Here is a 111,184-nt window from a genome sequence, read left to right as displayed (position 1 = left end):
TTCGGCCATCCTGCTGCCGCCCGGCGAGGGCCGCAAGCCGCTCCCGCAGCGGACCACCGTCGAGCGGCCCCGGCAGGCGGAACGCCCGCGGGAACGCCCGACGCCGCTCTGCGAGTGCGAGACACTCCAGGTCAGGGTGCAGATGCGCACCCCGTCCCGGCAGCCGCCCACGCGGGTCGGGGACGATGACGCCCTCGACCACCACCAGGCGCAGCAAGTCGGACTTGGCCGTGCGAACCCGGCAGCCCACGCACATACGAACAGGGGCCGCCCGGCCACGTTCCATGAGTCTACCGCGCCGAGGCGTCGGCGGGGCCTGTCGCATGCTCTCCTGACGCAGAAGATCCGGATTCGCCGGGCTCGGTGGCCTTCGGCGGTGTCTGCCCGGGCTCGGTGTCGGACCGGATGTCGATCCGCCAGCCGGTGAGCCTGGCGGCCAGCCGGGCGTTCTGCCCCTCCTTGCCGATGGCGAGGGACAGCTGGTAGTCGGGCACGACCACCCGGGCGACCCGGCCGTCGGCGTCGACCACTTCGACACTCGAAACGCGCGCCGGCGACAGCGCATTCCCCACGAACTCGGCGGCGTCGTCCGACCAGTCGACGATGTCGATCTTCTCGCCGTGCAGCTCGGCCATCACGTTGCGGACCCGGCTGCCGAGCGGGCCGATGCAGGCCCCCTTGGCGTTCACCCCCGCCTTGCGCGAGCGGACGGCGATCTTGGTGCGGTGGCCGGCCTCGCGCGCGATCGCCGCGATCTCCACGGTGCCGTCGGCGATCTCCGGGACCTCAAGCGCGAACAGCTTGCGGACGAGGTTCGGATGCGTCCGCGACAGCTGCACCGACGGGCCGCGGTGGCCCTTGCGGACCTGCACCACGTAGGCGCGCAGCCGCTCGCCGTGCTCGTAGCGCTCGCCGGGCACCTGCTCCTGCGGCGGCAGGACGGCCTCGATCTTGCCGAGGTCGACCAGCACGTTCCGCGGGTCCTTGCCCTGCTGGATGATGCCGCTGACGATGTCGCCCTCGCGCCCGGCGTACTCGCCGAACGTCAGCTCGTCCTCGGCGTCCCGGAGCCGCTGCAGGATCACCTGCTTGGCGGTGGTCGCGGCGATACGGCCGAACCCGGTCGGGGTGTCGTCGTACTCGCCGACGGCGTTGCCCTCGTCGTCGGTCTCGGTCGCCCACACGGTCACGTGCCCGCTCTGCCGGTCCAGTTCGACGCGCGCCTTCGGCGCCGCGCCCTCGGTCCGGTGGTAGGCGATCAAAAGGGCGTCTTCGATGGCCTTGACGGCCACGTCGAGCGAGATGTCCTTCTCGCTCTCCAGGCTCCGCAGGGCGGTCATGTCGATGTCCACGAGGTTCCCCCCTCTAGTCCGGCTCAGCCGGAGAACGCGTTTCCCCGGCCGTGTGCGACGGGGACGTGTCGCTCTGCGGGGGCGTCCCCGCAGACCCCTCGGAAGGGGGTGCGAACTCCACCTGCACACGGCCGCGCCCCAGCTCGCCGAGGCCGAACCGGCGCCGCACGACTTCCGGCCCGGCGGTCTTCCCCTTCCGGGGGGACGCTCCCCCGGACCCCCCGGAGGGGGTTGCGGGCCCAGCGGACTTGCCGCCGCCTCCGGCTCCCTTGGGCCGGCGCTTCTGGACGACGTCGATCTCGACGGCCTCGTCGTCGGCCGCCACCACGCGGCCCTCGATCTGGCCTCCCTCCGCCAACGGGGCGACGACCAGCCGGCCGACGGCGCGGCGCCAGTGCCGCGGCTCGGTGAGGGGGCGGTCGACGCCGGGCGAGGTCACCTCCAGCACGTAGGCCGAGGTCCCCATCAGATCGGACCCGTCGAGCAGTTCGGAGGCCGTCTCGCTCAGCCGGGCGATGTCGTCGAGGCCGACCCCGTCGTCCCCGTCCACGACGATCCGGACGAGCCTGCGGCGGCCGGCCGGCCGCACGTCGACCTCTTCCAGGTCGAAGCCCGCCCCGGTCACCGCGGGCGCGAGCAGCCGGGTCAGCTCCGCGGCGGCGGCCTCCCGCGACGGGCGTGCCGGGGTCTCTTGCCCCCGCTGTCCGCGCCTCCCTTGAGCGCGGCCGCCACGGGACTCGACGCTCATGGGCCCTCCTCCTGTTGTACAGCCTGCGTGAGCGGGGTCACCGCTCGTCCGTTGACACCTCAAGACTATCGACAGCCGGAGACCGCAGCGGTCTTTCGGACGGCTCACCGGCGCGGCGGATATGGAATGCTTGAGCAGGCCCGATGGACGCGGACGGAGACCGGCGCCGCGGCGGGCCGCCACCACCTCCGCCAGCGGGTGAGGAGACTCCTTTGCCAGAGGCCTTTCCGCCCTCGCCGAAGGCGGTGTCGCCCTCACCGAGGGCGATGTCGCGCCGCGCGATGCTGGGCCGGGCGGCGGTGCTGGGCGGCGGCGTGCTGCCGGCCCTCCCCTGGCTCGCGTCCTGCGCGGCGGAGGCCGCCCCGCGCAAGGACGTGCCCGTGCTCGTCGGCGCGATCACGTCCGAGCAGAACCTGATCGCCACCTACGAGTCGGTGCGGTCCGCGAACGCCTCGCTGGCCGCACGCCTGGATCCCGTCCTCGCGCATCACCGCAGCCATCTGGCCGTCCTGAAGCGCCACTACGTCCCCGGGTCGGGTGACCGGGCGGACGAGGGCGGCGCCGTCCCGTCCCCGAGCGCGGTACCGGTCCCCTCCGGCGGCGGGAGCCTCGCGGTGCTGCGCGACCTGGAGGACCGCGCGGCAAAGGCGCGGACGGCCGACGTCGCCAAGGCCGGACCGGCGCTCGCCCAGCTGTTCGCCAGCATCGGCGCCTGCGAGGCGGGCCATGCCATGACGGTCACGGGCGAGGCTCCCAGCGTCCGGTCGAGGTCCGACGCCGACGCCGACGCCGTGCAGAACGTGCTGGCCGCCGAGCACACGGCCCTGTACGGGTACGGGGTGCTCGGGGCCCGGCTGCGCGGGACGCTCCGGCAGACCGCGAAGGAGCGGTGGAACGCCCACCGCGCCCGGCGCGACGAGCTGATCTCGATCCTGTCCGTCCGGCCGGTCGCCGCGGCGGCCGCCTACCGGCTGCCCGTCAAGGTCACCTCCGTCCGCACCGCCGCGCAGCTCGCGGCGGCGCTGGAGGACGGCCTCGTCCCCGCCTATCTCGGCCTCTCCGGCGTCTCTTCCCCCGACCTGCGGGCCTTCGCCGCCGACGGCGCGCAGCGGGCCATGGCGTGGTCCGCGCGCTGGCGCTCGCGGGCGGGCGCCGCCGCGCCCGCGGAGGCGTTCCCGGGGCTGCCCCCCTCGGCCCTGTCCCCGCGTCCCGAACCGGGCGGCGAGTGATTTCCGGCAGGGCGGGAACGTAGCTCTCCCGGGGTCCAGTAAGGTCCACCAAATGACCGCGTACGGCCTCCTCGTCTCTCCTTCGCACAACCGGGTCTATGCACAGGCCGCCGCCGACCTGGTGAAGGCGGAGCTGGCCGTGTTCGGCGAACGGGCCCTCGGCGGACGCGTCCACGACGTCCAGGAGACGACGATGGGCGGTGTCCCGTACGTGACCTTTTCCGCCGACGAGCTGACCGATCAGGACGTCCGTCTCCTGTCGAACCTGTCGTCGCTCTACGCGCTGTTCCGGATCGAGGGCGAGCTGCTGCGTCCCGTCATGCTCCAGCCTCTCGACCTTTTCGGCAGCGACCTGCTCACCATCCAGAAGTACTCGGGAAAGACGAACGAGTACTTCACGAAGCTGCTGCTGAACGTCACGGCGATGGCGACCGACTCCCCCATGGACCTCGTCACCGGCCGCCCCCGCGTGCTCGACCCGATGTGCGGGCGGGGCACGACCCTCAACCAGGCCGTGATGTACGGGCTGGACGCCGCCGGGATCGACATCGACGGCAAGGACTTCGACGCCTATGCGGCCTTCATCAGGACCTGGCTGAAGAACAACCGGGTCAAGCACCAGGCCGAGATCGCCAACGTCCGGCGCGAGAAGGCCGTGATCGGGCGCCGCCTCCATGTGACGCTCGGTGCGACCAAGGAGCGCTACAAGGGCGGCGAGACGATGGAGATCACCGTCGTGAACGCCGACTCCCTGGGCGCCGGCAGGTTCTTCCGGCCGGGCTCGTTCGACCTGATCGTGACGGACGCCCCCTACGGCGTCCAGCACGGCAGCCGGCCCAAGGGGGCGCAGCCCGGCCGCAAGGGGAAGCCGCAGCTGTCGCGCAGCCCGGTCGAGCTCCTCACGTCCGCCGTCCCCGAATGGACGCGCCTGCTGCGTCCGGGCGGCGCCATCGGGATCTCCTGGAACACCTTCGGCGGCCGGCGCGACCAGCTCGCCGAGATCCTCACCTCGAACGGCCTGGACGTCCGCGACTCCGGCGCCTACCGCGGCTTCCGCCACCGCGTCGACCAGGCCATCTCCCGCGACCTCATCGTGGCGACGAAGCCCTCGGGGTGAACGCCCTCAGGGGGAATGCCAGCTCTCCACGTGCGGGAGCAGTTCGTCCAGTCCGTGGATGAGGGCGTCCGGGGGCGTGAGACCGGGACGGTCGAACGCGTGGGTGGTCTGGTGCCGGATCTGGACGGCGCGCATGCCGGCGCCCTTGGCGCCGTGGATGTCGTCGTACGGGCGGTCGCCGACGAAGACGCAGGACGCGGGGTCGGTGGCGCCGACGGCGTCCATGGCGGCCCGGAAGGCTTCGGCGTGCGGCTTCGTCCAGGGGATCTCGCTGGAGTAGACGGCGCCGTCGAGCAGGTCGAGCACGTCGTCGCGGGCGAAGACGCGTTCGTGCCACTCACGGGTCCAGATGGTGTTGGACAGGACGCCGATCTTGATGCCGTGCCCGCGGAGGGCGTCGAACAGGCCGGGGACGGCCGGGTCGGTGTGGGTGTGCGGGGTCCAGGTCTCGAAGTGGGTCGCGAGGAGCTCCTCGGTGGGCTCCACGCCCGCCATCGCGAACGCCTCCGCGAGCGTGGCGCTGCGGTGCTCCTCGGTGCCCCGCCGCCATAGTTCGTCCTCGGCCGCGACCAGCGCGGCGACGGCCTTCTCGACCGTGTCGGCGGGGAGGTGGGCGGAGCAGATGGTGCGCCAGACGTCGGCCAGTTCGAGGTCGTGCCACGGGGTCAGGGTGCCGCCCCAGTCGAAGATCACAGCTTGTACGCCCATGCACCGGATCGTAACCATCGGGGCCGCCTTGGACGATCACTCGTCCCCGCGGTGGATCGCCGGTGCCGGTGTCCGCCGGGCCGCGGCTCGCCGCCGTCCGCGACCGCGAGTAGGGCGCCGGTCAGCGGGGATACCGCTCCGATGACCGAAACCGAGCCGACGGAGGGGGTCATGAGAGAACGCAAACCCGGCGAGGATCGCGATTTCCGCGCGGACATCGACGACATGGGCGACGACGAGCAGGAGGAGCAGGTCGCCCTGACCGAGCAGTACGTCCAGGACCCGCCGGAGGACCATGTCATCGAGGAGCCTGAGGAGAGCAGGGACGGCGTCGGGATCACCGACTACGAGGGCCGGACGGCCCGGCGAGGCGAGGAGGAGCCGTGGCCGGATTCCGCCACCCCCGCCGAGAACGACGCGGTGAACCCCACCCGCAGGCCCTGAGCACGGACGTGACCGGCGGGGCCGCGGCAGGCGCGGCCCGCCGGCCGGTCCGCCTCCCCGTCCCGTGACAGACGTGGCGAGAGTCACTTTGCGGTTCATTTCCGCACCCCGGGGAATGTCATAGGCGGGCCGTAGGTTGCGCAATGCGGGCGAACTTGCGAGGTGACCGGGACATGTACGAGACAGTCACGGCACCGGTCCACCCCCCGGCCGACGCCGAATCCCCGTTCCCGCTCCGGGAGGAGCCTGACGAGCACGCGCCACCTCGCGCGTGGTGGCGGCGCAAGGCGGGCCTGATCGCCCAGTGGGCGCTGGTCCTCGGCGGCCTCGCCGCCCTGCCGCTCTACCGCGACGAGCTTCCCGACTTCGGCGCCATCTGGACGGCGGCGTCGCACGCCGATCCGGGCTGGCTCACGATGGTCGTGCTGGCCGTGGCGGGCTCGATGGGCGCGTTCGCCCGGCTGCAGCGCCGGCTGCTGCGCGTCGGCGGGCTGCGGATGCCGCTGCGGCGCGCGTTCGCGATCACGTACGCGGGCAACGCCCTGTCCACGACGCTGCCCGCCGGCCCGGCGGTGAGCGTCGTCTACACCTTCCGGCAGTTCCGCCGCGGCGGGGCGTCGGCGCAGCTCGCCACGGCGGTGATCCTGGCGGGCGGAGTGATCACCACGACGGCCTACACGCTGATCGGCCTGCTGGCGCTGCTGGCCGACCCGCACGCCCGCGGGTTCGCGCTGCTCGGCCTCGCCGTCCCGCTGACCCTGGCGGTCCTGCTGGTGCCGGCCCTCCGGTGGCGCCCGCTGCGCGCCCTGATCACCGCGCCGCTGCGCCGCGCCTACCGGGCCGCGCTCGCCCACCCCCGGATCGCCCCGTACGCCGAGCGGCTGGCCGGTGTCCGCGACGTCCTGCGCCCGACCGGCCGCGACTGGGCCGCGCTCATGGCGCTGGCCCTGCTGAACTGGGTGTTCGACATCCTGGCGCTGCTGTCGGCGGCGCACGCTGTGGGGATCGATGTCGACCCGAACGGCGTCGCCCTCGCCTACTTCGCCGCCCAGGCGGCGGGCAGCCTGCTGCCGCTGCTGCCCGGCGGCCTCGGCGCCGTCGAGGGCAGCATGGCCGCCTCCCTGGTCGCGTTCGGCGCGACGCTGTCGCCCGCCGCCGCGGCCGTCGGCCTCTACCGGCTCGTGTCCTACTGGTGCGTCGTCGCGGTCGGCTGGATCGCCTGGGCCGCCCTGCACGAGGGCCCGCGCGTCCCGGCCCGGGTCAAGGCCGGGCTCGCCGGCACCGGACGCCTGATCATGGACGGCGCGTCCGCGGTCGCCTTCCTGACCCCTTACGCCGCCGTCCCGCTGCAGAGGCCCGCCGAGGCGCCGCGCCCGTAGTCCCCGCGCCCGTGGTCCCACCTCGGTCCGGAGACCGACGCCGGGCCGGGACCTTCGGCCGAGATCGCCTTCGCGGGGAATCAGCGCACCGGCACAGGGGCTTTAGTAGTCATCGATGTACCCGCCACGAAACGGACGCCCATGTACGGATCTCCCAACGGCCCGTCCGGAACATCGGTGACCGGCGTCGACGCGACCAGGTTCCGCTCGGTGCTGGGCAGGTTCGCGACCGGTGTGGTCGCCGTCACCGCCATCGACCCGGCTTCGGGAGGTCCCACGGGCCTGGCCGCGAACTCCTTCACGTCCGTCTCCCTCGATCCGCCCCTCGTGGCGTTCTGCGTCGCGCACACCAGCACCACGTGGCCCCTGCTGCGCTCCGCCGGCCGGCTCTGCGTCAACATCCTCGGCGAACCGCAGCTGGAGATCTCCGAACGAATGGCACGCAGGGGCGGCGACAAGTTCGCCGGCACGCGCTGGACGCGAACTCCCGGCGGCGCCCCGCTGATCGACGGGGCCCTCGCGTGGATCGAGCTCTCGGTCGAGCACGAGCACCCCGCCGGCGACCATGTGATCGTCGTCGGCCGCGTCCACGACCTCGCCGAACACCACGACGGCACTCCGCTGATCTTCTACCGGAGCGCCTACGGCACCATCGGCTGAGACGCCGGTGCGGGCGGAGGGGTCACACCGTCTCGGGGGCGCGCAGGCGTGTGAGCACCTGGACGGGGTCGTCGAGCACCTCGGCGAAGGCGAACTCGGCGGCGCCGACGAGTGTCGTGTCGTCGCCGAGGGAGGCGGTGCGGAGCTTGACCTTCTCGCGCGAGGCGGCGAGCGCGTTGGTCGCGAGGATGCTGCGGATCTGCGCGGCGGCGCCGAGGTAGATGTCGCGGAGCGTCCCGCCGAAGATGACCAGCCCGGGGTTGAAGATGTTGACGAGGTTGGCGACGCCGAGGCCGAGCCAGTGTCCGACGCGCTGCAGCGCCTCCCGCGCCTTGATGTCGCCGGCGTCGGCGGCGGCGACGACGCCGCGGACCGCGTCGCGGCCGGCCTGGCCGGGGACCTCCTCGCGGCCGGCGTGGTGCAGCAGCGTCAGCTCCCCCACCTCGGCCTCCAGGCAGCCCTTCGAGCCGCAGGCGCAGGGCCTGCCCTCCGGGTTGACGACCATGTGCCCGATCTCGCCGCCGAACCCCTGGTCGCCGCCGAGCAGCCGGCCGTGCGCGATGATGCCGCCGCCGACGCCGACGTCGCCGTGCAGGTAGATGAGGTTGTCGACGCTCACGCCGGCGCCGCGCTCGTGCTCGGCGAGGGCGCCGAGGTTGGCGTCGTTGCAGACGGAGACGGGGATGCCGAGGCCGAGCCGGCGGGACAGCGCGTCGCCGAGCCGCAGGTCGCCCACGTCCAGGTTGGGGCCGAACATGATCGTGTCGTCGGAGCGGCGGACGGTGCCGGGATAGCCCAGGGCCGCGCCGACGCAGACGGCGTCGCGTTCGGCCTTGCGGACGAGGGACCGGGCGCCCGCGACGAGGACGCCGAGGAGTTCCGTGGGGCCGGAGTCGCGGTCCCGGACGCCCTCGCGGCGGTCGAGGACGACGCCGCCGAGGCCGACGCGGGCAACGACGAGCCGGTCGACGCCGACCTCGAACGCCAGCACGTACACCCGGGTGGATTCGGGCCGGACGACGAGCGACGGGCGCCCGGCGCGCCGCCCGGGGCCGCGCGGCAGCTCCTCGCGGACGAGCCCGGCGGCGGTCAGGTCGGACGTCAGCGCCATGATCGTGCTGCGGTTGAGCCCGAGGGATTCGGCGAGCGTCGCCCGGGACGCCGGTCCGCGCAGGTGCACGAAGCGGAGCAGCGTCCCGAGATTATGTCGCCGGATGTCCTCCTGTGATGGGCCGGCCTTCATCATCGGCGCAGCCCCAGCTCTCCGCTGGCGCCCGAGGTGATCAGCTCGACGACCTGCCGGTGGGTGATGTCCGCGGTCCTGACCTGGGCGACCATCCGGCCGAGGTACAGCGCGGCGATGCGGTCGGACACCGCGAACACGTCGTTCATGTTGTGCGAGATCAGCACGACGGCGAGGCCCTTGTCGGCCAGCCGCCGGACGACCTCCAGGACCTGCTGGGTCTGTGAGACGCCGAGCGCGGCGGCGGGCTCGTCCAGCACGACGACCTTGCTGTCCCACAGGACGGCGCGGGCGATCGCGACGGTCTGCCGCTGGCCGCCCGACAGCGTGGAGACACGCTGCCGCACCGAGCCCATGGTGCGCACGGCGAGGCCGGACAGGGCGCTGCGGGCCATCTCCTCCATGCCGTTCTCGTCCAGCGCCAGCCCGCGGCGCTGCTCACGGCCGAGGAAGAGGTTCTGGACGATGTCGAGGTTCTCGCAGAGGGCGAGGTCCTGGTGGACGATCTCGATGCCGAGACGGGCCGCGTCGCGCGGGCTGCCGACCCGCGCCGGCCGGCCCTCGAAGCGGTACTCGCCGGTGTCGGCCGGGTGGATGCCGCCGATTATCTTCACCAGGGTGGTCTTGCCGGCGCCGTTGTCGCCCACGAGCGCGGTGACCTCGCCGGGGTAGGCGGAGAACGCCACGTCGTGAAGCACCTTCACGGAACCGAAGCTCTTGCCGATACCACGCAGGTCAAGGGCTGGCGTAACTGACATGCCTAGAGGCTCCCACCGTGCCGCACGGCCGCCGCCCGCCGGACGACCGGGGGCAGTGAGCGTATCAGCAGCGTTCTCCCGCGCGGAACCGCCGGACGGCCTGGCGGGGCCGTCCGGCGGGGCCTGGGAGCCGACGGTGCGGGCCATCGGCTCCCAGGCGTTTCCTGCCGCGTTCACGGGGTCACCGCGCGCACGGAGTCACCGGCCCGCGGTGGACCGCCGACGCCTGGCGATGGCGTCGATGCTCGCGGCGAGCAGCAGCACCACACCGGTGATGAGGAAGGTGAGGTACGCCTTGGTGCCGAGCAGCCCGAGCCCGTTCTCGATCATGGCGATGACCAGGCCGCCGAGGAGGGCGTCGCGCGCCTTGCCCCGCCCGCCGAACAGGCTCGTCCCGCCGATGACCGCGGCGCCGACCGCGTACAGCAGCGTGTTGCCGCCGCCCGCGGCGGTGTCGACCGAGTTGAGGCGGGACGCGGCGATGATGCCGCTGACCGCCGCCAGCCCGGAACAGATCATGAAGACGGAGATCCGGATGCGGGCGACGTTGATGCCGGCCCGGCGGGCCGCCTCGGCGTTGCCGCCGACGGCGTAGATGTGCCGCCCGTAGGAGGTGCGGCCGAGCACGAACGTGCAGACGATCAGCAGGACGCCGACCACCAGCACGCCCCACGGGACGCCGCCGAGCGTGATCAGCGGACTGGGAGCGCGGTCCAGGCTGAGCACGTAGGTGCTGATCAGGAGCGCCGCGGCGACGACCGCGGACATGGCGACGACGAACGCCAGCGGCTTGGCGTGCAGGCCGAGGGAGCGCTGGCGCCGCCAGCGCAGGAGCTGGGTCGCGGCGTAGCCGGCGGCGGCGAGGACGGCGAGCGCCCAGCCGAGCCCGATCGGCATGTTCTTGTTGGCGAGCGCCACGATGAAGTCGTCGCGCACGGGCACGGTGCCGCCTTCGCCGATGAGGCGGAGGGTGATGCCCTGCAGCCCCAGGAAGAAGGCGAGCGTGACGACGAACGACGGGATTCTCAGTATCGAGACGAGCCAGCCGATCAGGGTGCCGATCACGAGGCCGACGGCCACGGCGCTGAGCACCGCGACGTACCAGGGCTGCCCCGAGTCGACGATCAGCTTGGCCATCACGGCCGCGCTGACGCCGCTGGCCACACCGGCCGACAGGTCGATCTCGCCCAGCAGCAGCACGAAGACCAGGCCCATGGCCAGGATCGTGATGGGGAGCGCCTGCGTCGCCAGGTTGGCGACGTTGCCCTTGCTGAGGAACGTGTCGGGCTTGAGCGCGGTGAACAGCGCGACGAGGGCGACCAGGCCGAGGATCGCGGGCAGGGCGCCCAGCTCACCCGCCCTGATCTTGTTCCAGTAGTCCAGCAGCGCGGACTTCAGGTCGTGTTCGCGACGGTCGTTCGCGAAGTCCGAGTCCGCAAGTTTGATGGCGGGATTCTTGCTCTTGGGGATGTCGGTGGACACCTGGTCCCCCTTCAGATGCTCTCGGCGGCGGTCGCCGGCGCAAGGCCGAGATCACCGGAACGGCCGGCGGTGATGAGTTCCACGACTTGGCCGTGGGAGACCTCGGAGGTGGCCACGTCGGCCGCGACCCGTCCGAGGTAGAGCGCGCTGACGCGGTCGGCCACCTCGAACACGTCGTTCATGTTGTGCGAGATGAGCACGACTCCGTGCCCGGTGTCGGCCAGCCGCCGGACGAGGTCGAGGACCTGCCGGGTCTGGGCGACGCCGAGCGCGGCGGTGGGCTCGTCCAGGATGACGATCTTGGACTCCCACAGCGCCGCCTTGGCGATGGCGACGGTCTGGCGCTGCCCGCCGGACAGGCTGGACACCTGCTGGCGGACGGACTTGACGGTGCGGACCGACAGGCGGGCCAGGGTCTCCCTGGCGGCCTCCTCCATGGACGTCTCGTCCAGGACGATGCCCTTCTTCCGCTCGCGGCCGAGGAACATGTTCTGCACGATATCCAGGTTGTCGGCGAGCGCGAGGTCCTGGTAGACGACCTCGATGCCGAGCGCGGAGGCGTCGCGCGGGCCGCTGATCGTCACCGGCTTGCCGTCGAACTCGATCTGTCCCGAGTCGATGGGGTGGATTCCGGCGATGCACTTGATCAGGGTCGACTTGCCGGCGCCGTTGTCGCCGACGAGCGCGACCACTTCGCCCAGGCGCACCGTGAGGTCGACGTCATGCAGCACATGAACGGCGCCGAAGCTCTTGTTGAGCCCGGTCAGGCGGAGGACCGGGTCTCCTTTTTCAGCCACGTGTTTCCCTTTCAGAGGTTTGCGTGGTGCCCGTGGCGGGCCCCGCGTGTCCCGGGTTTCCGGGGACCCGGGACACTGTCAGCAGTGCGGGGCCCGCCACGAGGTCTGACAGGGCTCGCTACTCGATGCCGGCGGTCTTGCACTTGGCGGCGTAGGCGCCCTTGCACAGGTCTTCCTTCTTGACGAAACCGTCGCCGGTGACCTGCTTGAGGTTCTCCTTGGTGACACCGATCGGGTTCAGCAGCACCGACGGGACGTCGCGCTTGCCCGTGGGGTCGTTCGTGGTGCCGTTGGTCTCGCCCTTCTGGCCCTTGATGAGGGAGATGGCGAGCTTCGCGGCGGCGTCGGCCTCCTGCTTGACCGGCTTGTAGACCGTCATGCACTGGGTGCCGTCCAGGATGTTCTGCAGCCCCTGAAGGGTCGCGTCCTGGCCGGTCACGGCGACCTTGCCCTGCTCCTGGTTCTTCTTCAGGATCGAGATGACCGCGTTGCCGATGCCGTCGTTGGCGGCGAGCACGCCGTCGATCTTGCCGCCCTGCTCGGTCCACATCTGCTCGAAGATCGTGGCGGCCTTCTCGGCCTTCCAGTCCGGGACGGGCTGCTCGGCGACCTTCTTGTAGTTGGTCACCGGGTCGAGGATGTTGTGCGCGCCCTTGGAGAACAGGGTCGCGTTGTTGTCCGTCGGCGCGCCGTTCAGGTAGGCGATGTTGGCCTTCTTGTCACCGAGGCACTTCTGCAGGCCCTTGCCGAGCTCCTCGCCGACCTTCACGTTGTCGAAGGACACGTAGTAGTCGGAGACCCCGCCGAGGGCGAGACGGTCGTAGTCGATGGTCTTGACGCCCTGCGCCTGCGCCTTGCGCTGGACGGCCGCGGCGGAGTTGGAGTCGAGACCGTCCAGGATCAAGACCGTGGCGCCGCTGGTGAGCATCTGGTCGGCGATGGTCTGGAAGCGCTGGGTCGAGCCCTCGGCGTTCTGGATGTCGTAGGCGACGCCGGCCGCCTTGAACGCCTGCTCCAGGTAGGGCCGGTCGAAGCTCTCGTAGCGGACGGAGGAGGTGGTGTCGGGCAGGATCACGCCGACCTTGCCCTTGGCGGAGCCGCCCGCGTCGTTCGAGCCGTCGTCCCCGCATGCGGTGAGACTGAGCGCCGCGGCCGTCGTGACGGCCATCAAGCTGAGGATCCCCTTGCGCATTGCCCGGGTCCTTTCTGGGGGTGGCCGCCGTGCCGCGGCCTGGGGTGGTAGCCGGTGCCCGGCGAGTGAGATTGCCCACTCGCCGGTCGAATGTTGTGCCCCGCAACTTATGTCGCACCCGGCCGTCGCGCCAGACCTATCGGGAAGTTGATTTGTTGTCGCGGGTAACAATCCCGTAACGCGAGATCAACAAGGGTGAAACCTTGGATGGCATGACGAGCCCGAGTCCGGGCCGCGGCCCCGCCCGGCCCCTCGCGCGACGCCGCACGTCAGGGCATATGTTCGGCGGCTCAACATTCACCTCGACCGCGGGTCAACCGGCGCGGCCGAGACCCGACGAGCGCCCGGGACGGTCTCCACCCAGGTGAGAGGCCAGATCGGCGGCCGAACCCGGACAACCCCCCGACAGCCGGGCCTCACGCACCCACTCGGACCCGTTTGACAACACCGCGGCGGCCGTCACCGCGCCGTGGCGGCACCGCGCCGTGGCGGCGTGTCAGTGGAGGGCGAGGACCTGGGCTATGCGGTCTGCCGCGGAGGTGACGTCGTCGGCGGGCGCGATGCGCTCGGCCCACGACCACCAGTACCACCAGCCGTCCGCGCCCTGCTCCGCCAGGATGTTCTCGGTGAGGGCGGACGCGTCGGGGTTCAGTACGTGCAGGCAGGGCGACTGGCCGCGGGGCAGGGTGAGACGCACCCGGAGGCCGCGCTTGACCAGCTCGTCGCCGAGCTCTTCCAGATATTCGAGCCGCGTCTTCGACAGCGCGGCCGTTCCCGTATCGTCAGGCGTCATCTTTTGTTCCTCACGGACGCCGCGTGGCCCGACGTGCTCTCAGCCTCCCGCTTCGCCCGCCCGTGCGCAAGCACCACGGCCGGAGGCCGGCGGGACGGGAGACGCGGAGGCGGCCCGCGTTTCGGAGGTCGGCCGGCCCCTATCCGGGATATCTTGCGCGTAGCAGATGAACCGGAACATGGGGGCGACATGACGGTGGGCGCGGGTGCGCAGCCAGGAGCCGGCCCTTCTCCCGCACCGGCCGGCGGAGCGGCGCGGGGCGCGCTGACGTGGCACCGGTTCCACTACGCGGTCGGCGTGTTCCTCGTCGCGTACGGCGTCGCGGGCCTGGTGACCGCGGTGGCGCTGTGGGGCGACCGGCTGGACGAGATCGAGGGCTACTTCGGGTCCGGCCCCGCGACCGGCGTGCTCGTGTTCGTCAAGGCGGCCGAGGTGCTGCTCGTGGCGGCCGCCGCCGCGGGCGTGGTGCTGCGCCGCGACATCCTGCTCGTGCCGCCGATGGCGGGCTGGATGGCGGGGTTCGCGATGTTCGCCGTCCTGGACGTCTTCAAGGGCAGGTGGGGCGGCCTCCTGGAGCACCTCGCGTACCTGGCGGCGTTCGTCGTGCTGCTCTTCCTGTCCTACGGGCTGAGCGCGAAGGCCCAGCTCGCGGGCGCACCGAAGGGCGCCGGGCAGGGGTCGTCCCCGCGCGGGCCGAACGGGCTCTCCTGGACGCAGGAGTTCGCCCTCCAGGCGATCAACCGGGCCGCCGCGCTCACCGGGCCGCGGTCCCGCCCGGAAAAGCGCGAGTGATCTTGGCAGAAGTTGCCATTGGTGCGGCTTGCGCCCGATGCCACGTTGTGGCTCATGAGAGCCCGAAAGCCCGCAGGCACAGCCCTGCTGAGGTCGTGGACTCCGCTGGTGACGGCGGTGTCCCTGGCGGTCGCCGCCTCGTTCGCGGCGCCCGCCGCCGCGCAGCCCGCCGCGCCCGCGGCCGGCTGCGACCCGACGCGGACCGCGCCCATCTACCGAGGCAAGGTCCCCTCCCCGAAACAGGTCCTCGGCTTCGATCTGGGTGAGCGGCAGGCGAGCGCCGCGGAGTCCGACAGGTATCTGGAGACGGTCGCCGCCAAGAGCGAGCGCGTCGTCTCCGGGACGCTGGCCACCACCGCCCAGGGACGTCCGCTGAAGTACGCGATCGCCGGACGTCCCGAGCTGATCTCCAAGGCTGGGCTGGCCAAGGTGCGCGCGGAGGCCGGCCTGCTGCGCGATCCCCGGACGCCCGCCGCGCTCGCCGAGCGGATCACCGACCGCGGCGTCCCGATCCTGTGGGTCAGCGGCAACGTGCACGGCGACGAGCCGAGCGGCACCGACGCGGCGCTGAAGGTGCTGCGCGACCTCGGCGACCGCACCGACTGCGCCGCCACGGCGATCCTCGCCAACGCGCTCGTGATCGTCCTGCCGACGCAGAACCCGGACGGCCGGGAGCTCAAGACCCGCGAGAACGCCTACGGCTTCGACATGAACCGCGACTGGTTCGCGCGGACGCAGCCGGAGAGCGACGGCAAGCTGTCGATGCTGAACGCGTACCCGCCGGCGCTCTACATCGACGCGCACGAGATGGGCGGGACGTCGTACTTCTTCCCTCCGAACGCCGACCCGATCTACCACGAGACGCCCGAGCAGGCGGTCGGCTGGATCAACGACGTGTACGGCGCCGCGATGGCCGCCGAGTTCAAGCGGCAGGGCATCGACTTCTTCAACCGCGACGTCTACGACCTCTTCTACCAGGGGTACGGGGACTCGGTCCCGACCAGCGCCTTCCACGCCGCCGGGATGACCTACGAGAAGGGCGACGAGAGCCCCTACCCGGAGCGGGTGAAGGAGCAGTACCTCACCCAGTGGGTGTCGCTGTCGGCGGCGGCCCGCAACCGGCACCGCATCCTCACCGAGTGGCGCCAGATGACGGTGGACGCCTACGAGCAGGGCAAGGCGGGGAATCTGGAGCCCAACCAGATCTACAACCCGCCGAACCAGATCGACCGGCAGGTGCCCGATCGGAAGGTGCGCGGCTACTTCCTGCGGGACGACCCGGCCAAGCGCGCGGAGGTCCGGCTCATCGTGCGGCGGCTGCAGCGCATGGGCGTCCGCGTCGAGAAGCTCGTGAGGCCGCTGACCGTCCCGGACTTCAAGGCCTATGGGCGCCCGGAGGCCAAGACGACGCTGCCGGCCGGCACGTACTGGATCTCGATGGCGCAGGGCCAGAAGCACTGGATCCAGGCCATGCTCAACGAGGACTCCTACACGCCGTTCCCCTACTTCTATGACGTGACGGCGTGGAGCCTGCCTCTGCTGGGGAACGTGTCCGGCGGGTCTTCGGGGACCGTCCTGCACCCGCGGACGGTGCCGGTGCGGACGCTGGAGGCGCCGCGTCCGGGACATGAGGGCAAGGCGCCCAAGCTCGGCGTCCTGCAGCTGTCGGCGACGTCCTCGTCGGCGCGGCAGTCGACCGGGTGGCTGCGGCACCGTCTCGACCGCGACTGGAAGTTGCCGTTCACACTGCTCAGCCCGGCGGACGTCGCGGCGGGCAAGCTCGACGGCGTCCAGGTCCTGGTCGCCCCGAACGGGCCGGCGTCGTCCGCCTACACGGCGCTCGGCGACACCGGGCGTGCCGCGCTCCAGCAGTGGACGCGGAACGGCGGACGCTACGTCGGCTGGCAGGGCGGCACGCAGCTGGCGGCACGGCTCGGGCTGACGACCGCGACGCTGGCCGAACCGACGTCCGACATCCCCGGGACGCTGTTCCGCGTGAATGTGGACGGCAAGAGCCCGCTGTCCGAGGGCGTCGGCGGGACGGCCTGGAACTTCACCTCCTACGACATGGTCATGAAGGCGTCCAGCGGCGTCGTCGTGTCCTATCCGGAGACGGGCTCGCCCGACTGGTTCGTCTCCGGGTTCGAGCGCGGCGCGTCCGAGCTGGGCGGCACCGCGGCGGTCGTCGACCAGCCCGTCGGCCAGGGGCGTTCCGTGCTGTTCGCGGCCGAGCCCAACTTCCGCGCGTTCAGCGACGGGACGGCCAAGCTGCTCTACAACGCCGTCCTCGGCCCGGACCCGAAGAAGGCGGCGGCGCCCCAGGCGACCGCCACCGCGAAGGCGGCGCAGGAGGCGGCCGCGCTGCCGTCGTACGAGTCGCCCATCCGCGTGTCGGTGAAGGCGGCGGACGCCGCGAAGGCCGCGTCCGTGCTCCGCTCCGCAGGCGCGACATGGACGGAGAAGCGCGCCGGCGGCGTCGTCCACTACGTGATCGACAACCCGCGGGGGTTGCCGGTGGACCACCATCCGTTCGCCGCTCGCCTGCCGTCCCTCATCCGCAAGGCGGGGATCGACCCGGTCGCGGTCACCCTTCCCTGATCGGTCCGCGCGGCGTGCCGGGCCCGTCCCGGCACGCCGCGCGGGCTTCGGCCCTCGCCACGGCCGCTCAGCGGACCAGCCAGGCGATGGCCGTCATCGTGCCGGGCGGGACTTCGGTGAACCCGCCGTCACGGACGGCCACCGTCGCGTTCTTGACGCACTGCCGCCATGGAACGTCCCGGGTCAGATGGACGGGCGCGCCTGCCTCGACCCACGCCTCCACGTGCTTGCGACGCCCTTGGCGGAGGAGCAGCTGGGCGGCGTGCCCGCACTGGGCCGCGGCCTTCCCCGTCGTGATCGTGATGTCCGGGTTGAGGGCGATCGCCGCGTACGGCGGCGCAGGCGGCGGTCCCGGCTCCTCGGCGTCGGCCAGGTCGAGGCCCGCGACCTGGAGCTTCGCCAGCTGCGGCGGGACGTCCGACACGGGTCCGGGCGGGAACGCCCGCACCTGCGCGCCCGCGTGCTCGACGGTGATACCCGGCAGCGCCTCCGCCTCGGGCCAGCGGACGCCGCGGGCCCGCCGCGTCACCTTCCTGATCCGGCGCGACTCCCACTCGCGGACGGCGGCGCGCCACTCCCCCTCGGGCTCGGCGGCGCGCGGGTCGGTCAGCAGCCGGACGACCGCCGTCGCCGCCGCCTCGCAGACCGCACCGTGATTGGGCGGATCGGCCTTCTCGGCACGTACCACCAACTGCATCGCCCATGGCGGATCATCGAGGGGGTCGTAGTCAGGTCGCACGCGTGGAGTATTCCAAACCCGATCCGGCTTTCCCGAGGCGGATGTGGGTACTGCAACTCTTATCGTCTCCCGGACGTCGGTCCTTTAAGGGACGGGCTCGTTCCGGGCAGGACGGTCCTCGCCGGAACGGGCGAGGGGGCACGGCGCAGCGTTCGGGTCGGAGGTCGCCGGTGACCAGTGGCGGGTGGAACGATTCCATACCGGGAATCGGCACGTTCTTCGTCGGTATCGACGTCGCCCCCGGCCGCTACAGGTGCGAGGAGGGCAAGGGCGGCTGGTGGGTTCGCTTCACCGGCCCCGGCGGGGGCGACCCGGTCGGCTCGTGGCCGCTGCCCGCCGGCCCCACGGAGATCGAGATCGCGCAGACCGACTTCGCGTTCGAGACCCATGTCTCCACGTCGTGGCGGCGGATCGCGCCGCCGCGCGCCCCCGAGGACGGCGCCCCGGCCGAGCCGCGTCCCGTCGCCGACCCCTCGCTGCGGGCTGAGCTGGACACGATCGTCGCGCGCCGCAAGCCGCTGCTGTGGCTGGCGCCGCTGTCGGTCCTCGCCCTCGGCCTGATCGGCTCCCCGGTGCTCGGCTCGCTGTGGCTGATCGGGCTCGGCATGCTCGCGGTCCTGGTCGCGCTCGGCACCCCGTCGGTCTCGCTGGACCTGCGGCGCGCCCGCGAACTGGAGCGCCGCCGCGACCGCTACCTCACCCCCGAGGACTTCGACGACGAGGGCCGGGCGCTGCTGGCCCGCGTCCAGGCCGCGGTCGACTTCGTCCGCGACTCGCAGGTCAACCGGGAGGGACTGCTGGACGCGGTGGACAACGCCGTCACCCTGCCGCGGCAGGAATGGGAGATCGCGCAGGTGCTGGCGAAGCAGTCCAAGCTGCGCACGGAACAGGACGCCATGGCCGACGCCGCGACGCTCCCCGAGGTGGAGGCGGCGCTGCGGCCGCTCCGGGACAAGCTCGACGTCTCGGTCGAGGCGGTGACGCGCCGCATCGAGGCGCTGGAACGCTACGCCGAGCGGGCCCGGGCGGCGGACGAGGTGCTGCGCGCCCAGCGCCATCTGGAGGCGATCGCGGAGAAGGCGCAGGAGTACGACGAGCTGCTCGCCGACACCGTCCGGGACGATCTCGCGATGCCCGCGATCGAGCGGCTGACCGAGCAGGGCGACGAACTGCTCCGGACGCTGCGCGAACGTCTCGCCAAGGCCGCCGAGGCGGGCGGCGAACTCCCGCCCCCGTCCTAGACCGCGCCCGGTCGCGCACTCAGAAGAGGCCGGCCCTGCCCGTCGCCGTTCTAGCCGACCAGGGCGCGGACCTGGTTCCGGGAGGTGAAGAGTTCGGCGCGCATGCCGGCCTCGCGGGCGGCGTGGACGTTGCGTTCGTTGTCGTCGAAGAAGAGCACGTCGGCGGGCCGGACGCCGAGGCGCTCGGCGCAGATCTCGTAGGCGCGCTGGTCGGGCTTGGCGACGCCGATGCGGCAGGAGTAGACGAGCGCGTCGAAGTGGGCGAGCCAGGCGCCGTGCCGGTCCTCGAAGCGGGGCACCAGGTCGCCGATGATGTTGGAGAGCAGCCCGAGCGTGCGTCCCTCGCCCGCCAGTTCGCCGACGAGGGCGACCATGTCGTCGTCGACTTCGGTCCAGCTGCCGAGGTCGGCCTCGATCAGCGCGGGGACGTCGGGGAACGTGGCGCCGAGCCGTCCCGCGACGTCCGCCCAGTAGGACGCGCTCTCCTGGCCGGCGTCGTAGGCGGGGCGGCAGCCCCAGTAGGCGTCCCAGAACGGGGGGCCGGACCGGCCGGCGATCTTCTCGATCCGCCGCACCGCCTCGGGCGTCTGGGTGCGGGCGATCACTCCGTACAGGTCGAACACGATCACATCGGGCATGGACCCGAGCCTATGCGGCCGGGGCGGAACGGGCCGGAGGCGATCTTCTTAGCAAGCGCTTGCTGCAGGACGTAATCTGGTGCGGCGCGATCGAGCAAGCGGTTGGGCGGCACGGCATAATGAAAGGGTGACGACCACGAGCGCCAAGTCCGGACGATCCAGCGCCCGCGCCGCCGGCGAGGGCGGTGCCCGCCGCCGCGGCCGCGGCTCGCCCGGCCTGGCGTCGGAACGGCGCGCGCACCTGGTCAAGCTCGCGGCCGAACTCTTCGCGGAGAAGGGCTTCCAGGCCACGACGGTCCGCAACATCGCCGACGAGGCCGGCATCCTCTCCGGGAGCCTCTACCACCACTTCGACTCCAAGGAGTCGATCGTCGACGAGATCCTCTCCGGGTTCTTCAACGACGTCATGGCCGCGTACCAGGCGGTGATCGACGAGAACGACGACCCGCGGGACACGATCGCCGGGCTCGTGCGGGTCGCGTTCGGCACGCTCGAACCCCACCGCGCCGCGATCACGGTCATGCAGAACGACTGGAACTACCTGAAGGGCATGGACCGGTTCGCCTACCTGACCAAGTCCGAGGACGAGGTCGAGAAGATGTGGGTGAACACGCTCCAGGCGGGCCAGGCGGAAGGGCTCTTCCGCCCTGACCTCGACCCGAAGCTGACCTACCGGATGATCCGCGACACCGTGTGGGTGGCGGTCCGCTGGTTCCGGCCCGGCGGCCGGCTGAACGCCCAGGGGCTCGCCGAGCACTACCTCAAGGTGATGTTCGACGGCATCAACCTGCACTGAGCGCGACGGCCACGCGGGTGGCCACGCCGTCATCAGCGGCGCCCACGTCGCGACGGCCTTGCCAGTCTCGTGGGAACCGCCTTCGTGGGACGCGCCGCGCCGTGGCGTCCGGCGTCGCGTCGCGGTTCGGGGCCGGTCATCCGGCGGGCGGTGTCATTCGGGCCGACCGTATACATCCGTTGGTGTACATCCGGCGCGGTATCCCACAGTGGGCGGCCCCCAAGCCCCATAGTGTGCTTAGTCACAATTTGCCGAGTAGGGGTGACGCATTGGTCCGTGGGGACGCTGTTACCGATGAGATCTACGGGGGGAGGGCGCCATGACGGCTCAACGGGGCGCCGCCGGTCGCGACGAGCCCACGCCCGCGGCCATGCGCGCCGCAACGGCGCGCGCCCTGCAGGAGCAGTTCCCCGGAGTACGCGTCTGGTACGGCGAGGCGACCGGGTCCTGGTGGGCCATGGTGCCGCTGCGCGACGGGCCGCGGCTGCTGGAGGCCCCGTCCCCGCAGCAGCTCCGCGACGAGATCATGAGCCTGCGGACCCGGGGGTGACCGGCCCCGGCCGCCGAGCGCCCCGAGCGCCCCGAGCGCCCCGAGCGCCCCGAGCGCATGCCGCCCGCCGGGAACGGGGCGCGATCCGTCCCCGGCGGGCGTCTTCGAGGAAACTAACCCGAAAAGTGTTCAGGCACAAGCGCTTGCTCGGTTCCTGCCTTCTTCGTGTCCGGCCTGCTACGGCTCGTACTGGATGGACGCGCGTTCCGCCGCGATCGGCGTGATGTACTCGTCCACCACCGCGCGGTGAACCGGATGGTCGCGGTACACAAGATAGGCGTCCCGGTCGGCGAAGTCCGCCACGACCACGAAGTCGTACGCGCCGGGATTGACGCCCGCGTTCACACCGACGCCGTACTCCCTGATCCCGGGGATGACCCCGGGGAGCTCGCGCAGCTTCGCCGCGACCTCGTCCTGCTGGCCGGTCGTCGTCCCCTCGGCCCACCTGAACATCACCACGTGCCGGAAACCACTCATGGTCGGCACGCTACCGGTGGCCTCGCCGCTCAGACGCCGCCGAGCTCCGCCGCCGTGATCGCGCCGAGTTCCCAGCACGCCTCCAGGTCGGCCTTGCCCGGCTCGCCGATCACCACCACCGGGGGCTGGACGGCCTTCCACTTCAGCCCGGTGGTGATGGAGTCCAGGGCGCGCAGGGCGCCGGTCGCGTCGTTGTTGCCGTGCAGGAAGGCCCCGAACGGGCGGCGGACCGTCTCCTCCAGGCACGGGTAGTAGATCTGGTCGAAGAAGTGCTTCAGCGCGCCGGACAGGTAGCCGAGGTTGACCGGCGAGCCCAGGAGATAGCCGTCCGCCTCCAGGACGTCCACGGCCGAGGCCGTCAGCGCGGGCCGGGAGACCACGTCCACGCCCTCGATCTCGTCGGTGGACGCTCCGGCGCGCGCCGCTTCGAACATCGCCTGCACGGACGGCGACGGCGTGTGATGGACGAGCAGGAGCCTCTTCATCACCACGAGGCTAGCGGTGTTCCGCGCTCCGGTCGGGGTATGGCTTGGCTGGACGGGGGCGTCCGGCCCACGACGACGTCCGATCCCGGGAATGAGTTCCAGAGGATCTTGGTTGGGGGCTCAGCGGAGGTGTCCTTCGTGCGATCAGACGAGTCATTCCGGGGGGACGTCCCGCCGGTCCCCCCGGCGACGCGTCATCCGGCGGTGCCGCCGCACCTGCGGCCGGTCTGGCCGCTCGCGCTCACCGCGGTCCTGGTCGCCGTGCTCATCGCGGTGCCGGCCCTGTCGCGGTCCCCGGAGTGGCTCGGCCGGCTGTCCCGGCTCGTCACGGGCAGCCCGCTCGCGCCCGGGCACGCCGTCGCGCTCGGCCTCGCCCTCGCGCTCGTCGCCCGCGGCGCCCTCCTGCGCCGCCGCGCCGCCTGGTACGGCCTGGTCGGCCTGGCGCTCCTCGGGCTGCTCGCCGTCATCGCCGGCGACGACCCGCTGTGGCGGCTGCCATTGCTCGCCGCCGTGCTCGGCGGGCTGTGGCTGGAGCGCGACCGGTTCCCCGTGCGTCCGCACCCCGAACGCGTCCGCACGGCGGTGAAGACCGGCGCGCTGCTGGTCGCGGCCGCCCTCGCCGGGTCGCTGCTGTTCGGCGGCGTGTCCGTGCGGTCGGTCGGCGACGTCGCAAGCGGCCTCGGCGCCACCGGCGCGCCCATGGACGGCGCGTCCTGGCTGCCGGGCGTGCTCGGCCTGGCCGGCGCCGCCGGGCTCCTCCTGCTGGTCATCACCCTCCTCGCCCCCGACCCGGCGCCCCCGCCCGGCGACGAGGCGGAGCGGCGCCGCGTCGCGGGCCTGGTCCTGCATCCCGGTTCCGACACCTTGGCCCCGTTCGCGCTGCGGCGCGACAAGGCGTACGTGTTCAGCGCGGACGGGCGGGCCGCGATCGGCTACCGCGTCCTGTTCGGCATGGCGGTGGCGGGCGGCGACCCGGTCGGCGACCCGGCGTCGCACGCCGACGCCGTCCGCGCGTTCCGCGCCATGTGCCGGACGACCGGCTGGCGCCCGGCCGTCCTCGGCGCGAGCGACGGCCTGCTCCCCGCCTGGGGGCCGTGCCGGACGATCGGCTTCGGCGACGAGGTCGTCATCCGTCCCGGCGAGTTCACGCTGTCGGGACGGCAGATGCGCAACGTCCGGCAGGCGGTCAAGCGCACCGAGAACTTCGGCGTCTCCTCCGGGATCGTGCCGGAGCGCGAGCTCACTCCCGCGCTTCGCGAGCGGCTGCTGGACGTCGCGTCCCGCTCCCTCGGCGGCGCCGCCGAACGCGGCTTCTCGATGAACCTGGACGAGTTGCTGACCGGCTACCACCCGGGCGCGATCGTCGCCATCGCCTACGGCGAGGACAAGGAGCCCATCGCGTTCCAGCGCTACGTCACCGCGGGCGAGGGCGTCAGCCTGGACGCGATGCGCCGCACCCCGGGCGGCCCCAACGGCGTCAACGAGCGCCTCATCGTCGAGATGGTCCAGTACGCCGCCGAGCACGGGTACGGCGTCGTCTCCCTCAACTTCGCCGCCTTCCGCGAGCTGCTGGACTCGGACGAGCGCAACGTGCTGGAAAAGGCGGGTTACCGCGCCCTGCACCTTCTCGACCCGTGGATCGCCGTCGAGTCGCTGTACCTCTTCGACAAGAAGTTCAGGCCGTCCTACAAGCCGCGCAACGTCGTGTTCCGGTCCTGGTTCGACATCGGGTGGCTGGCCGCCGCCCTGCTCACGCTGGAGTTCGGCCGGACGCGTCCGGCCCAGCGCGCCGCGGACCCGGTCACCGAACCCGTCCACCACCTGGGCCGCCCCTGACGCGCTCCCCGGCTCGGCGGGGATTCCTAGAACGTGATTCTATGGAGCCCCCGCCCGAGAGGATCGCGCATGAGCAGCACGGTGCAAGGCCACTGCGATCCGGCGTTCGCCGGCGTCCGCGAGGTGTTCGAGCGGCACTTCGCCGAGGGACGCGAACTCGGCGCCGCCGTCGCCGTCCACGTGGGAGACCGCAAGGTCGTCGACCTGTGGGGCGGAGTCGCCGACCGCCGCACCGGACGCGCGTGGCTGCCCGACACCCCTTGCTTCGCGTTCTCCTGCACCAAGGCGGTGACCGCCGCCGCGGCGCTGCTGCTCGCCGAACGCGGCGCCTACGAGGTGGACGGCCCGGTGACGGCCTGGTGGCCGGAGTTCGGCGCCGGGGGCAAGGACGGCGCGACCGCCGCGCACCTGCTGTCGCACCAGGTGGGGTTGCCCGCGTTCGCACGACCGGTGTCCGCGGAGGAGGCCGCGGACGCTGCGGCGTGTGCGGCGGAGCTGGCCGCGCAGAAGCCGGAGTGGACCCCCGGCGACGCCCACGGCTACCACGCGCTGACCTACGGCTGGCTGGCCGGTGAGATCGTCCGGCGGCTGTCCGGCCGGACGGTCGGCGCGTTCGTGAAGGACGAGTTCGCCCGCGGCCTCGACCTGTGGATCGGGTCCCCCGGCGACGTGATCGAGCGGGCCGCGAAGCTGTCCGCGGGACGGCGCACCGGGGCCGGCGCCGACGCGCCGAGGGCCGCCGGGCACGACCTGCTGAAGCGGCTCGCCGAGGCCTACACCGACCCGCAGAGCATGATGAACCGGTCGATGAACAACCCGCATCCGGGCAAGGGCGGCTACAACAACCCGGTCGTGCTGCGCGCCGGCTGGCCCGCCGCAGGGATGATCACCACCGCGCCCGCGCTCGCCGGTTTCTACCGCGACCTCGTGGCGGGCCGGATCCTGCGCCCGGACACGCTGCGGGACGCCCTTCGCCCGCGCGCCGGCGGCCCGGACCGGACGCTGCTCGTGGACAGCGCGTTCGGCCTCGGGTTCATGCGCCCGTCCCAGACGTTCTTCACGCCCAAGCAAGGGCGGGCGTCCGCGTTCGGCCACACCGGCGCCGGCGGCTCGATCGGGCTGGGCGACCCCGATGCCGGGCTGGCGCTCGCCTACCTGCCCAACCTGATGGGCGACCAGGCGTCCGGCGACCTGCGCGCCTTCCGCCTGACGCAGGCCGCCTACGCGTCCCTGTGACGCGGTAGCGTCCTCGGACATGGACGTACGTGACCTGCATCCCTGGCCGTCCACCGCGCGTGAGGCCGAGGCGATCCAGGACCGGTTGCGTCCGATGCTCGAACTGGACGTCCCGGGCCCGGCGGCGCCCCGCACCGTCGCGGGACTGGACGTCTCGTACGCGGGCGGCGGCGGAGGCACCGGCGACCGGCTGGCCGCCGCCGCGGTCGTCCTGGACGGAACGACCCTGGAGGTCCTGGAGGAGTCGGTCGCCGTCGGCACGGCCGAGTTCCCCTATGTCCCGGGCCTGTTCGCGTTCCGGGAACTGCCCACCTTGCTGGACGCGCTCCGCGCGCTGAAGACGACACCCGACCTGCTCGTGTGCGACGGGTTCGGGATCGCGCATCCGCGGCGGTTCGGGCTGGCGTGCCACCTGGGCGTCCTGACCGGCCTGCCGGCCATCGGCGTCGGCAAGACCGCGTTCGTCGGCACCTACGAGCAGCCCGGGCCGCGGCGCGGCGACACGAGCCCGCTGCTGGACGGCGGCGAGGTCGTCGGGCGGGTGCTGCGGACGCGGGAAGGCGTGAAGCCGGTGTTCGTGTCCGTCGGCCATCGCACCGATCTCGGCACCGCGTGCCGCAACGTCCTGGCCCTCGCGCCGGAGTACCGCCTGCCAGAGACGACGCGCAGGGCCGACCGGCTGTCGCGGGACGCCCTGGAAGCGCAGTCCGGGTAGCGCCGCCCCCTGGAAGGTGGCAGGCTCGTCCGAAATGCAGGCGTTGACCACCCCGGTCACCCGCGACACCGCTGGACGGTGCCCATGGACACCCGGCCGATGCGGGCCGACGCCCGCCGCAACTACGAGAGACTCCTCACCACGGCCCGCACGGCCTTCATGGAGAACGGCACGAACGCGTCCCTCGACGACATCGCCAGGCGCGCCGGCGTCGGCTCGGGAACGCTCTACCGGCACTTCCCCACCCGTGACGCGCTGCTGCACGCCGTCCTGCGGGAGCGGATCGACGGGCTCCTCTCGCACGCGGACGAGCTGCTGTCCGCACCGGACCCGGAGGCGGGGCTGGGGCTCTGGCTGCGGACCTATCTGGCGGGCGCGGCGACCCCGCGCGGCACGGCCACCGTGATCATCGAGGCGATGTCCGCGGAGTGGGCGGACACCGGCCTCGGAGCCGCGGCCGCCGCGATCTGCGACGCGCTCGGCCGGCTGCTGGACCGGGCCCAGCGGGCGGGGACGGTCCGCGCCGAGATCGACCCGCGGGATCTGCTGCGGATCACCAACGCGATCGGCGTCGCGTCCGAGCGCACCTCCGACCCCGGCGCGTACGCCGACCGGATGCTCACACTGCTCTTCGACGGCCTGCGCGCCGCATAGCGGGGCCGCCTTGTTCCGTTGACCAAGCGTTCGCTAGGTTTACTGGGAAGCGACGTGGCGACGAGGAGCGTTGATGGGGCAGCTTGACGGCAAGGTGGCGCTGATCACCGGTGGTGCGCGCGGGATGGGCAAGGCGCACGTCCGCCGGTTCCTGGACGAGGGCGCCAAGGTCGTGTTCGGCGACGTCCTGGAGGAGGAGGGCGCGAAGCTCGCCGCCGACCTCGGGGACGGCGCCCGGTTCGTCCCGATGGACGTGACCCGGCAGGAGGACTGGGAGCGGGCCGCCGAGACGGCGACGGCGACCTTCGGCGCGCTGAACGTCCTGGTCAACAACGCCGGGATCCTGCGGCACAAGACCATCGAGGACATGGCGCTCGACGAGTTCCGCCGGATCCTGGACGTGAACCTGATCGGCCAGTGGCTCGGGGTGAAGACGGTCACCGCCCCGATGCGCGCGGCGGGCGGCGGCTCGATCGTCAACGTGTCCTCGACCGAGGGCTTCATCGGCGCGGCCGGCCTCGCCGCCTACAGCGCCAGCAAGTTCGGCGTCCGCGGCCTGACCAAGTCCGCGGCCCGCGAGCTCGGCCGGTACGGCATCCGGGTGAACTCCATCCACCCGGGCGGCGTGCTGACACCCCTGACCATGCAGGACGACATCGTCTCGGCCACGGCCGGCAGCGCCGACGCGTTCCTGAAGGCGCTCCCCCTCGGCCGCATGGGCAAGGCGCAGGAGGTCTCGGGGCTGATCGTCTACTTGGCCTCGGACGACTCGTCCTACTGCACCGGCAGCGAGGTCCTGGTCGACGGCGGCATGCTCACCGGCGCCGGCTACTGAGCGCGACGGGCCGCCGGTGCCGGCTCGGACCCCCGCACCGGCAGCCCGTCACGGGCCTACGGACGCCGTTCGACCCACCCCTCAACGGCCTCCAGCTGCGCGGCCAGCGAGATCAGCGTGGCCTCGTCCGAGTCATGCCCGAGCAACTGGGCCCCGATCGGCAGCCCGCTCTTCGTGAACCCCGCAGGCACGCTGACCCCTGGCCACCCCAGCACATTCCACGTCCACGCATAGGGGCAGGCGGCCGCGACGCCCGACTGCGTCTTCCGGTACCCCACCCCGTCGAAGGCGCCCACTTTCAATGGCGGTTGCGCGGTGGTCGGCGTCAGGACGACATCGGCCACCTGGAAGATGCGGCCGACCTTTCTGCGCAGGTGGGGGTCCATTCTCCTCGCCAGCGGCAGCAGCCGTCTGCCGACCAGCCGGCCCATGCGCGCCTCGGCCTCCGTCCTGCGCTCCGGCCGCGCGTTCGGAATCGAGTCCAGCCAGTCGGCGACACCGGCCGTCCCGCGCGGAACGAGCCCGAGCCCGACGAGCCCGTAGTCGGGTTCCGCCGGGAAGACCTTGTGCCCCAGGTCGGTGAGCCTTCTCGCGAGCCGCTCGACGGCCGCGCGGATCTCCGGATCGAGCCTGCCGCTCACCCCGAGGGCCGTCCGGAACGAGACCGCGACCCGCAGCCGCCCCGGCTCCCGCCGGGCGGCCTCCGCGAACGGCGTCAACGGCGGATCGACCTGGTGCACGTCGTCCGGGTGGCTGCCGCTCAGCACGTCGAGCAGCAGCGCGGCGTCCCCGACGCTCCGCGCGAGCGGCCCCCACACGGTGATCCCGTTGAACGGATCGGTGTGCGGGTACCCCGACACCCGGCCCCGCTGCGGCTTGATGCCGACCAGTCCGGTCCACGCCGCCGGAATCCGGATCGACCCGGCGCCGTCCGACCCGACCGCGCCGGCGACCATTCCCGCCGCCACCGCCGCCGCCGACCCGCCCGACGACCCGCCCGGGGTGTACTCGGGATTCCACGGATTCCGCGCGATCCCGAACCCGGGCGACTCGCTGAACGGCCACAGCCCGATCTCGCACGTCGTCGTCTTCCCCACGATGACGGCGCCGGCGGCCCGCAGCTTCCGGACGACCTCGCCGTCCTCCGCGACCGGCCGGTGATCGCCCGCCACGGCGAACGGCGTCGTCTCCCCGGCCAGATCCGTGTCGTCCTTGATGGCGACGGGCACCCCGAGCAGCGGCAGCCGCTCCCCCTCCGCGAGCCGCTTGTCGGCCTCCAGCGCCTCCTGCCCCGCCGCCTCGCACCGCACCACCCGGAAGGCGCCCAGCGACTCCTGCCGCCCGATGCTCTCCAGGCTCTCCTCGACCAGATCCGCGGAGGAGACCTCTCCCGCCGCCAGCGCCTCCGCCTGCCCGGCCAGCCCCAGCCCCAGCCCCACGCCGCCTCCCGAGGTATCGTTCGTTCGAACGAACGATACTGAAGACACCCGTTCTAGGGAAGACTGAGCACCGATGAGCGCCCGCGACCGGATACTCCAAGCCACCCTCCGCCTGATCGGCGAACAGGGCATCGGCGCCGTGACCAACCGCGCCGTCGCCCGCGAGGCCGGCGTCTCCCTCGGTTCCCTCACCTATCACTTCCCCAGCCAGGAGGACCTGCTCCGCGAGGCCCTGCACACCTTCGTGGACGAGGAGATAGCCCGCATCACGGCCTATGTCACGTCCCTGGCCGAGTCCGGCATCGCCGCCGTCCAGGCCGCCGACGAGGTGGAGAAGGCCGTCGTCGGCTTCGCCTACGGCCCGGAGCAGATCGCGAACCTGGAACTCCACCTGCACGCCGCCCGCGACCCGGCCCTCCGCGAGGCCTCGGTCCGCTCCGTCGAGGCGTACGACCACCTGGCCGCCGCGATCCTGGAGGCCCTCGGCATCCCTGACGCCGAGGGGCACGCCCCGGCGATCGTCGCGATGCTCTACGGCCTCGCCGTCCGCCGCCTCGCCACCGGCGACACCGCCGCCACCGGCACCGCCGACGCCTTCCGCCTTCTCCTCCTGGGCGCGCTCCCCCGCTGAAAAGACTTCTGGCCCGCACGGCCCCAGAGCGGGGTAAGGGGGCCGTGCGGGCCAGAAACCTGTCTCAATCAGGAACCTCAGTCGGAACCTCAGCCGACGTTCGCTCTGCTCTCCGCCTGTGCACCTCCGCCGTGTCTCCGATGTGACGCCACTTACGCTAAGCCGCCGGAACCCCCAGCAGAACGCCCTTAAGGCTCCTTTAGGGAACCCCTGAGCCACCCTTATTCAGGCTAACTTCGCATCCATGCCCCGGGATAACGTAGGAAGCCGCTCACCTGCGAAAACGAGGGAAGCAGAGCACGGGAACATCCGGTACGGCCGACCCGAGTCGAGTGGAGTCGAGTGGAGTCGGCGCAACCCGCACCGGCAATGTCTGGCACGGCACCACGGGGCCGACGCCCCAGACCAACACTCGCCGGCCGGCTGAATCAACCCGGAGATCCCTCGTTCTTTACCACCTGGTTGTAGCTCATCCCGTCCTCCGTGGCCCACCCGTCTGCGCCGTTCACCGAGTGGCCCTGCAGCACGTCGGCTGCTTGGGAGGGTGACCCGAAGAGCGCGTCGCGGCTCAGGCGCAGGTGACCGTTCTCCGAAACGAAACCGAGCGAGTCGCGGAGGTTGCGCCGGTGCAAGATCTGCGGCGTGGTCAGCGATTTCCCATCCTTGGCGGCAGCCGCAGACCCGGCGTAGACCAGAAAGCCACCGTCGCAGCGCCTGCCCTTCGCCCGTAGGCCGTCCCTGATGTCGAGCCGGAACTCCGGTGCCGAGGGCCATGTCTCAGCGGTCACACTCTCCCGCCCGGGCGCCGTCAGCTCGTCGTAGGCCAGCGACAACGGAATCTCTTTGGCCAGCCACTTCTCGTTTCGCAGGAGGGAGGACACTCGGGAGAATCCCTTCCCAGGCGCGGGCGGTCTGGACGCCAGCTTGGCATCGACCTGATTGAAGAGGGCATGCCGAGCCTCCCGCGTGCACTGGGCGACCCTGCTCAGCCGGTCTTCCCACTTCGAAGCGATGTCGCCGATTCCCTCGTTCCCCAGGCACCGGAAAACGATGTGCGCGATGAACAGGTCCCCAAGGACACCGACCGCCTTCTCCCGCTGTGTGATGACCGCACACTCTCTGTGCAGCTCATTCATGACGAGCCGCAGCGCCCGAACCCGGTTCCAGACCTCGACCACCGATGTGCCGTCGTTGAAGAGCTTCCCGTAGAGCTCACGATCGCCGGGCCACAGGGATGCGATGTCATCCTTGGCCACTGCGAGCGTGCCGATCTCATGGCGACCCACCGCCATCGCGATCACCGCCTCCAGAACCGAGCACCCCTCGGCGGTCGCAGGCAAGTCGTCGTTCGCCCGGATGGCGTAGCGGAATCCCCACGTGAGTTCGAACTCATCGCGTAGCCGTTGCTGCACATGATCCATGGCGAGCAGGTCGCGGGGCAGCATCGGATTGGACCGGTTGGTCGCGAACGTGATCCGCGCACCGAATTCGGGCCCCGTCGTCTTAAGCTTGATGAACCGGATCGGCACCTGCGCCCTGGCAACCTTTTCCGACTCTCCCATCGCCGCACTTATGCTGCTCACCGTCTGCGCTCCGTTGACGATCCGCAGACCATCGAAGCGGAACGGAGTTTCACGGACGTCGACCGGAGCCCTTTCCCAGTCTTCACACAGTGCCGTGACGCCGTTGTTGAAGTACCAGAAGTTCTGTGGCTCCTCCAGCAGGCACCTAACTATTTCCTTGTTGACTTCGCTTTCCATCTCGACACGCACGTTGTCATCGAAGAGACGGCGGCCATGTTCACGATGCCACTTGCCAAGCTCTGCGGCACTGATGGTGCCTTGCAGCGACTCATGCTGCTCGTCCACCATTCGGCTTCTAAGCAGACCGCCGGTAACAGTAACGCCGGTACGCGCGACGTCGGCCTCCAGCGCCCGGAAGAAATCTTCGAGCAGCAGGAATTCATACTCAACGCCGACCTGGTCTCGCTCGAACCTCGCAAGCTTTTCCTCGATCATGCGGACAATGTCAGGGGAGGGTGCATTCTGCCCGCTCGTCGCCCACACAAGCACGAAACGCGCCCCGACCATATTGATTGCCGGGCGAAGTTCTCCGAGATGATTTCGCAGGAGGTTGTCCGGATGGAGCCCATCCGGTAGCAGGAGCTTGGCAAGCCCTTCAGGAAGCGCGGTCGCATCGCGTTCCTTGAAGTTGTACTTCCCTTCAGCCGACCATTTGGCCTGAATGAGATAGATCGTCGGCGGCCCTGATTCGACCGTCTTGACGGCGAAGCCATCGATACCATCATCGTGAAAGTAATCGGTGACCCGGCGCGCGGCTTCTTTGTCCGGGATCCCGGCGACCATGTGGGCGGCCATTGCGGTCAATGCACGTGACCGGAGCTTCACCTGGTCGGCATTCCCCTCCACCACACCCAGGTGATGAACATGGGGCGCGAATCGCTCGTCAAGCGCTCGGGCGAGTTGATGGAGCCGTAGCGATGGCTGACGCATGGGGACAAGCTACCGAGATGATCCCGCATCGTGCCAACGCTTTCACCGACAGGCACGAGTGATCGTTTCAGGTGCGAATGGCCCTGCTTCCCGTGTTCGGAATGTCGCGGGTCTGTGATCTGGGCGGGCGTACGATCTGCGGCTGTGAGGTGGGTCACAGGGGTGGTCGCGGCCGGGGTGCTGGCCGTCCTGGCCGGGTGCGGTGGGGCGGCGGCGGCGCCGTGGCGGCTGGTCATCGCGACCGGGGGCCGCGAAGGCGTGTACTACGCCTACGGCCAGGGGATCGCCAAGGCGGCACGGGAACGGCTGCCCGAGGCGAAGCCCCAGGTGATCTCGACGGGGGCCTCGGTGGAGAACCTCCGGCTCGTGGGCGAGGGGCGGGCCGACGTGGCCTTCGCGCTGGCCGACTCGGCGGCGCTGGCGTTCGAGGGACGGCCGCCCTTCGCGGCGCGGGAGCCGGTCGTCGCGCTGGCGCGGCTGTACGAGAACTACACCCACCTCGTCGTCCCCGCGGACAGCGGCATCCGGCGGCTGCCCGATCTGAAGGGGCGGGTCGTCTCGCTCGGGGCGGCTGGGTCGGGGACAGAGCTGATCGCGACCCGGCTGCTCACGGTGGCCGGAGTGGACCCGAAGCAGGGGGTGCGGGTCCGCAGGCTGCAGGTGGGGGACGCCGCCGACGCGCTGCGCGGCGGGCATGTCGACGCCTTCTTCTTCTCCGGGGGCCTGCCGACCGGGGCGATCGCGGATCTGGCCCGGACGATGCCGATCCGGCTCATCGATCTCAGTGCGTATGTGGAGCCGCTGGAACGGCGGTACCGGGCGTTCTACGAGGAGCGGTCGATTCTCGCGTCGACGTACGGGCTCGCCGGGCAGGTGCGCACGATAGGCGTGCCGAACTATCTCGTGGTCAACGCGTCGATGCCGGAGGAGCGGGCCTACCGGCTGACCCGGCTGCTGTTCACGCGGCGGGACGAGCTGGCCGCGGCGCATCCGGAGGCGCTGCACCTCAACCGGCGGTCGGCGGTCTCGACGTACCCGCTGCCGCTGCATCCCGGCGCGATGCGGTACTACCGCGAGGCCAAGCGTCAGGGCTGACCGGGGCCGCGGGCAGCACGACCCTGGCGTGCAGGCCGTGCGGGCGGGCGGGGCGCAGCTCCAGGCCGCCGCCGGACGCTTCGGCGAGCGCCGTGGCGATGCTCAGGCCGAGGCCGGTGCCGTCGATGTTCTGGTGCTCCGGGCCGCGCCAGAACCGCTGGGCGGCGTTGGCCAGGTCGGGCCCGGGGAGGCCGGGGCCGTCGTCGACGACGTCGATGGCGACCAGCGGTCCGTCCGGGGCGTCGAAGGGGCGCGAGACGGAGACGGTGACGGTCGCGCCCCGGCCGGCGAACTTGACGGCGTTGTCGACGAGCGCGTCGAGGATCTGCCCGACGCCGTCCTGCACCGCGAGGACGGCGGCGTGCTTCGCGCCGCGGTGCCGCACCCGCACCCCGGACGGGTTGTGCCGCAGCGCGTCCACGCGTTCCCGGGCCACCCGGCCGCAGTCGACCACGGCGATGCCGTAGCCGCCTCCCTCGGCGCGGGCCAGCGCGAGGATGCCGTCCAGGATGCGGCCCAGACGGGCGACCTCGTCGATGGCGAGCGCGAGGTCGTCCTCCCCGTCCGGCGGCATGTGCGGGGCGAGGTTCTCCACCCGCAGCCGCAGCGCGGCGAGCGGGTTGCGCATCTGGTGCCCGGCGTAGGACACGAAGGACCGCTGCTGTTCGAGGACCTGCCCGACCGCCGTGACCATCGCGTTGAAGTGCTCTCCGAGCCGCCGCAGCTCGGCCGGGCCCGTCGTCACCGCGACCCGCGCCTGCCACTGGCCGGCCGACAGCTCGCCGGTCGCCTCGTCCAGCCGGCGCACCGGGCGCAGCACCCACCGGGTGAGCGGGACGGCGGCCAGACCGAAGGCGAGCAGCGCCACGAGGCCGGCGGCGGCGAGTTCGCCCCACCGGGTGAGGGTGCGGTCCCGAACGTCGGTGGTGGGCGAGATGGTGATGACGGCGGCGACGACCCGGCCGCCGAGGCCGACCGGCTCCGCCACGATCATCGGGGCGCGCCGCCACGGCCACACGACCTCCTTGCTGTCGGAGCGTTCCCCGGACAGCGCGTCCCGCACCCGGAGCCGGGCGTCCCCGCCGAGGACCAGCCCGCCGCGGGAGGACAGCACGACGGTCCCGTTCCGGTCGATGACGGCGGTCGCGATGCCGTACAGGTCGTCGTAGCGGGTGAGCTCGGCGCGCAGCGTGACCAGCTCGCCGGTGCGCAGCGCCGGTTCGGTGAGGGAGGCGAACCGGGCGGTGTCGTTGAGCTGGTCGATGAACAGGCTCTGGGTGCCGCGGGCGGCGAACGCGATCGCGAGCGGGACCTCCAGCGCCGCCAGCACCAGCAGGAGCAGCGACGCGTAGAGCACGAGCATCCGCCGCAGCATGCCTCTCCCTCCCGCCTGGACCGGCCGGAGCCGTCTCACGGTCCCTTCGCCGGACGTCCGGCCCCCTCGGGCTCGCCGGTGCCGTCGCGGACGGCGAGCCGGTAGCCGACGCCGTGCACGGTCTGGACGACCGCCGGATCGCCGAGTTTGGACCGCAGCGTCGCCATGTGCACGTCGAGGGTGCGGCGCCCGCCCCGCCACGTGCTGTGCCACACCTCGGCGAGGAGGCGCTCGCGCGAGACGACGACGCCGGGCTCGCGGGCGAGCGCGGCGAGCAGTTCGAACTCCTTGCGGGTCAGCGCGATCTCCGTTCCGCCGGCCCCGGTGACGAGCCGCCGGGCCAGGTCGACGCGCAGGCCCCGCACGGTCACGGCGGGGCGGGCGGAGGGCCGGACGCGCCGCATGACGGCGTCGATGCGGGCGCTCAGCTCGGCGAGGCCGAACGGCTTGACCAGGTAGTCGTCGGCGCCGGAGCGCAGTCCGATGACGCGGTCCCGCTCGTCGCCGCGGGCGGTGATGGCGATGATCGCCACGTCGCCGCCGCCGCGCAGCCGGCGGCACACCTCGATGCCGTCGAGATCGGGCAGGCCGAGATCCAGCAGGACGAGGTCGGGTTCCGGCGCGTCCAGCGCGGCCGCGGCGGTGCCCGCCCGGGACACCTCGAAGCCCTGCCGCCGGAGCGCCACGAGGAGGGCGTCGGCGAAGCGGTCATCGTCCTCGACGAGCAGGATTCGCATCGCCCATTAGCGTAAGAATCCGGACGCTCTCTGTATACGGCCCAAATCCTAGAAGAATCTTAAATTTCGCAATTTGCCCTTCCCGGTGCGGGGACGCCGCCGTTTACCTTCCCGTGCATAAGCGCTGGACAGGCGCTTATGGGCCGCTCCTTCGATCGGGGCGGACGGCGGCCCGGCCGATTCGAGGAGAACGGGCGGACGACATGCAGACCAGGAAGGCCGCGGCACTGGCCGCGGCGGTCGCGCTGGTAGCGGCCGGATGCGGATCCAAGGGCGAACGCGAGGCGAGCGCCGGCGGCGACACGCTGCGGATCGGGGCGTCCATGTCCCTGACCGGCTCGCTGGCCCGGGAGGGCGGCCTCACCAAGGAGGGCTACCAGCTCTGCCAGCAGGCGGTGAACGCCAAGGGCGGCGTCAAGGTCGGCTCGAAGAACCTCAAGGTCGACATCCGGTACCAGGACGACACGTCCAAGCCCGACACCGCCGCCCAGCTCGTCGACCAGTTCAACGACAAGGGCGTCAAACTCATCCTCGGGCCCTACGGCTCCGCCAACACCGAGGCGGCGGCCGCGGTGATCGAGCGCAACGGGCAGGTGATGGCCGACAGCTCCGGCGCCGACGACAAGATCTTCCAGAAGGGGTACAGGCGGACGTTCGCCGCCCTCTCCCCCGCCCGCTCCTACGCCGCGTCCATGGTCCAGGCGATCGGCGAGATGGCCGAGCCGAAGCCGTCCACGATCGCGTTCCTGTCGGCCGACGACGGGTTCTCCAAGACGGTCGCCGAGTCCGGCGCCGCGGAGGCGCGCCGCCTCGGCTTCAAGGTCGTGGCCACCGAGTACTTCCCGAGCGGCACCTCCGACGTCTCGTCCGCGCTCACCAAGGTCAAGTCGATGAGGCCGGACGTGATCATCGGTTCGGTGCACGTGGCCGAGGGCATCGCGATCATCAAGCAGGCCAAGGAGCTCGGCGTCGCCCCGGCCGGCTTCGCCGAGACCGTCGCGCCGCCCACGCCCGACTTCGCCAAGTCGCTCGGCAAGGACGCCGAAGGGGTCCTCGGGTCCACGCAGTGGACCGACAAGACGACCGGCAAGGACAAATGGATCGGCACGGCGGCCGACTATGGAACCCAGTTCCGCGCCGCGTTCGGCGGCCGCGCGCCCGAGTACCACGGCGCGGAGGCGACCGCCGCCTGCCTCGCCCTGGTGTTCGCCGTGGAGAAGGCCGGGAGCACCGACGCGGACAAGGTCCGGGACGCCCTCGCCGCGCTGGACGAGCCGACCTTCTTCGGGCCGCTCAAGTTCGCCGCGAACGGCCAGAACCTCACCAAGAAGATGCAGGTCGTCCAGATCCAGAACGGCAGGCCCGTCGCCGTGTGGCCGAAGGACGTCGCCGAGGCCCCGATGACCTGGCCCGGCACCGGGAAGCGCTGATGAGCCAGTTCCTGCAGGCGACCGTCTACGGGCTGCTCCAGGGCGGGCTGCTGGCGCTGATCGCCGTCGGGTTCTCCCTCGTGTGGGGGGTGATGAACGTGATCAACCTCGCCCACGGAGCGTTCGTGCTGGTCGGCGCGTACCTGACGTTCGAGCTGAACCAGCGGCTCGGCCTGGACCCGTTCGCCGCGATCGTCCCGGTCGCCGCCGCCCTGTTCGCCGCGGGCTACCTGGTGCAGCGCGGCCTGATCAACCTCGTCGTCAAGGCGCCGATCTTCATCACGCTGCTGCTCACCTTCGGGCTGGACCTCGTGCTGGTCAACGGACTCGTCCTGCTGTACTCCGGCGACTACCGCTCGGTCACGACCTCGTACGCCGGGGACGGCTTCACCCTGCTCACCGGCGTCCGCGTCCCCGTCGGGCGGCTGCTGGCGGCCGCCGTCGCGCTGGCCATCACGCTGATCCTCGTCGCGGTGATGCGGCATTCCCGGACCGGCTTGGCGATCCTGGCCACCGGCATGGACCGCGGCGCGGCCCGGCTGATGGGCATCCGGGCGCGGCACGTCTACGCGCTGACGTTCGGGATCGCCGCCGCCATGGCCGGGGCCGCGGGCGCCGCGGTCAGCGCCGTCGGGACGTTCAGTCCCGCCGACGCCGGACGATTCACCCTGTTCAGCTTCGTGGCGGCGGTGCTCGGCGGGCTGGGCAACATGTACGGCGCGCTGATCGGCGGAATCGTGCTCGGCCTCGTCGAGGCGTGGGGCGGGCAGCTGCTGCCCGGCACCCTGGTCAACGCCGTCGCCTTCGCGGTGCTCGTCCTCGTCCTGGCCGTCCGCCCGCAGGGCATCGCCGGCCGGGCCTTCTACGCGAGCCGGGTGGAGGTCTGAGCATGGAGACGAGCACCGCCACGGCCGGCACGGGACGGAACGAGAAGGTCCCCGTCCCGCGCGGGCGACGTCCCGGGTGGCTGCCGTGGGCCGCCGGGGCGGCCGCCGTCCTCGCCGCCCTCGGCCTGCAGAGCCAGCTGTACACGGGGCAGGAGCGCACGGTCACCACGGTCTTCATGTTCGTCACGCTGGCGGTCGCGTGGAACCTCATCGGCGGCTTCACCGGCTACGCCTGCTTCGGGCAGGTCGGCTTCTTCGGGCTCGGCGCCTACACCACGGTCGTCCTCATGGTCCACGGCGACCTGTCCTTCTGGATCGCCTGGCCCGTCTCCGCGGCGGTCGGGGCCGTGTTCGCCGCCGTGATCGGGCTGCCGCTGCTCCGGCTCAAGGGGCACTACTTCGCGGTGGCGACACTGGGGGTCGCCGAGGGGCTGCGGGAACTGGTCACCAACGTCCCGCGCTGGACGGGCGGCGGAGCCGGCATCACGATCCCGTCCACCGGCGACCGGGCGCCGACCCTGTGGCTCGGCAACGACGGCTTCTATCTCCTCTTCCTCGGCCTCGGCACGGCGGCCGCCCTGGTCGCGGCACTGATCTCGCGCGGCCGCACCGGGTACGCGCTGCGCGCCATCAACCAGGACGAGGACGCCGCCGCGGCCATGGGTGTCAACACCACCTGGGCCAAGACGGTCGCGTTCGGCGTGTCCGCCGCGCTCACCGGCGCGGCCGGGTCCGCCTACGCCTTCCAGCAGGTCACCATCTACCCCGAGCGCCTGTTCGACGTGAACATCACGGTGCTCATGGTCGTCATGGTGGTGATCGGCGGGTCGGGGACGGTGACGGGCCCGATCCTCGGCGCGCTCGGCATCGCCGTCGTCTCGGAGTACCTCCGGCAGCACTTCCCGCAGATGCACAGCCTCACGCTCGGGGTGCTGATCATCGTGGCGGTCGTCCTGCTGCCGCAGGGCCTGGTCGACTTCGTGCGGGACGCGGTGCGGACGCGCGACTTCTCACTCCTGTCCAACGTGCGGAGGTACCGGCTGTGACCGCGCCGCAGGAACGCCCGGCGGACGCGGAGTCCGCGACCCCCGTGCTGCGGACCCGGGGCCTCGGACGCCGTTTCGGCGGGCTGCTCGCCGTCTCGGACGTCGATCTGTCCCTGTCCCCAGGCCGCACGCTCGGCGTGATCGGACCCAACGGGGCGGGGAAGAGCACGCTGGTCAACCTGATCAGCGGTCATCTTAAACCGTCCGCCGGGTCCGTCCTGGTCGGCGGCAAGGACCTCACCGGGGCGAGGCCGTGGCGGGTCGCGCACGCGGGCGTCGCGCGCACCTTCCAGATCGTCAAGCCGTTCCGCGGGCTCACCGTCGCCGACAACGTGGCGGTGGCCGCGATGTTCGGGCCGTCCCCGGTCCGCGCCCCCGCGCACGCCCGCCGCGAGGCGGCGGAGGTGCTGGAGCGGGTCGGGCTCGGCGGCCGGGGCGACGTCCCGCCCGCCGAGCTGTCGGTCGCCGACGCCCGCCGCCTGGAGCTGGCGAAGGCGCTGGCGCTGCGGCCGCGGGTGCTGCTGCTGGACGAGGTGCTCGCCGGGCTGCGGCCCGCGGAGATCGACCCGGCGCTGCGGCTCATCGACGAGCTGCGCCGGGACGGCCTCGCCGTGCTGATCATCGAGCACATCATCCAGGCGATCGCCGCGATCTCCGACGAGGTCCTGGTGCTGCACCACGGCACCGTCCTCACCCAGGGCCCGCCCCGGCAGGTGCTCGGCGACGAGCGCGTCGTGGAGGCCTACCTCGGGCGCCGCTACACGAGGAAGAACCGCTCATGATGCTGGAGATAGGCCGGCTCACCGCCGGTTACGGGCGGGTCCGGGTGCTGCACGAGGTCTCCCTCGACGTCGGCGAGGGAGAGATCGTCGCGCTGGTCGGCCCGAACGGCGCCGGGAAGTCCACTCTGCTGCGCGCCATCACCGCGATGATCCCCGACCGGAGCGGGACGCTGACCGTCGGCGGCCGGTCGCTGATCGGCGCGTCCGTGGAGGCCGTCGCGGCGGCGGGGGTCGCGCACGTCCCGGAGGGCCGGCGGCTGTTCCCCGGCCTGACCGTGCACGACAACCTGCGCCTCGGCGGCTGGCTCGGCCGCAACAGGGACCTCGGCCCGGTGCTGGAGATCTTCCCGGTGCTCGGCGACCGCCTCGGCCAGGTCGCCGGGAGCCTGTCCGGAGGCGAGCAGCAGATGTGCGCGATCGCGCGGGCGCTGATGGGCAGGCCGAGGCTGCTGCTCATCGACGAGCTGTCGCTCGGCCTGGCGCCGCTTCTCGTGGACGAGATCCTGGCGCGGCTCACCGGCATCGCCGAGGCCGGGACCGGCATCCTGCTGGTCGAGCAGGACGCCGGCGCCGCGCTGGAGGTCGCCGACCGCGGGTACGTGCTGGAGCTGGGCGAGATCGTGCTGGCCGGCACGACCGCCGAGCTCGCGGCCGACCCGCGGATGCGCAGCGCCTACCTCGGCGGCGAGTGGGAGGCGGACGCCGCCGCCGTCCGGCCGGGGAAGGGGGCCGGCGAGGAGGCCTGACGCGATGCCGGGAAAGAAGAGCCTTCATAACTCTGTGTCTATATAATATGACTCTGGGTAGTGACGACAGAGCGTCACAGCAACCTGGAGGAACAGATGCACGTAGGGATGAAGCTCGGCATGGGCCTGGCGGCCACCGTGCTCGCCGGCAGCACGCTGAGCCTCGGCGCGGTCGCGGGGGCCGCCCAGCCGCCGCCGACCCCGGGCAGAGGCGCGCCCGTCAGGCCCGCGCCTCCGCAGGACGAAGAAGGCCACGGACCGGGCGCCATCGAGGTCGGGCCTGATGGCGCCGCCGCGGCGATGGACCGGCTTCTCGTCCGGGACGAGGAGCGCACGCGCTGGTGCCGGGGGAGGGTCCTCCCGCAGGACGGGCTCAACGTCCGTTCGGGGCCGGGCCTCGGCTACCCGCGGGTCGGCGTCCTGGAGCACGGCACCTGGGTCCGGACGGACTGGGACACCATCCAGCGCCGGGACGGGTACCTGTGGGTGCGGATGAGCCAGCGCCACTGGATCGCCGACTACAAGCTCGGCAACGGCGACGGCAAGTGGTACGTCAAGTACTCCGACTGCTGACCACGCTCCCACCGGGCCGATCGTGCGCGGGGCCGCCCCCGCGCACGGTCGGCCCGGTCCCCGACGCGCTGTTAGCCTCCCCCGTATGCAGAACGTGCCTTACACCGGTGGCGAGAAGGAAAGCCTCAAGGTCAGCCTCGACCGGCATCGAGACGTGGTCCTGTGGAAGCTGAACGGCCTTGACGAGGAGCGGGCCCGGCGGCCCATGACGCCGTCCGGGACGAGCCTTCTCGGCCTGACCAAGCATCTGGCGGCCGTCGAGTACAACTGGTTCTGCGAGACGTTCGGGCGGGAGACCGAACCGCTGCCCTTCGACGACGACGATCCGGAGGCCGACCTCAGGGTCGAACCGGACGAGACCATGGCGGGGATCGTCGCGTTCTACGAGCGGGCACGGGCGGCGTCCGACAAGGTCATCGACGAGCTGGACCTCGACTCGCGGGGCACCGCCTGGCACGGTGCGACGGTGTCCCTGCGATGGGTGCTCATCCACATGGTCGAGGAGACGGCGCGGCACGCCGGTCACATGGACATCCTCCGGGAACTCGTCGACGGCGCCACCGGCGACCACGACGGGGCCTAGAAGCCGGTGTCCGCGAAGCGGACGAGCTGGACCTCGTACGAGGTGGGCGCCGTGGGGAGGCCGCCGCCGGCGAGGGCGCCGGCGGCGTAGATGAGGGCGGCGACGGCAAGGCCGACCAGGCCGATGAGGCCGGCGGCGACGTACTGATCGTCCGGCCGGCCGGGCCACCGGCCTGCGTGCAAGGGACGCGGCCGCTAGGTGCGGGAGTGCCGGCGGCGGCCGACCAGGCGGCGGGAGCGGCGCGCGGGCGGCAGCCACCTCGTCCGGAACCACATCTGCACCTGGGCTCCGCCGAGGACGCTGCGGTGGATGCGCAGGTAGCCGCCCGTCGACTCGGCGGCGCGGCGCGCGATGTCCAGGCCGAGCCCGGTCGACCCGCCGCCGCTGCTGCCCCGCTTCAGCGCCGCGTCCGGGTCGCTGATGCCGGGCCCGCCGTCGGCGACGAGGATGCCGGTGACGCCCTGCCCCTGGTGCAGCGTGACGACGAACCCGGTGCCCTCGGCCGTGTGCCGGAAGATGTTGCCGAGCAGCGCGTCCACGGCCGCGGCCAGCTCGGTGCCGGGGATCGGCAGCGCCGCGGGCCCCTCGGCGCCGATCAGCTCGCAGGAGCGCCCCTCGTCCTCGGCCAGGACGGACCAGAACGCGACGCGGTCGCGCAGCACCTTGGACGCGTCGCAGCTGCCCCGCCCGGTCGGCCGCCGGACGGTCCGGATGATCTGGTCGACCTCGCGTTCGATGCGGTCGACGGCCTCCCGGGTCTGGTCGGCGACGGACCCGTCCCCGAGCGCCTCGGCGTTGAGCCGGAGCGCGGCCAGCGGGGTGCGCAGCCGGTGCGACAGGTCGGCGGCCATCTCGCGCTCCGCCGACAGCAGCTGGACGACGTGGTCGGCCATCGCGTTGAACGCCAGCCCCGCCTCGACGAGCTCGGGCGGCCCGTCCGGCTCGATCCGGACCGACAGCTCGCCGTCCCCGAACGCGCCCGCGGCCTCGGCGAGCCGCCGGGTGGAGCGGATCATCCGGGCGCCGAGCCGGTCGGCGACGGCGACGGATCCCGCGACGAGCGCGGCGGCGACGGTCGTCATGACGAGCCACGCCTTCCACACGCCGCGCGACAGGTCGTCGTCGGGCAGGAAGACCTCGACGACCGCGGTCCGGCCGGCGTCCAGCGACACCGGCTGCAGCAGCGCGTACCCGCCGTTCACCCGGGCGGTGTAGGAGCGTCCGCGCCGGCCGGCCTCGGTGAGCTGCTCGGGACGGGCGCTGAAGTCGCCGTGCGGGTTCTTCGGGACGAGCCCGCCGTCCGGCATGTGCACGGTCATCCGCCCGGCGGCGCCGGCCTGCGTGCTGGCGACGGCGCGTTCGAGGGCTGCCGGGTCCTCGGTGACCACGAGGACGGGGCCGAGCGCGCTGGCCTGCCGCTCGGCGGTGGTGAGCGCGCGGTCGCGGGCGATCTCCCGGACGGTGAGCGCGAGCGGGATCAGGAACGCCAGCGCGACCATGGAGGTCACCGCCAGCGACACCAGGACGAGCGTCTTCCTCATGACCGCGGATCGGGTTCGGCCAGCCGGACCCCGACGCCGCGCACCGTGTGCAGGTAGCGGGGGGCGGCGGCGGTCTCGCCGAGCTTGCGGCGCAGCCAGGACAGATGGACGTCGATGGTCTGGTCGTCGCCGTACGCCTGCCGCCAGACCTCGGCGAGCAGCTCGCGCCGCGCCACGACCCGGCCGGGACGGGCGGCGAGGTAGGCGAGCAGGTCGAACTCGCGGCGGGTCAGCTCCAGCGGTTCGCCGTCCAGCAGCGCCTCCCGCCGGTCCAGGTCGATGTGCAGGCCGCCGACGCTGAGCTCCGCGGTGGGCCCGGACCGCACCGACCGGCGCAGCACCGCGGCGAGCCGGGCGCTGAGATGCTCGATGGAGAACGGCTTGATGAGGTAGTCGTCGGCGCCCGCGTTCAGTAACCGGACGATCTCGGGCTCGTCGTCGCGCGCCGTCGCGATGATGACCGGGACATCGGAGATGCCGCGCAGCATCTTCAGTACCTCCGCGCCGTCGAGGTCGGGCAGCCCGAGGTCGAGCACCACGACGTCGGGCGGCGCCTGGGTGACCTCGCGCAGCGCGTCCATCGCGGTCCCGACGCTGCGCACGACATGCGACCGCACGCTCAGCTCACGAATCAAGGCAGTCCGGACATTCGCGTCATCCTCGACCACCAAAACACTCGCCATGGCGGAACCGTATGCCACCATGTGCCCATGCGTCGCGCGATGTCGTATGTTGCCCCCTGGGCGGGGGTGACCGCGCTCGCCGTGGCGCTCTCCTGGCTGGGGGTGCGCGACGTGGTGCGCAGCGCGGTCTCGGAGCGGTCGGCCCCGCCGCCGCTCGCCGGCCCCGTGATCCATTCCAGCCCGACCCCGCCGCCGGGGCCGTTACCCAACGGGTCGCCGACCGCGCGGCCGAGCCAGGCGACGGGCCAGGACAGGGGACCCGAGCCGTCCAGGACGCCGAAGGCGCCGCCCGGCAGGCCCGACGGTGCCTCCACTCCCCCGAAGCCGCCCGACAACGTGCGCAGCTACGAGACCCGGGGCGGGCGCGCGGCGATGTCGATCGAGAAGAACCGGGTGCGGCTCGTGTCGGCGACCCCGAACCCCGGCTTCGAGACCCGCGTGACGCAGGCCGAGGGATGGCTTCGCGTCGATTTCCTCGGCGACGAGCACACCTCGTCGGTCGTCGCGTCCTGGTACGAACATGACCCGACGGTCAAGGTCTACGAATACTGATCGCGAGACCAGTCGACTGTAGATGGTTTGCGAGAAAACGGTTTCACCGGCGGATCGGGCGGGAAACAGTCGATCACGTTGACGGAGCCGGCGGGGGCGGTCGCACAGAAGAGAGCCCCCATGGTCCTGGATCCCGGAGAGGCCGGGCGCGCCCGCGCCGCCGACACCGAGGAGCGCCGCGCGCAGGTCCGCAAGGCCGCCGCCGCGAGCGTGATCGGCACGTCCATCGAGTGGTACGACTTCTTCCTCTACAACACCGCCGCGGCGATCGTCTTCAAGGACGTCTTCTTCCCCGAGTCGAGCGACTACGCCGGGACGCTGTCGGCCTTCGCGACGTACGCGGTGGGGTTCGCGGCCCGCCCGGTGGGCGCGGCGATCTTCGGGCACTGGGGCGACCGGCTCGGCCGCAAGGCGACGCTGATCGTCACGCTGGTGCTGATGGGGGTGTCGAGCGCGCTGATCGGCGTACTGCCGGGCACGGAGACGATCGGCTGGGCCGCGCCCGTCCTGCTGGTGCTGCTGCGGATCCTGCAGGGCATCGCCGTCGGCGGCGAGTGGAGCGGATCGGTGCTGCTGTCCATGGAGTGGGGCGACCGGAGGCGGCGCGGGCTGATGGCGAGCCTGCCGCAGCTCGGCGTCCCGATCGGGCTCATCCTCGGCACCGGCATGATGACCGGGATCGCGCTCTCGGCGGACGACGCGTTCAAGAGCTGGGCGTGGCGCGTCCCGTTCCTGTTCAGCGTCGTCCTCGTCGGGATCGGGCTGTGGGTGCGGGTCCGGGTGATGGAGACGCCGCTGTTCGCCGAGGTCGTGCAACGCAACGAGGTCGCCAAGGTGCCGGTGGCCGAGGTGATCAGGCGGCATCCGAAGGAGATCGTCCTCAGCGCGCTGCTGCGCTGCTCGGAGCAGATGCCGTTCTACCTGTTCACCTCGTTCGCGCTCACGTACGTGCATAAGGACCTCGACATGGCGCAGGGGCTCGCGCTGAGCGCGGTGACGGCGGCGGCCGTGCTGGAGCTGTTCACGATCCCGGCGGCCGGGCACCTCGGCGACCGGATCGGCCCGCGGCGGGTCTACGCGGCCGGCTCGATCTGCGTGGCGATCTTCGCGTTCCCGTACTTCGCGCTGCTCAACACCGAGGTCGCGGCGCTGGTCGTCGTCGCGGTGGTGGTCGCGCAGATCCCGCACGCCGTCCAGTACGGGCCGCAGGCGTCGCTGATCGCCTCGACGTTCCCGACCCGGCTGCGGTACGGCGGGGCGGGCATGGGCTACCAGCTCGCCTCGGTGTTCGCGGGCGGGCCGGCACCGCTGCTCGCGACCTGGCTGCTGCACGACTACGGCTGGCAGGCGATCTCGGTCAGCATGATCGTGGCGTCGGCGCTGACCCTGACCGCGCTCGCCCTGCTGCCCGCCCCCTCTGAGGACCGGGTCAAGGCCGGTGCGGTGACGTGACGAACCGCTGCGGCATGATGAACATCGCGGTCGCCTCGACGGTCACCCGGCCGTCCGGCCCGGAGATCGTCCCGGACGCGTAGACCTTCCGGCCCTCCACCCGGCTCGCCTTCGCCTCCACCTGGAGCGGGACGCCGAGCGGGGTCGGGCGCCGGTAGCGCGTCTCCAGGGTCGCGGTCATGCCGGGCGTGCCGGTGGCGGCCGCCGCCATGCCGAGCGCCTGGTCGAGCACCATCGCCGAGACGCCGCCGTGCACGTACGACGGCGGGCCCTCGTAGACGGCGTTGAGCGTGAACTCGCCGCGGACGATGCCGTCCGCGGCGACCGTCAGGCCGATCGGCGGCGCGAGGGGGTTGAGCGGCCCGGTGACGGGGTTGGCGACCTGCCGGTCCATCGCGCGTTCGCCGGGCGTGACGAACGGCGGGGCGTCCCGGCGTTCCACGGCGAGCCGCGCGGTCAGCGCCGCGACCTCGTCCGCCACGGCGGCGGCCTCGGCGGCGCCGACACCGGTGAGGACGGCGGCCTCGGCCAGCTCGCGGACGCGGGCGGCGAGGCCGGTCAGCGCCGCGGTCTCGTCGTCCCCCAGCACGGGCCGCTCCATCGGGATCGCGCTCATCCAGCCTCCTCGCCGGGGACGGCCCCGGCCACCGCCCCATTGGCCGAACGAAATTCTAGAAGGTGCGCGCGACCGCTCCGGACGCAGGGGCCGGTAGATTCCTGCGGGACCCCCGGAAGAAGCAGCACGAACGACCAGAGGACCCCACGTGACGGACCAGCCCCCGCCACCTCCCGAACAGCCTCCGCCATCTCCCGAAGATCCCCCGCCGCATCCCGAACAGCCGCATCCCGAACAGCCGCCGCCCCAGCAGCCGCCGCCCTACCCGGGCGCCTACGGCCAGCCGCCCGGGCAGCCCCCTGGGCCGCCGCCCGGCCTGCCCCCGGGACAGCCGCCCCGCCTACCCCCCGGACAGCCCGGCATGCCGCCCGGCGGCCAGTATGATCCGCGCTACGGCTACGGCCCGCCGGGCGTCCCGTACGGCCCGGGAGGACCGGCCCCGGGCGAGGAGACGACCTGGGCGATCTTCGCCTATGTCGGGAACCTCCTGATCGGCTTCCTGCCTCCGCTGGTCATCTACCTGGTGAAGAAGAACACTTCGCCGTTCACCCGGTTCCACGCCGCGCAGTCGATGAACTACCAGCTCACCATGCTGATCCACCTGCTCGCGGTGGCGGCGGTCTGCGTCCCGCCCGCCATCGCGCTGAAGGCGCCCGCCTTCCTCGCACCGCTCCTCATCCCGTATCTGGAGTTGCTGATCGGCAGCTGGGTGTTCCTCATCCTGGGCGCGGTGAAGGCCGGCAAGGGCCAGCTGTACCGGTTCCCGACCTTCTTCTGCTTCCGCATGATCCGCTAGCTCACAGGTACGTGCGCGCGTAGTCGTCCAGCACCGGCAGGACGGCGTCGCGGTCACCGCCGGGGACCCGCAGCACGACCTCCTCGATCCCGAGCGCCGCGTAGTGGTCGAGCTTCTCCGGTGTGGGCAGCGTCCCGAACGGGATCACCGGCACCGTGTCACGGCCGGCGTCCGCGCACGCGCGGCGCAGGCCGGGCAGCGCGTCGCGGATTCCGGCGCCGCCGATCGGCAGCCACCCGTCCCCGTACTCGGCGATGTGCGCGAACAGCGTCGGCCCGGAGGCGCCGCCGAGCAGCACGGGCACCCGGCCCGACGGTTTGGGCCACGACCAGCTCGCGTCGAAGGTCACGAACTCGCCCTCGAAGGACGCCTGCTCGTCCGTCCACAGCGCCCGCATGGCGAGGACGTGCTCGCGCGCCATGGCCCGCCGCCGTTTCCAGGGGACTCCGTGGTCGGCGCCTTCTTCCACGTTCCATCCGTAGCCGACGCCCAAGGCGACCCGCCCGGGGGCGAGCCGGTCGAGCGTGGCGACCGCCTTCGCCGTGACGATCGGGTCGCGCTGCGCGGGCAGCAGGATCCCGGTGCCAAGGACGATCCGTTCGGTCGTCACGGCCGCCGCGGCGAGCGACACGAGCGGGTCGAGCGTGCGGGCGTACTCCTCCGGGAGGCTTTCGGCGCCCGTCGGAGGCGCGGTCTTCCGGGACACGGGGATGTGGGTGTGCTCGGGGACGTACAGCGAGGCGAACCCCCGCTCCTCCGCCGCCCGCGCCAGCTCGTGCGGCGCCATGGTCAGGTCGGTGGCGAACATCGTGATCCCGAGCCGCATGCCTGGTCCTCCTTCGCGTGGTCCCCGCACCCTACGGGCGCGACCGGGCGGCCGCCCGCCGCGGTCTCACCGTCCGAGATCGCACACGGCCACGGTCGCGTCGTCGTGGACCTTGGTGCGCGGCCATCGGGCGGCGCGGGGGTCGGTCCGCTCGATCTCCCGCGTCCGCTCGATCAGCCCGGCCGGCCCCGGGTCCACGGCGAGCGCGGCCAGCCCTGCCCAGTCCGTGACGCCGAACAGGTCGGCGAGCCGCGTCGCGCCGTCGGTCAGCAGGAGCACGCGGCGCAGCTCGGCCGCCGGCACGGTCCCGGTGATCGCGGCGTCGGCCACCGCCGGATCGGCCGCGGCGTAGTGACGGCCCCCGGTGACCTCCCGCACTCCGTCCCGGCCGTCCAGCAGGACGGTCGAGTCCGCCAGCACCAGGTAGTCGACCAGTTCGCCGCGCCGCCGCAGGGCGAGCACGGTCGCCGCCGGTGTCGTGGGGACGCGCAGGTCGCAGCTCTGCCGATGGGCCGCCGCCACGTCCGCGATCGCGCCGGCGAGCCGCCCGACCAGCGGCCGCGGCGCCGGCCGGTGCGCGCCTTCCGGCGGTCCCACGGGCGGACCGGCCGGCGGCCCGGCGCCGTCCAGCATCCGCGCCAGCAGCCGGGTGCCGAGCGACCGCGAGTACCACGCGGTCCCGTGCACGCAGCCGAGGTCGGTGCCGAGCGGCAGCCCGCACCCGTCGAGCACCACGACCGCTCCCGCGGCCGCCGCCACGAAGTCCTCGTTGAGCCGCTCCGGGCTCCCCTGGTCCGTCGCCCATTCCACCCGCACCGGTACCGTCCTCCCGTCGCCCGGCCACCAGTATGGAGCCGGCGCGCCTCAGACGAGGACGGCCCGGTCGTCCACCCGCGCGACGGCCCGGACGGGGGCGCCGTCCGCGCCGGCCAAGGCGAGCGGGAAGAGCGAGACGTCGATCGCGCAACCCGCCTCCTGGGCGTCGACGAGGCGCCCCAGCCCGGTCAGGTTCTCGGCGATCACCGCACCTGCCCCGCAGAGGACGCGGTGGGCGGCGAGGGAGAAGTCGTCGGAGCCGGGCGGCGGGGTGCGGTCCACGCTGAGGGCGTCGATGCCCACCGTCCTGACTCCGGCGGCGACGATCGCCTCCGCGGTCTCCGGCGCGGGGTAGGGGTGGGCCAGGTAGCCGCCGGTCCCCCAGTGCTCCGGCCAGCCCGTCGCGATGAGCAGGACGTCGCCCGGTTCGAGACCGGGCGGGACGGCGTCCGGCGGTATCGGCGTGCGGGGCGGCAGCCCGCGGGCGTCCAGCACGACGGCCGGGCCGGTGAAGCGGGTCAGCGGCAGCTCGTCCAGCCGGGGCAGCGAGTCGTCGATGTGGAACGGGGCGTCCACGTGCGTGCCGGTCTGCGATCCCATGTGCAGCCGCAGGACGTTCACGCCGGCGTCCGCGACCGTGAGGGCGGGCACCGCCTCCACCTCGGGGTCGCCCGGGTAAACCGGCATGCCCGTCGTGATCGGAACCGACAGGTCCAGCAGCTCAACGCCCATGTCATCGATTATCCCGGCCGCGCCGCCACCCGATAGCGTTGCGGCGTGTTGCCACATGTGAACGCCATCCGGTACGTGACGCCGCTCCGCGAGGGCGGCTCGCTGCCGGGCGTCGTCGAGGCCGACGACCTCGGTACCTACGTGATGAAGTTCCACGGCGCCGGGCAGGGGCGAAAGGCCCTGATCGCCGAGGTGATCGCCGGTGAGCTGGCGCGCCGGCTCGGCCTGCCGGTGCCGGACCAGGTGCTCATCGACCTGGACCCGGCGATCGGCCGGCACGAGCCCGACCCGGACGTCCAGGACCTGCTCAAGGCCAGCCCCGGCTGGAACCTCGGCGTGGACTTCCTGCCCGGGTCGCTCGGCTTCGACCCGCTCGGCTGGAGCGCCGACCCGGACTTCGCGTCCCGGGTGCTGTGGTTCGACGCGTTCATCGGCAACGTCGACCGCAGCTGGCGCAACCCCAACATGCTGGTCTGGCACGGCGACGTGTGGCTCATCGACCACGGCGCGAGCCTCATCTTCCACCACGCGTGGACGAACGCGGCCCGGCTGTTCTCCGGCCCGTACGACGTGGACGACCACGTGCTGACCCCCTACGCGACCCGGCTGGAGGCGGCCGAGGCCGAGCTCGCCCCGAAGATCACCGAGGGGCTGCTGCGCGAGGTGATCGAGCTGGTGCCCGACCACTGGCTGGAGGGCGAGCCGGGCTTCGCCGGCCCGCGCGCGCTCCGGGACGCCTACCTCGACATCCTGCTGCCGCGCGCCGGCAAGCCGCGCGACTGGCTGCCCGGCCTCGACGTCAGCGGCCGCGGTCCGGACACCTCCGCGCGGCGCGGCGAGAACCGCCCCGGCTGGCTCGGTGGTGCCCCGTGAGCGGCGACAGGGTGACCAATATCAGGACCGCCGGGCAGCCCACGGTGTTCGAGTACGCCGCGCTGCGCGTCGTCCCCCGCGTCGAGCGGGGCGAGGTCATGAACGTGGGCGTCGTCGTGTACTGCCGCGCCCTCGACTATCTGGGCTGCCGCACCCACCTGGACGAGCACCGCCTCCTCGCCCTGGACCCGGCGCTCGACCTGGCGGGCGTCCGCTCGTCCCTGAAGGCTGTGGACGCGGTGTGCTGCGGCGGCGAGCGCGCGGGCCAGGCCGCGGAGGAGAGCCCCGGCGCGCGCTTCCGCTGGCTGACGGCCCCGCGCAGCACGATCGTCCAGCCGGGGCCGGTGCACGCCGGGCTGACCGAGGACCCGGCAGCCGAACTGGACCGCCTCCTCGGCCTTCTGGTCAAGTGACGGCGGGGCCGCGGATCACGTCCACTCCCAGCGGATGCCGTGGTAGCCGGCGGCCATGCCGAACTCGATGAAGTGGACGCTCTGGTAGCTGGACATGCGCAGGTCGGCCGAGTCCTTGAGCGCGGTGTGGCCGTCGGGCCGCCACGTCCGGTAGCAGCGGGCGGGCAGCGTGGCCGGGTGGAACCGGACCTCGATGAGGTACTCGTGCTGCGGGGCGCGGAAGCCGCGGCCCTCCTCGGTCACGGGCGGGCTGGTCTCGTCGAACCCGAAGCCGTACTCCAGCAGGTACGTCTCGCCGCGGCCGAGCGCCCGGTCGAACAGCAGCTCGGCGGCGATGAGGCCGCTGGACTCGTCCATCCGGACGCGGCCGAACCGGCAGCCGCGCGCGGTGCGGGACGACGGCAGGACGCCCTGCGGATGGTGGTAAACGGCGATCCAGCGGTCGACGCCGCGCTGCTGCGCCTGGAACACCGCGCGGACCCGGACCTCGCGCAGCTCCCGGCGGCGGCCGATGATGTACTGGTCGTGCAGGCTGAGCCCGGTGACCTGCCGTTCGTCGCGATGGCCGATCTCGTCGAACAGGTCGCGGACGCCCGGCTCGGGGCACAGCTCCTCGACCGGCAGCCACGTCCCGGCGGGGCGCTCGGTGGTGGGTTTCAGCAGCGTCAGCAGCGAGTGGCGCGGCAGTTCGAGGATGGCCTCAAGGCCGCGGACGGCGCGCAGCGAGTCGGCGCGCTCGGGCCTCGTTCGGCCGCGCTGCCAGTAGCTCAGCGTGGACAGGCTGACGGCGATGCCCTGTTCCTCCAGGCGGCGGCGCAGCGAGTCGAGACTCAGGCCGCGTGCCTGGATGGCGGCGTGCAAGGCGACGTTGAAGGGACCGTACTGGAGGACCTGTAGAAGATCGTCCTCTGCGAGACTCTGCATTGCCCGGCCTCCGGATCTGCTCCGGCCGGCCCCCCGCTGAACGGCCTTGACTCCTGTGATTGCAACTTCAGCGCTCACTGTAAGGCTCCGTAGCCCCGATGCCAACAGGCAACTTCTGACGTCCGGCTCCGCCCGGCGCCGATGCCGCTCCCGCTCCACTCCCGCTCAATGCCACTCCCATTCGATGCCGACGATGCCGCGGCGGACGGCGCCGGCCGCGATGTTCGCGCTGCCGGACGTGCCGATCCACAGTTCACCGAGCCGCTGCCGCGCGGCCGCGGAGCTCTCGGCGGTGAAGCCGTAGCAGCGCGCCGGGAGCCGGTCCCCGGCGAACTGGATGATCGCCACGTAGTCGTGGACGGGATGGGGGAAGCGCCGCTCGTAGCTGTCGGACGGCGGCCGCCCGGCCGCCCCGAGCTCGTACTCGACGACCGCGGTGTCCCCCGCCGACAGCACCCGGTCGAAGACCAGCTCGAACGCCATCAGCCCGCCCTCGGCGCGGATCCGGCCCGGACGGCAGTACCGGACGTCCGCGAGCGCGGCCGGCCCGTCGCCGGCCCCGCCGCCCGCGGGGTCGCCGTCGCCTACGTGATGGACGCAGACCACGCGGTCGATGTCGTCGTCCGCCGCCCGCAGGACGGTGCGGACCGACAGCGTCCAGGAACGGCGCGCCTCGTCCAGCCGGTACACGTCGTGGATGCCGAGCCGTTCGAGCCGGTGGTCGCCCGACCGGTCGAGCTGGCCGACGAGCCAGCCGTAGCGTTCGGGGTCGGGCCACAGGTCCCGCGCCTCCGCGCCGGGCCGGCCCGCGGTGCGCCCGGCTCGTGCGCCCGCTCCCCGGACGGCCGCGCCGGGCGGCGCGGGATCGTCCAGCAGTTCGGCGAGGGCACCCGGCGGCACCTGGAGGATCTCCTCCAGCGCGAGGACCACGGTGCGCGATCGCGGGCGGCTGCGGCCCCGCTGCCAATAGCTCAGGGTGGCGACGCTGACCGCCAGGCCCCGCCGGCCGAGCCGGTGGCGGATCCGTTCCAGGGTCAGCCCGCTCGCCTTGATGGCCTGCCGCAACGCCCCGGCGAACTCCACGGCGGGATGCTAACCCGCCCGGCAAGATCGATTCAGTTACCAGGACAGATCAGGCACACAGCGACAACATCCCGGAGAATCCCAGCAAACGGACGTTTTAGAACAGAATCGACATGAACGAGCCCAGCTCGCCGAACCCCACGCGCCGGTACGCCGCCCGCGCCCGCGTGTTGTAGTCGTTGACGTACAGCGAGACCGTCGGCGCGATGCTGCGCAGCGCCTCCCGCACCACCGCGGACATCCCGGTCTCCGACAGCCCCTGGCCGCGCAGGTCGGGCGGCACCCACACCCCCTGCACCTGGCAGGCCCGCGGCGTGACGGCGCCCACCTCGGCCTTGAACATGACCCGGCCGTCCTCGATCCGGGCGAACGCGCGGCCGTCGCGGATCAGCTCGGCGACCCGGGCCCGGTACAGCACGCCTCCGTCGCCGGTGTTCGGCGACACCCCGACCTCTTCGGTGAACATCGCCACGCAGGCCGGGTAGACGACGTCGAACTCCTCCATCCGCACGCGCCGCACCTTCGGGTCGGCGGGCACGTCGGGAACGGCGGAGGTCGCCATCACGGGCTGGGCGGCGCGGACGGCCCGGGGCGGCCCCCAGTAGGGCGCGAGGATCTCCCACAGGTCCCCGACCGCGCCGACCGGCCCGACGATGGAGGAGCAGCGCCGGCCCTGGGCCTGCGCCCGCTCGGCGAACGCGCGGACCGCCTCCGGGCCCGCCGCGACCGGGATGAGGTTCGCGCCGGAGTAGCACAGCGAGACGAGCCGGCCGTCCCGCAGGTAGCCCCACATCTGCGCGCCGAGGCGGCGCGGATCGAGCCCCGCGGCGTGCACGCGGGAGCTGACGAACACGTTGGACACCGGGTCGGCGTCCAGGATCGCGAGGGCCTCCGTCCGGTACCGGTCGTCCAGCACGCGCACCGGCATCGAGCCCAGCATGCGCACGGCTACCGGCCTCCGGCCCTCACCATTGAAAGCTCCACGCGGACAAGCCTATGTCGTCCGGGGCCCGCGCACCTCCACGGGCGCCATCACGGCCCGATCCGGCGGCTCACCGGTGGGACGCCGCCTGTTTCGCCTTGCCCGCCTTCTTGCCCGTGGCGGGCTGCGGCTCGGGCCCGGCCTTGCACCTCTGGTCCGGGCCGGGCCGGTTCGCGGGCAGGTCGCCGCCGCCGAGATAGCCGGCGACGGCCCGGTCGACGCACCTGTCCCCGGACAGCGAGACGCCGTGGTCACGCCCGCCGACCTGGACGAGGAGCCTGGACGTGGGGAACCGGCGGTGCGTCTCCAGCGCGCCCCGGTACGGGGTCGCGGCGTCCTCGGTGGCCTGGACGAGCAGGACCGGCGACAGCGCGGACGTGCCCGCCACCCGCGGCGGCGGGCCGCCGGGCACCGGCCAGAAGGCGCAGGGCGCGTTGTACCAGGTGTTGCCCCAGGTCTCGAAACGGTAGCCCTGGCGGTAGAGGCGCTCGCTGTCGGCGTGCCAGCGGCCCCAGTCGCGCGGCCAGGCCGCGTCGCGGCACTGGACGGCGTTGTAGACGGTGTAGTTGTTCTGGTCGAGCCGGCTCGGCGGCTGCCACGCCTTGCGCAGCGGCGCCGGGTCGTGCCGGACGACGAGAGCCGACAGGGCGCTCGCGTGCGCCGACCAGGAGTAGTCGGCGTAGCCGTCGGCGAGGAACACGTCGTCCAGTTCGGAGGGCCCGATCTTCCCGTCGATGGGCTTGGCCCTGAGCGCGGCCCGCGCGCTCGCGTAGGCGGCGGAGACCTTCCGTTCGGTGTCCCCGAGCCGGTAGACCTTGTGGTGCCGGGCGATCCAGGCGAAGTACGCGCGGATCCGCTTCTCGAACGCGACGTTCTGGTCGAGGTTGGCGTCGTACCAGACGCCGCTCGGCCGGACGACGCTGTCGAGCACCATGCGGCGGACCCGTCCGGGGAACATCGTCGCGTACACCGCGCCGAGGTAGGTCCCGTACGAGTAGCCGAAGTAGTTGATCTTCCGCTGGCCGAGGGCGGCGCGGATCGCGTCCATGTCGCGCGCCATGTCGGCGGTGCCCATGTGCGGCAGGATCCTCCCGTTCCTGCGGCCGCAGTCGCGGGCGTACGCTCTCGCGCGGTCCAGCCACGCCCGCTCCTCCTCCGCGTTCGCGGGGACGGTGTCGGGGCGCGCGCGGCCCGGGTCCTGGTAGCTCGTGTCACAGACCAGTGCCGGCCTGCTGGCGCCGACGCCGCGGGGGTCGAAGCCGATCCAGTCGTAGGACGCGGCGACCTTCTTCGGCAGCGCGCCGGTGAAGAAGGCCGGGAGGTCGCGCCCGTGGGCGCCGGGCCCGCCCCGATTGAGCAGCACCACGCCCTGGGACTTGGCCGCGGTGTGCCGGGCCCGGGTGAGTTCGAGCGTGACCTGCTCGCCCTTCGGGCGGCGGTGGTCGAGCGGTACCCGGATCGACGCGCACTGGAGGCCCTTGAGCCGGGTGCCCTCCACCGGGTCCTTGGCGGGACAGGCCGTCCACGCGAGGCCGGCCGGCCGGGGCTCGGGATGGGGTGCGAGGCGGGCGGCCGCGGCCGCGGGCGTTCCCACGGCGGCGGCTCCGGCGACCCCGAACGTGACTGCGGCGGCGGCCGTCCCGGCGGCGGCCCTCTTTCCAGCGTCGTTCAGCACCTTCGCTTTCTACCGGCGGGACGGCCTGATCGGCGTGCACCCCGGATCGCGCGATTCCGGCCGGAAACCGGACCACTGCCGGAAAAACGAACCGTGGCGCGCCCGCCCGGCCCCGCGAAAGGACCGGACGGGCACGCCACGGGACGGTGTGCCTACCCGCGTACTACGGGCGTCCGACCGGAAGGTCCTTGCCCGCGGTGGGCCGTGCGGCCTTCGCGGTCATGGCGGTCGGGTCCGGGTCGTTCAGCGCCGGGACGGCCTTGCAGTAGGCGTCCGGGCCGCGGTGGCTCGCCGGCAGCGCACCGGTGTCGAGGTACGCCGCGACCTTGTCGTCCAGGCACGCGTTGCCGTTGAGCGTGTTGGCGTGGGTCTTGCCGCCGACCTCGAACACCAGGCGCGAGGACGGGAAGACCTTGTGCATCTCAAGGCCGCCCGCGACCGGCGTCGCCGCGTCCTGGGTGGACTGGACGAGCAGCATGCCGGGCAGGCTCTCGCCGCCCTTCAGCTTGAGCGCCGGCCCGCCCTGGAACGGCCAGAAGGCGATCGGGGCGTTGAACCAGACGTTGCTCCAGGTGTTGAACCGGTAGCCCTGCCTGTAGAGCTTCACGGCGTCGCGGTGCCACTTGCTCCAGTTGCGCGGCCACTTGGCGTCGGCGGCCTGGACGGCGTTGTAGACGGCGAAGCCGTTGTCGTCGCCGCCGGGGTTGAGCCAGTCGAGGAGCCCGGAGGCGTCCTTGTCGTTGGCCCACGCCGAGAGCGCCTGGGCGAACGGGATGTAGAAGCCGGTGTTGTAACCGGCGGACAGGACGATGTCGTCCAGCTCGTCCGGGCCGATCTTGCCGCCGATCGGGGACTTCTTCGCCGCGGTGCGGACCGCGTAGTACTTGGCCTCGACGGCCTTCTCGCTCTTGCCGAGGTGGTAGAGCGAGTCGTACTTGGCGATCCACGCCCACCAGGACTTCATGTTCCGCTCGAACGCCTTGTCCTGTTCGAGCTGGGCGTCGTACCAGACCGTCTTAGGGTTGACGTTGCCGTCCAGCACCATGTGCTTCACGCGCTTGGGGAAGAGCGTGGCGTAGGTGGCGCCGAAGTAGGTGCCGTAGGAGAAGCCGTACCAGCTGATCTTCTGCTGGCCGAGCGCGGCCCGGATCACGTCGACGTCGCGCGCGGCGTCGGTGGTGCGCATGTGCGGCAGCAGCCAGCCGAACTTCTTCGCGCAGTCCTGCGCGTACTTGCGCGACTTGGCGATCCACGCCTTCTCCTCCTTCGCGGAGGACGGGACGTAGTCCGGGCGGATCGGGTCGGAGAAGTGCGGGTCGCACGTCAGCGCGGGCTTGCTGGAGCCCACGCCGCGCGGATCGAACCCGATGATGTCGTACTTGGCCGCGACGTCGGCGTGCCCGACGCCGCCCATCCAGCGCGCCAGGGCGGGCGCGTACTCGATGCCGGTGCCGCCGGGGCCGCCCGGGTTCACGAGCAGCACGCCCTGGTAGTTCTTGTCGTCGGTGTGCTTGAAGCGCGACACCGCGATGGAGATCTTGCGCCCGTTGGGCCTGCCGTAGTCGAGGGGGACCTCGACCTGGGCGCACTGGGCCTTGTTCATCGGGTCATCGGGGCCGCTGACCTCGCACTTGCCCCAGTCGATGCCGGTGGCCGCGACCGGCGCGGCACCGGCCGTCCCGGTGTCGGCGCTCGCGGAGACGGCGACGCCCGCGCCGCCCGCCGTCACGACCGCCGCGGTCGCGACGAGAACGATCCTTTTCACGTGACTCCCTCAGATCGGCGGCCCCGGAGTTCGCTCCAGGGGCCCGCGTGAGGCTCCGCCCGGCGGTGCGCCGGGCGGAGCCCCTCGCGTCAGCGGATGACGTCGTCCTTCAGGCGCGCGGCCTGCAGGGAGCCCGCGCCGCTCAGCGTCCTGGCGGACGCGGACGACGGCGGGGTCGGGTCACCGAGCTGCGGGACGTGCACGGTGCTCTGCTCCGGACGCTCTCCCCGCAGGAAGTAGGCGTCGAAGTAGGCGTCCACCTGGGCGGAGCCGCGATGCACGATGCAGTGCGTGCGGTCCCCGTCCTGGACGACCAGCCGCGAGCCCTTGAGCCGGCGGTGCATGTCCAGCGCGCCCGCGTACGGGGTGGCCGCGTCCGCGGTCGACTGGAACATCAGGATGTTGCGCGGCAGGTCGCGGGTGTGGCCGATGTTCACCGGCTTGCCGGCCTTGGCGGGCCAGAACAGGCACGGGGCGTTGTACCAGGCGTTGCCCCACGTCTCGAACGGGTGCCTGCTGTTGATCCGCTCGTTGTCCCGCTGCCACTTCTTCCAGCTCAGCGGCCACTGGACGTCCGTGCACTGCACACCGAGGTAGACGGCGTACCCGTTGTCGTCGGCCCCGCCGGTGGTCTGCGCGCCGAAGGTCTGCGCGAACGTGGCGGTGTCGCCCGATTTGTAGGCCGACAGGCCGGCGGCGTACCCGTTCCAGACGGCCTGGCTGCGCCGGTAGCCGGCGTTCAGGATCACGTCGGTCAGCTCGTCCGGCCCGACGGCGATGGTCTGCCCGCTGTCGGGGTCGGTGTAGTAGACCGGCTTGTTCTTGAGCTTGGCCCGCAGGTCGTAGAAGTAGCTCCGGACCTGCTTCTGCGTCGTGCCCAGGTGGTACACCGAGTCGTACTTGGCGATCCAGCCGAAGTAGTAGTCGATGTTGATGTCGAACTGGATGTCCTGGTTCAGGTTGGCGTCGTACCAGGCGTCGGAGGGGCCGACGTTGCCGTCCAGCACCATCTTCCCGACCGTCTTCGGGTAGACGGTGGCGTAGGCCGAGCCGAGGTAGGTGCCGTAGGAGGCGCCGTAGTAGTCGAGCTTCTTGCTGCCCAGCGCCCGCCGGATCGACTCCACGTCGTTGACGGAGTCGATCGTCTTGATGTGGCTCAGCAGCCCCGTCGCGTCGGCCTTCGCGCACGCCTCCGCGTAGCCCTTGGACAGCTTCAGCCACGTGGCGACGGACTTGCGGTCGCCGGTGCCGTAGTCGGGGCGCGGGGCGTTGGTGTAGTTCGGGTCGCAGGTGAGCGCCGGGACGCTCATGCCGACGCCGCGCGGGTCGAACCCGATGACGTTGTAGGCGTCGCGCATGGGGGCGGAGTTCTGCGCGAACACGCGCGGGCCGAACAGCGCGCCGCCACCCCCCGGACCCCCCGGGTTGACGACGATGTCGCCCTTGGCCTCACCCTTGCCGGTGTGCGGCGTCCGGGTGAGCTGAAGGGTGATCTTCTTGCCCTGCGGCTTGGCGTAGTCCATCGGCACCGACAGCTCGGCGCACTGCACGATCTTGGAGACCGGGTACAGCGCGTCGTAGAGGTCGTGCACCGTCTTGACGAAGTCCGCGGGGCAGGCGTGCCACGAGAGCGCGGCGGGGTTGAAGCCTCCGGCCGGTCCGGCGGATGGGCTCGCGGCCTGCGCGCTTGTGGCGCCCAGACCGGTGAGACCGAGCCCGGCCGCGGCGGCCACGACAACGATCCTCTTCACAAATCCCCCTATCGTGCCGACTCAGGTTGAGTCAGACATACGGGTAAATGAGTGAAGATTGTGGCGGTTCTGGCATCTGCCCCGACAGGGCCCATTTCGAGTGGATGCGGAATCGTGACAAGATCAGCGGAACTTCGTAACACGCTCGGACGTTCCGCTCCCGGGTGTCCGTGCCGACGGCCCCATGCGCACGCGAAAGGACCCCGGGGTCGCACCCGGGGCCCTTCCTGTCGATCAGCCGGTCAGCCGCGCCGGCCGGTCATGGCGTCGGTTCTCCGCGCGGGTCAGCCGACCACCACGTCGGCGCCCGGCCCGGACACCGAACCGTCCTCGCCGATCTCGATGCCCATGTCGTCGGCGATGCGCATGGCCTCCTCGATCAGCGTCTCGACGATCTGCGACTCGGGGACGGTCTTGACGACCTGGCCCTTGACGAAGATCTGGCCCTTGCCGTTGCCGGACGCGACGCCGAGGTCGGCCTCGCGGGCCTCGCCGGGCCCGTTCACCACGCAGCCCATCACGGCGACGCGCAGCGGGACGGGGAAGTCCTTCAGCCCGGCGGTGACCTGCTCGGCGAGCGTGTAGACGTCCACCTGCGCGCGGCCGCAGGACGGGCAGGAGACGATCTCCAGGCCGCGCTTGCGCAGCCCCAGCGACTCCAGGATCGCCGCGCCGACCTTGACCTCCTCGACCGGCGGCGCCGACAGCGACACCCGGATCGTGTCGCCGACCCCCTCCGCCAGCAGAGCGCCGAACGCCACCGCCGACTTGATCGTGCCCTGGAACGCCGGGCCCGCCTCGGTGACGCCGAGGTGCAGCGGGTAGTCGCAGGCCGCCGCCAGCTTGCGGTACGCCTCGATCATCACGACCGGGTCGTTGTGCTTGACCGAGATCTTGATGTCGCGGAAGTCGTGCTCCTCGAACAGCGAGCACTCCCACAGCGCCGACTCGACCAGCGCGTCGGGGGTGGCCTTGCCGTACTTCTCCAGCAGCCGCTTGTCCAGCGAGCCGGCGTTCACGCCGATCCGGATCGGCACCCCCGCGTCCTTGGCCGCGCGTGCGATCTCCCCGACCTTGTCGTCGAACTTCTTGATGTTGCCGGGGTTCACGCGCACGGCCGCGCAGCCGGCGTCGATCGCCGCGAACACGTACTTCGGCTGGAAGTGGATGTCGGCGATGACCGGGATCGGCGACTTGCGGGCGATCGCCGGCAGCGCGTCGGCGTCGTCCTGCGACGGCACCGCGACGCGGACGATCTGGCACCCGGACGCGGTCAGCTCCGCGATCTGCTGCAGCGTGGTGTTCACGTCGGCGGTGAGGGTCGTGGTCATGGACTGCACCGACACCGGCGCGTCGCCCCCGACCGGAACGTTCCCGACCATGATCTGCCGGGACCTGCGGCGGGGCGCGATCGGATCCGGCGCCCCCTGCCCGTCGCCTTCGCCGCGGACGCTCGGAATACCCAGTGAAACGCTCATCCCTCTCCTCTGACTGACGGCCCCGCACCAAGCCTAGGCGCCTCACGCGGCTGAGTTGACGGCACCCGGCACCGAACAGTGTGACCATGTGACTACACTAGGTAAACATTTTGTGTCATTCCGGTAGCCGCAGCGGGTTGAACAGGTCGGCGAGGATCAGCAGCACCCCGAGCCCCACCAGCAGCAGGACGGCGAGGTATGTCAAGGGCAGGAGCCTGGTCATGTCGACCGTGCCCGGATCCGGCCGCCCCCTGATCCGGTTGACGCCGGCCCGCGCCCGCTCGTACCCGACCACCGCGAGGTGCCCGCCGTCCAGCGGGAGCAGGGGCAGGACGTTGAGCGCGCCGAGGAAGATGTTCACCGAGACGACCAGCGACAGGTACAGGGCGAGCTTGTCGCGGGTGGAGCCGCCGGAGGAGAAGATCTGCCCGGACACCTCGGTCGCGCCGACCACGCTGCCGACCTGGCCGCCGGGCGTGCTCTCCCGTTCGGGCGAGAACAGTTTCGGTATCGCGGCCGGCAGGTCCGCCGCGACCTGCCCGATGCCGGCGACCGTCCGGCCGATGCCGCGTCCGGCGAACACCGCCGCGTTCAGCGGCCCGGTCCGCTCGTACCCCGCTCCGACGACCGTCGCCGACATGCCGACGAACGGCTGACCGTCCACGCCCGCGAGCGTGATCGGCAGCGTCACCGGCCGGGGCGACCCCGGCCGGTGGACCACCAGCGTCACCGTCTCGCCCGGCTTCGCCTCGTCGATCGCCCTGGTGAGGTCGTCCCAGTCGGCGACGGGCGTGCCGTTGAACGAGACGACGCGGTCGCCGGCGTGCAGCCCCGCCCGGGAGGCCGGGGAACTCGGGCGGTCCCTGCCGCAGCCGCCCGACATCGCGGCGGGCACGCACGGGGTGACCTGGTCGACCGTGCTGGTCACCGTGCCGGGCTCGCGCACGCCGATCGTCATCGCCATCACCATGAGCAGCAGGAACGCGAACGCGAAGTTGGCGGCGACGCCCGCCACGATGACGACCGAGCGGCGTCCGGCCGGCTGCCGGTAGAAGGCGCGCGGACGGTCCGCCGGATCGATCTCCTCCAGCGGCGTGTAGCCGACGATCTTGACGAAGCCGCCCAGCGGGATCGCCTTCACGCCGTACTCGGTCTCGCCCCGGCGGGTGGACCACAGGGTCGGCCCGAAACCCACGAAGTACTCGGTGGCCTTCATCCCGAACCGCTTGGCGGTCAGCAGGTGCCCGCCCTCGTGGAGCATCACCGACACCAGCAGCGCCACGACGAACGCCGCCGCACCGAGGAAGTAGGCCATCCGGGCCCCCTCTGGGGTTCGTCCCGAGGCGGTCCCCGGGTCAGTCGGTTCCGGTCAGTTCCCTGGTCATGGACCGCGCCCACCCGTCCGCCGCGAGGACGTCGTCCAGCGTCAGGTCACCGGGGGTGCCCGGACCGTGCTCCTCCACTACCCGCGCGACCGTGTCGACTATCCCGAGGAACGGGAGCCGTCCCGCGCGGAACGCGTCCACACATTCCTCGTTGGCGGCGTTGTAAACGGCGGGGACCGTCCCGCCCAGCTCACCGGCGCGGCGCGCCAGCGCGACCGCCGGGAACGCCTCGTCGTCGAGCGGGAACAGCTCCCAGGTGTGGGCCTTCGTCCAGTCGACGCTGGCGGCGGCGTCGGGGACCCGGCCGGGCCAGTCGATGCCGAGCGCGATCGGCAGCCGCATGTCGGGCGGGCTCGCCTGCGCCAGCGTGGAGCCGTCGGTGAACTCGACCATCGAGTGGATGACCGACTGCGGGTGCACCATGACCTCGATCCGCTCCATCGGGACGTCGAAGAGCAGATGCGCCTCGATGACCTCCAGCCCCTTGTTGACCAGGGTGGCGGAATTGATCGTGATGACGGGCCCCATGTCCCACGTCGGGTGGTTCATCGCCTGCTCGGGCGTGACGTCGGCCAGGTCGGCGCGGCTCCGCCCGCGGAACGGGCCGCCGCTCGCCGTCAGCACGAGCCGCCGCACCTCCTCGGCGCGCCCGCCGCGCAGGCACTGCGCGAGCGCCGAGTGCTCGGAGTCGACCGGGACGATCTGCCCCGGCCTCGCCCGTTCCTTGACGAGGGGGCCGCCGACGATGAGCGACTCCTTGTTGGCGAGGGCGAGCGTGCGCCCCGCATCCAGCGCGGCCAGCGTCGAGGCGAGGCCGAGCGCGCCGGTCACCCCGTTCAGCACCACGTCGCACTGCCAGGCGGCGACCTCGGCGACCGCGTCCGGACCGGCCACGATCTTGGGGATCGGGTAGTCGCCGGAGGCGTAGCCGCGTCGTTTGGCCTCGGCATAGAAGGCGAGCTGGAGCTCCTGCGCGGCGGACGCCTTGGCCACCGCGACGACCTCGGGCCGGAACTCCAGCGCCTGCTCGGCAAGCAGGCCGACCCGGCCGCCGCCCGCGGCGAGCCCGGTCACCCGGAACCGGCCGGGATTGCGGCGGATCACGTCCAGCGCCTGGGTGCCGATCGAACCGGTGGAGCCGAGGACGACCACCTCGCGGGCGGTCGCGTCGGGGCTTGAGGGAGACATCACCCTGCCATTGTCGGGCATCGGCCCGCTCAGCCGCCGCCCGCGTCGTAGGCGTGCCGAGCCCGCTCGACCTTCTCCAGGTTCTCGGCCGACCAGTCCGCGAGCGTCGCGAACAGCGGGGCGAGGCTGCGGCCCAGCTCGCTGATCTCGTACTCGACTCGCGGCGGGACCTCCGGGTGGTAGGTCCGGACGACGAGGCCGTCGCGCTCCATCTGCCGCAGCCGCTGCGTCAGCACCTTCGGCGTTATCGTGGTGATGCGGCGCTGGAGCTCCACGAACCGCTGCCGCCCGTACTCGTTCAGCGTCCAGAGGATCGGGGTCGTCCACCGGCTGAAGACGATGTCGACCACCGGCGCGATCGGGCAGGCGAGCTCGGCGGCCACGTCCTCGGTCTTCGTCCTGCCCACCAGGGCCTCCACGGATAGTCACTTTCTTCTAGGTACCTACTATATCCAGGATGCTAGCTTCGCCGGGTCGCACCGCGACAGCGCCGCCTCCGGCGGCGTCAGTGCAGCTTGGACGGAGAAAGTCATGATCGTTGTCATGGGCGCCACGGGAAACGTCGGGCGGCCGCTCGTGCGGGCGCTGGCCGGGGCGGGCGAGCTGGTGACCGCGGTGTCGCGCACCGCCCCGGACGACCTGCCGGAGGGTGTCCTGCACCGGGCGGCCGACCTCGCCGACCCGGAGACCCTGCGCCCCTCCCTGGAGGGGGCGGACGCGCTCTTCCTCCTCGTCGCCGGGCCGCTGCTGGGCGACCCCGGCAGGCTGAACCCGCGCGACGTCCTCGATGTCGTGAAGGCCGCCGGCGTGGGACGGGTCGTGCTGATGTCGTCGCAGGGTGCGGGGACGCGCCCGGCGGCGCACGGCCATGCGCATCTGCGGGCGTTCGAGGACGCCGTCCGCGAGTCCGGGCTCGACTGGACGATCCTGCGGCCGGGCGGTTTCGACAGCAACGCGTTCGCCTGGGCGGAGCCGGTCCGCGTGCACCGGACGGCCGCCGCGCCCTTCGCCGACGTCGCGCTGCCGTTCGTCCACCCGTCCGACATCGCCGAGGTCGCGGCCGTGGTGCTGCGGGAGGACGGGCACACAGGCCGCGTCTACGAGCTCACGGGCCCGGCCCCGCTCTCCCCTCGGGAACGCGCCCAGGTGCTCGGCGACGCGCTGGGGGAAGCGGTGACGTTCGTGGAGCAGACCCGGGAGGAGGCCCGGGCGCAGATGGCCGCCTTCATGCCCGAGCCGGTCGTGGACGGGACGCTCGACATCCTGGGCGAGCCCACCGCCGCCGAACGCCGCGTCAGCCCGGACGTGGAGAAGGTCCTCGGGCGTCCGGCCCGGTCTTTCGCACAGTGGGCCGCGGACAACGCCGCCGCGTTCCGCTAGGCCTGATCCGCGAGCGGCAGGCACAGGACGAGGCGCGCGCCGTACGAGCCGTCGGCGACGTACAGGCGCCCGCCGTGGGCGATGGCGATCTGCCGCGCGATCGCCAGCCCGAGGCCGCTGCCGCCCTCGGCCCGGCTGCGCGCCGAGTCGAGGCGCGCGAAGCGCTCGAACACGCGGTCGCGGTCCGCGGGCGGAATGCCCGGGCCGTCGTCGTGCACCTCGACGACGGCCTCGCCCGCCTCCGCCCGCACCTGCACCTCGATCATCGCGACGGCGTGCCGGTCGGCGTTGGCGAGCAGGTTGAACAGGACGCGGCCGAGGCGGGGCCGGCTGGCCCGGACGAGGATGCCCGGCTCCACCTTGACGGTCACCGGCACGGCCGGGACGCGGCGGCCGATCTCGGTCTCCACCAGCGCCCCGAGGTCGAGGCGCTCGCGGACCGGCACCTCGCCGGCGTCCAGGCGGGCGAGGACGAGGAGATCCTCGACGATCTGGTGCAGCCGCTCGATGTCGGCGAGGGAGTGCCGCAGGACGTCGACGACGTCGCCGTCGTCGGGGGCGTCGAGGGCCACCTCGATGCGGGTCCGCAGGCCGGTGATCGGCGTGCGCAGCTCGTGCGAGGCGTCGGAGATGAACGAGCGCCGCTGCACGGCCGCGACCTCCAGCCGCTCCAGCAGCGCGTTGACCCCGCCGGCCAGCCGCACGATGTCGCCGCCGGTCACCGGCACGCCGACGCGGCGCCCGAGATCGGAGTCGTCCAGCCCCTCCATCTCCCGCTGGAGCAGCTCCACCGGCCGCAGCGCGCGGCCCGTAGCGCACCGCAGGCTCCAGGCGGCCAGCACCACGGCGGCGGCGGCGAGCAGGACCATGACCGCGATGAGCACGCCCATGCGGCCCACGTCGCCGAGCAGATACAGCACGACGGCCGCCACGGCCACCGCGGCCGCGGGCAGGGAGGCGAGCGCGACCGCCGCCGCCGGCGGCCGGCGCGCCCGCACGGAGCGGAGCCTGTGCGGCCGGACGTGCGGAGGACCGACGTTCCGCACCGACATGTCTCCTTTGTACGCACAACACGGCCAAAGGACAGCAAAGGTCCCGGCCGCCGATCGCATAACCCTGGTCTGCAAAGCCCCTGGTCCAGAGGCGTTCCGACGGTCCGCCGGAACCGCATAGCCGAGTCGATCTTGGGCCGCCGGGCGACACGTAAGCCTTTGCCGCCCTTTTCACCTTCGGTAACAGTGACAACACTCTTCCCCGCCTATAAAGGAGTGACGTGAAGCCGACTCCCGCCGGGGGGATGGAAACATGGGCCAGACGGGCGAGCCGGTCGTCGATCCGGGAGGGCTGAGCACGGCCCAGCGCCTGGGCGACGCCTGCGTCGTCTGCCGCAAGAGGTGGCCCCGGCCGCGCATCCGCGTCGGCCGCCTGCCGGACTCGTCCGGGGTGTTCGCGTGCGACGACTGCGCACCCGCCCCGCCGGTACCCCGCGCACGGCGGGGCCCCCGGGAGCCGTTCACGGACGCCGGACGGCCGGTCGGGGAGCCGCCGCCCGCGCGGACGACGGTGCCTGCCGCCGTCGTCACGGAGGTCTCTCCAGGGAGAAGGGTGACCCGGGCGTTCGGGGGGAAGTCCGGGACCACCCAGCAGGCGCGCCCGGCTGGGGGCGGTCGGGCGCGCCGGAGAGACCCCTGAGGGCCGGCACCGCGCCCTCGTCACGCCCTCGTCACGCCTTCGTCGACTGGATCCAGGTCCGGGTCCATGCGGCGTAGTCGGTGCAGTCCTTCTCCTCGGACTCGCCGCCGCACGCCTTCGACGGCGCGTGCGCAAAGATGATCTTGTCGAGGTACCCGCGGTCGCCGACGTGGTAGGCGGCGCAGAAGCCGGATTTCAGGCGGTCGCCCGAGCACGCCTGCGGGTTGGCGGGCGCCACCCCGGTCCACTCGGAGACCTGCTGCTGGACGTCCGGCGAGGCCGTCCACTGCAGCCACTGGTACATGCAGTTGGGGTGCTGGGCGCGGGCGCCGATCATCCACGCGTCCACCCATCCGGTCGCCCCCTCGGACGGGACGACGCCCTGGACGGGCCTGGCGGCGCGGTTCAGCACGTCCACGTTGTAGGGCCACGCCTCGCCGAGCACGGCCCGCCCGCCGGCGAACGCGCTGACGGCGTCGGCCGGCAGGTCCCAGTACTCCCCGACGTACGGACGCTGCTTCGCCAGCACCCGCCCCGCCGCGGCGAGCTGCGCGGGCGTCAGCGAGTACGGGTCGCGGATCTTGAGCTTGCGCTCCTTGCCCCTGAGGTAGAGCGCGGCCTCGGCGATGGCGAGCGGGCTGTCCCGCATGATGATCTTGCCGGAGTACCGGCGCGCCTGGGCGGGGTCGAACAGCGCGGCCCAGCTCGCCGGCGGCGGGACGGCCCGGGTGTCGTACATGAGCAGGTTGGAGCCCCACACGTACGGGATGCCGTAGTGCTTGCCGTCGCGTTCCAGCAGCTTGCGGAGCTTCGGCTCCAGCTTCTTGTAGCCGTCCACGAGGTCGGGGTTGATCGGGACGACCTGGTTCTCCTCGAGCAGCCGCCCCGCGACCTCGGGCGGCGCGGCGACGCCGTCGTACCGGCGGTCCTTGTCGGACATGAGATCGGCCATCTCCTCGGGCGTCTTCACCACCTTGAGGCCGATCTTGCAGCCGGTGCGCTCCTGGAACGGGGTCACCCAGTCCACGCGCGGGTCGGTGGTGCCGCTCTCCACGGAGCCGGGCAGCGTGAGGAGGTTCAGCATCCCCTCGCCCGGCCCGAGGGTGCTCGCGACCTTCGCGACGCCGGCCGGCTTCCGCTCCCCGCCGCTGCAGGCGCCGAGGCCAGCCGCGGCGAGCGCCGTGGCCGCCACCAGGGCCGCCGCCACCTTGACCCGTCCCGTGGCCTTCAGCCGCATCTCGCTCCCGATCCGTGCCCGGGGCCCTCCCCCTCGTGAACGAGCCCGTCGGCGCAGCGTAGCGTCTCCGGCGCGGCCGGGACGCGCGCACCCGTCCCCGGGCGGCGGCCGGAGCCCCGCCCGGCCGCCATTCCGTCCGTCCCGGGCGGGGCCGGCGCATTAAATCGCAGGTCCTCCGCGCATTTCCCGCCGACCGCGGCCGGACCGGGCCGGAATTACCGAAGATCGCGACTCGGCCGTTTCCCGCGGGGGTTTCCAGAAGGTAAGAACCCCATGACCATTGCCGCATCCTTTGCTGCGCATTTCGGTCGGGGTGTTAACGGAGAAACCACCGGGGCCCCGGGGGACGGCGGGTGCTGGCGTCCGCGCCATACACGGAGGTTGCTGGAGAGGGATATGGCGCGGGCTGCCGTCCTGCCCGGGGCCGCGGCGGCACCGGCGGGCGTGGCGAGGTTGGGGAACAGCGGATCACCGTGCGGTGCTGCCTGGCCACGCGACCACCGGTACCCGGCCGAACGGCGACGGTGTGACGCCCTCGAGACGGAGGAGATTCGAGGGACGCCGCACGTCCTGCCGGGTGTCGCGGGACGGCCGTGCGGGGCCGTCGTGGGGTGCCGGCCGTCCGGCCGGCGAACGCCTGGGTGCGGCGTGCTTGACCACCTCGATCCGTGCGATGAGCCGCTGCGGGGTGTCGGCCTCAAGGAAGTCGCCGACGTCGCGGTCCTTGGGCGGCAGTGCCCACCAGTGGCCGGTGAACAGGCCGAACCAAATGGTCCAGCCCGGGAATCGCCTTCCGAGCGCGTCCACCTCTGCGGCGTGGTCGCCTGCGGTCATAGCGCGGCTCTCCTGCACATCCGGCTCCGCCGGCCGCGCGGCCAGCGGACCCCGTGTTTCTGACTGCCGACCCTGACTCATTAATTTCGCCTCAATTAATTGAGACAGTGAGATTGTGTCGCCCGACACAGACCTCGTCAATGGGTGGAGCCATTATTCATCCGCGCACACCGGACGAAAATTGACGACGGAAATCGCCGCAGGTAGGAAATTCCCGTGCGCTCAGCCGCCGGCGGGGAAGCCGAGGTTGACACCCCCGTGAGAGGGGTCCAGCCAGCGCGACGTGACGGCCTTGGTCCGCGTGTAGAAGTGGACGCCCTCCATCCCGTGGGCGTGGCTGTCCCCGAACAGGGAGTCCTTCCATCCGCCGAAGGAGTAGTAGGCCATCGGCACCGGGATCGGCACGTTCACGCCGACCATGCCGACCTCCACCTCGTTCTGGAAGCGGCGCGCGGCGCCGCCGTCGTTGGTGAAGATCGCGGTGCCGTTGCCGTACGGGTTGGCGGAGATCAACTCCATGGCGTCCTCGTAGGAGCCCGTCCGCACCACCGAAAGCACCGGGCCGAAGATCTCGTCCTTGTAGGCGTCCATGTCCGGGGTGACGTGGTCGAGGACCGCCGGGCCCAGCCAGAACCCGTCGCCCGCGCCGCCGAGGACGTCCGGGTCGCGCCCGTCGACGGCCAGCGTGGCGCCCTGCGCGACGGCGCCGTCCAGGTAGGAGGCCACCTTGTCCCGGTGCGCCTTCGTGACCAGCGGGCCCATCTCCGACTCCGGGTCGTCGCCGGGCCCGACCGTGAGCCCGGCGACGCGCTCGCGGATCTTGGCCGTCAGCTCGTCCCCGACCGGGTCCACGGCGACCACGACGGAGATCGCCATGCACCGCTCCCCCGCCGAGCCGAACCCGGCCGAGACGGCGGCGTCCGCGGCGAGGTCGAGATCGGCGTCCGGCAGCACGAGCATGTGGTTCTTGGCGCCGCCGAGCGCCTGCACCCGCTTCCCGTTCGCCGCCGCGGTCGCGTAGATGTAGCGCGCGATCGGGGTGGATCCGACGAAGCTGACCGCCTTGACGTCCGGGTGGTGCAGCAGCCCGTCCACCGCGGCCTTGTCACCGTGGACGACGTTGAAGACGCCGTCCGGCAGCCCCGCCTCCGCCCACAGCTCGGCGAGCCGGACCGACGCCGACGGGTCCTTCTCGGACGGCTTGAGCACGAACGTGTTCCCGCAGGCGATCGCCACCGGGAACATCCACATCGGCACCATCGCCGGGAAGTTGAACGGGGTGATCCCGGCGGCCACGCCGATCGGCTGCAGGATCGAGTAGGCGTCCACCCGGGTGGAGACGTTCTCGGAGAAGCCGCCCTTGAGCAGGTGCGGGATGCCGCAGGCGAACTCGGCGACCTCCAGGCCGCGGGCCACCTCGCCCGCCGCGTCCGAGACCACCTTGCCGTGTTCGGACGAGATCAGCCGGGCCAGCTCGCCGCGGTGCGCGCTGACCAGCTCGCGGAACGCGAACAGCACCTTCGTGCGCTGCGACAGCGAGGCGTCCCGCCAGCCGGGGAACGCGGCCTTCGCGGCGGCCACGGCGGCGTCGACCTCGGCCTGCGCGGCGAAGTCGACCGTCCCCGCGAGACGTCCGGAGGCGGGCTCGTAGAGGTCGCCCCTGCGGGCGGCCTCCCCGGCGAACGGCTTCCCGCCGATCCAGTGCGTGACGTGCTTGCTCATGAGGTGGCCTCCGCATTCACTGCTTCAAGGGACGCGATCAGAATGCCGAGGCCCTCGGCGGCCTCGTCGTCGGTCAGGGTCATCGGCGGTGCCATGCGCACCACATTGCCGTACAGGCCGCCCTTGCCGACCAGCAGCCCCCGCTCCCGGGCGGCCTCCATCAACGCGGCGGCGAGCGGCGGGCTCGGCTCGCCGGTCTCCGGGTCGGCCAGCTCGATCGCGAACATCAGTCCCTTGCCGCGGACGTCCGCGACGACCGGGAACCGGCCGGCCGCCGCCGACAGCCCGCCGATCAGCGTCGCGCCCTGCCTCGCCGCGTTCGCCTGCAGGTCGTGGTCGAGGACGTGGTCGAGCGTGGCGTTCGCGGCGGCCATCGAGACGGGATTGCCGCCGAAGGTGGAGATGCCGACCGCGTGCAGGCCGTCCATGAGATCGCCCCTGGCGACGACGCCGCCGACGGCGAAGCCGTTCCCGAGGCCCTTGGCGAACGTCATCATGTCCGGGGTCACGCCATGGTTGCCGATCCCCCAGAAGCTCTGGCCCGTCCGCCCCCACCCGGTCTGGACCTCGTCGGAGATGAACAGGATCCCGAACTCGTCCAGCACGCTCTTGTACGCGGCGAACAGCCCGTCCGGCGGCATGGTGAAGCCGCCGACGCCCTGGATCGGCTCGGCGATCAGCGCGGCGACGTCCCCCCCGGTCGCGGTGGCGAGCACGTGCCTGAGGTCCTGCACGCACACGTCGATGTACTGCTCGTCCGGCATGCCGGCGAACTGCGGGAGGTGGCGGTCCGCGCCGTGCAGGAAGTGGACGTCCAGCGGCGAGAACGACAGGTTCGTCCAGGCGCGGTTGCCGGTCACGCCGGTCGCGGCGAACGACCGGCCGTGATAGCTCTGCCGCATCGCGAGCACCTGGTCGCTGCGCCGCGCGTGGGCGGCCAGCAGCAGCGCCGTCTCGTTCGCCTCGGTGCCGGAGTTGGCGAAGAACACCTTCGCGTCCGGGATGCCCGACAGCCGGGCGATCTTCTCGGCCAGCTCCACCTGCCCGCGCAGCAGGTACGCGGTGGAAGTGTGCACGACGCCGGTCGCCAGCTGCCGCTCCACCGCGCCCCGCACCTCGGGGACGTCGTACCCGAGCATGTTCGTGAGGATGCCGGTGAAGAAGTCGAGATAGCCGTGCCCCTCGGCGTCGGTCACGCGGTTGCCCTTGCCGCCGACGATCTCGATGGGGTCCCGGTAGTTGAGCGCCATCCAGGACGGCATGACCGCCCGGTGGCGCCGGAGCAGGTTCGCGTGTTCCGACATGGGACAAGTCTCGGCCGAGCGGGCGGCGGCGGCCACCCGCAGAGTGTCACGGGCGGCCACTTCTCGTTAACGGTCTGGCTGCGGCTGACATCCTGTAACGACAGGATCGTCGCCGTTGACACCCTGTCCGGATATCCTCGCGGGTGATGCTGCCCACTGTCGACGACGTCCTCCAGCTCGACGCGGTACGCCGCGGCCAGCCGCACGTCGTCGCGGGCGCGGACCGGATCGGCAACCGGGTCCGCTGGGTGCACGTCGCCGAGGTCACCGACATCGCCCACCTGCTGCACGGCGGCGAACTCGTCCTCACCACCGGGATCGCGCTGCCCGACGAGCCCGAGCGGCTGCGCGCCTACATCGCCGACCTCGCCGAGGTCGGCGTGAGCGGCCTGATGATCGAGCTGGGCCGGCGCTACGCCAGCGTCCTGCCGCCCCCGCTGATCGCCGCCGCCGAGGAGTACGGCCTCCCGGTCATCGTGCTGGCGCACGAGCCCGCGTTCGTCGACATCACCGAGTCCGTGCACGCGCGGATCGTCCAGGAGCAGTTCGCCGAGCTGCGCGCCTCCGAGCAGCTCCACGAGATCTTCACCCAGCTGTCGGTCGAGGGCGCCTCCACCGACGAGGTCGTCCGGCAGGTCGCGGCGCTGGGCGGGCACCCGGTCGTGCTGGAGAACCTCGCCCACCAGGTGCTCGCCGCGGACGCCGGCGGCGACGACCCGGCGGAGCTGCTGTCGGCCTGGGAGACCCGGTCCCGCGCCGTCCGGCCCGGGCGCCGCACCGGCTACGACGAGGCGTCCGGCTGGCTGGTCACCATGGTGGGCGCGCGCGGGGAGGACTGGGGCCGGCTGATCGTCGACCTCGGCTCGCCGCCGTCCCCGCGGGAGACCGTGCTGATCGAGCGGGCCGCCACCACCCTCGCCCTCGGCCGGCTGCTCGACCGGCACGCCGAGAGCGTCGAGCGGCAGGCGCACGGGACGATCATCGCCCGCATCCTCGCGCACGCCTACTCCGACCCGCAGGAGGCCGCCGCCCGCGCCCGCGCGCTCGGCGTCCCGCTGTCCGGCCGGCGGCTGCTCGGCGCCGTGCTCCGGCACCGCGGGCCCGCCGCCTCCGCCCCGCCCGTGGGAGAGCTGTCCCAGCTCGCCGAGACGGCCGCGGCCGCCTGCAAGGACGCCCGCCTCGCCGCCCTCGTCGGGGTCCTGGACGAGGGCGGCCCGCACGCCCGCGTCGGCGTCCTCGCCTCCCTGCCCGCCCGCGCCGACGCGGAGACGGCCCTCACCGAGGTCGCCACCCGCATCCGCAAGCAGTCCGGCGACACCGTGATGGCCGCCGGTTCGGTCGTGGAGACGATCAGCGATGTCCGCCGCTCGTTCCTGGAGGCCGAGCAGGTCGCCGACGTCGCCGCCCGCGGGTCCGGCGCCCGCCTCTTCTACCGCCTCCCCGACCTGCGGCTCCGCGGCCTCCTCCACCTGCTCCGCGACGACGCCCGGGTGCAGACCTTCGTCGAGCGCGAGCTCGGCCCGCTCCTGGAGTACGACGCCGAGCGCGGCAGCGACCTCACCCGCATCCTGGAGCTCTACCTCGAATCCGGCCGGAACAAGGCCGTCGCCGCCCAGCGGGCCCACCTCTCCCGCCCCGCCTTCTACGAGCGCCTGCGCCGCATAGAGCGCGTCCTGGACGCCGACCTCGACGACGTGGAGTCGTGCGTCTCCTTCCACGTGGCGCTGCTGGCCCTGTCGTCCGTCCGCTGGGAGCGCCCTTGATCCGTGACCGGTGAAGGCCGTCCGCTGCGGGCCCTCCCGCGCTTACGCTTTACGTCATGGCGGACGCGGTATTGCACGTTCATCGATATGGGGAACCGGCCGGGGCGCCGGTCGTCCTGCTCCACGGCGTCACCGGCCACGGCGCGCGCTGGAGGCGGACCGCCGAGCGGTTCCTGGCGGACCGCTCCGTCCTCGCCCCCGACCTGCGCGGGCACGGCCGGTCGACGCACGAGCCGCCGTGGACGGTCGAACGCCATGTGGGCGACGTCCTGGCCATGATGGACGCCGAGGGCGTCGAGCGGGCCGACCTCGTCGGGCACTCCTACGGCGGGATGATCGCGCTGCATCTGGCGCGGACGGCGCCGCGGCGGGTACGGCGGCTGCTGCTGCTGGACCCGGCGATCGGGCTCGACCCGGCCAAGGCCGCCGGCGAGGCGCGCGGGTACCTGGCGCCGGCGTCGTTCGGCGACGTGGCGGAGGCGCGCGCCTACCGGGCGGCGCACTGGTCGCAGGCGCCGGGCGAGGCCGTGGACGAGGAGGTCGCCGAGCATCTGGAGCACGGCCCGGACGGGCGGCTCCGGTGGCGGTTCGAGCCCGCCGCGGTGGTGACGGCCTACTCGGAGATGGCCCGCCCGCACATGGCCCCGCCCGCGGGCATGCCCACCCACCTGGTCATCGCGACGGAGGCCGACCTCGTCCGGCCCGAGCTCGTGGTGGACCTCCGGGAGGCGCTCGGGCCGTGCCTCGACATCACCGAGATCGAGGCCGGGCACATGCTCTACGTCGACCGGCCGGAGGAGACCGGCGCGCTGATCAGCACCTGGCTGGACGGAGCAGACGCCGCCCGGTGATCGGCGGCAGGGTCAGCGGAGTGTGCAGGCCGGGCGACGCCTCGGCCACGGCCCGGACGGCCCCGCCCATCCTCAGCGCGGACGCCCCGGCAGCCCCGGCCTCCCCCCTCCGCTCCGCTCCGGGAGCCGGGTCGGCGATGTCCACCCGCCAGGGCGGCTCGCCGTCGATCTCGACGCGGTGGCCGCCGCCGCCCGCGGGCGGCGCAGGCCAGTGCGGGGCGATGTCCGCGCGCAATCGCGCGATGCGGTCGATCGTGATCACTGGACGGCCGCGCAGCATGCCGGCCACCCGGAACCGCAGCCCGGCCAGGGTCCCCTCGGCGATCGGGCCGATGTCCTCGGGGGCGGCGCAGAGTTCATAGGTCTCGCACACGTCGTCCAGCGGGACCGCCAGGTGCTCGGCGAGCAGGCGGACGACCGGCCCCCATTTCCGCCGCGGTGTGCCCGGCCGCACGATCGGCGGACGGCGGCCGATGGGGTTGCCGAAGCCGTGCCGGGTGACGGTCGCGGGGTCGTCCCGGCAGGTGAACCCGGTGATGGTGACGCCGTGGATGCGCAGGCAGGCGCCGCTGAGCACCAGGGGGAGCACGTCGTTCACCAGGCCGGGCCCGATGGTGAGGCAGGCGGCGCCGCCGGTCGCGCACGCCGAGCGGAGCCGGCGGACGAGCGCCCGGTCGGCGGACGGCGGGTGGACCAGCTCCGGCAGGACGCCGGAGACCACGCCGATGCCCGCTTCCAGGATGCGGCACATCTCCCCGGCCACGTCGCGGGCGGAGGACGCCGTGTGGCAGATGACGTGCGGGCGCAGCGCCAGGAGGGCCGCCGGGTCGTCGGTCGCGAGAACCCCGGTGGGGCGGCCGTTTCCGGCCAGCTCGGCGGCGTCCGCCCCGACGTGCTTCGGGTCGCCGGTGACGACGCCCGCGAGTTCGAGATCCGGATGCTCGATGAGGGCGGAAAGCGCCAGCCTGCCGGCGTTTCCCGTGCCCCACTGGCCGACGAGATAGGACATACCACCAACTTTCGACCAAGCGCTCGGTCAACCGCGGGGCGCATTGTAGGCACGGCCGTTCCGCGAGGACGAGCCCCGCGGGGGACGTACATCGGTGCGCTGCCGGGAAGGACACTCTGGTGACACTTCGCACGGGTCCGCGCACATTCGGGGTGGAGGAGGAACTGCTCCTCGTCGATCCCGAGAGCGGTGCGCCCCAGGCCGTCTCCGGTTCCGTCATCCGCTACGCGCAGCGCCACGACGAGCTGTTCCTGACCGGCGGCCGGCGCTCCAAACCCCTGGAGACCGAACTGCAGCGCGAGCAACTGGAGACCGCCACCCCGGTCTGCGCCACGCTCGGCGAGCTGTCGGAGCATGTCCGGTCGGCGCGGCTCGCCGCGGCGCAGTCGGCGGCCGGGGTCGGCGTCGCGGTGGCGGCGCTGGCGACGTCACCGGTCAGCGTCCGGCCGTCGCTCACCCCGTCGCACCGCTACCTGCTGATGGCGGACGCCTACGGGCTCACCGCCGACGAGCAGCTCACCTGCGGCTGCCACGTGCACGTCGGCATCGATTCCCCGGACGAGGGCGTCGCCGTCCTGGACCGGATCCGGCCGTGGCTGCCGCCGCTGCTGGCGCTCAGCGCGAACTCGCCGTTCTGGCAGGGCGCCGACACCGGCTACGACAGCTGGCGGCACCAGGTCTGGAGCCGCTGGCCGTCCAGCGGCCCGACCGAGCTGTTCGGCTCGGCGAAGGGGTACCGGACGACGGTCGAGGAACTCCTCGCGACGGGCGCGCTGGTGGACGAGGGCATGATCTACTTCGACGCCCGCCTCTCCCGGCGCTACCCGACCGTGGAGATCCGGGTGCCGGACGTGTGCCTGGACGCCGACGACGCCGTGCTGATGGCGGCGTTCGTCCGGGCACTGGTCGACACGGCCGCCGCCGAGTGGCAGGCCGGTGAGCCGCCCGACCCGGTGCGCGCCGACCTGATGCGGCTGGCGATGTGGCGGGCGGGGCGCTCGGGGCTGCGCAACGACCTCGTCCACCCGTGCACCCGCCGCGCCGCCCCGGCCCGCGAGGTGGTGCAGGAGCTGCTCGGCCACCTGTCCCCGGCGCTCGACCGCTCGGGCGATCTCGACACGGTCACCACCCTGCTCCAGGGCCTGCTGCGACGCGGCAACGGCGCCCAGCGCCAGCGCGCGGACTTCACCCGCACGAGTGACGTCACGGCCGTCGTCACCAACGCCGTCCACCACACGGCCGCGGTCTGACACGCGGACGCGGGGCCCCGGAGCCGCGGCGCTCGCGGCTCCGGGGCCGATGCCGGGTCAGGCCGTCCGGCGCTTCTGGAAGGGGAGGTAGCGGTCGGCGCGGCGGGGACGCGCGAGCAGGCCGGTGGACTCGACGGCGAGGATGCGGTCGAAGCGGAAGGCGCGCACGCCGCGCCGCATCCGGCACCAGCCGACGAGGTACCAGTGGTCGCGGTGGACGAGGCAGGTGACCGGCTCGACCTCGCGGATCGTGACGTTGGCGCCGGCGTCGCCGTAGCAGAGCCGGACGACGCGGTGCTCGGTGATGGCCGCGGCGATCACCCGGGCGCGGTCGGAGGTGGAGACGTCCAGGGGCTTGGTGAGGGTGGCGAGCGTGGTGGTGACCACGTCGTCGTGCGGAGTGGCGTCGAGGAGGGTGTGCAGGGCCCGGCGCGCGGTGGTGGCCTGCGGGCCGGTGCCGAGGTGCGCCAGCGAGAGCGCGAGGGCGGCGATCTCCGCCGCCGTGAGCGCGGCCGGCGCGGTGGGCGCGGTCTGGGGGTGCGTCGCAACGTTCGCCATGGTTCGATCATACGTTCGAACACTGACATTTTGGAGGTCCCGGGCACGGTCCGGCCGGGTCAGGTGACGCAGCGGCGGGCGGCCGGAGGCCATGATCGGCTTCGCGCTTGAGAAGGCGCCCTCGCATGGGGAAAACTGAGGCACGAAACGTGCTCTATTCGGGGGAATCGGGGGCGAACATGGGCCTAGCGTGGACCGGCGTTGAGTGACGCGCGCGTGGGCCGGCCCCCGATGAGCCGAGACGAGGCGGACAGGATGCTCGCACGCCTCAGGGACGAGAAGGAGCGCATCGGCGGCGCGCTGCTGGAACTGGAGGCCCACCAGGGCTACCAGCTGCTGGAGGGCGCGACGCTGGCCGGCGAGACGCTGAGCCTGCAGTCCGACGTGCGAGCGCGCATGGCGTCCCTGTGGATGCTGTACGACCTCTATGGGAACGTTCTCTCCGCCGCCGAGGACCTCAGGGCCCGCCACAACCGGCCTGGGCAGGCGCAGCTCGCCGAGCTCACCCGGCTGCTCGACGGCCCGTCGGTGGAGATGCCCGCCAGGGAGGTGCCGCTGGAGCAGCGGACCCTGCTGTCCGTGCCCTCCGGCGAGAAGCTGACTTTGCGCGCGGCGGTCGACCGGATGACGCCGCTGTACGAGGAGGTCGCGCGGTCCGTCGCCGCGCTCGACACCGTCTGGTCGACGCTGCTGTCGCGGCTCGCGGAGGTCGAGGCCGAGCGGCGGGCGGCCGAGGAGCTGCTGGAGTCGCTCGGCGGAGTGGACCCGGACTTCGAGCGGCTCCGCGGCGAGCTGGAGTCCGTCGCCGCGGTCGTGCGCTCCGACCCGCTGGCGCTGGCCCGGGACGGCCTCGCCGACACCGCCCGGCTGGACGCGGTCCGCACGGGTCTCGCCGCGGCGCGCCGCGCCCTGGAGGAGGCGGAACGGCTGCGCGACGGGTTCGCCGGCCGGATCCGCGGCGTCGCCGCCGTCCTGGACCTGCTGCGCGAGGCGGAGGCGGAGGCGCGCGCCGTCCGCGACGAGGTGGTCGCCAAGATCGCCTCTCCGGTACTGCCGGACCTGCCCGGCTCCGCCGCCGCGCTCGCCGACCGGCTCACCGCCGTCACCCGGCCCGGCGCGGGCACGGCCGCGCGGGGCGCCGGGTGGAACGACGTCGCGCGGCGCGTCGCCGACCTGGAGCGCGCGGCGGACACGGCGCTGGCGCAGGCGCGCGAGACCGTCGGCGTCATCCGGGGGCTGCTGGACCGGCGCGAGGAACTGCGCGGCCGGCTGCAGGCGTACCGGGTGAAGGCCGCGCGGCTCGGCCACGCGGAGGACGCCGAACTGGCCGGGCTCTACGAACAGGTACGCGTGCTGCTGTGGACCTCCCCGTGCGATCTGCGGAAGGCGACCGTGGCGCTGAGCGGATACCAGCGGGCCATCACCTCACGGGCTAAGGGAGCGGATCGATGAGCCAGTGCGCGCAGCCGGGCTGCGGCGGGACGATCTCGGACGGCTACTGCGACGTCTGCGGCAACCCGCCGGCATCCGCCGCGCCGAGCGTCCCCGCCCCGCGCCCGCCGATGGAGCGGCCGGACGACGCGTGCCGCCAGGCCGGCTGCACCGGCACGATCATGGACGGCTACTGCGACGTGTGCGGCAACCCGCCGGCGCACACGACCCGGGTGCCGACGAGCGGGCCCGGCACGTCCGGTACGTCCGGCACCGCGGGCACCACGGGCACGGGCGGCACCCGGACGGGCAGCACCCGCACCGGGTCGTCCCGCTCGTCCGGCCGCCGGGGCATGCTCGGGGCCGGGCTCGTCGAGGTGCCGCGCGTCCCCTACCGGGACCCGTCCGGGGCCGTGCTGAGCGACCCGGAGGTCGCGGAGTCCAAGCGGTACTGCAGCGGCTGCGGCGAGCCCGTCGGCCGGGGCCGCGGCGACCGCCCGGGGCGGACGGAGGGCTTCTGCCCGAAGTGCGGCGCCCGGTTCTCCTTCACCCCGAAGCTCGGCCCGGGCGACCTCGTCGGCGGCCAGTACGGGGTGCTGGGCTGCCTCGCCCACGGCGGGCTCGGCTGGATCTACCTCGCCAAGGACAAGAACGTCAGCGACCGCTGGGTGGTGCTGAAGGGGCTGCTCGACAGCGGGGACGCCGACGCGATGGAGGCGGCGGCCGCCGAGCGCGCCTACCTCGCCGAGGTCGAGCACCCGAACATCGTCAAGATCTACAACTTCGTCCAGCACGACGGCGACGGCTACATCGTCATGGAGTACGTGGGCGGGCAGTCCCTCAAGGACATCCTGCTCCAGCAGCCGCTGCCCGCGGGCGAGAAGCACCTCCCGCTCGCGCAGGCCATCGCGTACGGGCTGGAGGTGCTGCGGGCGTTCGAGTACCTGCACGCGCAGGGCCTCGTCTACTGCGACTTCAAGCCGGACAACGTGATCCAGTCCGAGGAGCAGCTGCGGCTGATCGACCTCGGCGGGGTCCGGCGGCTGGACGACCCGGACGGCGCCATCTACGGCACCGTCGGCTACCAGGCGCCCGAGATCGCCGACGCGGGGCCGTCCGTCTCGTCCGACCTGTACACGGTCGGCCGGGCCCTGGCCGTGCTCAGCTTCCCGTTCAAGGGCTACACCAGGAAGTACGTCGACTCGATACCGCCGCGCTCGGAGATCTCCGTGCTCGACCGGTTCGAGTCCTACGACCGGCTGCTCCGCCGCGCGACGCACAAGGAGCCGTCGGCGCGGTTCCAGGACGCGGCCGAGATGGCCGAGCAGCTCACCGGCGTGCTGCGCGAGGTCCTGGCGGCCGAGGACGGCACGCCGCGCCCCGCGCCGTCCGGGCTGTTCGGCCCGGAGCGCTTCACCACCCGGATGGCGGGCGGGACGCGGGAGGAGTCCGCGCTGCCGCCCGTCCCGCCGGCGGTGGCCGCGGCGGCGCTGCCGGTGCCGCTGGTGGACGGCGCCGACCCAGCCGCCGCGTTCGTCTCCGGGCTCGGCGCACTGGAGCCCGCGCAGGCCGCCGAGGCGGCCTCGAACGCGCCGGAGCGCACGCCCGAGGTCAGGCTGGCGCTCGCCCGCGCCAAGATCGAGCTGGGCGAGGCCGGCGATGCGGACGAACTGCTCGACGAGCTCGCCACCGAACGTCCCGCCGACTGGCGGATCGGCTGGTACCGCGCCGTCGGCCTGCTCGCCCAGGGCCGGGTGGACGAGGCCGCGCCCCTCTTCGACCGGCTGTACGGGCTGCTGCCCGGCGAGCCGGCGCCCAAGCTGGCCCTCGCCTACTGCCGCGAGCGCTCGGCGCCCCGGGAGGCCCTCCGCCTGTACGAGATGGTGTGGCGCACCGACCAGAGCTACATCAACGCGGCGTTCGGGCTCGCCCGCGTGCATCTGGCGGCGGATGACCGGCGCTCCGCCGTGGCCACTCTCGACTCGGTGCCGAAGATCTCCATCCGGTACGTTCCCGCGCAGGTGGCGGCGGTCGCGACGACGGTCCGCGGCCGTCCGCCCGCCGAGCTTTCGGCGGCCGAGCTGGTCGCCGCCGGTGACCGGCTCGCCGCCCTCGACCTGGACGCCGAACGCCGCGAGCGGCTCGCCGCCGAGGTGCTGGAGGCCGCGCTCGGCTGGCTCCTGGACGGCTCCGGCACGGCGGCGAGGACGCAGGGCGGTGCCCTGTTCGGCTCCCCCCTCGCCGAGAGACCGCTGCGTCTCCTGCTGGAGAAGACCTACCGGGAGCTGGCGCACCGCACCCGTGACCGGGACGAGTGCCGCCGGCTCGTCGACTCCGCCAACGCGATACGCCCGAGGACGCTGCTGTGACCGACGACCACACCGGAGCCGGCAACACCGGAGCCGACGCCACCGGAGCCGACGCCACCGGAGCCGACCACGCGAAGGCGGCGGAGCTGTCGTGCCCCGCCTGCGGCGCGGTCGTGTTCGCCGAGGAGATCTTCTGCGAGGAGTGCGGCCACCGGCTGGCCGAGGCCCCGCCCGCGTCCGCGCCGGCGGGCCGCGACGGCGCGACGATCAGGCAGGAGTCGTCGCCGTCCGCGCGCCGGCCCGGGGGCCCGTGCCCCGGGTGCGGCGGGACGGCGATCGACGCGGACGGCTACTGCGAGACGTGCGGGCTCCGCCAGCCCGCCGAACGCGACCACGTCGAGATCGAGCTGCCCGCCCACGGCGCCGGGAACGGGGCCCGGCCGGCCGTCGCCGCGGGCGCGAGCGACCGCGGCCTCCGCTACAGCCGCAACGAGGACGCGCTCGCCCTCGCCGCCCACGCCGCCGGGATCGCGGTCGTCGTGTCCGACGGCGTCGGGTCCTCGCAGCGTCCCGAGGAGGCGTCCCGCGCGGCCGCCGACACCGGCGCCGCCGAACTGGTGGAACGCCTCGACTCCGGCGAGGACGCCGAGGACGCCACCCGGCACGCGGCGCTGCGGGCCGCCGCGGCGGTCGCGGCCCTCTCCACGTCGCCGTCCGACGCGCCCTCGTGCACGTACGTGTCGGCGGTGACGCGCGGCCCGGTGGTCACCGTCGGCTGGATCGGCGACAGCCGCGCCTACTGGCTGTCCGCGGAGGGCGCCGCGGAGCCGGCCGTGAACGGGGCGCCGGGCCCGGCTCCGGACGAGGCCGGCGCGGACGAGGTCAGCACCGGCGACATGGCGGAGCTCGGCTCGTCCCGCCGGCTCACCGAGGACGACTCGTGGGCCGCGTTCATGGTCGCCGAGGGCTCGCTGACCGAGGCCGAGGCGGAGGCGCACCCGAACGCGCACGTCATCACGGCGTGGCTCGGCGCCGACGCGGGCCAGGTCAGCCCGCACATCGCGACGTTCCGGCCGTCGGGCCCCGGCACCCTGCTGGTCTGCAGCGACGGCCTGTGGAACTACTTCCCCGGGGCCGGTGACCTGGCGGCCCTGCTGGCCGGCGCCCCCGAGGCCGGCCCGGGTGGCACGGAAGGCGAAACGGGCGGCGCCCCCGAGGACGGCGCGGACGCCGAAGCGGGCGGGGGCGCGGGCGAACCGGCGCACGATCCGGCGGCGGACCCGCTCGGCGTCGCGCGGATGCTGGTCCGGCAGGCCCTGGACGCCGGCGGCCGCGACAACATCACCGTCGCCGTGATCCCGCTCCCCTCACCCGGCACGACCGACAGCCGCATCCACGAGAGCATCCCGCAGAGCACGGAGCAGCCCTGATGAGCGAGCAGCCGCAGTTCACGATCTCGATCGACCAGAACAAGTACCTGCCCGAGGGCGGACGCGAGGTGCACGCCGTGGTGTCGGTCGAGGCGACCGCCGCGGCGGGCGCCCCCGTCCCGTCCTCGACGCGGGCCTCCGAGGTCATCATCATCGACACCTCGGGATCGATGTCCTACCCCGAGACCAAGCTGCGCGCCGCGGTCGCGGCGGCGCAGGTCGCGATCGACACACTGCGCGACGGCGTCGAGTTCGCCGTCGTCTCCGGTTCCAACTCCGCCGCGATGGTCTTCCCGCGGCACCCGGGGCTGGTCGCGGCGACGCCGGAGACCCGCGCGGAGGCCAAGCACGTGCTGAGCGGCCTGCGGGCGTCCGGCGGCACCGCGATCGGGTCGTGGCTGCGGCTGGCCGACCAGCTGTTCGGCGACCGGGCCGGCATCCGGCACGCGATCCTGCTGACCGACGGCAAGAACCAGCACGAGACGGCCGCCGAGCTCGACGCGGCCCTGAACCAGGTCGGCGGCCGGTTCGTGTGCGACTGCCGCGGCGTCGGCACCGACTGGGAGGTCGCCGAGCTGCGCAAGGTCGCGTCCGCCCTGCTCGGCAGCGTCGACATCGTGGCGGACCCGGCGGGGCTGGTCGCCGACTTCCGCGCCATGACCGAGGCGGCGATGGGCAAGTCCGTCGCCGACGTCGCGCTGCGCGTCTGGACCCCGCAGACGGCGAACCTGCGGTTCGTCAAGCAGGTCATGCCGTCGGTGGAGGACCTCACCGGCAAGCGCGTCGACTCGGCGCCGCAGGCGGGCGACTACCCGCTCGGCGCGTGGGGCGCGGAAAGCCGCGACTACCACATCTGCGTGGAGGTGCCGCCCGGCGAGGTCGGAAAGGAACTGCGCGCCGCGTGGGTGAAGCTGGTCGTACCGGGCGCGCCCGGTGAGGAGGCGCAGGTCCTCGCGAGCGCGAACGTCCTCGCCCAGTGGACGGACGACGAGGCGGAGTCCACCCGGATCAACCCGCGGGTGGCGCACTACACCGGGCAGGCCGAGCTGGCCTCGGCGATCCAGGAGGGGCTGCAGGCCCGCAAGGACGGCGACCTCGACACCGCGACCGCGCGGCTCGGCCGGGCCGTGGTCCTCGCCGACGAGGCCGGGAACGACGCGATCACCGCGATGCTCCGCAAGGTCGTGGACGTCGTCGACCCGGCGACCGGCACCGTCAGGCTGAAGCGCGACATCGACAAGGCCGCCGAGATGGAGCTCGACACCCGCTCCAGCAAGACGGTCCGGACGCGCAAGGACGAGACCGTGACCACCAGGAGGGGCGAGGGCTGAGCATGGCGAGCTGCCCCAACGGACATACCTCGCAGTCACCGGACTACTGCGACATCTGCGGCGAGCGCATCGGCGACGCCCCCTCCGGCGGGGGCCCCTCCGGCGGGGGCCCCGGGCCCTCGCCCGGCGGGACGCCGTGCCCCGACTGCGGGACGCCCAGCACCGACCGGTTCTGCGAGGCGTGCGGCTACGACTTCGCGACCGGCGGCGGCAAGCCCACGCCGAGCCCGGCGCCCGAGCCCGGCCCCGCTCCGGTTCCGCCCGTGCCTGCTCCCCCGGTGCCGGAGCCACCCGTGCCGGCGCCCCAGGTCCCGGAGCCGCCGGTGCCGCCCCCGCCGGTCCCCGGGCCTGTGTGGACGGCGGTTGTGACGGCCGACCGCGACTACTACAACACGGTCGTCGCCGAGGAGGGGCCCGACTCGGCGGCGCTGTCGTTCCCTCCGTACGCGCCCGAACGGCGGATCCCGCTCACCGGGCGGGAGGTCCGCATCGGGCGGCGCAGCTCGTCCCAGCCGTCCCCGCCCGAGATCGACCTGCGCGAGCCGCCCGAGGACCCCGGCGTCTCGCACGTCCACGCGGTGCTGCTGGCGCGGCCGGACGGCGCCTGGACGCTCGTCGACCCCGGCTCGACGAACCGGACCTGCCTGAACGGGTCCACCGACCCCATCCCGTACAACGTGGAGATCCCGGTCTCCGAGGGAGACCGCATCCACGTCGGCGCCTGGACCACCATCACGCTCACCCGAGGCGAGGCGACATGACGGCCGTTCAGCACGCTCCCCCGGGGCATCCCGCCCCCGCCGCGCAGGCGCCGCCCGCCCGGCACGGCCCCGGAGGGCTCGGGCGGGCCCCGGACACGCCGCCGTCCGGTGCCGCGCGGCTGCTCCCCCGGACGGTCGCGGGCCGCGTCCGGACGCTGACCGCGCTGACGCTCGTCCTGCTGGTGGTGCTGATCGGCGTCGCCTGGGCGGCGATCGCGAACGCCCGCGAGGGGGTGCGGGTCATCGGCCACGACGCCGGCCCGCAGGTCGTCGCGACCGGCGACCTGTACTTCCAGCTCACCGACATGGACGCGCAGCTCGCGAACGCGCTGCTGATCGGCGACGCGCCCGGCGGCGGGCGCGACCAGGCGCTCGCCCGCTACGACCAGAACCGGCGCAAGGCCGGCGACGCGCTGCTGAAGGCCGCGAAGCTCGCCGACGAGGCGACCGAGAACAACACGGCCCGGGACCTGCTGGACGCCCTCGCCCGGTACGAGCGCCTCGCCGGGCAGGCCCTCCTGCTGGACCGGCAGTCCCCGCACGCGTCCGGGCCGCCGTCACAGAAGGTCGTGGACCTGTACCGGCAGGCGACCGACCTGATGAAGCTGGACCTGCTGCCGAAGGCGTACAACCTGACGCTCGACAACGGCACCCTCGTCCGGCACACCTACGAGGAGAAGCGGTCGGCCGTCCTCCTCGGGCGCTCGGCGATCCTCATCACGGGCCTGGTGCTGCTGGCCGTTCTCGCGGGCTTCCAGCTCTTCCTCGCCCGGCGGTTCCGGCGGCTGCTGAACGTCCCGCTCGCGCTGGCGACGCTCGGAACGCTCGTCCTGGTCGCAACCGGCGCACTCATGCTGTCCAAGCAGGCGGACCACCTTCGCCAGGCCAAGGAGGAGGGCTTCGACTCGATCCTGGCGCTGTCGCGGACGCGCGCGATCAGCAACAGCGCCAATGCGGACGAGACGCGGTTCCTCCTCGATCCGGGGCGCGCCGACGCCTACGAGCAGGTCTACCTGAGCAAGTCCCAGACCGTCCTGTACCTGAAGGCGGGCAACCTGACCCAGTACAACGCGGCCGTCCAGAAGGACCTGTCGTTCGGGCGGGGACGCGCGCCGTTCCTCGGCTTCCTCGGTACCGAGGCCAGCCGGCCGATCGAGGCGAGCGGGCCGGAGACGGAACTCGTCGACGTCATGAGAAGGGTGCTGGCCGACTACCAGAAGGTCCAGGCCAACGACCGCCGGATGAGGGACCTCGTCAACGGCGACAAGCGCGACCAGGCGGTCGCCGCCCGGGGCGCCGCCGCCGCGGACTTCGCCCGGTACGACCGGTCCCTGCAGGACCTCGTCCGCATCCACCGGACGGCGTTCGACAAGGCCGTCGAGGACGGGGACGGCGGGACGAGCGGCTGGTACGCCGTGCTGCCGATCGCGGGCGTCGTCATCGCCGCGCTCGTGCTGATCGGCGTGCGCCCGCGCCTGGCCGAGTACCGGTGGTCGAAGTGAGGGGGCGGCGGATCGCGGCGGCCCTCCTCGCTGCGGCGACGGTGCTCGGCGCCGGGACGGCGTGCGGGATCGCCGACGCCGGGGAGGGCTCTGTCGCCGACAAGGACACGCTGGTCATCGGAGTCAACGGCGACCAGCCGGGACTCGGCGAGCGCAAGGGCGGCACCTTCGAGGGATTCGACATCGACATCGCCAAGGAGATCGCGAGGCGGCTCGGTGTGACCGGCGCGAATGTCACGTTCAAGCAGGTGACGTCGGCGACCCGCGAGAAGATGATCCAGGACGGCGACGTCGACCTCGTGGTGGCGAGCTATTCCGTCACGCCCGAACGCAAGGTGAAGGTGTCGTTCGCCGGCCCGTACTACGTGGCGCACCAGGACATCCTCGTCCGCGAGTCCGACGCCGGGAAGATCCGCAGCATCGACGACCTGAAGGGCCGGCGGCTCTGCAGGGTGCCGGGGTCGGTGTCGTTCCCGCGCGTCCACGACGAGCAGGGCGTCGCCGCGGTGCCCGTCGAGGCGGACGGTTACGCCGGCTGCCTCACCGAACTGACGGGAGGCAGGCTCGACGCGGTCTCGACCGACGACCTGATCCTCGCGGGCCTCGCGGCGAAGGCGTCCGGGAACGGCCCGCCGCTCACGATCGTGAACGCGCCGTTCACCGACGAGCCGTACGGCGTCGGCCTGCGGAAGGGCGACGCCGACGGCTGCGAGGCGGTGAACAAGGCGATCACGCAGATGTACCAGGACGGCACCGCGCCGCGGCTGCTGGACAAATGGTTCCGCCCCGCCGGGCTCAAGGTCACCACCACGGTCCCGCAATTCGAGGGGTGCGTTTGAGAATCCGTCACCGAGTGCACGGAATGGATTACGGAATGGCACCGGAAGGGGCGGTGAGACCGGCCGGTCACTGAGATCAGTCGGTTACGTAAGTTCCGGTCGGCGTGCGTGATCGTAAGTTATGGTCGCGATCAAAACCCGATCCGGCATTCTCCGTCCCCCCGAGGAGTTCCATGACGACGGTCATCCTGGTGGTGATGTGCGTCGTGGTAGGGGCGCTCGAACTCTACGCGGGCAAGCAGAGCCGGGACCAGGCGAATACTTTCAACCGCCGGATCGACGAACTGAACGACCAGGTCACGAAGCAGAACAACGTGCTCGTCACCGTGGGCGAGCAGCTGACCGCCGAACTGGCGCGGGTCAAGCAGGACGTCCTGCCGGCGCTCGACAACCGGCTCCGGCAGAACACCGGGCAGGTCGAGGAGCTCGCGGGTCTCGTCCACCAGGCGGACGACTACCTGCGGACGCAGGCGGGCCGCCTGCACGAGCTGGAGCAGCAGCGGATCACTCTGGCCGCGCTGCGCCGCAAGCTCGGCGAGGTCGAGACGTCGGTGCGGGCCGTCACCCGGGCGGGCGGCGAGGCGGTCGAGGGGAGGGTCGACGCCGCCCTCGGCCGGCTGGCGGACCTGGAACGCGGCGGTGAGGAGATCCTGGAGCTGCAACGCGCGCTCACCCGCACCCTGGAGGGCGTCGAGGACGTCGTGGCGGAGCTGCTCCAGTTCACCGAGGGCGAGCTGGACGACACCGTCACCGCGGCGCTCACCGGGCGTCCCCGCGCCCACGGCGACGCCGTCACCACGACGGGGCGCCTGTGGACGCGCGACGACCAGCTTGAGGACATCCTCTGCGAGATGTACGAACGGTGCGTGCGCGCGAGCCGGCTGAACGTCAGGTTCCGCACCGCCGAGGGGGCGGACGGCCCGGTCCCCGGCTCCCCGGAACGCCGCCGGTACTTCCTCGGCGGGCACGCCAGCGAGGACCTCGCGGGCGTGTTCAGCGCTCTGCTCATCTCGGCGGGCGCCGACACCCCGGCCAACGGCGGCGACGCGAAGCGGGGGCTCGCGCGGGTGGAGCCGGGCGTCCCGCCGGGGGTCGAGCCCGTGCGCGTTCCCGAGGACGAGGCCGCGCTCAAGGCCCTGCTGCGCACGCTTTCGGAGTCCTCGGGCGCCGTCGCGCAGATCGGCCCGCTGATGGCCGTCCGGACGCGGGACGAGCTGCTGTGCGCGGTGCTGACCGCCGCGCAGTCGCTGGAACTGGAGAGCGACGAGGTGTTCTGGGACCCGGCCGCCGCGACCGTCCGGCTGCGGCGGCTGCCGTCCCATCAGCTGTGGGACCTGACCGGCTGGGCCACCCCGTAAGCCCGCACGGTCCGCTCCGCCGGGCCGCCGATGCGCACGTACAGCGGGCAGCCCAGCGCGCGGGTCTGCGGGTCGACCTCGGCGCACAGTCCGATCCCGGCGGCGCGGTCGAGGAACACGACGTTCTCCACGGCCCTCGCACCGCGCACCGCGTACGGGACGGAGTCGGCGTCGCCGGTGTCGAAGAGCTCCTCGAACGTCAGCCTGCGCGCGAACCGCATCAGCACCCCGGCGTCCACGACGCGGCTGCCGATCGCCGCCGACGGGCCCGCGACGACGATGCCGAAGCTCGGGTTCTCCCGGCCGCGGACGTAGATCTCCCGGTCGGGCTCCAGGCCCCTGCGCCGGTCGGGGACCTGGACGCCGAACCCGGCCTCGCCGTCCAGGTAGGCGGGCGGCCCGAACCCGGGCGGCGCCGTCCCGTCCCGGACGCGCAGCGCCCCCGCCGGCATCTCCCAGCCGGGCAGGTACACGCCGAGGCCCCGCAGCAGCAGCCGCCAGATCGGACGTCCGGTCACGTCGGGCGCGAACTCGCCGCGCGGCCCCCTGGCCCCCCGCGGCCCTTCGGCGTCGCCGTCCATGCCGACCATCATCGGCCGGACGATCTCCCTCCGACAAGATCCCGCGCGGGGCCGGACCCCTTACCCCGCGGCCCCTGCGGCGCCCGGGCCGTGTCGGCTACGGTTGAACCAACCGGATCATGACGAGGACGCCGCCGTGAATCTGCAGGACATGATGGTGCACCGCGACAACTCGTCGCGGACCGTCGACAAGTATCTGATGTCCTACGAGGGCCGCGTCATCGCGGTGCGCCGGCACCCCGCCGTCCTGCTGGCGCCGGTCGCGATCGTCGTCGCCGGGCTCGTCGCGTGCTCGGCGGTCAGCGCGGTCACCGGGCTGATCTGGGTCTGGTGGCTCTGGCTGATCGCGATCGGCTACCTGGTCTGGAAGGTCATCGCCTGGTCGGTGGAGTTCTTCCTGGTCACCGAGCACCGGGTGATGGTCGTCAACGGCGTCCTCAACCGCAACGTCGCGATGATGCCGCTGGCCAAGGTCACCGACATCGCGCTGAACCGCTCCATGGCGGGCCGGGTGCTCGGCTTCGGCGAGTTCGTGATGGAGTCCGCGGGCCAGAAGCAGGCGCTCCGCAACGTGGGCTACATGCCCTACCCGGAGCAGCTCTACCTGGAGGTCTCCTCGGTCATCTTCGGCTCGGTCGACGAGTCCCCCGACTAGGGCCTGGCGGGGGCGTCTCCGGAAGGCGCCGACCCGGTTCAGGAGTCGAAGCCGAGGCCCAGGCGGTCGAGGGTGCGGAGCCAGAGGCCGCGGCGTCCGGCGTTGCGGTCGGCGCGGGCGATCTCACGGCGGGTCAGCTCGATGACGCCGTAGCGGAGCGGCTCCGGCGGGAACGGGACGGGCTTGGAGCGCACCATCTTCAGCCGGGTCCGTTCGGTCTCCTCACCGGGCGCGAGGCCGACGCGCAGCAGGTCGAGCATGACGTCGGCGCCGAAGCGGGTGGCTCCGACGCCGAGGCCGGTGTAGCCAGCCGCGTAGGCGAGCCTGCCGTCGTAGGCCGTCCCGAAGAAGGCGCAGAAGCGGCTGCAGGTGTCGATGACGCCGCCCCACGCGTTGCTGAAGCGGACGCCTTCGAGTTGCGGGAACGTGGTGAAGAAGTGCTGGGCGAGCGTCGCATACGTGGCAGGACGCCGTTCCAGGCCGGGGTGTAGCCCGTTTCCATAGTGATAGACGGCGTCGTAGCCGCCCCAGACGATCCGGTCGTCCGCCGTGAGCCGGTAGTAGTGGAACTGGTTGGCGCTGTCGCCGAGGCCTTGGCGGTGCCGCCATCCGATGGCCGCGCGCTGTTCGGCGGTGAGCGGCTCGGTGACGAGGGCGTAGTCGTACACGGGGACGAGGAAGCCGCGCAGCCGCCGCAGGATCGGCGGGTAGGCGCCGGTGCCGAGCGCGACCCGCCGGGCGGTGACCGTCCCGTGCGGAGCGTCGTTCCCCCGCGAGCGGCTCACGCCGGTCAGCCTGAGACGCCGGGCATCGGCTTGCAGTCCGGTGACGCGGGTGTTCTCGTAGACGCGTACGCCCAGGGAGCGGCACGCGTCCGCCAGGCCCCAGGCCAGCTTGGCGGGGTGCACCATGACGACGGAGTCGCGGTCCCACAGGCCGGCGAGGTAGGTGGGCGAGTCGACCTCGGCGCGGACGGCGTCCGGGCCCAGCATGATCGGTTCCCAGCCGTGCTCGAACGCCTTCTCCGCCGCCTGTTCGAGCGCGGGCACCTGCCATTCCTCGGTGGCGACGCTCATCTCCCCGGTCGGCTCCCATTCGGCGTCGATGCCGTACCGGGTCAGGGTCTCGCCGATGTCGCGGAGGTTGTCCCAGCCGAGGCGTTCGAGCGTGTGCATGTCGTCCGGCCAGCGTCCGAGCCCGTTCTCCAGCCCGTGGGTGAGGCTGGCGGCGCAGAATCCGCCGTTGCGCCCGGACGCGGCGGCGCCGATCCGGCCGGCCTCCAGCACGACCACGTCCAGGGACGGGTCGCGTTCCTTGGCGAGGAGGGCCGTCCAGAGGCCGCTGTACCCGCCGCCGACGACGGCGAGGTCGCATGATTGCGCGCCCGTCAGCGCCGGGCCGGCGGCGGGACGGGCCGGGTCCTGGAGCCAGAACGGCTCCGGGGCGGCGTCGGCGAGCGACTCCGGCACGTCCGCTCCCGTCCCCCGATCGGTCATGACGGCGCCGTTCAGCGGGCCGCGCGGGCGCTGCGCCGCGCGGACACGACCGCGATCACGACGCCCACCGCGAAGATGAGCGTCCCCATCACGTTGACCTGCGGGGGCGTTCCCGTCCTGGTGGAGCCGTAGATCCACAGCGGGAAGGTGACGGTGGAGCCGCTGGTGAAGTTCGTGATGACGAAGTCGTCGATGGACAGGACGAACGCCAGCAGCGCCCCCGCGACCACACCCGGCATGATCATGGGAAGGGTGACGAGCCGGAACCGCGCCCACGGGCCGGCGCCGAGGTCCTGCGCGGCCTCCTCCACCGCCGGGTCCAGGCCGACGACGCGGGCCCGGACCGTCACCGCCACGAACGCGATGGAGAACATCACGTGCGCGACGAGGATCGTCAGGTAGCCGCGCGGCAGGTTGAACGTGACGAACATCGACAGCAGCGAAGCGCCCATCACGATCTCGGGGCAGGAGATCGCCATGAACAGCACGAGGTTGGTCGAGCCCTTGCCGCGGAACCGGTAGCGGCCGAGCGCGAGGCCCGCGAACGTTCCGATGACCGTGGTGATCAGCGTGCTGAGCAGCGCGATCGTCAGGGAGTTCACGACGGCGGTGGTGAGGTCGCTCTTGTCGAAGAGGTGCGCGTACCACTTGAGCGTGAAGCCCTCCCAGCGGAAGTTCTGCTTGCTGTGGGTGTCGTTGAACCCGAAAAGGATCATGATCGCGATCGGCAGGATCAGCCAGGCGATCAGTGCGAGCGTGTAGCCGTGGAGACCGGAGATCCGCCTGCCGGCCCCTCGCCGGCCTCTCGCGGCGCGGCGTCGTCGCGGGGTCTTGGTGAGCGTCGTCGTCATCGTCTCGCCGCCTCCAGGACGTCCTGCGTGCCGAGAGTGCGGGCGTAGGCGAAGATCCCGACGAGCAGGATCGCCATCAGCGCGAACGACAGCGCGGACGCCGTCGGGTAGGCGCTGTTGTTGAAGTACTCCGTCTGGATCACGTTGCCGATCATCGTGTTCTGCGGGCCGCCGAGGACCTCGGCGTTCACGTAGTCCGACGACACCGGCACGAACGTCATGATCACGCCGGCGAACACGCCGGGCAGCGACAGCGGCAGGATCACCCGGGTGAACGCCTTCGCGCGGCTCGCGTACAGGTCGTAGGCCGCCTCCACCACGCGCGGGTCGATGCGTTCCAGGGCCACATAGATCGGCAGCACCATGAACGGCAGGAAGTTGTAGGTGAGCCCGGACACGACCGCGATCCCGGTGTCGAGGACGTGGAAGTCCCCAGGCAGGATCCCGTGGTCGCGCAACGGCCCGAGGATCGGCCCGTTGTCGGTGAGGACGAGCTTCCACGACACCGTCCGCAGGATGAACGAGACGAAGTACGGGAGCAGCAGCAGGAACAGGTACGTCGACTTGTTGCGTCCGCCGCGGAACGCGATCCAGTACGCGGCCGGGTAGGCGACGACGATGCACGCGACCGTCGCGATCAGCCCGTACCAGAGCGAGCGGACGAACTTGTCGCCGTAGGTGTCCAGGCCGTCGGTGTAGTTCTGCCAGTGGAGCGTCTGCCGGAACCCGTCGATGAGGTTGCCCGTCTGCAGCGACAGCGACACCATCAGCACCATCGGGACGAGGAAGAACGCGGCCAGCCAGAGCCCGCTCGGCAGGATCATGAGGTACGGCGCGAGCCGCCCCCGTCCCCGCGCCATCACGACCCCTTGGAGATCGGCTCGAAGATCTTCTGGTACTCGGTCTCCTCGGCCTGGGTGAGCCGCCGGTAGTGCCGCAGCCGGGCCAGGTCGCCCTGCGACGGGAAGATCAGCGGGCTGGTGCTCAGCCTGGTCAGGTCCTTCTTCTCCGCCCCGGTCGCCTGCTGCGCCTGCTGCGTGATGATCTGCCGGGTGGACGGGATCGGCGGCATGTAGTTGATGAACTCGGTCAGCGGGACGTTGTTCTCCGGGACGTACAGCCAGTCCATCAGCGTCAGCGCGTCCACCGGGTTCTCGGCGGTCTTCGGGATGCACATGTTGTCGGTCCAGATCGTGCCGCCCTCCTTGGGCACCACGAACCTCACGTCCGGGCTCGTCAGGCTGTAGACGTCACCGGACCACGCCATCGTCATCCACACGTCGCCCTTGCTGACGGCGTCGACGTAGTCCTGGGTGTAGTACTTGCGGACGATGCCCTTGTCGCGCTGCTCCCGGAGCTTGGCGGCGGCCTTCTCCCAGTCGGCCTTCGTCGACTTCTCCGGGTCGATGCCGAGCAGGAACATCCCGAAGTTCCCGAGCTCCTGCGAGTCGCCCATCATGCCGACCTTGCCCTTGTACTTCGGGTCGAACAGCTGGGCGATGCTGGTGATCTCCTCCTTCACGTACTTGGTGTTGTACGCGATGCCGGTGACGCCCGACTCGTACGGGATCGTGAAGGCGTTGCCGGGGTCGTAGGACGGGTTCTTGAAGGACTGTCCCGCGTTCGCCTGGAAGTTCTTCAGCTTCGACAGGTCGAGCGGGGCCAGGTAGCCGAGCTGGCGGCACTGCTCCAGCTGGATCCCGTTCGTCATGACCATCAGGTCGAAGCCGATGGACTGTCCGGCGGCCAGCGGCGCCTGGATCTTCCCGAACCACGGGCCCATCTCCTGGATGACCTCCTTGTAGGTCACCTTGATGCCCGTCTCCTTCTCGAAAGCCTTGATGGTCTCCCGGTCGTCCTGCATGTAGCCGGGCCAGTTCGCCCAGTTAAGCCTGCCGTTCTTGGCCTTGCCCGCCCAGTACTTCTGGACGTCGCTCTGGCTGACCTTCTCCTTGCCGCCCTGCCCCTTCACGCCGCAGGCCGACAGGGCGAGCCCGGCGCCGGCCGCGCCCATCAGTCTCAGGACGTCGCGACGGGTCGTGGTCGAACGCGCCAGGCGCGGCCGCGTGAGTCCGCGCAGGAATGCGGGGTCGATCTGGCTCACTGGGGGGCTCCTAGGGCGTACGAGTGGCGCGGGTCCCATGACAGCCAGACGTCGTCGCCGCGCACGGCGATGTCGTCGGCGGACGTGGCGTTCTGCAGGAACACGACGACGTCGGCCCCAGCGGAGGTGGTGATGTTGTAGTTCGTCGACGTCCCGAGGTACACGACCTCGGTCACGGTCCCCCGGACCCCGCACAGGCCGTCCCCCGGCTTGTCCAGCCCGATGCCGATCTTCTCCGGGCGGACGGTCAGCTCCAGCCGCTCCCCCTCGGCGAGGTCGAGGCCCTCCCTGACCGGGACTTCGATCCGTCCGTCCGGGCCGTGGGAGAGCACGGCGCTGCCGTCACCCGCCCGGGTGACCTCGCCGCCCAGCAGGTTGGACGTCCCGATGAACCCGGCGACGAACCGCGTGGCGGGGTGCTCGTAGATCTCCCGTGGCGTGCCGAGCTGCTCGATCAGCCCGTCGTTCATGACGGCGATGCGGTCCGACATCGTGAGGGCCTCGCCCTGGTCGTGCGTCACGTACACGAACGTGATGCCGACCTCCCGCTGGATCCGTTTCAGCTCGACCTGCATGGCCTGCCGGAGCTTCAGGTCGAGGGCGCCGAGCGGTTCGTCCAGCAGCAGGGCCCGCGGCCGGTTCACCAGCGCGCGGGCCAGCGCGACCCGCTGCTGCTGGCCACCGGACAACTCGGCGGGACGGCGCCTTTCCCGTCCCGCCAAGTCGACGATGTCCAGCATCTCCCCCACCCGGCGCTTGATGTCCGCCTTCGGAACGCCGCGCCGGCGCAGGCCGAACGCGACGTTCTCGAACACGCTCATGTGCGGGAACAGCGCGTACGACTGGAACACCATGTTCACGTCGCGCCGGTTGGGGGGCACACCCGTGACGTCCTGCCCGTGCAGACGGACCTCGCCCGCCGTCGGCTCCTCGAAGCCGGCGACCATGCGCATGGTCGTCGTCTTGCCGCAGCCGGACGGGCCGAGCAGGGAGAAGAACTCCCCCTGCGCGATCGCCAGGTCCACTCCGCGGACCGCGGCCACGGTCTCGCCATAGGCGTGGTACGCCTTCTCGACTCCCTGGAGCTCTATGGCGGGAACCGCGCGACCGGGGTCGTCGCGCGCCGGGGCGGGGTGGGTCTCGGTCATGGGCGGGACTTCCTTCACGGGCTCCGGTCGGCGTCGATCAGCCGCCGATGTAGTGCATGACGTGCTTGACGCGGGTGTAGTCCTCGACTCCGTACATCGACATGTCCTTGCCGTAGCCGGAGTGCTTGAAGCCGCCGTGCGGCATCTCCGACACCAGCGGGATGTGGGTGTTGACCCAGACGGCGCCGAAGTCCAGGGCCTTGCTCATGCGCATGGCGCGGCCGTGGTTCTGCGTCCACACGCTTGCGGCCAGGCCGTACTTCACGCCGTTGGCCCACTCGACGGCCTGCTGCTCGTCCGAGAAGCTCTGGACGGTGATGACCGGCCCGAACACCTCGTTCTGCACCATCTCGTCGTCCTGCCTCAGGCCGCCGACGACGGTCGGCGCGAAGAAGTAGCCGCTGTCGCCGACGCGCTCGCCGCCGGTGAGGACCTTGGCGTGGCTGGGCGCCCGCTCGATGAAGCCCTGGACGCGTGCCAGCTGGTTCGCGCTGTTCACCGGTCCGTAGAAGGCGTCGGCGTTGCTGGGCGGCCCGACCACGGTTCCCTTGGCGGCCTCGGTGAGCGCCTCGGTGAACTCGTCGTGCAGCCGGCCGGCCACCAGGACGCGCGTGGCCGCCGTGCAGTCCTGCCCTGCGTTGAAGAACCCGGCCTCGGCGATGCCCGCCGCGGCCGACTCGACGTCCGCGTCGTCGAACACGACCACCGGCGCCTTGCCGCCCAGCTCCAGATGGACGCGCTTGAGGTCCTTGGCCGCCGACGCGGCGACCTCCATACCGGCCCTGACGCTCCCGGTGATGGACACCATCTGCGGCGTCGGGTGCTCGACCAGCGCGCGCCCCGTGTCACGGTCGCCGCAGATGACGTTGAAGACGCCCGGCGGCAGGTACTCGGCCGCGATCTCCGCCAGCATCAGCGTGCTCGCCGGCGTCGTCTCGGACGGCTTCAGCACGACCGTGTTGCCCGTCGACAGTGCCGGCCCGATCTTCCAGACCGCCATCATCATCGGGTAGTTCCAGGGGGTCACCTGGGCACAGACCCCGACCGGCTCCCGCCGGATCGAGGACGTGTGGTCCGCCATGTACTCACCGGACGCCTTGCCCTCCAGGACCCTGGACGCCCCCGCGAAGAAACGGAGGTTGTCCACCATCGGCGGGACCTCCTCGTCCAGGGTCATCTGGAGCGGCTTGCCGGTGTCCCGGCTCTCCACCCGGACGAGTTCCTCCGCGCGCTTCTCGACCGCGTCGGCGAACCGCAGCATCGCCAGGCTCCGCTCCCCTGGCGTTGCGTCGCGCCAGGCGGGGAACGCGTCGGCCGCCGCGCGGAACGCGGCGTCGACGTCCTCGGCGCCGGACACGGGCGCCTCGGCGTACGTCTCGCCGGTGCTGGGGTCGACCACCTCCAGCGTCCGCCCGTCCTTGGCGTCCACGTACTCGCCGCCGATAAAGTTGCGCAGCCGCTCGCCGCTCATTCTCAGATCCCTCCCGGGCGCCTTCGCCCGTTCTGTCCTGTTGGCCCGACCCTTACAGAGGTTCCAGCCCAACACAAGTGATTCCGTTGTTACGATCGAATTTCACGACTAATTCACTTGGCTCAGAGGCCTCACACCCTCGATGCCGCAGCTAGGAGACCACCGATGGAACGCGCAGCCCGCGTCCAGCTCGACGAGACCGCGAAGCAGATCATCGAGCAGCTCCAGCAGGACGGCCGCCGCTCGTACGCCGCCATCGGCAAGGCGGTCGGGCTCTCCGAGGCCGCCGTCCGCCAGCGCGTCCAGAAGCTCCTCGACACCGGCGTCATGCAGATCGTCGGCGTGACCGACCCGCTCATGCTCGGCTTCTCCCGGCAGATGATGATCGGGGTCAAGTGCGAGGGCGACCTGGAGAAGATCGCCGACGAACTGGCCGGCCTCGACGAGATCGACTACGTCGTGATCACCGCCGGCTCGTTCGACATCCTCCTGGAGCTCGTCTGCGAGGACGACGAACGCCTCCTTGAACTCCTCGGCCGGATCCGCGCCGTCCCCGGCGTCGTCTCGACCGAGAGCTTCGTCTACCTCAAACTGCGCAAACAGACCTACTCCTGGGGAACCCGCTGACTTCACCGGACACCCGACGATTCTCGTTCTCAGTGGGGATGCCCTGGCAACACCTCGCGGCGTACTTTTAAGAGCCGCAAGGAAGGAGACCGGCCATGTCTGAGTCGGTTCGCCAGGACCTTCCCGCCACCCGCCACGACGATCACATCACCCTCCGGACCTCCGCGGACCAGTTCCTCGTGATCCAGAAGGCCGCCGAACTGATCGGCTGGACGGTCACCGACTTCGTCCTTTCCGCCGCCCTGGACCGGGCCGAACGAGACCTCTACGAACACGCCGCCGCGCAGCGGCCGACGCCCCCCGACCCGACCGCCCCGGAACCCGCAGACCCCTACCTGGCCCTCGTCACGGCTCTGACCTGACCCTGACCGCAAGGAAATTCAGGATGCGGGCTCTGTGAGGGCCTTGGACAGGCGCGCGGCGTAGGCGGCGGCCTCGGCCTCGGAGTCGTACTTCTGCCGCGGCCAGAAGAACCCGCGGAGGCCGTCCTTGCGGTTGCGCGGGACCACATGGACGTGCAGATGCGGGACGCTCTGGCTGACCCGGTTGTTCATGGCCACGAACGAGCCCGCCGCGCCGAGCACCGACTCCATCGCCCCCGCGAGCCGCTGGGCATGCCCGAAGAACATCCCCAGAAAGTCCACGGGAAGATCCGTCAGCGTCTCGTAATGCGTGCGCGGAATCAGCAGGGTGTGCCCCTTGAACAGCGGCCGCATATCCAGAAACGCCATCACCTCGGCCGTGTCCAACACGACATGCGCGGACCGCTCCCCCTCGGCGATCTCGCAGAACACACACTGCTTGCCCACAGCCTCACCCATGAACCCCATCCTCTCGCGCACCCCACGGTTCGACACCCGCCCCCGCCAAGCGGCGGGCGGGGCGGCCACTTCCCCACGAGAGTCTCTGCCTGGCGTTAGATCCAGTCGGCGGTGCTCTCACACGCGTTGCCGACGTGAAAGACGCAAGCACGGATCGACGCCGATTCGACGTCTCCGCACCTCCCGCCGCATGACGCCGCGCTGAGCGCCGTGCCTGTCGTCCCACACCGGTTGGACAAGCTCGCCATCCCGAGCGAACAGCGCCCGCCCGGCGTCGAACGCGCCAGGACCCCACCCGCCAAGGCCGAGGACACTACCTCGTTGCGCTGCGGGCGGGGCTAACGGAGTCCTTACGTCCGAGGCCCTAGCGTCTGGTTCTCATGCGGCTGGAGAGCGTCGCCTTCCGTTATCGGCGGAAGGATCCCTGGGTGTTCAGGGATGTCACATTGTCGCTCGCGCGCGGCAGCGTGTCCGAGGTGACGGGTCACAACGGCGCGGGGAAGTCCACACTGCTCCGGGTGATAGCGGGTCTGCGCAGGCCAGGCGCCGGCGTGGTCAAGGACCGGCCCGCGCGGGTGGGATACGCGCCGGAGCGGTTCCCGGTGGACCAGCCGTTCAGTGTCCGCGCGTACTTGGGGCACATGGCCGCGATGCGACGTATCCCTGCGGACGTGGCCGGCGTGTGGGCGGAGCGGCTGCGCTTCGCTCACCTCCTCGACGTGCGCCTGCCCGAACTGTCGAAGGGCAGCGCCCAGAAGATCGGGCTCGCGCAGGCCTTCATGGCCGACCCGGAACTGCTGATCCTGGACGAGCCTTTCGCCGGTCTGGACGCGGCCACACGCGACGCGCTACCCGCTCTGATCTCCGAACTCGCGGCTAACGGCACCACCGTCGTCGTCAGCGACCATCAGCGCTGCATCGAGGCAATGCCGGGCATCGACCGCCTACACGTAGCCGACCGCACCGTAACCCCCCTCGCCCCACCCAACGCCACCCACCCAACGCCAAAGACCGACGCCAGAACCCACCCCGCCCCAACCGACAACAACAAGACCGCGCCCACACCAGGGGACAGCATCCAGATCGGCCCAGCGCCAAGCGACAACACCGAGACTCACCCCGCGCCAGCGGACGACAGCATGACCCAGCCCGCGCCAAGCGATGGCAGCAGAACCGGGCCCGCGGCGGAGGACAGTGCCCAGGGCAGTCCAGCTCCAGGCGACGACAAAGCGACTCACCCTGCGCCAAGCCACGCCACTGACACCCGTCCCGCGCTAGAGGGCCACAGCACGACTCGGCCCGCGCCGAGTGGCGGCACCATGACACCCGTTGCCCCGGCGGATGGCACCGACACCCACCCCGCTTCAAGCGACGACGGCGGGACCGGCCTGGAGCCAGGTGAGAACACCGAGACTCACATCGCGCCAGAGGACGACGGCAGGAGCCTGCCTGTGGCAGGTCGTGGGGGCTTGGCGCCTGTTGTGCCGGGGGGTGGCAGCGGGTGGGCTGTGCTTGAGGTCGAGGTGCCTGGGGGTGAGGCCGATACCGTGGAGAGCAAGTTGCGCGCGGACGGATATCGGGTGCGGAGGCGCGAGGGGTGATCGCGCTCATCCGGTTCCAGATCGCGGGGTACGTCCGTTCGCTGCGCGTCCTGCAGCCGCTGATCGTCGTGGCGCTGCTCGTGGCGCTGGTTCTCGTTCAGGGCCCGGGCGGGCCGAAAGCCGCCGACCTCGCCGTCAGGACGTTCGGGGACGTGGCGGCGTTCCTGTTCCCCGTCTGGGCTTGGGCGGCGCGCGCCCTCCTCGACACGCAGCCCGACGAACAGCGTTCACTGACGGCCACCGCCGCCCGTCACCCGTCCGGCCCCACGTGGGCGGGCCTGCTCGCCGCGTACGGTGTAAATCTCTCTCTCGGCGTGATTGCGTTGGCCGTCCCTCTCTTCCAAGCGGTCCAAGCAGGCTCGCCGGGACGGGCGGTCCTGGCGGGGTGCGCGCTCAACCTTCTCGTGGCCGTGCCGGGGACGCTGCTCGGCGCATGGACGAGCCGGACGCTCATCCCCGATCCCGGCGTCTCGCTACTCGCCCTCCTCGGCGGCGCGACCGCGCTCCTGCTTCTCGGGCTCGGACGGCTCTCCTGGCTCTCCGTCCCAATGATCGAGTGGATGCGTGCCGCGAACCGCGGCCCGTCCGCCTTCACCGCGACCTTGCCCACCGTGGCCCTCCATGTGTTCCTGTGGTCCACGGTCGTAGGAACCGCCTACGTCATCACCGCCCGCCGCACCCTCTGAGCCACGTGTCAGGCCGCTTGGACGGTCAGCCATGTTTGCTCCAGCGGGGTGTTCCGGCGCGTGCAGAAGTAGATGCGGCCTGGGTCGCCCCAGTGCCAGCCGAGGCGGTCGTCGGAGTCGAGTTGGAGGAGGAGATGCCATTCGTCCACGGCACGCTCCTCGTCCGGAGTGAGGGCCGGGGGGTTGAGGGAGTTCAGGGTGCGACCGGTCGAGGCGTACAGGCAGTCGGGGCCGAGCGGACGTTGGACGAGGGTGGGCCAGCCTCCAAGCTGGTGAGCGGGAGCGTCGTCCGGGCAGGTGTGGCGCGTCCAGGCGGCGTGTAGCTGCTCATAGACGGGCAGGACGCCGCTGTAGACGGTCTCCAGGCGCTGGACGACGGGCTCTTGGGGTGAGGGCAGAGAAAGGAACGGAGCGGCGCCCAGCGTCGTCCGCGGGTAGGAGAGCGCACCGGACGGCGAGGTCGCAGCATGGAGGTCACCGGTGAAAACGCGCCAGCCGTCTCGCTGACCCGCCTCGTCGCCCCAGGGACGGGGGATCTCGCTCGCGTAGTAGAACGCGGCCCGGCCCGAGGGCAGGCCGGGGATCTCGGCGAGGCGGGCGAGGCCGGCGAAGTCGATCGCGCCGAGGAAGTCGAGCGGACGGCCGTTCCACTCAGGCCATCGCTCGCCCGGCGGCAGCAGCGGGGCGCCGCCGAGATGGACGGCTGCCTCACCACCGGCGCCGAGGCGTAACGCGGGCCTCGTCAGGGGCAGCAGAAGGGCCGTGATCTCGGGAGCGAGGAAGACGTCGAACAGGGCGTGGAGCCGACGGTACTGAGCGGCGAAGTGGTCCATGCCCGTAGCGTCGCGCGGACCACACCCCCACGCAGCACCCACCGAAATTGTGGATAACTCACACGGGTCGCGGCCCCGTCCGGACCCACGCCATCTACCCAGCTAGACGACATATCGGTCTCCGGACCCATGGAGGCCACTCGCACCCGGTCCGGCCCCTTGCCGTGGAGATCCTGTCAGGCTCACCGACGCCAAGTCCTCAACGGCGGCAGCAACGTGACACGGCCCCGGCTGCGCTCGCAACCTTCAGGCCCGGGTTTTGTGCCGACTTCTTGACATGGGCACGCCGGCCAGGGACAGGGTCTATTTACACAAAAGAGCGACCCCTCAAGAGAGGGGTCGCTCCAAATCTAAGGGTCGAAGGTCCTTAATTCGGGGACCCCATCACTTCAGTGAGACCTTTCCGTGAGACTTTGAGTTACACGTTCAGGTGCCACAGTTCTGGCAGTAGAAGTAGACCTCACCATCAACTTCGTAGGCAAGCATGTCTTCCTTACAAATCGAACACTTCTTATCTGGAAACTTGCCGTCGGGTCCCTTCTTGGCCATGGTGTCTCCTTTGCGTTGCACCCACACCTCTTGTGTGAGCGCCAGAAATCACTGTCCGGGCCATAGCCTCCCTCGCAACCGGCGAACTGAGAAAAGCTTCGCCCCACCGAACCCCCAATGCCGTTCGGATGGGGTTTTGGCTGGCAACTTCGCCGGGCAGGGCGTGCCGGTCACGGCCGTTTCAAGATCGGTTGGCTGAGTCCGCTCACGCTCCCGACAGCGATTCGGCCCGCGACGACTTCGATACGAGCCCCCCTGCCGGACTGCCGACCGACGCAAGGACGACGATCACGGCGGCGTAGCCGGCGACCGCCCGTATCCCACTCGGCGCAGGACGTGCAGGGCTGGGCGCAGTCCGTCACCTAATCCAGTACTCACGGATTATGCGCCGACACCTCCGACACTCTGCTTGCGTCAGACTGCGGACCGGCGGTGAACCCTTGATTCCAATGCGCCGAAACTGGTGGAAATTCTTGCGTTGCAACTTCTTGACCGGCCACCGGCGTAACTACGGTCGGAGGCCCGAAACCGCACGGGAGATAGTACGTCCGAGACACGAAGACCCAACAGCCCGTGTCGACGCCATCCAGAAACAAGGAAACGGTTGAGCGCCTGAAAGAGGACCTCGACAAACACAGCAGTTAACAGGCCTCTGGCAACACGGCCGGCTCTCCGCAGGTACATGGTGAGCCAGCCCGGCACCAGCCGGGCCCTCGTCTCTTCAAGCAGCCGACTTTGTCAGCCAACCCGCCGCCCGCAGCCCCGCTCGGCAGCAGAAAGACTGTTGTGGGTTGTTGCTGACAGGACCGGCCTGGAGCAACCACGGTCAGGGCCGAGCGGGACGCCTGCCGGCGCCGGCTTTCGACATGCCGGACAAGATCATCGAGGATCCGGCGTCCACGTCTACCGAGATCCGCGACACCGTTCGCGTCAGAGCCCCAGGCTCCCGAACCCCGGGTAGGGTCCTGGGCTCCCGAGCCCGCAGTGGTGTCCAGGGGTTCCCCGAATCCTGGGTGTCGTCTTGGGTTCCGCCCCCCCGGGGGATCGCTCGTGTCCGGTTGGGGACGACTTCGTCAGCGTTCGAGGGCGCCGGCTAGTTGGAGCAGGAAGCGGTCGACCTCCTGCTCGTCGTAGCCGGGGCCGAAACGGACCACGCGGAACGCGCTCTCCCGCACGTCACGGGCCGTCACGGGCGGGGCGGCGCCGCGCAGGCCGGCGATCACGCGGTCGAGGAACGCGTCCACGTCCCGCACGTCGTAGCCCGAGCGCGTCCCCGCGCCGGAGAACCGGGCGTTCTGGATCCAGTTCATCAGCCAGGCGGGCTGGGCTCGCGGGCGCCCTGGCCGCTCCCCGATCGGCGCCACGACCTGGAGCTCCCTGATGCACTCCCGCAGCAGCTCGTCCACGGCGCGACGGTCGTAGCCGCGCATCACGATGGTGAAGCGGGTCTGGCGCACCTCGTCCGCGGGCATCGGCGGCCCGCCGTCCAGTGCCTGCGAGATCCGTTTCAACACGTCGTCGACCTGTTGCCGGTGATAGCCCCGCATGACCACCGGCAGCCGAACACCCGTCTTCACCGGCACCGCGCTCCTCAGCCGTGTCCCCGCGCGGCGGCAGGGCTCGCCCGCGCTGCGCTCAGTCCTTGGTCGCCGCGGCCAGCTGCCCGCAGGCCCCGTCGATCTCCCTGCCCCGAGTGTCGCGCACCGTGACCGGGACCCCATGGGCCTCAAGGCGGCGGACGAACTCCCGCTCGTCCTCGGGCCGCGAGGCTGTCCACTTCGAACCCGGCGTCGGATTCAACGGGATCAGATTGACGTGAACGAGATTCCCGCGCAAGAGCCTTCCGAGAAGATCGGCCCGCCACGCCTGATCGTTGATGTCCTTGATGAGGGCGTACTCGATCGAGACACGGCGGCCGCTGCGGTCGGCGTAGGCCCAGGCCGCGTCCAGCACCTCGGAGACCTTCCACCGGTTGTTGACGGGCACGAGGTCGTCACGGAGCTCGTCGTCGGGCGCGTGCAGCGATACCGCCAGCCGGACGGACATGTCCTCGGCGGCGAGCTTCTCGATCGCCGGCACGAGCCCGACCGTGGACACCGTCACGGAACGCTGGGAGATGCCCAGCCCGGCGGGTGCGGGATCGGTGATGCGACGCACCGCGCCGATCACGGCCTTGTAGTTGGCCAAGGGTTCCCCCATGCCCATGAAGACGATGTTGGAGACGCGTCCGGGCCCGCCTGGGATGCGCCCGCGGGCGAGTGCGCGCGCCCCCGCGGTGACCTGCTCGACTATCTCGGCCGTGGACAGGTTGCGGGTGAGCCCTGCCTGACCCGTCGCGCAGAAGGGGCAGTTCATCCCGCATCCTGCTTGGGACGAGACGCACATGGTCGCCCTGTCCGGGTACCGCATCAGCACCGATTCGAACAGGACGCCGTCGAACGCCTTCCACACGGTCTTGAGGGTCGTACCGTCGTCGCAGTCCATCTCACGGACAGGGGTCAGCAGCGAGGGAAGCAGCTCGGACACGAGACGTTCACGGACGGCGGCCGGCAGATCCGTCATCTTGGCCGGGTCGTCGACCAGGCGGGCGAAGTAGTGCCGCGACAGCTGGTCGGCACGGAACGGCTTCTCCCCCAGCGCGGCGACCGCCTCGCGGCGTTCCGCCGTGGTGAGGTCGGCGAGATGCCTCGGCGGCTTGCCGCGCCTGGGGGCGGCGAAGACGAGCTTCGCCGGGGTCTTCTCGGGCGCGGTGCCGGCGGCGGCGGGCTGGGTTGCAGACATGGTGCTTCCAGTGTCGCAAACACCGGCCCGTGCCTCGTCCGTCTGCGGACACTCCCCCCGCCCGAACAACGACATTCCTGCACATGACCTTGTCTGCGACTAAGGTCTCGATCATGTCGGTATTGCGCAGGGGCGCCGCCTCGCCCCGGGGAACCGCGGCCACGGTCGTCCACGCGGCGGCCAGCCCGTACGGCAGCCGCCGGCTCACCATCGAGACCGACGGCGACGTCACCGCGGCCTACCTGAAGGACGCGCGGGACTCGGTGATCGGGGCGGTCTGGGTCGCGAACCATCGCCAAGCCCCGGCGGAGCTGGACCAGTCCCGGCTGGACTCGGGTCGTGCACCGATCCTGCCGGAGTCCCATGTGCGCCGGCCTGAGGGGCGCGACGCGCTGGACGCCGAGGCCATGGAAGTCGTGTGGTTCGAGGAGGGCGACGGTGTGGCCGTCCTGGAGGCGGGCGACCCGCTGCTGGTGATCCCCAGCTGGTCGGACATGGGACGCGGCATTCCCGGCTACGCCCGCGACGCCACACGCCAGAGCCCGTTCGCGTTCCCCCTGGACGAGGAGATCGAGAACTTCGGCCCGCGCATCGAGCAGGCGCGCGAGCACTGGAAGAGGTGCCGCGCCGACGGCTCCTGGGCGGAGTTCCAGCAGGCCGTGCTCGGCCATCTGCTGCAACGGCTCGGTCCGAGTGGCCACTACTGGCACGATGTCGGACGGCAGTTGGCGAGCGGCAGGCCGAGCATGGCGCCGACCGTGGGGGTGTCGGAGCGTCCTGCAAGGGGCGACCGTGAATTCACCATCCTGAGCACGGTCGGTATGAGCCGCCAGCGGATGCCCACGGTCGAACTGTACGAGGATGATGTCGCCCCATACGGACGGATCGAACTGGCCGTCGCCAGCACTCTGTCCAGTCAGCGGGCGGGCAGCATCTTCCCGTGGCTGGCGCAGTACCCCTGGCGGTCGGTGACCTGGTTCGCCCCGGGGGACGTCGTCAAGTGGTACCACGAGGCCCGCACGTTCCCCCTCGGCAACGACGAGTCGTCTTGGGAAGGCGTCCTGCTCCTGGACGATCCCGGCCGGCTCGCGGGTCCTGAAGCACCCGGCATGACCGGGCTGACGCTCAACGGCGACGCCGTCCGGTGGCTGTGGCTTGTGCCGATCACCGGTGAGGAACACCGCTACGCGAAGAGCGAGGGCTCCGACGCGCTCATACGGCGTCTGGCCCAGCAAGGCCGCTCCTGGGTCGTCTCCTAGCTGGGGACGAACAGTTCCAGCAGAAGCCACACGACGGGGGCCGTCGCGACCAGGGAGTCGAGGCGGTCCATGACGCCGCCGTGGCCGGGCAGGAGCGTTCCCAAGTCCTTGAGGCCGAGGTCGCGCTTGATCATCGACTCGACGAGGTCGCCGGCGGTCGCGGTGACCACGGCGGCCAGCCCGATGATCACCCCTTGCCAGACGTGCCCGCCGTCCAGCAGCCACCACACCAGCCACCCGCCGACGATCATGCAGGTGACGGCCGAGCCGGTCACGCCCTCCCAGGTCTTCTTCGGGCTGATCGTCGGCGCCAGCTTGTGCTTGCCGAGGAACGACCCGGCGAAGTAGCCGCCGATGTCGCTGGCGACGGTGGTGGCGATGAAGATGACGATGCGGTGGTCACCGTCGTCCGGCCGCATGAGCAGCGCGACGATGCCGCCCATCAGCACCAGGTAGACGGAGACGAACGATCCGGCGGCGACGTCCCGCACATATCCGGCCGCGCCCTCGGTCATGCGCGTCATGAGCAGCGCCAGCACCGTCAGGGAGACCGCCGCGATCGTGGCGGTGGCCCCCCACACGTACGCCACGACGGGCGTGCCGACCATGCCCGTCGCGACCGGGATGAACGGGACGCGGATGTCGCGGCTCTTGAACGCCTCCGTCAGCTCCCGCATGCCGAGGAACAGGAAGACGACCATCACGCCAAGGAAGATCTCCTTGACGGTGTAGAGCGACAGAAGCACGAGCGCGCCGAGCGCGACGCCCACGCCTATGGCGATCGGGAGGTTGCGGCCCGTCCTGCTCTCGCGCTTGTCCGCGGGCGTCGCGCCGTCGGAAGAGGGGGCGTCCTCGGCGGAGCCGTCCGGTCCCTGCCCGGAGGGCGAGTCCACAGCTTCTCCGGGGGGCGGGCCGGCCATGTCGACCTCCGGCTCATCCGGGGAGCCCGAGGGCTCCCCGGCGTCGTCGAGTCCCATCAGACTTCGAGCAGTTCGGCCTTCTTGTGCTCGAGCAACTCGTCGATCTGCGCCACGTAGCGGTGCGTCGTGTCGTCGAGTTCCTTCTCGGCACGCCTGACCTCGTCCTCGCCGACCTCGCCGTCCTTGGCGAGCTTGTCAAGGGCGTCCTTGGCGCGGCGCCGGATGTTGCGGATCGAGACCCGGCTCTCCTCGGCCTTGGTACCGGCGACCTTGATGAACTCCTTGCGGCGCTCCTCGGACAGATCCGGGAACACGACACGGATGACGTTGCCGTCGTTGGTGGGATTCACACCGAGGTCACTGTCCCGGATGGCCTTCTCCACCGCCTGCATGGACGACTTGTCGAAGACCTGGACGATGACCATCCGCGGCTCGGGCAGCGTGAACGACGCGAGCTGGTTGATCGGCGTCGGCGTCCCGTAGTACTCGGCGGTGATCTTGTTGAACATCGCTGGGGTTACGCGGCCGGTGCGTATGGCCTGGAAGTCCTCCTTGGCGACCGCGACCGCCTTCTCCATCTTCTCCTCTGCTTCGAGGAGGGTCTCGTCGATCACTGTGACTCCCATGTCATCTGGTCGGCCATGGTCCCTGCGGTTCCGCGTCGCCTGCGGCGCGGCTGCGGGCTGCGGTCAGCCCTGCGCCGGGCTGACCAGCGTGCCGATCTTCTCACCCCGGACGGCCCGGACGATGTTGCCCTGCCCCATCAGGTCGAAGACCACGATGGGGAGCGCGTTGTCCATGCAGAGGCTGATGGCCGTGGCGTCCATGACCTTCAGGCTCCGCTGTAGAACTTCACCGTAATCCAAACGGTCGAACTTGACCGCGTCTGGATTCTTTCGGGGATCGGCATCGTAGACACCGTCCACTTGTGTCGCCTTCAGCACCGCCTCCGCGCCGATCTCCAGCGCGCGCTGCGCGGCGCTGGTGTCGGTGGAGAAGAACGGCTGGCCGAGCCCCGCACCGAAGATGACCACACGGCCCTTCTCCAGGTGCCGCATGGCGCGCCGCGGAATGTACGGCTCGGCCACCTGGCTCATGGTGATGGCGGTCTGCACGCGGGTGTCGAGACCGAGCTTTTCAAGGAAGTCCTGCAGGGCGAGGCAGTTGATGACGGTGCCGATCATCCCCATGTAGTCGGCGCGTCCGCGGTCCATGCCGCGTTCGGCCATGACGGCGCCGCGGAACATGTTCCCTCCGCCGCAGACGACCGCCACCTGCACGCCGTCGCGGACGGCTTCGGCGATGGCCTCGGCGACATGCTGGACGACCTCGGGGTCGATGCCGAGCGGGTCTCGTCCAGCGAAGGCTTCGCCCGAGAGCTTCAGCAGCACCCGCTTCCAGCCCGCACGCGGCGCGTGCTGCCCGGACGACGAGGCCGCCGTCGCGCTACTGGTCGTCTTGTCCGGCACGTCGGCGGCCTCCTCGTTGCGTCGCGAAATATTCCGGGTACTCGTCTCCAGAGTGCCCTTACGCCTGCCCGACCTTGAACCGGGCGAAGCGGACGACCTTCACGCCGGCCTCGTCGAGGACCTTCGCGATCGTCTTCTTGTTGTCCTTCACGAACGCCTGCTCCACGAGGACGAAGTCGCGGAAGTAGGCGTTCACCCGGCCCTCGACGATCTTCGGGATTGCCTTCTCGGGCTTGCCCTCGTCGCGGGTGAGCTGCTCGGCGAGCGCCCGCTCCTTCTCGATCGCCTCGGCGGGGATCTCCTCGCGGGTGAGGTACTTGGGGGCCATCGCCGCGATCTGCTGGGCGACGTCCTTGGCGACCTCGGCGTTCTCGGTGTCCAGCTCGACCAGCACGCCGGTGGTCGGCGGCAGGGACGGGTCGGACTTGTGCAGGTAGCTCGCCACGTAGGTGCCCTGGAAGTGGGCGAAGCGGCGCAGCTCCAGCTTCTCACCGATCTTGGCGCTGTTCTCCTCGACCAGGGCCTGGACGGTCTTGCCGGGCTCGATCTCGGCGGTCAGCAGGGCGGCGGCGTCGGCGACGCCGCTGCCGGCGGCGAACTCGACCAGGCGCTGGGCGAGCTCGATGAACTGCGCGTTCTTGGCGACGAAGTCGGTCTCGCAGTTGAGCTCCAGGAGCGCCCCGTCACCGGAGTTCGCAAAGTGCTCGGCGACCAGGCCGTTGGCGGCGGTGCGCTCGGCGCGCTTGCCGACGTCCTTGGCGCCCTTGAGGCGCAGCAGCTCCGTCGCCTTCTCGAAGTCGCCGTCCGCCTCGGTGAGGGCGTTCTTCACGGCCATCATGCCGGAGCCGGTCAGGTCGCGCAGCCGCTTGACGTCAGCGGCGGTGAAGTTGGCCATCGCTCTCTTCGCTTCTCTCGTCGTTGGTCGTGGACCCGCGACGGTCCCGGCGGCGTCCGTGCGGAGCCGCCGGGACCCCGGGATCAAGCCTGCTCGGCCTCGGCGGCCTTGGGAGCCTCAGGGGCCTCAGGGGCCTCGGCGGCCTCAGCAGCCTCGGCGGGGGCCTCAGTGGCCTCCTCGGCCTTCGCCGCCTCGGCCTCCGCAGGCTCGGCCTCCGCGGGCTCGGCCTCCGCAGGGGCCTGCGCGTCGGCGCCCTCGGCCGGCTTGTTCTCCAGCAGGTTGCGCTCCCACTCGGTGAGCGGCTCCTCGGCACCCGTGGCCGCTGCGCCCTCGGCCGGCTTCTCGTCGCCGCTGGGCGAGGCGCCCGCGCGCGCGATGAGGCCGTCCGCGACGGAGTCGGCGACGACGCGGGTCAGCAGGCTGACGCTGCGGATGGCGTCGTCATTGCCCGGGACCGGGTAGTCGACCTCGTCGGGGTCGCAGTTGGTGTCGAGGATCGCGACGACCGGGATGCCGAGCTTCTTGGCCTCGTTGACCGCGATGTGCTCCTTCTTGGTGTCCACGATCCAGATGGCGCTCGGAACCTTCGCCATGTCGCGGATGCCGCCGAGGGTGCGCTCCAGCTTGTCCTTCTCGCGGCGCAGGCCGAGGAGCTCCTTCTTGGTCATGCCGGAGCCGGCCACGTCGTCGTAGTTGATCTCCTCCAGCTCCTTGAGCCGGGTGAGCCGCTTGTGGACGGTGGAGAAGTTCGTGAGCATGCCGCCCAGCCAGCGCTGGTTGACGAAGGGCATGCCGACCCGGGTGGCCTGCTCGGCGATGGACTCCTGCGCCTGCTTCTTGGTGCCGACGAACAGGATCGTGCCGCCGTGGGCGACCGTGGCCTTGACGAATTCGAAAGCGCGGTCGATGTAGGACAGCGACTGCTGGAGGTCGATGATGTAGATGCCGTTGCGCTCGGTGAGGATGAAGCGCTTCATCTTCGGGTTCCACCGGCGGGTCTGGTGGCCGAAGTGGACGCCGCTCTCAAGGAGCTGCCGCATGGTGACGACGGGTGCCATTGCCCGTGTTCTCCTTCTCTGGCCCTGCTGGGCCGCATTTGGTTATCTGCCTGCGCCCGGGTGCTGTCCCACCGTCGCCTAGGCGACGGACCGAGGGACTGCGCCCCACCAAGACCTGCGGTGGCATGCGGACGCGTGAAATCAGCCGCCGGGAGCCCTCCAGGCGGCTGTGACCCGTTGCCGGGTCCGGGTCCCATCCGCTCTGGGAGCGGCTTCTCGCCTCTCCGCCCTTGGACGGATCGGCGACGGCCTGGCCCTGGCCGGTGCCCTTTCAAGCACGACTACAGATTATCAGGGCGCGGACGTGGCCGGGCATCAACGGTCCCGGCGGTTATCCACAGTTGGCGGACGTCGTCGACGGACCGGCCGGCGACCGGCAGGGTTCGGGTCATGACCCTGTTCACGGTGCTCCTCAGCTGCATGATCGCCCTCGGGACGCCCACTCTGGACGCCTGGCGCTGGCCGTTGGGCCCGCCCGCCCCGCGGGTCGTGCGGGGGTTCTCGCCGCCCGCCTCCCCATGGGGTTCCGGCCATCGCGGCGTGGACCTCGCGGCGCGCCCCGGGCAGACCGTCTACGCCGCGGGTCCGGGGCGCGTCTCGTATGCCGGCGATCTGGCGGGGCGAGGGATCGTCGCGATCGACCACGGCGTCCTGCGGACCACGTATCTGCCCGTCCGTCCCAGTGTGCGCGTGGGCCGTCAGGTCGCTTTCGGCACCCGGATCGGTGTCCTGGAGGGCGGGATGGTCCACTGCCCCGTCACGTGCCTGCACTGGGGCCTGCGCCGCGGTGCCCTCTATCTGGATCCGCTCAACCTCGTCCAGCGTCAGGTACGCCTGCTGCCACACTGGCCGCATCCCGTGCCTTCCCAGAAGCAGCACACCTCGGAGCCGACACCCCAGCCCAAGATGGGCTTGCGCGACGCCACGACGGCGACGGGCGGAGCACTGACGGGCATGGTCCTTGCCTTCGCGCTGGCCTTCGCCTGGCGCCGCACCCGCGTCCGCTACCGCCTGCACCGCCGGCGCCGTCCACCGCCAGGCGTGATCAACCTGTCCCAAGAGCGTCACCTGCGCCGCGCTCGGTAGCACCTGCCTGCTGCTCACGAGCCTTGAGCACCCCACCGATCCGCGCACGATGCCGGCAGTCGGTGGGGTCCGCCCGGTCGGTGATGGTCAACTCTCTCGGGCACCTCGCGGGTGGGCTTGACGGTGCACCTGTTTGAGGCGTTCGGCTGATACATGGGTGTAGATCTGGGTGGTCTGGAGGGAGGCGTGCCCGAGGATCTCCTGGACGCTTCGCAGGTCGGCGCCTCCTTCGAGGAGGTGGGTGGCGGCGCTGTGGCGGAGCCCGTGCGGGCTCAGGTCGGGCATCTTTCCGACCTCGGAGATTCGTGCGTGGACCATGCGGCGGGCGCTCGTGGGATGAAGACGGCCGCCGCGAGCTCCCAGGAAGAGCGCGGGGCCGCTGCTCTCGGTCGCGACGGCGGGGCGTCCGGCGCGCAGCCAGTCGTGGACGGCACGGGAAGCAGGCTCCCCTACGGGGACCGTGCGCTCTCGCCCCCCTTTCCCTCGGACGCGGACGGTTCCGCGTCCGATGTCCAGGTCGTCTATGTCCAGACCGCACAGTTCGCTGACTCGGACGCCGGTGCCATAGAGCACTTCCAGGACGGCCAGATCACGGAGTCCCATGGGCCCTTGGGCGTCCATGGTGTCCAGGAGGCGTGCCGCATCGTCCTGGGTGAGGACCCCGGGGAGATCACGCTGCCGTTTGGGAGTGCCCAGCAGGAGCCCTGGGTCGTCCCCGAGAAGCCCGCGCCGATGTAGATCGCGGGTGAACGCACGGACGGCGGCCGTCCGGCGGGCCAGCGTTGCGCGGGACCGGCCGAGGGCGTGCTGACGGGCGAGCCAGGCTCGCAGCAGCGAGACGTCCAGCGCCGCGGGGTCGGTCACGCCGGT

The 111,184-nt window shown here is 71.9% G+C and carries 108 protein-coding genes (2 of these 108 running past the window's edge); 48 read left to right on the top strand and 60 right to left on the bottom strand.

Annotated elements, in window-relative coordinates; genetic code table 11:
- The 3 genes in view from ACQPZP_RS13610 to rimP are tightly spaced (at most 34 nt apart) and all read right to left on the bottom strand, a layout consistent with a single transcriptional unit that may run on beyond the window.
- Positions 1–256 carry the 5' portion of a YlxR family protein gene (locus ACQPZP_RS13610; protein ID WP_433468128.1) on the bottom strand. 17 nt of this gene lie to the left of the window's left edge, so 256 of the gene's 273 nt are visible here — the first part of the coding sequence; the start codon lies at positions 254–256; its stop codon lies off the left edge, out of view.
- Positions 257–290: 34 nt separating this feature from the next.
- A complete protein-coding gene (gene nusA / locus ACQPZP_RS13605; RefSeq protein WP_433479602.1) occupies positions 291–1,340 on the bottom strand; it encodes a transcription termination factor NusA in 1,050 nt (349 codons plus the stop codon).
- Between the two features lie 25 nt (positions 1,341–1,365).
- Positions 1,366–2,100, bottom strand: coding sequence for a ribosome maturation factor RimP (gene rimP / locus ACQPZP_RS13600; RefSeq protein WP_433477975.1), 735 nt, complete (start codon positions 2,098–2,100; stop codon positions 1,366–1,368).
- 212 nt (positions 2,101–2,312) lie between these two features.
- Between rimP and ACQPZP_RS13595 the strand changes: the two genes are divergently transcribed.
- On the top strand, positions 2,313–3,329 hold the full coding sequence (locus ACQPZP_RS13595) for a ferritin-like domain-containing protein (protein WP_433477974.1): 1,017 nt from the start codon (positions 2,313–2,315) through the stop codon (positions 3,327–3,329).
- Positions 3,330–3,381: 52 nt separating this feature from the next.
- Positions 3,382–4,446 carry a TRM11 family SAM-dependent methyltransferase gene (locus ACQPZP_RS13590; RefSeq protein WP_433477973.1) on the top strand — a complete coding sequence of 355 codons (1,065 nt, stop codon included), beginning with the start codon at positions 3,382–3,384 and terminating at the stop codon, positions 4,444–4,446.
- Between the two features lie 6 nt (positions 4,447–4,452).
- Here ACQPZP_RS13590 and ACQPZP_RS13585 read toward each other — a convergent pair whose 3' ends face one another.
- On the bottom strand, positions 4,453–5,154 hold the full coding sequence (locus ACQPZP_RS13585) for an HAD family hydrolase (protein WP_433477972.1): 702 nt from the start codon (positions 5,152–5,154) through the stop codon (positions 4,453–4,455).
- A 171-nt stretch (positions 5,155–5,325) separates the two neighbouring features.
- Between ACQPZP_RS13585 and ACQPZP_RS13580 the strand changes: the two genes are divergently transcribed.
- The 3 genes from ACQPZP_RS13580 (at position 5,326) to ACQPZP_RS13570 (ending at position 7,637) form a co-directional block, all read left to right on the top strand.
- The gene (locus tag ACQPZP_RS13580) at positions 5,326–5,598 is read left to right on the top strand and encodes a hypothetical protein (RefSeq protein WP_433477971.1); all 273 of its coding nucleotides are present in this window, start codon (positions 5,326–5,328) and stop codon (positions 5,596–5,598) included.
- 173 nt (positions 5,599–5,771) lie between these two features.
- On the top strand, positions 5,772–6,977 hold the full coding sequence (locus ACQPZP_RS13575) for a lysylphosphatidylglycerol synthase transmembrane domain-containing protein (RefSeq protein ID WP_433477970.1): 1,206 nt from the start codon (positions 5,772–5,774) through the stop codon (positions 6,975–6,977).
- A gap of 141 nt (positions 6,978–7,118) precedes the next feature.
- Entirely contained in the window at positions 7,119–7,637 is a 519-nt protein-coding gene (locus ACQPZP_RS13570; RefSeq protein WP_433477969.1) for a flavin reductase family protein, read from the top strand.
- 22 nt (positions 7,638–7,659) lie between these two features.
- On the opposite strand, the gene ACQPZP_RS13565 is transcribed toward ACQPZP_RS13570, so the two are convergent.
- From ACQPZP_RS13565 to ACQPZP_RS13540, 6 genes are all read right to left on the bottom strand, one after another.
- A complete protein-coding gene (locus tag ACQPZP_RS13565; RefSeq protein WP_433469963.1) occupies positions 7,660–8,880 on the bottom strand; it encodes an ROK family transcriptional regulator in 1,221 nt (406 codons plus the stop codon).
- The gene (locus ACQPZP_RS13560; protein ID WP_433477968.1) at positions 8,880–9,638 is read right to left on the bottom strand and encodes an ATP-binding cassette domain-containing protein; all 759 of its coding nucleotides are present in this window, start codon (positions 9,636–9,638) and stop codon (positions 8,880–8,882) included. Before ACQPZP_RS13560 ends, ACQPZP_RS13565 begins: the two co-directional genes overlap by 1 nt.
- A gap of 198 nt (positions 9,639–9,836) precedes the next feature.
- Positions 9,837–11,120, bottom strand: a complete 1,284-nt coding sequence (locus ACQPZP_RS13555) for a sugar ABC transporter permease (protein WP_433477967.1) — start codon at positions 11,118–11,120, stop codon at positions 9,837–9,839.
- Between the two features lie 11 nt (positions 11,121–11,131).
- The gene (locus tag ACQPZP_RS13550) at positions 11,132–11,917 is read right to left on the bottom strand and encodes an ATP-binding cassette domain-containing protein (protein ID WP_433468118.1); all 786 of its coding nucleotides are present in this window, start codon (positions 11,915–11,917) and stop codon (positions 11,132–11,134) included.
- A 118-nt stretch (positions 11,918–12,035) separates the two neighbouring features.
- Positions 12,036–13,109 carry a sugar ABC transporter substrate-binding protein gene (locus ACQPZP_RS13545; RefSeq protein ID WP_433477966.1) on the bottom strand — a complete coding sequence of 358 codons (1,074 nt, stop codon included), beginning with the start codon at positions 13,107–13,109 and terminating at the stop codon, positions 12,036–12,038.
- Positions 13,110–13,605: 496 nt separating this feature from the next.
- Positions 13,606–13,902 (bottom strand): hypothetical protein, encoded by a 297-nt coding sequence (locus ACQPZP_RS13540; protein ID WP_433477965.1) that lies wholly within the window; start codon positions 13,900–13,902, stop codon positions 13,606–13,608.
- Between the two features lie 189 nt (positions 13,903–14,091).
- On the opposite strand from ACQPZP_RS13540, the gene ACQPZP_RS13535 reads away from it, so the two are divergent.
- Together ACQPZP_RS13535 and ACQPZP_RS13530 are read left to right on the top strand one after the other, a co-directional pair.
- Positions 14,092–14,694 carry a hypothetical protein gene (locus ACQPZP_RS13535; RefSeq protein WP_433477964.1) on the top strand — a complete coding sequence of 201 codons (603 nt, stop codon included), beginning with the start codon at positions 14,092–14,094 and terminating at the stop codon, positions 14,692–14,694.
- Between the two features lie 54 nt (positions 14,695–14,748).
- Positions 14,749–17,292: a M14 family zinc carboxypeptidase gene (locus ACQPZP_RS13530; protein WP_433477963.1), complete on the top strand. Its 2,544-nt coding sequence runs from the start codon at positions 14,749–14,751 to the stop codon at positions 17,290–17,292.
- Between the two features lie 67 nt (positions 17,293–17,359).
- Here ACQPZP_RS13530 and ACQPZP_RS13525 read toward each other — a convergent pair whose 3' ends face one another.
- A complete protein-coding gene (locus ACQPZP_RS13525; protein WP_433477962.1) occupies positions 17,360–18,031 on the bottom strand; it encodes a hypothetical protein in 672 nt (223 codons plus the stop codon).
- Positions 18,032–18,201: 170 nt separating this feature from the next.
- Here ACQPZP_RS13525 and ACQPZP_RS13520 point away from each other — a divergent pair, with 170 nt between their 5' ends.
- Positions 18,202–19,272: a hypothetical protein gene (locus tag ACQPZP_RS13520; RefSeq protein WP_433477961.1), complete on the top strand. Its 1,071-nt coding sequence runs from the start codon at positions 18,202–18,204 to the stop codon at positions 19,270–19,272.
- Between the two features lie 50 nt (positions 19,273–19,322).
- On the opposite strand, the gene ACQPZP_RS13515 is transcribed toward ACQPZP_RS13520, so the two are convergent.
- Positions 19,323–19,910: an HAD family hydrolase gene (locus ACQPZP_RS13515; protein WP_433477960.1), complete on the bottom strand. Its 588-nt coding sequence runs from the start codon at positions 19,908–19,910 to the stop codon at positions 19,323–19,325.
- A 127-nt stretch (positions 19,911–20,037) separates the two neighbouring features.
- Between ACQPZP_RS13515 and ACQPZP_RS13510 the strand changes: the two genes are divergently transcribed.
- Positions 20,038–20,706 carry a TetR/AcrR family transcriptional regulator gene (locus ACQPZP_RS13510; protein ID WP_433468110.1) on the top strand — a complete coding sequence of 223 codons (669 nt, stop codon included), beginning with the start codon at positions 20,038–20,040 and terminating at the stop codon, positions 20,704–20,706.
- A gap of 319 nt (positions 20,707–21,025) precedes the next feature.
- On the top strand, positions 21,026–21,256 hold the full coding sequence (locus tag ACQPZP_RS13505) for a hypothetical protein (RefSeq protein WP_433477959.1): 231 nt from the start codon (positions 21,026–21,028) through the stop codon (positions 21,254–21,256).
- 177 nt (positions 21,257–21,433) lie between these two features.
- On the opposite strand, the gene ACQPZP_RS13500 is transcribed toward ACQPZP_RS13505, so the two are convergent.
- Complete coding sequence (locus ACQPZP_RS13500; protein ID WP_433477958.1) at positions 21,434–21,733, bottom strand: Dabb family protein; 300 nt, start codon at positions 21,731–21,733, stop codon at positions 21,434–21,436.
- 29 nt (positions 21,734–21,762) lie between these two features.
- The gene (locus ACQPZP_RS13495) at positions 21,763–22,218 is read right to left on the bottom strand and encodes a flavodoxin family protein (RefSeq protein WP_433477957.1); all 456 of its coding nucleotides are present in this window, start codon (positions 22,216–22,218) and stop codon (positions 21,763–21,765) included.
- Positions 22,219–22,356: 138 nt separating this feature from the next.
- Between ACQPZP_RS13495 and ACQPZP_RS13490 the strand changes: the two genes are divergently transcribed.
- From ACQPZP_RS13490 to ACQPZP_RS13470, 5 genes are all read left to right on the top strand, one after another.
- Complete coding sequence (locus ACQPZP_RS13490) at positions 22,357–24,054, top strand: bifunctional lysylphosphatidylglycerol flippase/synthetase MprF (RefSeq protein ID WP_433477956.1); 1,698 nt, start codon at positions 22,357–22,359, stop codon at positions 24,052–24,054.
- A gap of 69 nt (positions 24,055–24,123) precedes the next feature.
- Positions 24,124–25,290 (top strand): serine hydrolase domain-containing protein, encoded by a 1,167-nt coding sequence (locus tag ACQPZP_RS13485; RefSeq protein WP_433477955.1) that lies wholly within the window; start codon positions 24,124–24,126, stop codon positions 25,288–25,290.
- A gap of 19 nt (positions 25,291–25,309) precedes the next feature.
- Positions 25,310–26,005, top strand: coding sequence for an endonuclease V (locus ACQPZP_RS13480; protein ID WP_433477954.1), 696 nt, complete (start codon positions 25,310–25,312; stop codon positions 26,003–26,005).
- An 84-nt stretch (positions 26,006–26,089) separates the two neighbouring features.
- A complete protein-coding gene (locus ACQPZP_RS13475; protein ID WP_433477953.1) occupies positions 26,090–26,659 on the top strand; it encodes a TetR/AcrR family transcriptional regulator in 570 nt (189 codons plus the stop codon).
- A gap of 73 nt (positions 26,660–26,732) precedes the next feature.
- Positions 26,733–27,494 (top strand): glucose 1-dehydrogenase, encoded by a 762-nt coding sequence (locus tag ACQPZP_RS13470; protein ID WP_433477952.1) that lies wholly within the window; start codon positions 26,733–26,735, stop codon positions 27,492–27,494.
- A 56-nt stretch (positions 27,495–27,550) separates the two neighbouring features.
- Here the strand turns inward: ACQPZP_RS13470 and ACQPZP_RS13465 are convergent, their stop codons facing one another.
- Positions 27,551–28,933 carry an amidase gene (locus tag ACQPZP_RS13465; protein WP_433477951.1) on the bottom strand — a complete coding sequence of 461 codons (1,383 nt, stop codon included), beginning with the start codon at positions 28,931–28,933 and terminating at the stop codon, positions 27,551–27,553.
- 73 nt (positions 28,934–29,006) lie between these two features.
- Here ACQPZP_RS13465 and ACQPZP_RS13460 point away from each other — a divergent pair, with 73 nt between their 5' ends.
- A complete protein-coding gene (locus tag ACQPZP_RS13460) occupies positions 29,007–29,564 on the top strand; it encodes a TetR/AcrR family transcriptional regulator (RefSeq protein WP_433477950.1) in 558 nt (185 codons plus the stop codon).
- A gap of 428 nt (positions 29,565–29,992) precedes the next feature.
- Here the strand turns inward: ACQPZP_RS13460 and ACQPZP_RS13455 are convergent, their stop codons facing one another.
- Positions 29,993–32,077, bottom strand: a complete 2,085-nt coding sequence (locus tag ACQPZP_RS13455) for an AIPR family protein (protein ID WP_433477949.1) — start codon at positions 32,075–32,077, stop codon at positions 29,993–29,995.
- Between the two features lie 144 nt (positions 32,078–32,221).
- Here ACQPZP_RS13455 and ACQPZP_RS13450 point away from each other — a divergent pair, with 144 nt between their 5' ends.
- Positions 32,222–33,172, top strand: a complete 951-nt coding sequence (locus tag ACQPZP_RS13450; protein WP_433477948.1) for a TAXI family TRAP transporter solute-binding subunit — start codon at positions 32,222–32,224, stop codon at positions 33,170–33,172.
- Here the strand turns inward: ACQPZP_RS13450 and ACQPZP_RS13445 are convergent.
- Positions 33,084–34,547, bottom strand: coding sequence for a sensor histidine kinase (locus tag ACQPZP_RS13445; RefSeq protein WP_433477947.1), 1,464 nt, complete (start codon positions 34,545–34,547; stop codon positions 33,084–33,086). The two genes, ACQPZP_RS13450 and ACQPZP_RS13445, sit on opposite strands and share 89 nt — an antisense overlap.
- Positions 34,548–34,582: 35 nt before the next feature.
- On the bottom strand, positions 34,583–35,284 hold the full coding sequence (locus ACQPZP_RS13440) for a response regulator transcription factor (RefSeq protein WP_433477946.1): 702 nt from the start codon (positions 35,282–35,284) through the stop codon (positions 34,583–34,585).
- A gap of 203 nt (positions 35,285–35,487) precedes the next feature.
- Between ACQPZP_RS13440 and ACQPZP_RS13435 the strand changes: the two genes are divergently transcribed.
- The 7 genes from ACQPZP_RS13435 to ACQPZP_RS13405 all read left to right on the top strand — a co-directional run bounded on the left by ACQPZP_RS13435 (position 35,488) and on the right by ACQPZP_RS13405 (position 41,331).
- Positions 35,488–36,714, top strand: a complete 1,227-nt coding sequence (locus ACQPZP_RS13435) for an amino acid ABC transporter substrate-binding protein (protein ID WP_433477945.1) — start codon at positions 35,488–35,490, stop codon at positions 36,712–36,714.
- Entirely contained in the window at positions 36,714–37,601 is an 888-nt protein-coding gene (locus ACQPZP_RS13430) for a branched-chain amino acid ABC transporter permease (protein WP_433468093.1), read from the top strand. Before ACQPZP_RS13435 ends, ACQPZP_RS13430 begins: the two co-directional genes overlap by 1 nt.
- Positions 37,602–37,603: 2 nt before the next feature.
- Entirely contained in the window at positions 37,604–38,647 is a 1,044-nt protein-coding gene (locus ACQPZP_RS13425) for a branched-chain amino acid ABC transporter permease (protein WP_433477944.1), read from the top strand.
- The gene (locus ACQPZP_RS13420; protein ID WP_433477943.1) at positions 38,644–39,429 is read left to right on the top strand and encodes an ABC transporter ATP-binding protein; all 786 of its coding nucleotides are present in this window, start codon (positions 38,644–38,646) and stop codon (positions 39,427–39,429) included. The genes ACQPZP_RS13425 and ACQPZP_RS13420 overlap by 4 nt, the downstream gene beginning before the upstream one ends.
- A complete protein-coding gene (locus tag ACQPZP_RS13415) occupies positions 39,426–40,175 on the top strand; it encodes an ABC transporter ATP-binding protein (RefSeq protein ID WP_433477942.1) in 750 nt (249 codons plus the stop codon). The genes ACQPZP_RS13420 and ACQPZP_RS13415 overlap by 4 nt, the downstream gene beginning before the upstream one ends.
- A 96-nt stretch (positions 40,176–40,271) precedes the next feature.
- Positions 40,272–40,748: a hypothetical protein gene (locus ACQPZP_RS13410; protein ID WP_433477941.1), complete on the top strand. Its 477-nt coding sequence runs from the start codon at positions 40,272–40,274 to the stop codon at positions 40,746–40,748.
- 85 nt (positions 40,749–40,833) lie between these two features.
- Positions 40,834–41,331 carry a DinB family protein gene (locus ACQPZP_RS13405; protein ID WP_433477940.1) on the top strand — a complete coding sequence of 166 codons (498 nt, stop codon included), beginning with the start codon at positions 40,834–40,836 and terminating at the stop codon, positions 41,329–41,331.
- On the opposite strand, the gene ACQPZP_RS13400 is transcribed toward ACQPZP_RS13405, so the two are convergent.
- The 3 genes from ACQPZP_RS13400 to ACQPZP_RS13390 are packed head-to-tail and all read right to left on the bottom strand — an operon-like array spanning position 41,328 to position 43,555.
- Positions 41,328–41,513: a hypothetical protein gene (locus ACQPZP_RS13400; RefSeq protein WP_433477939.1), complete on the bottom strand. Its 186-nt coding sequence runs from the start codon at positions 41,511–41,513 to the stop codon at positions 41,328–41,330. The two genes, ACQPZP_RS13405 and ACQPZP_RS13400, sit on opposite strands and share 4 nt — an antisense overlap.
- A 12-nt stretch (positions 41,514–41,525) precedes the next feature.
- A complete protein-coding gene (locus ACQPZP_RS13395) occupies positions 41,526–42,872 on the bottom strand; it encodes a sensor histidine kinase (RefSeq protein WP_433477938.1) in 1,347 nt (448 codons plus the stop codon).
- Entirely contained in the window at positions 42,869–43,555 is a 687-nt protein-coding gene (locus ACQPZP_RS13390) for a response regulator transcription factor (RefSeq protein ID WP_433477937.1), read from the bottom strand. The genes ACQPZP_RS13395 and ACQPZP_RS13390 overlap by 4 nt, the downstream gene beginning before the upstream one ends.
- Before the next feature lie 27 nt (positions 43,556–43,582).
- Here ACQPZP_RS13390 and ACQPZP_RS13385 point away from each other — a divergent pair, with 27 nt between their 5' ends.
- Positions 43,583–44,107, top strand: coding sequence for a hypothetical protein (locus tag ACQPZP_RS13385; RefSeq protein WP_433477936.1), 525 nt, complete (start codon positions 43,583–43,585; stop codon positions 44,105–44,107).
- 120 nt (positions 44,108–44,227) lie between these two features.
- Entirely contained in the window at positions 44,228–45,559 is a 1,332-nt protein-coding gene (locus ACQPZP_RS13380) for an MFS transporter (protein WP_433477935.1), read from the top strand.
- Here the strand turns inward: ACQPZP_RS13380 and ACQPZP_RS13375 are convergent.
- On the bottom strand, positions 45,537–46,175 hold the full coding sequence (locus tag ACQPZP_RS13375) for a PaaI family thioesterase (RefSeq protein WP_433477934.1): 639 nt from the start codon (positions 46,173–46,175) through the stop codon (positions 45,537–45,539). The genes ACQPZP_RS13380 and ACQPZP_RS13375 overlap by 23 nt on opposite strands.
- A gap of 148 nt (positions 46,176–46,323) precedes the next feature.
- Here ACQPZP_RS13375 and ACQPZP_RS13370 point away from each other — a divergent pair, with 148 nt between their 5' ends.
- Complete coding sequence (locus tag ACQPZP_RS13370) at positions 46,324–46,971, top strand: DUF4870 domain-containing protein (protein WP_433477933.1); 648 nt, start codon at positions 46,324–46,326, stop codon at positions 46,969–46,971.
- Between the two features lies 1 nt (position 46,972).
- On the opposite strand, the gene ACQPZP_RS13365 is transcribed toward ACQPZP_RS13370, so the two are convergent.
- The 3 genes from ACQPZP_RS13365 to ACQPZP_RS13355 all read right to left on the bottom strand — a co-directional run bounded on the left by ACQPZP_RS13365 (position 46,973) and on the right by ACQPZP_RS13355 (position 49,345).
- Complete coding sequence (locus tag ACQPZP_RS13365; protein ID WP_433477932.1) at positions 46,973–47,797, bottom strand: LLM class F420-dependent oxidoreductase; 825 nt, start codon at positions 47,795–47,797, stop codon at positions 46,973–46,975.
- A 66-nt stretch (positions 47,798–47,863) separates the two neighbouring features.
- A complete protein-coding gene (locus ACQPZP_RS13360) occupies positions 47,864–48,613 on the bottom strand; it encodes a hypothetical protein (RefSeq protein WP_433477931.1) in 750 nt (249 codons plus the stop codon).
- 48 nt (positions 48,614–48,661) lie between these two features.
- Positions 48,662–49,345, bottom strand: coding sequence for a cyclase family protein (locus tag ACQPZP_RS13355; protein ID WP_433477930.1), 684 nt, complete (start codon positions 49,343–49,345; stop codon positions 48,662–48,664).
- A 45-nt stretch (positions 49,346–49,390) separates the two neighbouring features.
- Here ACQPZP_RS13355 and ACQPZP_RS13350 point away from each other — a divergent pair, with 45 nt between their 5' ends.
- Together ACQPZP_RS13350 and ACQPZP_RS13345 are read left to right on the top strand one after the other, a co-directional pair.
- Positions 49,391–50,218, top strand: coding sequence for a HipA family kinase (locus tag ACQPZP_RS13350; protein WP_433477929.1), 828 nt, complete (start codon positions 49,391–49,393; stop codon positions 50,216–50,218).
- Positions 50,215–50,631: a DUF3037 domain-containing protein gene (locus ACQPZP_RS13345; RefSeq protein WP_433468076.1), complete on the top strand. Its 417-nt coding sequence runs from the start codon at positions 50,215–50,217 to the stop codon at positions 50,629–50,631. Before ACQPZP_RS13350 ends, ACQPZP_RS13345 begins: the two co-directional genes overlap by 4 nt.
- Before the next feature lie 15 nt (positions 50,632–50,646).
- Here ACQPZP_RS13345 and ACQPZP_RS13340 read toward each other — a convergent pair whose 3' ends face one another.
- The 10 genes from ACQPZP_RS13340 to ACQPZP_RS13295 form a co-directional block, all read right to left on the bottom strand.
- Complete coding sequence (locus tag ACQPZP_RS13340) at positions 50,647–51,555, bottom strand: hypothetical protein (protein ID WP_433477928.1); 909 nt, start codon at positions 51,553–51,555, stop codon at positions 50,647–50,649.
- A gap of 165 nt (positions 51,556–51,720) precedes the next feature.
- On the bottom strand, positions 51,721–52,638 hold the full coding sequence (locus ACQPZP_RS13335) for a helix-turn-helix domain-containing protein (RefSeq protein ID WP_433477927.1): 918 nt from the start codon (positions 52,636–52,638) through the stop codon (positions 51,721–51,723).
- Between the two features lie 97 nt (positions 52,639–52,735).
- Positions 52,736–53,578, bottom strand: a complete 843-nt coding sequence (locus ACQPZP_RS13330; RefSeq protein WP_433479601.1) for a GNAT family N-acetyltransferase — start codon at positions 53,576–53,578, stop codon at positions 52,736–52,738.
- 112 nt (positions 53,579–53,690) lie between these two features.
- Positions 53,691–55,295, bottom strand: a complete 1,605-nt coding sequence (locus ACQPZP_RS13325; RefSeq protein WP_433477926.1) for an alpha/beta hydrolase — start codon at positions 55,293–55,295, stop codon at positions 53,691–53,693.
- 163 nt (positions 55,296–55,458) lie between these two features.
- A complete protein-coding gene (locus ACQPZP_RS13320) occupies positions 55,459–57,060 on the bottom strand; it encodes an alpha/beta hydrolase (RefSeq protein WP_433477925.1) in 1,602 nt (533 codons plus the stop codon).
- Positions 57,061–57,149: 89 nt separating this feature from the next.
- Positions 57,150–58,811, bottom strand: coding sequence for an alpha/beta hydrolase (locus tag ACQPZP_RS13315; RefSeq protein WP_433477924.1), 1,662 nt, complete (start codon positions 58,809–58,811; stop codon positions 57,150–57,152).
- Positions 58,812–59,095: 284 nt separating this feature from the next.
- A complete protein-coding gene (gene ispG / locus ACQPZP_RS13310) occupies positions 59,096–60,289 on the bottom strand; it encodes a flavodoxin-dependent (E)-4-hydroxy-3-methylbut-2-enyl-diphosphate synthase (RefSeq protein ID WP_433477923.1) in 1,194 nt (397 codons plus the stop codon).
- 115 nt (positions 60,290–60,404) lie between these two features.
- Entirely contained in the window at positions 60,405–61,604 is a 1,200-nt protein-coding gene (locus ACQPZP_RS13305; RefSeq protein ID WP_433477922.1) for a M50 family metallopeptidase, read from the bottom strand.
- A gap of 40 nt (positions 61,605–61,644) precedes the next feature.
- Positions 61,645–62,862, bottom strand: coding sequence for a 1-deoxy-D-xylulose-5-phosphate reductoisomerase (gene dxr / locus ACQPZP_RS13300; RefSeq protein ID WP_433479600.1), 1,218 nt, complete (start codon positions 62,860–62,862; stop codon positions 61,645–61,647).
- Between the two features lie 29 nt (positions 62,863–62,891).
- Positions 62,892–63,269, bottom strand: coding sequence for a winged helix-turn-helix transcriptional regulator (locus tag ACQPZP_RS13295; protein WP_433477921.1), 378 nt, complete (start codon positions 63,267–63,269; stop codon positions 62,892–62,894).
- A 124-nt stretch (positions 63,270–63,393) separates the two neighbouring features.
- On the opposite strand from ACQPZP_RS13295, the gene ACQPZP_RS13290 reads away from it, so the two are divergent.
- Complete coding sequence (locus tag ACQPZP_RS13290; RefSeq protein WP_433477920.1) at positions 63,394–64,242, top strand: NAD(P)H-binding protein; 849 nt, start codon at positions 63,394–63,396, stop codon at positions 64,240–64,242.
- Here the strand turns inward: ACQPZP_RS13290 and ACQPZP_RS13285 are convergent.
- From ACQPZP_RS13285 to ACQPZP_RS13265, 5 genes are all read right to left on the bottom strand, one after another.
- Entirely contained in the window at positions 64,239–65,294 is a 1,056-nt protein-coding gene (locus ACQPZP_RS13285; protein ID WP_433477919.1) for a sensor histidine kinase, read from the bottom strand. The genes ACQPZP_RS13290 and ACQPZP_RS13285 overlap by 4 nt on opposite strands.
- A 671-nt stretch (positions 65,295–65,965) precedes the next feature.
- Positions 65,966–67,171, bottom strand: coding sequence for an ABC transporter substrate-binding protein (locus tag ACQPZP_RS13280; RefSeq protein ID WP_433477918.1), 1,206 nt, complete (start codon positions 67,169–67,171; stop codon positions 65,966–65,968).
- A 468-nt stretch (positions 67,172–67,639) separates the two neighbouring features.
- Positions 67,640–68,005, bottom strand: coding sequence for a hypothetical protein (locus tag ACQPZP_RS13275; RefSeq protein WP_433477917.1), 366 nt, complete (start codon positions 68,003–68,005; stop codon positions 67,640–67,642).
- A 222-nt stretch (positions 68,006–68,227) separates the two neighbouring features.
- The gene (locus ACQPZP_RS13270) at positions 68,228–69,727 is read right to left on the bottom strand and encodes a CoA-acylating methylmalonate-semialdehyde dehydrogenase (protein WP_433477916.1); all 1,500 of its coding nucleotides are present in this window, start codon (positions 69,725–69,727) and stop codon (positions 68,228–68,230) included.
- Complete coding sequence (locus ACQPZP_RS13265) at positions 69,724–71,031, bottom strand: aspartate aminotransferase family protein (RefSeq protein WP_433477915.1); 1,308 nt, start codon at positions 71,029–71,031, stop codon at positions 69,724–69,726. Before ACQPZP_RS13265 ends, ACQPZP_RS13270 begins: the two co-directional genes overlap by 4 nt.
- A gap of 146 nt (positions 71,032–71,177) precedes the next feature.
- Between ACQPZP_RS13265 and ACQPZP_RS13260 the strand changes: the two genes are divergently transcribed.
- Together ACQPZP_RS13260 and ACQPZP_RS13255 are read left to right on the top strand one after the other, a co-directional pair.
- Positions 71,178–72,794, top strand: coding sequence for a PucR family transcriptional regulator (locus ACQPZP_RS13260; protein ID WP_433468061.1), 1,617 nt, complete (start codon positions 71,178–71,180; stop codon positions 72,792–72,794).
- A gap of 56 nt (positions 72,795–72,850) precedes the next feature.
- Entirely contained in the window at positions 72,851–73,645 is a 795-nt protein-coding gene (locus ACQPZP_RS13255) for an alpha/beta fold hydrolase (RefSeq protein ID WP_433477914.1), read from the top strand.
- Here ACQPZP_RS13255 and ACQPZP_RS13250 read toward each other — a convergent pair.
- Positions 73,608–74,654 carry an NAD(P)H-dependent amine dehydrogenase family protein gene (locus tag ACQPZP_RS13250; RefSeq protein ID WP_433477913.1) on the bottom strand — a complete coding sequence of 349 codons (1,047 nt, stop codon included), beginning with the start codon at positions 74,652–74,654 and terminating at the stop codon, positions 73,608–73,610. The genes ACQPZP_RS13255 and ACQPZP_RS13250 overlap by 38 nt on opposite strands.
- A gap of 119 nt (positions 74,655–74,773) precedes the next feature.
- Between ACQPZP_RS13250 and ACQPZP_RS13245 the strand changes: the two genes are divergently transcribed.
- Positions 74,774–75,904, top strand: coding sequence for a carboxylate-amine ligase (locus ACQPZP_RS13245; RefSeq protein ID WP_433477912.1), 1,131 nt, complete (start codon positions 74,774–74,776; stop codon positions 75,902–75,904).
- Positions 75,905–75,961: 57 nt separating this feature from the next.
- Here ACQPZP_RS13245 and ACQPZP_RS13240 read toward each other — a convergent pair whose 3' ends face one another.
- On the bottom strand, positions 75,962–76,462 hold the full coding sequence (locus ACQPZP_RS13240) for a helix-turn-helix transcriptional regulator (RefSeq protein ID WP_433477911.1): 501 nt from the start codon (positions 76,460–76,462) through the stop codon (positions 75,962–75,964).
- A gap of 255 nt (positions 76,463–76,717) precedes the next feature.
- On the opposite strand from ACQPZP_RS13240, the gene ACQPZP_RS13235 reads away from it, so the two are divergent.
- The 8 genes from ACQPZP_RS13235 to ACQPZP_RS13200 all read left to right on the top strand — a co-directional run bounded on the left by ACQPZP_RS13235 (position 76,718) and on the right by ACQPZP_RS13200 (position 87,423).
- A complete protein-coding gene (locus ACQPZP_RS13235) occupies positions 76,718–77,914 on the top strand; it encodes a hypothetical protein (RefSeq protein WP_433477910.1) in 1,197 nt (398 codons plus the stop codon).
- Positions 77,911–80,262 (top strand): tetratricopeptide repeat protein, encoded by a 2,352-nt coding sequence (locus ACQPZP_RS13230; RefSeq protein ID WP_433477909.1) that lies wholly within the window; start codon positions 77,911–77,913, stop codon positions 80,260–80,262. The genes ACQPZP_RS13235 and ACQPZP_RS13230 overlap by 4 nt, the downstream gene beginning before the upstream one ends.
- Positions 80,259–81,632, top strand: a complete 1,374-nt coding sequence (locus ACQPZP_RS13225) for a PP2C family serine/threonine-protein phosphatase (protein ID WP_433477908.1) — start codon at positions 80,259–80,261, stop codon at positions 81,630–81,632. Before ACQPZP_RS13230 ends, ACQPZP_RS13225 begins: the two co-directional genes overlap by 4 nt.
- The gene (locus tag ACQPZP_RS13220) at positions 81,632–82,963 is read left to right on the top strand and encodes a vWA domain-containing protein (RefSeq protein ID WP_433468053.1); all 1,332 of its coding nucleotides are present in this window, start codon (positions 81,632–81,634) and stop codon (positions 82,961–82,963) included. The genes ACQPZP_RS13225 and ACQPZP_RS13220 overlap by 1 nt, the downstream gene beginning before the upstream one ends.
- A 2-nt stretch (positions 82,964–82,965) precedes the next feature.
- Positions 82,966–83,724, top strand: coding sequence for an FHA domain-containing protein (locus ACQPZP_RS13215; RefSeq protein WP_433477907.1), 759 nt, complete (start codon positions 82,966–82,968; stop codon positions 83,722–83,724).
- Positions 83,721–85,226 (top strand): hypothetical protein, encoded by a 1,506-nt coding sequence (locus ACQPZP_RS13210; protein WP_433477906.1) that lies wholly within the window; start codon positions 83,721–83,723, stop codon positions 85,224–85,226. The genes ACQPZP_RS13215 and ACQPZP_RS13210 overlap by 4 nt, the downstream gene beginning before the upstream one ends.
- Positions 85,214–86,065 carry a glutamate ABC transporter substrate-binding protein gene (locus ACQPZP_RS13205; protein ID WP_433477905.1) on the top strand — a complete coding sequence of 284 codons (852 nt, stop codon included), beginning with the start codon at positions 85,214–85,216 and terminating at the stop codon, positions 86,063–86,065. The genes ACQPZP_RS13210 and ACQPZP_RS13205 overlap by 13 nt, the downstream gene beginning before the upstream one ends.
- 173 nt (positions 86,066–86,238) lie before the next feature.
- On the top strand, positions 86,239–87,423 hold the full coding sequence (locus tag ACQPZP_RS13200) for a hypothetical protein (RefSeq protein ID WP_433477904.1): 1,185 nt from the start codon (positions 86,239–86,241) through the stop codon (positions 87,421–87,423).
- Here the strand turns inward: ACQPZP_RS13200 and ACQPZP_RS13195 are convergent.
- Positions 87,387–88,016 carry a hypothetical protein gene (locus ACQPZP_RS13195; protein WP_433477903.1) on the bottom strand — a complete coding sequence of 210 codons (630 nt, stop codon included), beginning with the start codon at positions 88,014–88,016 and terminating at the stop codon, positions 87,387–87,389. The genes ACQPZP_RS13200 and ACQPZP_RS13195 overlap by 37 nt on opposite strands.
- Before the next feature lie 124 nt (positions 88,017–88,140).
- Between ACQPZP_RS13195 and ACQPZP_RS13190 the strand changes: the two genes are divergently transcribed.
- Positions 88,141–88,659: a PH domain-containing protein gene (locus ACQPZP_RS13190; protein WP_433477902.1), complete on the top strand. Its 519-nt coding sequence runs from the start codon at positions 88,141–88,143 to the stop codon at positions 88,657–88,659.
- 38 nt (positions 88,660–88,697) lie between these two features.
- Here the strand turns inward: ACQPZP_RS13190 and ACQPZP_RS13185 are convergent, their stop codons facing one another.
- The 6 genes from ACQPZP_RS13185 to ACQPZP_RS13160 are packed head-to-tail and all read right to left on the bottom strand — an operon-like array spanning position 88,698 to position 95,729.
- Positions 88,698–90,155 carry an NAD(P)/FAD-dependent oxidoreductase gene (locus ACQPZP_RS13185; protein WP_433477901.1) on the bottom strand — a complete coding sequence of 486 codons (1,458 nt, stop codon included), beginning with the start codon at positions 90,153–90,155 and terminating at the stop codon, positions 88,698–88,700.
- An 11-nt stretch (positions 90,156–90,166) separates the two neighbouring features.
- Positions 90,167–91,006, bottom strand: a complete 840-nt coding sequence (locus ACQPZP_RS13180; protein WP_433477900.1) for an ABC transporter permease — start codon at positions 91,004–91,006, stop codon at positions 90,167–90,169.
- On the bottom strand, positions 91,003–91,866 hold the full coding sequence (locus tag ACQPZP_RS13175) for an ABC transporter permease (RefSeq protein WP_433477899.1): 864 nt from the start codon (positions 91,864–91,866) through the stop codon (positions 91,003–91,005). Before ACQPZP_RS13175 ends, ACQPZP_RS13180 begins: the two co-directional genes overlap by 4 nt.
- On the bottom strand, positions 91,866–93,110 hold the full coding sequence (locus ACQPZP_RS13170) for a polyamine ABC transporter substrate-binding protein (protein ID WP_433477898.1): 1,245 nt from the start codon (positions 93,108–93,110) through the stop codon (positions 91,866–91,868). Before ACQPZP_RS13170 ends, ACQPZP_RS13175 begins: the two co-directional genes overlap by 1 nt.
- On the bottom strand, positions 93,107–94,258 hold the full coding sequence (locus ACQPZP_RS13165) for an ABC transporter ATP-binding protein (protein ID WP_433477897.1): 1,152 nt from the start codon (positions 94,256–94,258) through the stop codon (positions 93,107–93,109). Before ACQPZP_RS13165 ends, ACQPZP_RS13170 begins: the two co-directional genes overlap by 4 nt.
- A 37-nt stretch (positions 94,259–94,295) precedes the next feature.
- Complete coding sequence (locus ACQPZP_RS13160; protein ID WP_433477896.1) at positions 94,296–95,729, bottom strand: gamma-aminobutyraldehyde dehydrogenase; 1,434 nt, start codon at positions 95,727–95,729, stop codon at positions 94,296–94,298.
- A 165-nt stretch (positions 95,730–95,894) separates the two neighbouring features.
- Between ACQPZP_RS13160 and ACQPZP_RS13155 the strand changes: the two genes are divergently transcribed.
- Together ACQPZP_RS13155 and ACQPZP_RS13150 are read left to right on the top strand one after the other, a co-directional pair.
- Positions 95,895–96,356: an Lrp/AsnC family transcriptional regulator gene (locus ACQPZP_RS13155; RefSeq protein ID WP_358450976.1), complete on the top strand. Its 462-nt coding sequence runs from the start codon at positions 95,895–95,897 to the stop codon at positions 96,354–96,356.
- Between the two features lie 95 nt (positions 96,357–96,451).
- Positions 96,452–96,718 (top strand): DUF1778 domain-containing protein, encoded by a 267-nt coding sequence (locus ACQPZP_RS13150; protein ID WP_433477895.1) that lies wholly within the window; start codon positions 96,452–96,454, stop codon positions 96,716–96,718.
- An 18-nt stretch (positions 96,719–96,736) separates the two neighbouring features.
- Here the strand turns inward: ACQPZP_RS13150 and ACQPZP_RS13145 are convergent, their stop codons facing one another.
- Positions 96,737–97,177, bottom strand: coding sequence for an HIT family protein (locus tag ACQPZP_RS13145; RefSeq protein WP_433477894.1), 441 nt, complete (start codon positions 97,175–97,177; stop codon positions 96,737–96,739).
- 380 nt (positions 97,178–97,557) lie between these two features.
- Here ACQPZP_RS13145 and ACQPZP_RS13140 point away from each other — a divergent pair, with 380 nt between their 5' ends.
- Positions 97,558–98,778: an ATP-binding cassette domain-containing protein gene (locus tag ACQPZP_RS13140; protein WP_433477893.1), complete on the top strand. Its 1,221-nt coding sequence runs from the start codon at positions 97,558–97,560 to the stop codon at positions 98,776–98,778.
- Positions 98,775–99,464, top strand: coding sequence for a hypothetical protein (locus ACQPZP_RS13135; RefSeq protein WP_433477892.1), 690 nt, complete (start codon positions 98,775–98,777; stop codon positions 99,462–99,464). Before ACQPZP_RS13140 ends, ACQPZP_RS13135 begins: the two co-directional genes overlap by 4 nt.
- Before the next feature lie 8 nt (positions 99,465–99,472).
- On the opposite strand, the gene ACQPZP_RS13130 is transcribed toward ACQPZP_RS13135, so the two are convergent.
- From ACQPZP_RS13130 to rlmN, 4 genes are all read right to left on the bottom strand, one after another.
- Positions 99,473–100,297, bottom strand: coding sequence for a DUF1963 domain-containing protein (locus tag ACQPZP_RS13130; protein ID WP_433477891.1), 825 nt, complete (start codon positions 100,295–100,297; stop codon positions 99,473–99,475).
- Between the two features lie 426 nt (positions 100,298–100,723).
- Complete coding sequence (locus tag ACQPZP_RS13125; RefSeq protein ID WP_433477890.1) at positions 100,724–100,846, bottom strand: hypothetical protein; 123 nt, start codon at positions 100,844–100,846, stop codon at positions 100,724–100,726.
- Positions 100,847–101,919: 1,073 nt separating this feature from the next.
- Positions 101,920–102,423 (bottom strand): DivIVA domain-containing protein, encoded by a 504-nt coding sequence (locus ACQPZP_RS13120; RefSeq protein ID WP_433477889.1) that lies wholly within the window; start codon positions 102,421–102,423, stop codon positions 101,920–101,922.
- A gap of 58 nt (positions 102,424–102,481) precedes the next feature.
- Entirely contained in the window at positions 102,482–103,627 is a 1,146-nt protein-coding gene (gene rlmN / locus ACQPZP_RS13115; protein ID WP_433468033.1) for a 23S rRNA (adenine(2503)-C(2))-methyltransferase RlmN, read from the bottom strand.
- A 113-nt stretch (positions 103,628–103,740) separates the two neighbouring features.
- On the opposite strand from rlmN, the gene ACQPZP_RS13110 reads away from it, so the two are divergent.
- The gene (locus ACQPZP_RS13110) at positions 103,741–104,886 is read left to right on the top strand and encodes a suppressor of fused domain protein (protein ID WP_433477888.1); all 1,146 of its coding nucleotides are present in this window, start codon (positions 103,741–103,743) and stop codon (positions 104,884–104,886) included.
- Here ACQPZP_RS13110 and ACQPZP_RS13105 read toward each other — a convergent pair.
- From ACQPZP_RS13105 to rpsB, 5 genes are all read right to left on the bottom strand, one after another.
- Positions 104,883–105,779 (bottom strand): phosphatidate cytidylyltransferase, encoded by an 897-nt coding sequence (locus ACQPZP_RS13105; RefSeq protein ID WP_433477887.1) that lies wholly within the window; start codon positions 105,777–105,779, stop codon positions 104,883–104,885. The genes ACQPZP_RS13110 and ACQPZP_RS13105 overlap by 4 nt on opposite strands.
- Positions 105,780–105,862: 83 nt before the next feature.
- Positions 105,863–106,420, bottom strand: coding sequence for a ribosome recycling factor (gene frr, locus ACQPZP_RS13100; RefSeq protein ID WP_433469959.1), 558 nt, complete (start codon positions 106,418–106,420; stop codon positions 105,863–105,865).
- Between the two features lie 75 nt (positions 106,421–106,495).
- On the bottom strand, positions 106,496–107,197 hold the full coding sequence (pyrH, locus tag ACQPZP_RS13095; RefSeq protein WP_433479599.1) for a UMP kinase: 702 nt from the start codon (positions 107,195–107,197) through the stop codon (positions 106,496–106,498).
- A 136-nt stretch (positions 107,198–107,333) separates the two neighbouring features.
- Entirely contained in the window at positions 107,334–108,170 is an 837-nt protein-coding gene (gene tsf, locus ACQPZP_RS13090) for a translation elongation factor Ts (protein ID WP_433468030.1), read from the bottom strand.
- An 83-nt stretch (positions 108,171–108,253) separates the two neighbouring features.
- On the bottom strand, positions 108,254–109,228 hold the full coding sequence (gene rpsB, locus ACQPZP_RS13085) for a 30S ribosomal protein S2 (protein ID WP_433477886.1): 975 nt from the start codon (positions 109,226–109,228) through the stop codon (positions 108,254–108,256).
- A 390-nt stretch (positions 109,229–109,618) separates the two neighbouring features.
- Here rpsB and ACQPZP_RS13080 point away from each other — a divergent pair, with 390 nt between their 5' ends.
- Positions 109,619–110,314, top strand: coding sequence for a murein hydrolase activator EnvC family protein (locus tag ACQPZP_RS13080; RefSeq protein WP_433477885.1), 696 nt, complete (start codon positions 109,619–109,621; stop codon positions 110,312–110,314).
- Between the two features lie 87 nt (positions 110,315–110,401).
- Here the strand turns inward: ACQPZP_RS13080 and ACQPZP_RS13075 are convergent, their stop codons facing one another.
- A protein-coding gene (locus tag ACQPZP_RS13075; RefSeq protein WP_433477884.1) for a tyrosine recombinase XerC crosses the window boundary here: on the bottom strand, positions 110,402–111,184 show its 3' portion. It continues 138 nt past the right edge of the window; 783 of the gene's 921 nt are visible here — the last part of the coding sequence; its start codon lies off the right edge, out of view; the stop codon is at positions 110,402–110,404.

The sequence above is a fragment of the Spirillospora sp. CA-142024 genome (assembly GCF_050942325.1).
In the GTDB taxonomy this organism is placed as follows: Bacteria; Actinomycetota; Actinomycetes; order Streptosporangiales; family Streptosporangiaceae; genus Spirillospora.
This window is presented reverse-complemented; position numbering and strand designations above follow the sequence as displayed.

Coding starts and splice junctions, on each gene's coding strand:
- nusA (WP_433479602.1), bottom strand. CDS start 1,340: ATGACCGCCCTGCGGAGCCTGGAGAGCGAGAAGGACATCTCGCTCGAC.
- rimP (WP_433477975.1), bottom strand. CDS start 2,100: ATGAGCGTCGAGTCCCGTGGCGGCCGCGCTCAAGGGAGGCGCGGACAG.
- ACQPZP_RS13590 (WP_433477973.1), top strand. CDS start 3,382: ATGACCGCGTACGGCCTCCTCGTCTCTCCTTCGCACAACCGGGTCTAT.
- ACQPZP_RS13585 (WP_433477972.1), bottom strand. CDS start 5,154: ATGGGCGTACAAGCTGTGATCTTCGACTGGGGCGGCACCCTGACCCCG.
- ACQPZP_RS13580 (WP_433477971.1), top strand. CDS start 5,326: ATGAGAGAACGCAAACCCGGCGAGGATCGCGATTTCCGCGCGGACATC.
- ACQPZP_RS13575 (WP_433477970.1), top strand. CDS start 5,772: ATGTACGAGACAGTCACGGCACCGGTCCACCCCCCGGCCGACGCCGAA.
- ACQPZP_RS13570 (WP_433477969.1), top strand. CDS start 7,119: ATGTACGGATCTCCCAACGGCCCGTCCGGAACATCGGTGACCGGCGTC.
- ACQPZP_RS13565 (WP_433469963.1), bottom strand. CDS start 8,880: ATGAAGGCCGGCCCATCACAGGAGGACATCCGGCGACATAATCTCGGG.
- ACQPZP_RS13560 (WP_433477968.1), bottom strand. CDS start 9,638: ATGTCAGTTACGCCAGCCCTTGACCTGCGTGGTATCGGCAAGAGCTTC.
- ACQPZP_RS13545 (WP_433477966.1), bottom strand. CDS start 13,109: ATGCGCAAGGGGATCCTCAGCTTGATGGCCGTCACGACGGCCGCGGCG.
- ACQPZP_RS13540 (WP_433477965.1), bottom strand. CDS start 13,902: ATGACGCCTGACGATACGGGAACGGCCGCGCTGTCGAAGACGCGGCTC.
- ACQPZP_RS13535 (WP_433477964.1), top strand. CDS start 14,092: ATGACGGTGGGCGCGGGTGCGCAGCCAGGAGCCGGCCCTTCTCCCGCA.
- ACQPZP_RS13530 (WP_433477963.1), top strand. CDS start 14,749: ATGAGAGCCCGAAAGCCCGCAGGCACAGCCCTGCTGAGGTCGTGGACT.
- ACQPZP_RS13515 (WP_433477960.1), bottom strand. CDS start 19,910: ATGCCCGATGTGATCGTGTTCGACCTGTACGGAGTGATCGCCCGCACC.
- ACQPZP_RS13505 (WP_433477959.1), top strand. CDS start 21,026: ATGACGGCTCAACGGGGCGCCGCCGGTCGCGACGAGCCCACGCCCGCG.
- ACQPZP_RS13500 (WP_433477958.1), bottom strand. CDS start 21,733: ATGAGTGGTTTCCGGCACGTGGTGATGTTCAGGTGGGCCGAGGGGACG.
- ACQPZP_RS13495 (WP_433477957.1), bottom strand. CDS start 22,218: ATGAAGAGGCTCCTGCTCGTCCATCACACGCCGTCGCCGTCCGTGCAG.
- ACQPZP_RS13485 (WP_433477955.1), top strand. CDS start 24,124: ATGAGCAGCACGGTGCAAGGCCACTGCGATCCGGCGTTCGCCGGCGTC.
- ACQPZP_RS13480 (WP_433477954.1), top strand. CDS start 25,310: ATGGACGTACGTGACCTGCATCCCTGGCCGTCCACCGCGCGTGAGGCC.
- ACQPZP_RS13475 (WP_433477953.1), top strand. CDS start 26,090: ATGGACACCCGGCCGATGCGGGCCGACGCCCGCCGCAACTACGAGAGA.
- ACQPZP_RS13470 (WP_433477952.1), top strand. CDS start 26,733: ATGGGGCAGCTTGACGGCAAGGTGGCGCTGATCACCGGTGGTGCGCGC.
- ACQPZP_RS13460 (WP_433477950.1), top strand. CDS start 29,007: ATGAGCGCCCGCGACCGGATACTCCAAGCCACCCTCCGCCTGATCGGC.
- ACQPZP_RS13455 (WP_433477949.1), bottom strand. CDS start 32,077: ATGCGTCAGCCATCGCTACGGCTCCATCAACTCGCCCGAGCGCTTGAC.
- ACQPZP_RS13445 (WP_433477947.1), bottom strand. CDS start 34,547: ATGCTGCGGCGGATGCTCGTGCTCTACGCGTCGCTGCTCCTGCTGGTG.
- ACQPZP_RS13440 (WP_433477946.1), bottom strand. CDS start 35,284: ATGCGAATCCTGCTCGTCGAGGACGATGACCGCTTCGCCGACGCCCTC.
- ACQPZP_RS13435 (WP_433477945.1), top strand. CDS start 35,488: ATGCAGACCAGGAAGGCCGCGGCACTGGCCGCGGCGGTCGCGCTGGTA.
- ACQPZP_RS13430 (WP_433468093.1), top strand. CDS start 36,714: ATGAGCCAGTTCCTGCAGGCGACCGTCTACGGGCTGCTCCAGGGCGGG.
- ACQPZP_RS13425 (WP_433477944.1), top strand. CDS start 37,604: ATGGAGACGAGCACCGCCACGGCCGGCACGGGACGGAACGAGAAGGTC.
- ACQPZP_RS13415 (WP_433477942.1), top strand. CDS start 39,426: ATGATGCTGGAGATAGGCCGGCTCACCGCCGGTTACGGGCGGGTCCGG.
- ACQPZP_RS13410 (WP_433477941.1), top strand. CDS start 40,272: ATGCACGTAGGGATGAAGCTCGGCATGGGCCTGGCGGCCACCGTGCTC.
- ACQPZP_RS13405 (WP_433477940.1), top strand. CDS start 40,834: ATGCAGAACGTGCCTTACACCGGTGGCGAGAAGGAAAGCCTCAAGGTC.
- ACQPZP_RS13395 (WP_433477938.1), bottom strand. CDS start 42,872: ATGAGGAAGACGCTCGTCCTGGTGTCGCTGGCGGTGACCTCCATGGTC.
- ACQPZP_RS13390 (WP_433477937.1), bottom strand. CDS start 43,555: ATGGCGAGTGTTTTGGTGGTCGAGGATGACGCGAATGTCCGGACTGCC.
- ACQPZP_RS13385 (WP_433477936.1), top strand. CDS start 43,583: ATGCGTCGCGCGATGTCGTATGTTGCCCCCTGGGCGGGGGTGACCGCG.
- ACQPZP_RS13380 (WP_433477935.1), top strand. CDS start 44,228: ATGGTCCTGGATCCCGGAGAGGCCGGGCGCGCCCGCGCCGCCGACACC.
- ACQPZP_RS13375 (WP_433477934.1), bottom strand. CDS start 46,175: ATGAGCGCGATCCCGATGGAGCGGCCCGTGCTGGGGGACGACGAGACC.
- ACQPZP_RS13365 (WP_433477932.1), bottom strand. CDS start 47,797: ATGCGGCTCGGGATCACGATGTTCGCCACCGACCTGACCATGGCGCCG.
- ACQPZP_RS13355 (WP_433477930.1), bottom strand. CDS start 49,345: ATGGGCGTTGAGCTGCTGGACCTGTCGGTTCCGATCACGACGGGCATG.
- ACQPZP_RS13340 (WP_433477928.1), bottom strand. CDS start 51,555: ATGCAGAGTCTCGCAGAGGACGATCTTCTACAGGTCCTCCAGTACGGT.
- ACQPZP_RS13330 (WP_433479601.1), bottom strand. CDS start 53,578: ATGCTGGGCTCGATGCCGGTGCGCGTGCTGGACGACCGGTACCGGACG.
- ispG (WP_433477923.1), bottom strand. CDS start 60,289: ATGAGCGTTTCACTGGGTATTCCGAGCGTCCGCGGCGAAGGCGACGGG.
- ACQPZP_RS13305 (WP_433477922.1), bottom strand. CDS start 61,604: ATGGCCTACTTCCTCGGTGCGGCGGCGTTCGTCGTGGCGCTGCTGGTG.
- dxr (WP_433479600.1), bottom strand. CDS start 62,862: ATGTCTCCCTCAAGCCCCGACGCGACCGCCCGCGAGGTGGTCGTCCTC.
- ACQPZP_RS13290 (WP_433477920.1), top strand. CDS start 63,394: ATGATCGTTGTCATGGGCGCCACGGGAAACGTCGGGCGGCCGCTCGTG.
- ACQPZP_RS13285 (WP_433477919.1), bottom strand. CDS start 65,294: ATGTCGGTGCGGAACGTCGGTCCTCCGCACGTCCGGCCGCACAGGCTC.
- ACQPZP_RS13280 (WP_433477918.1), bottom strand. CDS start 67,171: ATGCGGCTGAAGGCCACGGGACGGGTCAAGGTGGCGGCGGCCCTGGTG.
- ACQPZP_RS13275 (WP_433477917.1), bottom strand. CDS start 68,005: ATGACCGCAGGCGACCACGCCGCAGAGGTGGACGCGCTCGGAAGGCGA.
- ACQPZP_RS13270 (WP_433477916.1), bottom strand. CDS start 69,727: ATGAGCAAGCACGTCACGCACTGGATCGGCGGGAAGCCGTTCGCCGGG.
- ACQPZP_RS13265 (WP_433477915.1), bottom strand. CDS start 71,031: ATGTCGGAACACGCGAACCTGCTCCGGCGCCACCGGGCGGTCATGCCG.
- ACQPZP_RS13260 (WP_433468061.1), top strand. CDS start 71,178: ATGCTGCCCACTGTCGACGACGTCCTCCAGCTCGACGCGGTACGCCGC.
- ACQPZP_RS13255 (WP_433477914.1), top strand. CDS start 72,851: ATGGCGGACGCGGTATTGCACGTTCATCGATATGGGGAACCGGCCGGG.
- ACQPZP_RS13250 (WP_433477913.1), bottom strand. CDS start 74,654: ATGTCCTATCTCGTCGGCCAGTGGGGCACGGGAAACGCCGGCAGGCTG.
- ACQPZP_RS13240 (WP_433477911.1), bottom strand. CDS start 76,462: ATGGCGAACGTTGCGACGCACCCCCAGACCGCGCCCACCGCGCCGGCC.
- ACQPZP_RS13235 (WP_433477910.1), top strand. CDS start 76,718: ATGCTCGCACGCCTCAGGGACGAGAAGGAGCGCATCGGCGGCGCGCTG.
- ACQPZP_RS13230 (WP_433477909.1), top strand. CDS start 77,911: ATGAGCCAGTGCGCGCAGCCGGGCTGCGGCGGGACGATCTCGGACGGC.
- ACQPZP_RS13220 (WP_433468053.1), top strand. CDS start 81,632: ATGAGCGAGCAGCCGCAGTTCACGATCTCGATCGACCAGAACAAGTAC.
- ACQPZP_RS13215 (WP_433477907.1), top strand. CDS start 82,966: ATGGCGAGCTGCCCCAACGGACATACCTCGCAGTCACCGGACTACTGC.
- ACQPZP_RS13210 (WP_433477906.1), top strand. CDS start 83,721: ATGACGGCCGTTCAGCACGCTCCCCCGGGGCATCCCGCCCCCGCCGCG.
- ACQPZP_RS13200 (WP_433477904.1), top strand. CDS start 86,239: ATGACGACGGTCATCCTGGTGGTGATGTGCGTCGTGGTAGGGGCGCTC.
- ACQPZP_RS13195 (WP_433477903.1), bottom strand. CDS start 88,016: ATGATGGTCGGCATGGACGGCGACGCCGAAGGGCCGCGGGGGGCCAGG.
- ACQPZP_RS13185 (WP_433477901.1), bottom strand. CDS start 90,155: ATGACCGATCGGGGGACGGGAGCGGACGTGCCGGAGTCGCTCGCCGAC.
- ACQPZP_RS13180 (WP_433477900.1), bottom strand. CDS start 91,006: ATGACGACGACGCTCACCAAGACCCCGCGACGACGCCGCGCCGCGAGA.
- ACQPZP_RS13175 (WP_433477899.1), bottom strand. CDS start 91,866: ATGGCGCGGGGACGGGGGCGGCTCGCGCCGTACCTCATGATCCTGCCG.
- ACQPZP_RS13165 (WP_433477897.1), bottom strand. CDS start 94,258: ATGACCGAGACCCACCCCGCCCCGGCGCGCGACGACCCCGGTCGCGCG.
- ACQPZP_RS13160 (WP_433477896.1), bottom strand. CDS start 95,729: ATGAGCGGCGAGCGGCTGCGCAACTTTATCGGCGGCGAGTACGTGGAC.
- ACQPZP_RS13155 (WP_358450976.1), top strand. CDS start 95,895: ATGGAACGCGCAGCCCGCGTCCAGCTCGACGAGACCGCGAAGCAGATC.
- ACQPZP_RS13150 (WP_433477895.1), top strand. CDS start 96,452: ATGTCTGAGTCGGTTCGCCAGGACCTTCCCGCCACCCGCCACGACGAT.
- ACQPZP_RS13145 (WP_433477894.1), bottom strand. CDS start 97,177: ATGGGTGAGGCTGTGGGCAAGCAGTGTGTGTTCTGCGAGATCGCCGAG.
- ACQPZP_RS13140 (WP_433477893.1), top strand. CDS start 97,558: ATGCGGCTGGAGAGCGTCGCCTTCCGTTATCGGCGGAAGGATCCCTGG.
- ACQPZP_RS13130 (WP_433477891.1), bottom strand. CDS start 100,297: ATGGACCACTTCGCCGCTCAGTACCGTCGGCTCCACGCCCTGTTCGAC.
- ACQPZP_RS13125 (WP_433477890.1), bottom strand. CDS start 100,846: ATGGCCAAGAAGGGACCCGACGGCAAGTTTCCAGATAAGAAGTGTTCG.
- rlmN (WP_433468033.1), bottom strand. CDS start 103,627: ATGTCTGCAACCCAGCCCGCCGCCGCCGGCACCGCGCCCGAGAAGACC.
- ACQPZP_RS13110 (WP_433477888.1), top strand. CDS start 103,741: ATGTCGGTATTGCGCAGGGGCGCCGCCTCGCCCCGGGGAACCGCGGCC.
- tsf (WP_433468030.1), bottom strand. CDS start 108,170: ATGGCCAACTTCACCGCCGCTGACGTCAAGCGGCTGCGCGACCTGACC.
- rpsB (WP_433477886.1), bottom strand. CDS start 109,228: ATGGCACCCGTCGTCACCATGCGGCAGCTCCTTGAGAGCGGCGTCCAC.
- ACQPZP_RS13080 (WP_433477885.1), top strand. CDS start 109,619: ATGACCCTGTTCACGGTGCTCCTCAGCTGCATGATCGCCCTCGGGACG.